The 115343-nt window shown below is 59.0% G+C and carries 65 protein-coding genes and 42 pseudogenes (2 of these 107 cut by a window edge); 44 read left to right on the forward strand and 63 right to left on the reverse strand.

Annotation, left to right across the window (positions count from 1 at the left end; all coding sequences use genetic code 11):
• On the forward strand, nt 1-657 hold the 3' portion of the coding sequence (gene eutC, locus QA643_RS25905; protein ID WP_283028650.1) for an ectoine utilization protein EutC. The gene continues 336 nt to the left of window position 1, outside the view; only the last 657 of its 993 coding nucleotides appear in the window; its start codon lies off the left edge, out of view; the stop codon is at nt 655-657.
• Nucleotides 658-752: 95 nt separating this feature from the next.
• On the opposite strand, the pseudogene istA (QA643_RS25910) reads toward eutC, so the two are convergent.
• Nucleotides 753-2153: pseudogene (gene istA / locus QA643_RS25910) on the reverse strand (IS21 family transposase); the annotation flags it as partial.
• A 106-nt stretch (nt 2154-2259) separates the two neighbouring features.
• Here istA (QA643_RS25910) and QA643_RS25915 point away from each other — a divergent pair.
• Nucleotides 2260-3302: pseudogene (locus tag QA643_RS25915) on the forward strand (IS701 family transposase); the annotation flags it as partial.
• A 379-nt stretch (nt 3303-3681) separates the two neighbouring features.
• Here the strand turns inward: QA643_RS25915 and QA643_RS25920 are convergent.
• The gene (locus QA643_RS25920; RefSeq protein ID WP_283028651.1) at nt 3682-5070 is read right to left on the reverse strand and encodes an aminotransferase; all 1389 of its coding nucleotides are present in this window, start codon (nt 5068-5070) and stop codon (nt 3682-3684) included.
• 10 nt (nt 5071-5080) lie between these two features.
• Nucleotides 5081-6559 (reverse strand): NAD-dependent succinate-semialdehyde dehydrogenase, encoded by a 1479-nt coding sequence (locus QA643_RS25925; protein ID WP_283028652.1) that lies wholly within the window; start codon nt 6557-6559, stop codon nt 5081-5083.
• 184 nt (nt 6560-6743) lie between these two features.
• Here QA643_RS25925 and QA643_RS25930 point away from each other — a divergent pair, with 184 nt between their 5' ends.
• From QA643_RS25930 to QA643_RS25940, 3 genes and pseudogenes are all read left to right on the forward strand, one after another.
• Nucleotides 6744-7220: an Lrp/AsnC family transcriptional regulator gene (locus tag QA643_RS25930; protein WP_283028653.1), complete on the forward strand. Its 477-nt coding sequence runs from the start codon at nt 6744-6746 to the stop codon at nt 7218-7220.
• A gap of 334 nt (nt 7221-7554) precedes the next feature.
• Nucleotides 7555-8367 (forward strand): annotated as a pseudogene (locus QA643_RS25935) (MFS transporter); the annotation flags it as partial.
• A gap of 55 nt (nt 8368-8422) precedes the next feature.
• Nucleotides 8423-9073: pseudogene (locus QA643_RS25940) on the forward strand (hypothetical protein).
• 865 nt (nt 9074-9938) lie between these two features.
• Here QA643_RS25940 and QA643_RS25945 read toward each other — a convergent pair.
• The gene (locus tag QA643_RS25945; protein WP_283028654.1) at nt 9939-11465 is read right to left on the reverse strand and encodes a porin; all 1527 of its coding nucleotides are present in this window, start codon (nt 11463-11465) and stop codon (nt 9939-9941) included.
• A gap of 496 nt (nt 11466-11961) precedes the next feature.
• On the opposite strand from QA643_RS25945, the gene QA643_RS25950 reads away from it, so the two are divergent.
• Nucleotides 11962-12444 (forward strand): MarR family transcriptional regulator, encoded by a 483-nt coding sequence (locus QA643_RS25950; protein ID WP_283028655.1) that lies wholly within the window; start codon nt 11962-11964, stop codon nt 12442-12444.
• Between the two features lie 551 nt (nt 12445-12995).
• Here QA643_RS25950 and QA643_RS25955 read toward each other — a convergent pair.
• From QA643_RS25955 to QA643_RS25965, 3 genes and pseudogenes are all read right to left on the reverse strand, one after another.
• A protein-coding gene (locus QA643_RS25955; RefSeq protein ID WP_283028656.1) for an IS630 family transposase occupies nt 12996-13933 on the reverse strand; the annotation gives its coding sequence in 2 pieces (ribosomal slippage) (nt 12996-13114 and nt 13114-13933; 939 coding nt in all).
• 412 nt (nt 13934-14345) lie between these two features.
• Nucleotides 14346-15689: an IS91 family transposase gene (locus tag QA643_RS25960; RefSeq protein WP_349253228.1), complete on the reverse strand. Its 1344-nt coding sequence runs from the start codon at nt 15687-15689 to the stop codon at nt 14346-14348.
• 29 nt (nt 15690-15718) lie between these two features.
• Nucleotides 15719-16072, reverse strand: a pseudogene (locus QA643_RS25965) (transposase); the annotation flags it as partial.
• Nucleotides 16073-16146: 74 nt separating this feature from the next.
• Here QA643_RS25965 and QA643_RS25970 point away from each other — a divergent pair.
• Nucleotides 16147-17438, forward strand: a pseudogene (locus QA643_RS25970) (IS1182 family transposase); the annotation flags it as partial.
• A gap of 143 nt (nt 17439-17581) precedes the next feature.
• On the opposite strand, the pseudogene QA643_RS25975 reads toward QA643_RS25970, so the two are convergent.
• Nucleotides 17582-18367: pseudogene (locus QA643_RS25975) on the reverse strand (IS256 family transposase); the annotation flags it as partial.
• A gap of 195 nt (nt 18368-18562) precedes the next feature.
• Nucleotides 18563-19404 (reverse strand): annotated as a pseudogene (locus QA643_RS25980) (site-specific integrase).
• A gap of 148 nt (nt 19405-19552) precedes the next feature.
• On the opposite strand from QA643_RS25980, the pseudogene QA643_RS25985 reads away from it, so the two are divergent.
• Nucleotides 19553-19956 (forward strand): annotated as a pseudogene (locus QA643_RS25985) (DDE-type integrase/transposase/recombinase); the annotation flags it as partial.
• A 390-nt stretch (nt 19957-20346) separates the two neighbouring features.
• On the opposite strand, the pseudogene QA643_RS38760 reads toward QA643_RS25985, so the two are convergent.
• From QA643_RS38760 to QA643_RS26005, 4 genes and pseudogenes are all read right to left on the reverse strand, one after another.
• Nucleotides 20347-20727, reverse strand: a pseudogene (locus QA643_RS38760) (transposase).
• Nucleotides 20690-21034 carry a hypothetical protein gene (locus QA643_RS25995; RefSeq protein ID WP_283028636.1) on the reverse strand — a complete coding sequence of 115 codons (345 nt, stop codon included), beginning with the start codon at nt 21032-21034 and terminating at the stop codon, nt 20690-20692. The pseudogene QA643_RS38760 and the gene QA643_RS25995 overlap by 38 nt, the downstream one beginning before the upstream one ends.
• On the reverse strand, nt 21034-22125 hold the full coding sequence (locus QA643_RS26000; protein ID WP_283028657.1) for an IS5 family transposase: 1092 nt from the start codon (nt 22123-22125) through the stop codon (nt 21034-21036). Before QA643_RS26000 ends, QA643_RS25995 begins: the two co-directional genes overlap by 1 nt.
• Nucleotides 22126-22247: 122 nt before the next feature.
• A pseudogene (locus QA643_RS26005) lies at nt 22248-22712 on the reverse strand (transposase); the annotation flags it as partial.
• A gap of 119 nt (nt 22713-22831) precedes the next feature.
• Between QA643_RS26005 and QA643_RS26010 the strand changes: the two are divergent.
• A pseudogene (locus QA643_RS26010) lies at nt 22832-23078 on the forward strand (integrase core domain-containing protein); the annotation flags it as partial.
• Between the two features lie 690 nt (nt 23079-23768).
• Nucleotides 23769-25112, forward strand: a pseudogene (locus QA643_RS26015) (IS701 family transposase).
• Nucleotides 25113-26116: 1004 nt separating this feature from the next.
• Here QA643_RS26015 and QA643_RS26020 read toward each other — a convergent pair.
• Nucleotides 26117-28117: a hypothetical protein gene (locus QA643_RS26020; RefSeq protein ID WP_283028658.1), complete on the reverse strand. Its 2001-nt coding sequence runs from the start codon at nt 28115-28117 to the stop codon at nt 26117-26119.
• Nucleotides 28118-28372: 255 nt separating this feature from the next.
• On the opposite strand from QA643_RS26020, the pseudogene QA643_RS26025 reads away from it, so the two are divergent.
• Nucleotides 28373-28821, forward strand: a pseudogene (locus QA643_RS26025) (branched-chain amino acid ABC transporter substrate-binding protein); the annotation flags it as partial.
• A gap of 1081 nt (nt 28822-29902) precedes the next feature.
• On the opposite strand, the pseudogene QA643_RS26030 reads toward QA643_RS26025, so the two are convergent.
• Nucleotides 29903-30054, reverse strand: a pseudogene (locus QA643_RS26030) (ATP-binding protein); the annotation flags it as partial.
• A gap of 306 nt (nt 30055-30360) precedes the next feature.
• Here QA643_RS26030 and QA643_RS26035 point away from each other — a divergent pair.
• Complete coding sequence (locus QA643_RS26035; protein WP_283028659.1) at nt 30361-31614, forward strand: recombinase family protein; 1254 nt, start codon at nt 30361-30363, stop codon at nt 31612-31614.
• Nucleotides 31611-32663, forward strand: a complete 1053-nt coding sequence (locus tag QA643_RS26040; RefSeq protein WP_283028660.1) for a hypothetical protein — start codon at nt 31611-31613, stop codon at nt 32661-32663. The genes QA643_RS26035 and QA643_RS26040 overlap by 4 nt, the downstream gene beginning before the upstream one ends.
• On the opposite strand, the gene istB is transcribed toward QA643_RS26040, so the two are convergent.
• Complete coding sequence (gene istB, locus QA643_RS26045) at nt 32658-33311, reverse strand: IS21-like element helper ATPase IstB (RefSeq protein WP_283034935.1); 654 nt, start codon at nt 33309-33311, stop codon at nt 32658-32660. The two genes, QA643_RS26040 and istB, sit on opposite strands and share 6 nt — an antisense overlap.
• A 17-nt stretch (nt 33312-33328) precedes the next feature.
• Nucleotides 33329-34872, reverse strand: a pseudogene (istA, locus tag QA643_RS26050) (IS21 family transposase).
• Between the two features lie 367 nt (nt 34873-35239).
• Between istA (QA643_RS26050) and QA643_RS26055 the strand changes: the two are divergent.
• On the forward strand, nt 35240-35521 hold the full coding sequence (locus QA643_RS26055; RefSeq protein WP_283028661.1) for a hypothetical protein: 282 nt from the start codon (nt 35240-35242) through the stop codon (nt 35519-35521).
• 421 nt (nt 35522-35942) lie between these two features.
• Nucleotides 35943-36449: a tyrosine-type recombinase/integrase gene (locus QA643_RS26060; protein WP_283028662.1), complete on the forward strand. Its 507-nt coding sequence runs from the start codon at nt 35943-35945 to the stop codon at nt 36447-36449.
• Between the two features lie 574 nt (nt 36450-37023).
• Here QA643_RS26060 and QA643_RS26065 read toward each other — a convergent pair.
• From QA643_RS26065 to QA643_RS26080, 4 genes and pseudogenes are all read right to left on the reverse strand, one after another.
• Nucleotides 37024-37544, reverse strand: a pseudogene (locus QA643_RS26065) (integrase core domain-containing protein); the annotation flags it as partial.
• Between the two features lie 183 nt (nt 37545-37727).
• Nucleotides 37728-38688 (reverse strand): annotated as a pseudogene (locus tag QA643_RS26070) (IS481 family transposase).
• 100 nt (nt 38689-38788) lie between these two features.
• Complete coding sequence (locus QA643_RS26075; RefSeq protein ID WP_283028663.1) at nt 38789-39133, reverse strand: transposase; 345 nt, start codon at nt 39131-39133, stop codon at nt 38789-38791.
• A gap of 171 nt (nt 39134-39304) precedes the next feature.
• Nucleotides 39305-39784 carry a transposase gene (locus QA643_RS26080; protein WP_283028664.1) on the reverse strand — a complete coding sequence of 160 codons (480 nt, stop codon included), beginning with the start codon at nt 39782-39784 and terminating at the stop codon, nt 39305-39307.
• Between the two features lie 326 nt (nt 39785-40110).
• On the opposite strand from QA643_RS26080, the gene QA643_RS26085 reads away from it, so the two are divergent.
• Nucleotides 40111-41163, forward strand: coding sequence for an IS110 family transposase (locus QA643_RS26085; RefSeq protein ID WP_283034936.1), 1053 nt, complete (start codon nt 40111-40113; stop codon nt 41161-41163).
• A gap of 246 nt (nt 41164-41409) precedes the next feature.
• Here the strand turns inward: QA643_RS26085 and QA643_RS26090 are convergent.
• From QA643_RS26090 to QA643_RS26115, 6 genes and pseudogenes are all read right to left on the reverse strand, one after another.
• Nucleotides 41410-41635, reverse strand: a pseudogene (locus QA643_RS26090) (transposase); the annotation flags it as partial.
• A gap of 539 nt (nt 41636-42174) precedes the next feature.
• Nucleotides 42175-42921 carry an SDR family oxidoreductase gene (locus QA643_RS26095; RefSeq protein ID WP_283028665.1) on the reverse strand — a complete coding sequence of 249 codons (747 nt, stop codon included), beginning with the start codon at nt 42919-42921 and terminating at the stop codon, nt 42175-42177.
• A gap of 9 nt (nt 42922-42930) precedes the next feature.
• Nucleotides 42931-44259 carry an FAD-binding oxidoreductase gene (locus QA643_RS26100; protein ID WP_283028666.1) on the reverse strand — a complete coding sequence of 443 codons (1329 nt, stop codon included), beginning with the start codon at nt 44257-44259 and terminating at the stop codon, nt 42931-42933.
• 75 nt (nt 44260-44334) lie between these two features.
• Entirely contained in the window at nt 44335-46248 is a 1914-nt protein-coding gene (locus tag QA643_RS26105) for a UbiA family prenyltransferase (protein WP_283028667.1), read from the reverse strand.
• A 1559-nt stretch (nt 46249-47807) separates the two neighbouring features.
• Complete coding sequence (locus QA643_RS26110; RefSeq protein ID WP_283028668.1) at nt 47808-49094, reverse strand: NAD(P)/FAD-dependent oxidoreductase; 1287 nt, start codon at nt 49092-49094, stop codon at nt 47808-47810.
• Nucleotides 49095-49105: 11 nt separating this feature from the next.
• Nucleotides 49106-50035 (reverse strand): NAD-dependent epimerase/dehydratase family protein, encoded by a 930-nt coding sequence (locus QA643_RS26115; RefSeq protein WP_283028669.1) that lies wholly within the window; start codon nt 50033-50035, stop codon nt 49106-49108.
• 1263 nt (nt 50036-51298) lie between these two features.
• Here QA643_RS26115 and QA643_RS26120 point away from each other — a divergent pair.
• Nucleotides 51299-51409 (forward strand): annotated as a pseudogene (locus QA643_RS26120) (CopG family transcriptional regulator); the annotation flags it as partial.
• 617 nt (nt 51410-52026) lie between these two features.
• On the opposite strand, the gene QA643_RS26125 reads toward QA643_RS26120, so the two are convergent.
• On the reverse strand, nt 52027-52812 hold the full coding sequence (locus QA643_RS26125; RefSeq protein ID WP_283028670.1) for a methyltransferase domain-containing protein: 786 nt from the start codon (nt 52810-52812) through the stop codon (nt 52027-52029).
• A 153-nt stretch (nt 52813-52965) separates the two neighbouring features.
• Nucleotides 52966-53223 carry a hypothetical protein gene (locus QA643_RS26130; RefSeq protein ID WP_283028671.1) on the reverse strand — a complete coding sequence of 86 codons (258 nt, stop codon included), beginning with the start codon at nt 53221-53223 and terminating at the stop codon, nt 52966-52968.
• Nucleotides 53224-54775: 1552 nt separating this feature from the next.
• On the opposite strand from QA643_RS26130, the pseudogene QA643_RS26135 reads away from it, so the two are divergent.
• Nucleotides 54776-54894: pseudogene (locus tag QA643_RS26135) on the forward strand (transposase domain-containing protein); the annotation flags it as partial.
• Between the two features lie 59 nt (nt 54895-54953).
• On the forward strand, nt 54954-55079 hold the full coding sequence (locus tag QA643_RS26140) for a hypothetical protein (protein ID WP_283035102.1): 126 nt from the start codon (nt 54954-54956) through the stop codon (nt 55077-55079).
• Nucleotides 55080-55093: 14 nt separating this feature from the next.
• Here QA643_RS26140 and QA643_RS26145 read toward each other — a convergent pair whose 3' ends face one another.
• The 5 genes and pseudogenes from QA643_RS26145 to QA643_RS26165 all read right to left on the reverse strand — a co-directional run bounded on the left by QA643_RS26145 (nt 55094) and on the right by QA643_RS26165 (nt 57528).
• Complete coding sequence (locus QA643_RS26145) at nt 55094-55396, reverse strand: transposase (protein ID WP_283034937.1); 303 nt, start codon at nt 55394-55396, stop codon at nt 55094-55096.
• Nucleotides 55287-56096 carry an IS66 family transposase gene (locus tag QA643_RS26150; RefSeq protein WP_283028672.1) on the reverse strand — a complete coding sequence of 270 codons (810 nt, stop codon included), beginning with the start codon at nt 56094-56096 and terminating at the stop codon, nt 55287-55289. Before QA643_RS26150 ends, QA643_RS26145 begins: the two co-directional genes overlap by 110 nt.
• A 154-nt stretch (nt 56097-56250) precedes the next feature.
• Nucleotides 56251-56706, reverse strand: a pseudogene (locus tag QA643_RS26155) (IS66 family transposase); the annotation flags it as partial.
• Between the two features lie 229 nt (nt 56707-56935).
• Complete coding sequence (gene tnpB / locus QA643_RS26160) at nt 56936-57112, reverse strand: IS66 family insertion sequence element accessory protein TnpB (protein ID WP_283028673.1); 177 nt, start codon at nt 57110-57112, stop codon at nt 56936-56938.
• Complete coding sequence (locus tag QA643_RS26165) at nt 57109-57528, reverse strand: transposase (RefSeq protein WP_283028674.1); 420 nt, start codon at nt 57526-57528, stop codon at nt 57109-57111. The genes tnpB and QA643_RS26165 overlap by 4 nt, the downstream gene beginning before the upstream one ends.
• Nucleotides 57529-57881: 353 nt before the next feature.
• Here QA643_RS26165 and QA643_RS26170 point away from each other — a divergent pair.
• Nucleotides 57882-58135, forward strand: a pseudogene (locus tag QA643_RS26170) (transposase); the annotation flags it as partial.
• 233 nt (nt 58136-58368) lie between these two features.
• On the opposite strand, the pseudogene QA643_RS26175 reads toward QA643_RS26170, so the two are convergent.
• A pseudogene (locus QA643_RS26175) lies at nt 58369-59417 on the reverse strand (IS110 family transposase).
• Between the two features lie 121 nt (nt 59418-59538).
• Between QA643_RS26175 and QA643_RS26180 the strand changes: the two are divergent.
• Nucleotides 59539-59859: pseudogene (locus tag QA643_RS26180) on the forward strand (transposase); the annotation flags it as partial.
• A gap of 769 nt (nt 59860-60628) precedes the next feature.
• On the opposite strand, the pseudogene QA643_RS26185 reads toward QA643_RS26180, so the two are convergent.
• Nucleotides 60629-61746: pseudogene (locus QA643_RS26185) on the reverse strand (IS110 family transposase).
• Nucleotides 61747-61813: 67 nt separating this feature from the next.
• Between QA643_RS26185 and QA643_RS26190 the strand changes: the two are divergent.
• A pseudogene (locus QA643_RS26190) lies at nt 61814-62740 on the forward strand (IS3 family transposase); the annotation flags it as partial.
• A gap of 269 nt (nt 62741-63009) precedes the next feature.
• Here QA643_RS26190 and araD1 read toward each other — a convergent pair.
• The 11 genes and pseudogenes from araD1 to QA643_RS26245 all read right to left on the reverse strand — a co-directional run bounded on the left by araD1 (nt 63010) and on the right by QA643_RS26245 (nt 77932).
• Nucleotides 63010-63954, reverse strand: coding sequence for an AraD1 family protein (araD1, locus tag QA643_RS26195; RefSeq protein ID WP_283028675.1), 945 nt, complete (start codon nt 63952-63954; stop codon nt 63010-63012).
• Nucleotides 63955-64010: 56 nt separating this feature from the next.
• Complete coding sequence (locus QA643_RS26200; protein WP_283028676.1) at nt 64011-65519, reverse strand: altronate dehydratase family protein; 1509 nt, start codon at nt 65517-65519, stop codon at nt 64011-64013.
• Nucleotides 65520-65568: 49 nt separating this feature from the next.
• Nucleotides 65569-66360: an amidohydrolase family protein gene (locus QA643_RS26205; protein ID WP_283028677.1), complete on the reverse strand. Its 792-nt coding sequence runs from the start codon at nt 66358-66360 to the stop codon at nt 65569-65571.
• Nucleotides 66361-66422: 62 nt separating this feature from the next.
• Nucleotides 66423-67427, reverse strand: a complete 1005-nt coding sequence (locus QA643_RS26210) for an aldo/keto reductase (protein WP_283028678.1) — start codon at nt 67425-67427, stop codon at nt 66423-66425.
• 97 nt (nt 67428-67524) lie between these two features.
• Nucleotides 67525-69573, reverse strand: a complete 2049-nt coding sequence (locus tag QA643_RS26215; RefSeq protein ID WP_283028679.1) for a DUF6259 domain-containing protein — start codon at nt 69571-69573, stop codon at nt 67525-67527.
• A 239-nt stretch (nt 69574-69812) separates the two neighbouring features.
• The gene (locus tag QA643_RS26220; RefSeq protein ID WP_283028680.1) at nt 69813-70385 is read right to left on the reverse strand and encodes a hypothetical protein; all 573 of its coding nucleotides are present in this window, start codon (nt 70383-70385) and stop codon (nt 69813-69815) included.
• A 726-nt stretch (nt 70386-71111) separates the two neighbouring features.
• Nucleotides 71112-71659: pseudogene (locus QA643_RS26225) on the reverse strand (ATP-binding protein); the annotation flags it as partial.
• A gap of 296 nt (nt 71660-71955) precedes the next feature.
• On the reverse strand, nt 71956-73743 hold the full coding sequence (locus tag QA643_RS26230; protein ID WP_283028681.1) for an ABC transporter permease subunit: 1788 nt from the start codon (nt 73741-73743) through the stop codon (nt 71956-71958).
• Complete coding sequence (locus tag QA643_RS26235) at nt 73743-74780, reverse strand: ABC transporter substrate-binding protein (protein WP_283028682.1); 1038 nt, start codon at nt 74778-74780, stop codon at nt 73743-73745. Before QA643_RS26235 ends, QA643_RS26230 begins: the two co-directional genes overlap by 1 nt.
• A gap of 95 nt (nt 74781-74875) precedes the next feature.
• Nucleotides 74876-75985 carry an ABC transporter ATP-binding protein gene (locus QA643_RS26240; protein WP_283028683.1) on the reverse strand — a complete coding sequence of 370 codons (1110 nt, stop codon included), beginning with the start codon at nt 75983-75985 and terminating at the stop codon, nt 74876-74878.
• Nucleotides 75986-77368: 1383 nt separating this feature from the next.
• Nucleotides 77369-77932: pseudogene (locus QA643_RS26245) on the reverse strand (helix-turn-helix domain-containing protein).
• A 204-nt stretch (nt 77933-78136) separates the two neighbouring features.
• On the opposite strand from QA643_RS26245, the pseudogene QA643_RS26250 reads away from it, so the two are divergent.
• The 3 pseudogenes from QA643_RS26250 to QA643_RS26260 all read left to right on the forward strand — a co-directional run.
• Nucleotides 78137-78403: pseudogene (locus QA643_RS26250) on the forward strand (helix-turn-helix domain-containing protein); the annotation flags it as partial.
• A pseudogene (locus tag QA643_RS26255) lies at nt 78395-78665 on the forward strand (IS630 family transposase); the annotation flags it as partial. The pseudogenes QA643_RS26250 and QA643_RS26255, both read left to right, overlap by 9 nt.
• Before the next feature lie 57 nt (nt 78666-78722).
• A pseudogene (locus tag QA643_RS26260) lies at nt 78723-79510 on the forward strand (IS256 family transposase); the annotation flags it as partial.
• A gap of 143 nt (nt 79511-79653) precedes the next feature.
• Here QA643_RS26260 and QA643_RS26265 read toward each other — a convergent pair.
• Nucleotides 79654-81006 (reverse strand): annotated as a pseudogene (locus QA643_RS26265) (IS1182 family transposase); the annotation flags it as partial.
• Between the two features lie 74 nt (nt 81007-81080).
• On the opposite strand from QA643_RS26265, the pseudogene QA643_RS26270 reads away from it, so the two are divergent.
• Nucleotides 81081-81338, forward strand: a pseudogene (locus QA643_RS26270) (transposase); the annotation flags it as partial.
• 321 nt (nt 81339-81659) lie between these two features.
• Here the strand turns inward: QA643_RS26270 and QA643_RS26275 are convergent.
• Complete coding sequence (locus QA643_RS26275) at nt 81660-82442, reverse strand: IS110 family transposase (RefSeq protein ID WP_283028684.1); 783 nt, start codon at nt 82440-82442, stop codon at nt 81660-81662.
• A 148-nt stretch (nt 82443-82590) separates the two neighbouring features.
• Here QA643_RS26275 and istA (QA643_RS26280) point away from each other — a divergent pair, with 148 nt between their 5' ends.
• Both istA (QA643_RS26280) and QA643_RS26285 read left to right on the forward strand, forming a co-directional pair.
• Entirely contained in the window at nt 82591-84141 is a 1551-nt protein-coding gene (istA, locus tag QA643_RS26280) for an IS21 family transposase (RefSeq protein ID WP_283028685.1), read from the forward strand.
• Nucleotides 84138-84482, forward strand: a pseudogene (locus QA643_RS26285) (ATP-binding protein); the annotation flags it as partial. The gene istA (QA643_RS26280) and the pseudogene QA643_RS26285, both read left to right, overlap by 4 nt.
• A gap of 34 nt (nt 84483-84516) precedes the next feature.
• On the opposite strand, the gene QA643_RS26290 reads toward QA643_RS26285, so the two are convergent.
• The gene (locus QA643_RS26290; RefSeq protein WP_283028686.1) at nt 84517-86586 is read right to left on the reverse strand and encodes a recombinase family protein; all 2070 of its coding nucleotides are present in this window, start codon (nt 86584-86586) and stop codon (nt 84517-84519) included.
• Nucleotides 86567-86983 carry a hypothetical protein gene (locus QA643_RS26295; RefSeq protein ID WP_283028687.1) on the reverse strand — a complete coding sequence of 139 codons (417 nt, stop codon included), beginning with the start codon at nt 86981-86983 and terminating at the stop codon, nt 86567-86569. Before QA643_RS26295 ends, QA643_RS26290 begins: the two co-directional genes overlap by 20 nt.
• Nucleotides 86984-87060: 77 nt before the next feature.
• Here QA643_RS26295 and QA643_RS26300 point away from each other — a divergent pair.
• A pseudogene (locus tag QA643_RS26300) lies at nt 87061-87384 on the forward strand (ATP-binding protein); the annotation flags it as partial.
• A 226-nt stretch (nt 87385-87610) separates the two neighbouring features.
• A complete protein-coding gene (gene tnpA, locus QA643_RS26305; protein ID WP_283028688.1) occupies nt 87611-88075 on the forward strand; it encodes an IS200/IS605 family transposase in 465 nt (154 codons plus the stop codon).
• Between the two features lie 6 nt (nt 88076-88081).
• Here tnpA and QA643_RS26310 read toward each other — a convergent pair whose 3' ends face one another.
• The gene (locus QA643_RS26310; RefSeq protein ID WP_283028689.1) at nt 88082-90136 is read right to left on the reverse strand and encodes a recombinase family protein; all 2055 of its coding nucleotides are present in this window, start codon (nt 90134-90136) and stop codon (nt 88082-88084) included.
• A gap of 502 nt (nt 90137-90638) precedes the next feature.
• On the opposite strand from QA643_RS26310, the pseudogene QA643_RS26315 reads away from it, so the two are divergent.
• Nucleotides 90639-90815 (forward strand): annotated as a pseudogene (locus QA643_RS26315) (ATP-binding protein); the annotation flags it as partial.
• Nucleotides 90816-90941: 126 nt separating this feature from the next.
• Here QA643_RS26315 and QA643_RS26320 read toward each other — a convergent pair.
• Nucleotides 90942-91415 (reverse strand): annotated as a pseudogene (locus tag QA643_RS26320) (transposase); the annotation flags it as partial.
• Between the two features lie 220 nt (nt 91416-91635).
• Here QA643_RS26320 and QA643_RS26325 point away from each other — a divergent pair.
• The 4 genes and pseudogenes from QA643_RS26325 (at nt 91636) to QA643_RS26340 (ending at nt 95242) form a co-directional block, all read left to right on the forward strand.
• Nucleotides 91636-91869 (forward strand): transposase, encoded by a 234-nt coding sequence (locus tag QA643_RS26325; protein ID WP_283028690.1) that lies wholly within the window; start codon nt 91636-91638, stop codon nt 91867-91869.
• 217 nt (nt 91870-92086) lie between these two features.
• Nucleotides 92087-92619 (forward strand): annotated as a pseudogene (locus QA643_RS26330) (IS630 family transposase); the annotation flags it as partial.
• A 460-nt stretch (nt 92620-93079) separates the two neighbouring features.
• A complete protein-coding gene (locus QA643_RS26335; protein ID WP_283028691.1) occupies nt 93080-93565 on the forward strand; it encodes a hypothetical protein in 486 nt (161 codons plus the stop codon).
• A 162-nt stretch (nt 93566-93727) separates the two neighbouring features.
• Nucleotides 93728-95242: a transposase family protein gene (locus QA643_RS26340; protein WP_283028692.1), complete on the forward strand. Its 1515-nt coding sequence runs from the start codon at nt 93728-93730 to the stop codon at nt 95240-95242.
• A gap of 2859 nt (nt 95243-98101) precedes the next feature.
• Here the strand turns inward: QA643_RS26340 and QA643_RS26345 are convergent.
• The 6 genes from QA643_RS26345 to bioB form a co-directional block, all read right to left on the reverse strand.
• Nucleotides 98102-98707, reverse strand: a complete 606-nt coding sequence (locus QA643_RS26345) for a Crp/Fnr family transcriptional regulator (protein ID WP_283028693.1) — start codon at nt 98705-98707, stop codon at nt 98102-98104.
• Between the two features lie 1073 nt (nt 98708-99780).
• Nucleotides 99781-101043 (reverse strand): adenosylmethionine--8-amino-7-oxononanoate transaminase, encoded by a 1263-nt coding sequence (locus QA643_RS26350; protein ID WP_283028694.1) that lies wholly within the window; start codon nt 101041-101043, stop codon nt 99781-99783.
• On the reverse strand, nt 101040-101672 hold the full coding sequence (gene bioD, locus QA643_RS26355; protein WP_283028695.1) for a dethiobiotin synthase: 633 nt from the start codon (nt 101670-101672) through the stop codon (nt 101040-101042). Before bioD ends, QA643_RS26350 begins: the two co-directional genes overlap by 4 nt.
• Nucleotides 101669-102823 carry an 8-amino-7-oxononanoate synthase gene (locus QA643_RS26360; RefSeq protein ID WP_283028696.1) on the reverse strand — a complete coding sequence of 385 codons (1155 nt, stop codon included), beginning with the start codon at nt 102821-102823 and terminating at the stop codon, nt 101669-101671. The genes bioD and QA643_RS26360 overlap by 4 nt, the downstream gene beginning before the upstream one ends.
• Before the next feature lie 83 nt (nt 102824-102906).
• Nucleotides 102907-103260 carry an aspartate 1-decarboxylase gene (gene panD, locus QA643_RS26365; protein WP_283028697.1) on the reverse strand — a complete coding sequence of 118 codons (354 nt, stop codon included), beginning with the start codon at nt 103258-103260 and terminating at the stop codon, nt 102907-102909.
• A gap of 48 nt (nt 103261-103308) precedes the next feature.
• Nucleotides 103309-104304, reverse strand: coding sequence for a biotin synthase BioB (bioB, locus tag QA643_RS26370; RefSeq protein ID WP_283028698.1), 996 nt, complete (start codon nt 104302-104304; stop codon nt 103309-103311).
• A gap of 125 nt (nt 104305-104429) precedes the next feature.
• Between bioB and QA643_RS26375 the strand changes: the two genes are divergently transcribed.
• The 5 genes and pseudogenes from QA643_RS26375 to QA643_RS26395 form a co-directional block, all read left to right on the forward strand.
• Nucleotides 104430-105065 carry a GntR family transcriptional regulator gene (locus QA643_RS26375; RefSeq protein WP_283028699.1) on the forward strand — a complete coding sequence of 212 codons (636 nt, stop codon included), beginning with the start codon at nt 104430-104432 and terminating at the stop codon, nt 105063-105065.
• A 165-nt stretch (nt 105066-105230) separates the two neighbouring features.
• Nucleotides 105231-105536: a Dabb family protein gene (locus tag QA643_RS26380; protein ID WP_283028700.1), complete on the forward strand. Its 306-nt coding sequence runs from the start codon at nt 105231-105233 to the stop codon at nt 105534-105536.
• Between the two features lie 171 nt (nt 105537-105707).
• Nucleotides 105708-107102, forward strand: a complete 1395-nt coding sequence (gene pabB, locus QA643_RS26385; RefSeq protein WP_283028701.1) for an aminodeoxychorismate synthase component I — start codon at nt 105708-105710, stop codon at nt 107100-107102.
• Nucleotides 107099-107677: an aminodeoxychorismate/anthranilate synthase component II gene (locus QA643_RS26390; RefSeq protein ID WP_283028702.1), complete on the forward strand. Its 579-nt coding sequence runs from the start codon at nt 107099-107101 to the stop codon at nt 107675-107677. The genes pabB and QA643_RS26390 overlap by 4 nt, the downstream gene beginning before the upstream one ends.
• 153 nt (nt 107678-107830) lie before the next feature.
• Nucleotides 107831-108527: pseudogene (locus tag QA643_RS26395) on the forward strand (IS21 family transposase); the annotation flags it as partial.
• 87 nt (nt 108528-108614) lie between these two features.
• Here the strand turns inward: QA643_RS26395 and QA643_RS26400 are convergent.
• Nucleotides 108615-109304 (reverse strand): 50S ribosomal protein L11 methyltransferase, encoded by a 690-nt coding sequence (locus QA643_RS26400; protein WP_349253229.1) that lies wholly within the window; start codon nt 109302-109304, stop codon nt 108615-108617.
• Nucleotides 109305-110754: 1450 nt separating this feature from the next.
• Between QA643_RS26400 and QA643_RS26405 the strand changes: the two genes are divergently transcribed.
• Together QA643_RS26405 and QA643_RS26410 are read left to right on the forward strand one after the other, a co-directional pair.
• Nucleotides 110755-111057, forward strand: a complete 303-nt coding sequence (locus tag QA643_RS26405; RefSeq protein WP_283028703.1) for a hypothetical protein — start codon at nt 110755-110757, stop codon at nt 111055-111057.
• A gap of 23 nt (nt 111058-111080) precedes the next feature.
• Nucleotides 111081-111276: pseudogene (locus tag QA643_RS26410) on the forward strand (hypothetical protein).
• Between the two features lie 499 nt (nt 111277-111775).
• On the opposite strand, the gene QA643_RS26415 reads toward QA643_RS26410, so the two are convergent.
• From QA643_RS26415 to QA643_RS26425, 3 genes and pseudogenes are all read right to left on the reverse strand, one after another.
• Entirely contained in the window at nt 111776-112567 is a 792-nt protein-coding gene (locus QA643_RS26415) for a bifunctional allantoicase/(S)-ureidoglycine aminohydrolase (protein WP_283028704.1), read from the reverse strand.
• A gap of 31 nt (nt 112568-112598) precedes the next feature.
• Nucleotides 112599-113105 carry an ureidoglycolate lyase gene (locus tag QA643_RS26420; RefSeq protein WP_283028705.1) on the reverse strand — a complete coding sequence of 169 codons (507 nt, stop codon included), beginning with the start codon at nt 113103-113105 and terminating at the stop codon, nt 112599-112601.
• 57 nt (nt 113106-113162) lie between these two features.
• Nucleotides 113163-114113: pseudogene (locus QA643_RS26425) on the reverse strand (cation:dicarboxylase symporter family transporter); the annotation flags it as partial.
• Nucleotides 114114-114322: 209 nt separating this feature from the next.
• Here QA643_RS26425 and QA643_RS26430 point away from each other — a divergent pair.
• Nucleotides 114323-114457, forward strand: coding sequence for a hypothetical protein (locus tag QA643_RS26430; protein ID WP_283028706.1), 135 nt, complete (start codon nt 114323-114325; stop codon nt 114455-114457).
• 657 nt (nt 114458-115114) lie between these two features.
• Nucleotides 115115-115343, forward strand: the 5' portion of a protein-coding gene (locus QA643_RS26435; protein WP_283028707.1) for an AAA family ATPase. 689 nt of this gene lie beyond the right edge of the window; the window shows 229 of its 918 coding nt (coding positions 1-229); its start codon is at nt 115115-115117; the stop codon falls past the right edge of the window.

Below are 115343 nucleotides of genomic sequence, written 5' to 3' on the forward strand. Positions count from 1 at the left end.
AACGTCCGTACGGCCGCCGCCGGTGCGGTGGCGGCAAAGTACCTCGCTCGCAAGGACGCTTCCGTGGCTGCCGTCTTGGGCGCCGGAATTCAGGCGAGGCTCCAGCTGCAGGCGCTCGCTCTGGTTCGACCGATTCGCGAGGCCCGTGTCTGGGCACGCAATTTCTCGAAGGCCCAAACGGTTGCGCAGGAGCTCTCCGCGCAGCTGGGATTTCCAATCATTGCATATGCGGAGCCGAGAAAGGCCGTGGCCGGCTCGCATATCGTCATCGCCACGACGCCGGCCGCTCAACCCATCCTGAGGGCGGCATGGCTGGAACCCGGACAGCACGTGACCGCGATGGGATCGGACGCCGAACACAAGAATGAAATCGACCCGGCCGCAATCGTCCGCGCAGAGCTCTATGTCGCCGACAGCCTCACCCAGACGCGGCGCCTTGGAGAACTGCACCACGCGATTGCCACAGGTGCCGTTGCGAGCGATGCGAGCTTTCCAGAACTAGGTGCGATCATCTCCGGGTCGAAAACGGGCCGCGCGGGCGAGATGCAAATTACCATCGCCGATCTCACCGGGACCGGCATCCAAGACACAGCCATCGCCTTGCTCGCACTCGCACAGGCTAAGGCTGCAGGGGCTGGCATGGAATTCGAGAGTTGAGCAATCAGGCGGACCAGACACGACCAGCGGGCTTGCTTGAATTGTATGGCACGGTACGCGCCCCGATGGCCGATTCGTACCAGCGTTTCCTTGTGATCAGCCCTGAGCTGATCGGCGAGTCCGGCCTCGCAGCCGCGCTCATGGGCAAGTGCGAGCAGATCGACCATGAGGCGGCAAGCCTGTTTGTCCGGCAGCCGTTGCCGAAGCAGGTCAAAGGTTCGGCGGTAGGCATCGCGCGGGAACAGCCGATCACGGTAGACGAGATTGAGCAGCGCCATTGGTTTGCGCCGCAAGGAATGGATCACGTGCCGATAATCGACGACCTGGTCGTGCTTGCCGCTCGGATGCGGGCGTCCACGCGGCAGAGTGAGGAGATGCGTGCCGCCGACGAACACGTCGAGGCGATCGTCGTAGAGGCGCACCCGCAGTTGGTGGCCGATCAACCGCGACGGCACGGTGTAGAACACCTTGCGTAAAGTGAAGCCGCCGGTCGACGTTACGCGGACAATCACCTCCTCGTAGTCGGAGGTGCGGCGATCCGGCAACGTCTGCAGGGCGGCGCGCTCGCTATCGATCCGCTTGGCATTGCGGGCATTGCGGCGGCTGACGATCTCGTCGAGGAAGCCGCGATAGGCGGCGAGATCATCGAAGTCAGCGGTGCCGCGCAACAGCAGTGCATCGGCGATCGCCCGCTTGAGATGGCCATGCGAGCTCTCGATCGCCCCGTTCTCATGGGCGATGCCGCGATTGTTGCGGGACGGCCGCATGTCGTAATGGGCGCAGAGGTCCTCGTACCGCCGTGTCAGATCGTCCTGAGCATTCCGGTCCAGATTGCAGAAGGCGGCCGACAGGCTGTCGGTCCGATGCTCCCGCGGCGCGCCGCCGAGCGACCACAGGGCATTCTGCAGGCCTTCCGCCAGGGCGACGAAGCTCTCGCCGCCGAGCACGACGTGGGCGTGCTCAAACCCGGAATAGGCCAGCCGGAAATGGTAGAGGCGATGATCGAGCGGCACGCCCGCGATGGTGACCCCCAGCTCGCCCATGTCGGTGAAGTCGGACAGGCCGACCTGGCCGGGCTCATGGGTCTGCCGGAAGATGACTTCCTGCTCCTCGCCGTGGATTGCCCGCCAGGCGCGGATCCGGCGCTCCAGCGTGCGGCGGATGCCGGTCCCGAGTTCAGGATGGCGTCGTAACATCTCCTCGAAGATTGCAATCGGCCGCACGCCGGGGGCGGCCTTGAGCATCGGCACGACGTCGATCTCGAACACGTCTGCCAAGGGATCCGGTCGGCGCCGGCCGCGGGCTCCCTTCTTCTGCGATGGGAGCCTTGGATCCTTGTCGAAGCGGTACGCGGTCGAGGTACTGAACGACGCTCTGGCGGCGGCCACTGGCGGGGTATCGGTCTGACGGTACTTCATGTAGAGCCTCATCTGGTGATCGGTAACGTGTCGGCCTGGCAAGCGAGTGATTCCTCTTGGCGGAAGAACCACTTGCATAACCCACCGGCCGCGATCACCAGTCGGCGCGGTCCCCTCAAGGATCGCGCCGACGCCGGGCTCGTAACTCCGGTCGGGCTACGCCCTCCCTGCGTCACGAGCCCCGCGAAGCTCTCTCATCCTGATTGACGCTCCACTGTCATCCTGATTGCCGCGCGGCAGCGAACGCTCGGTCGGTATCGCGGCTCAATATGCCTCGGCGCTTGGCAAGACGGCAAATTGCCAAACGTTGGTGTCGCTGACGCTTGCGCGCGGCGAAGTGCCGGTGATGATCGCATTGCGTCTCTTCCTGCCAGAGAGCTGGACAAGCGACGCCGCACGCTTGAAGCGCGCCGGCGTACCGGTCGAATACCGGGCGTCACGATCCAAGCCAGAGATTGATCGCGCGATGGCAGCCGGCGTGTGCTTTGGTTGTGTGCTGGCGGACGCAGGATACGGCCTCAGCGCGCCGTTTCGACAAGGGCTCACGGCACGCGGGCTGGCCTGGGCCGTCGGCATCCCCCGTCACCAGAAGGTGTACCCGGTCGGCGTCAAGTTGATCTGGCCGGTCGCGATGCGCGGGCGTCCCCGCAAGCGGTACATTCCGGACATCCTGTCGCGGGCAGCCGAAGACATGCTCGCCGATGCCAAGTGGCAAACTGTGAGCTGGCGAACCGGGACCAAGGGTCGATTGAAAGCGCGTTTTGCCGCCGTTCGGGTGCGGATCGCCGATGGACCACCGCAGCGGATCAAGGATAAGGGCCAGCAGCATCTTCCCGGCGAGGAGGCCTGGCTGATCGGTGAACACAGAACCTCAGGGGAGAAGAAATACTATCTCGCCAGTCTGCCGGCCGCGACAGATCTGCGCACACTAGCTGCCACGATCAAGGCGCGATGGATCTGCGAACAGGCACATCAGCAGTTGAAAGAGGAACTCGGGCTTGATCACTTCGAGGGACGATCCTGGCAAGGTCTTCATCGTCACGCACTCATGACCATGATCGCGTACGCCTTCTTGCAACACCGCCGCCTCGCACAAGCGGGGCGGAAAAAAAGAAACAACGGACCCCCGCCTCAGCCAAGCTTGCCGGCCGTACGTCACGCCATCGTCGATCTCATTCTTCGACCGCCATCCCAGCGATGCCCATATTGCAGAGGACGAATCCGTGAAAAGCTGCAGCCCAAATAAATCTGCCAAAGTAGTGCTAGTACCTCGCGATAATTGTGCAACGAGCACTCATTTGTGCCGAAGGCGGTGACGAGCAACCTCAAAAGGGCATCCCAAATACCGCCTAGCAAGAGCAGCGCCGAAGGGTGAGCAGCAGCTTGCCTTGGCGGCCAACAAAATATGGTGTTGCTGCTGCCACCGCTCAGCTGAACTGGCAGCCGCGCGCCGAAAGCTCACAACTCAACGAGGTCCAATACGCGCTGAACACGGGTTTTAATCTCTTTCTCTGGTACGCGCTCTCTTCCTTGAGTTCAATCCGATAAGTATCGATAAACTGTCGAGCCCACGTCGTATATGGCGGTTGCCTGCTGAGGGACGCCATCAATTGACCGTCAGCTCATCCATTACTTGCTTCGTCGCTCGATACGCGAGATCAACAATCTCGTCGATGTCACTTTCGGCTACGACGAGAGGCGGAGCGAACCCAAGGATGTCTCCATGCGGCATCGCCCGTGCGATCAGCCCTCGATCACGAGCGGCCTTCGAGATTCGAGGACCCACCTTGAGATCCGGATCGAACCGCCGCTTGGTCTGACGATCCGCAACGAACTCGACGGCGCCCAACAAGCCTACGCCTCGAATTTCGCCGACGATCTCCAACTGCGCAAACCGTTCCTTCAGACGCTTCTGGAAGTGTGAGCCGACGATCCTCGCGCGGTCGCTTAGGCGTTCCTTCTCGACGATATCAAGCACTGCGTTAGCGGCAGCGGCCGCAATCGGATGGCCTGAATAGGTATAACCGTGCGAAAATGCTCCGACGCGATCGGCCGCATCCTCCATGACCGAGTAGACTCTCTCGCCGACGATCGCTGCCGAGAGGGGCACGTAGCCTGATGTCAGACCTTTGGCGACCGTAACTAGATCTGGCTCCATGCCGTATAGGGTACTGCCGAAGTCAGCGCCGGTTCGACCAAATCCGCAAATCACCTCGTCCGCAATTAGAAGGACGTCATAGCGTCTGAGCACCGCCTGAATTTCGCGCCAGTAACCGGCTGGAGGGGGCGTAATCCCGCCCGTGCCCAGCACCGGCTCAGCAATAAAAGCCCCGATTGTTTCCGGTCCCTCGCGCATGATCAGGTTCTCAAGTTCGGCTGCGCGCCGACGAGAAAAGGCCTCTTCCGTCTCGCCTCGCTCAGCGCCCCAATAGTGATGCGGTGTTCCTGTATGCAAAATCCCCGAAAAGGGAAGGTCCATATGATCATGGTAAAAGGACATGCCAGTCATCGAACCGGAAATGACTGAGCAGCCATGATAGCCTCGCTCGCGCGAGATAATCTTCTTCTTCTTAGGCTGACCACGCAGATTGTTGTAGTACCATACAAGCTTAGCCTGAGTTTCGTTAGCGTCCGATCCGGACAAACCGAAGAATACTTTGCTCGGCTTGCCGGGCGCCATTCTTACGAGACGACCCGACAGGATCGCCAACTCTTCGGTCGTGTGCGCCGCATATGTGTGATAATATGCGAGCTTATAGGCCTGCCGCGCGATGGCCTCAGCCACTTCAGTCCGGCCGTATCCAATGTTTACACAGTAGAGGCCAGCAAAGCCGTCGATGTAACTATGTCCTTGCGTATCTTCGATGCGGATGCCTTTGCCCCCAGCGACGATCGTCGGATCACCAATCTTACCAGTGGCGAATTCCTTGAGCTGGGTAAAAGGATGCAGAACACTCGCACGATCGAGCTCGGCAATGGTCTTAATATCAGTCATATCGATTCTCCTAACCCGTTACATCGCCGAAGCAGACATATTTTAGTTCTGTATATTCCGCTAAGCCGTGCCGCGATCCTTCACGGCCGAGCCCAGACTGCTTCCAACCACCGAACGGAATAGGAGGCCCCGTAAACGAGGCCGTATTGACACCAACCATGCCGCACTCGATTTGCTCAGAAAGTCGAAGCGCTCGCCGCAAGCTGTCCGTATAGACGTAACCAGCCAAGCCCATTTCGTTAGCATTGGCTCGCGCAATAACCTCTTCCTCAGAGTCGAATGGCAGCACGGCGGCCACTGGCCCGAATGTTTCCTCACGCGCAATGAGCATGTCTTCTGTGACATCACTCAGCAGCGTTGGAAAAACAAAAGTCGGAGCTAGGCACTCGTCTTTTTTCGTGGAGATAAGCCGCGCCCCCTTAGCCACGGCATCATCGATTTGCACTCTGCACTTGTTGGCCACGGACAATTTCGTCATTGGGCCAATATCTGTTGCAGGATCCAAGCCGTGACCGACCTGAAGTCTAGCCATTGCCGCCGCGAACGCCTCCACGAAGGCACCGCAGATGCCCCTCTGTACGTAGATGCGGTTAGCCGCCAAACAATCCTGACCCGACGTAGCAAACTTTGCGGCCACAGCTCCCTTGACAGCCTTGTCAAGATCGACGTCATCGAAGACGAGAAAGGGGGCATGCCCCCCCAGCTCGAGCGACACCTTCTTTACGGTCTGGGCCGCGCCCGCCAGAAGCAAGCAGCCAACTTGCGTAGAACCCGTGAAGGAAAGAGCGCGTATTCTGTTATCGCGCAACAGAGGTGTCGAAAGCTCGATGGGGTCCCCCACAAGCACTTGAAGCACTCCGGGTGGGACGCCAGCCTCCACGGCCAATCTAGCCACGGCAAGCGCAGACAGTGGCGTCTCCGGAGCAGGTTTCACGATGATCGGACAGCCGGCTGCAAGAGCTGCCCCAGCCTTGCGCGTGATCATTGCGACAGGAAAATTCCACGGGGTGATCGCCGCCGCAACACCGATAGGTTGCATTCGCACCTGAAGTAGACTCCCAGGCTTGTGGCTTGGGATCGTCTCTCCGTATGCGCGCTCGCCTTCTGCAGCGAACCAATCGAGAAATCCAGCAGCGTAGGCGATTTCGTGGCGTGCCTCAGAAAGCGGCTTGCCCTGCTCGCTTGTCACCACGATGGCAAGTTCTTCTGAGTGGTCGAGCAACAATGATGCCCAGAACCTAAGGATGGCACCGCGCTTTGCCGGCAACAATTGTCGCCATGCAACAAACGAACGTTCCGCTGCTGCGATCGCGAGAGCCATTTCCGCGGCACTGCAACGGGCAACATCAGCAATCTCGCCTCCTGTAGCCGGATCGACCACAACGTCTCTCTTGGAGCTCGCAATCCATCGACCATCGATGAGCGCGGCCCCCTCGACAAAATCGCGACGGCGGAGTTCTTTCAGATATCTTGAAGCAAGACCGACCATGTCCGGACTTCTCCGGGCAGTTCGAACGACCATTTGAAAGCCTCGCGGTGGCTTGTTGAAATCCACTGGGCATTCAGGATACTAATGTTGCAAACAGATTTTTTGCGTCGCATTTCGCTGTCGTTCCCAGGGTTTTCTGCACCACAGCAGCAATTTACGACGGAATTCACCTGGAGCCCCGATTATGCAATACGACCGAATAGACGCCCGGATCCTGGAAATCGTGCAAAAGAACAACCGTCTGACATCCGAGGTAATTGGCGAACTAGCTGGACTCTCTGCTACCGCGTGTCAGCGACGCCTGAAGAGGCTTCGTTCGGAAGGCATCATCGAGGCCGACGTTTCGATCGTTTCGGCGAAGGCGGTAGGAAGGCCTATTCAAATGCTGGTGCTAGTAACTCTTGAGCGCGAGCGTTCAGACATAATCGATAAATTCAAGAAGGCGATCAAATCATCAGCTGAGGTCGTCAATGGATTCTACGTCACCGGTGACGCTGACTTTGTCCTTTACATTACCGCGCGAGACATGGAAGAGTATGAGCAATTCACTCGCCGCTTCTTCTATGAGAACGCGGACATCAAGGGGTTCAAGACAATGGTCATCATGGACCGCGTAAAGGCGGGTTTTGCAATTCCAATAGAGCTACCGAACGAAAATTGACCAGACAGCAGCGTCTCACGCCGCTGATCCTTGCGCTTGTGCTTCGCGTCCGGCGCATTCTCAGCTTGTTCGAGGGCTATTGAGAGCTCAAGTGCCTTCCGGTCTATTGCGGGTGGGCACGGCAAGATCCCAGAAGCGTTGATGCCGCGAATGCATGGTAGAGCTTGCGCGGCACCTCAATTCCGAAAGTGGCGCGACGTGACGCCGCGCAGATAGACGTACGCGAAGCGGACGAGGTTGGGAGAGCGCTTGTCCACTTGCTGGCAGTAAGCTCTCGCGGACCAATCGCTGCCTGGGTTCGCCATCCAGCTCTTGCCGGGACGCAGGAGCCAACATGATCGATCCGCCTAAGCCTAAGATAGTCAGTGCTGAGGCATCATTGCGCCGCTGCGCTATGTCACCTTTCGGCGCACCTGGCTGGCGAGCCCGCTCTCCAATCTAGGCATCCTGATTCAAGGCGTCGGCGCGGCCTAGGCAATGACGCAGATGACCACGTCGGCCGGCGAGGTCGCGCTGGTGCAGACGGCTCTGATGCTCCCAGTTGTGCTGATCTCAATGCCGGCCGGTGCCATCGCCGACATGCATGATCGGCGCCTCGTGGCTCTGGTTTCACTCACCGTCTCCCTTGCTGGAGCTAGCGCGCTGACAACGGTCGCCTGTCTCGGTCTGATCACGCCGGACTTGTTGCTCGCGATGTATCTTGTGATCGGCAGCGGTATGGCGCTGATGGGACCGGCCTGGCAATCTTCGGTCAGCGAGCAGGTGCCCGCGGCGGCGCTGCCGTCCGCGATCGCGCTCAACGGGATCAGCCGCAATATTGCGCAAAGCGTGGGGCCGGCAATCGGAGGTTTCGTTGTGGCGGCGGCAAGTGCAGTTGCCGCGTTCGCGCTCAACGCGTTGCTCTATCTTCCGCTGATGGTCGCGCTGTTCCAGTGGCAGCGCATCTCCGAACCCACGCGACTGCCGCCAGAAAAGCTCAGCGCGCCATCATCTCGGGCGTCCGCTACATCAGCAATTCGCCATCGATCAAGATCGTGCTGATCGCACCATCGTGACCGAAGTAATTGGCGGCGCCATCTTGGCGCTGATGCCGCTCGTAGTGCGCGACCTCCTGCATGCCGGTGCCCGGACCTATGGCATCATGATTGCCCGCTATTTCCGTAGACTGGGTGAAGCAATCCGGAACGACGCGATCAGCATCAATGATCTTGTTTGCCTTACGTCGCGTGCAGTGGTCATACCCCCGCCCTCCACTCCAATTGAGGCCGGAATGTCCACGGCGGTCGTCCGCGAGCTCTCGGGCCGCATCAATTCTTGACATCTGCCTTTGGCACCAGTGTATCGGGAGCGTGTTTGGCGGACGCGTGGCGTGCGCACATAGCGCTATGCTCGGTCAGTTCTCACATTTATTGCATGAGCGCCGAGGCCTGTTCGAAGAACTCCCGTCCCCACTTTGCGTTAGTCCCGATCTTGTTGTTGAGTCGATTAGCTATGCGCGGTCCATCTCACGGTGATCGGCGCGTTCGGACGAGGCGAAATCATGCCTCGCACATTGCCACCAACCAACGCATGGCGTGCAGTTCCATCCGGAATCGATATTGACCCCTACAAGGGCACGTGCTGCTTATGAACTTGTTGCGTCTCTCAGACTAATGACTGTAAGCATCGGAGACCACCTCCGCAGTAACTCACGAAAGCCAATCCCGGCTGCCTTGCGTGTCCCAAGGCGCACGCGTCGCGGCCAATTATGCAACATGTCGGCGTCTGCAGCGCGGCACCCGAACACCCGGAGCGAGACAATTACGAGTTCTCGGCTACTGACAGCGCCTCTCCGTCCTGGCGACGCAGAATGAACGTGGGTTCCTCATCACGTCTCGAAAATCACAAGCCCCAGCGGCACACAGCGTGATATGGATGAGTTGTTTACAACAAGCGCATCAATTTCCCGCCGTGCCCTCTCGGTGTCAAGCGACGTCCGGATTTAACCCCGCGACGACATGAGGAAGTTACCCCGTCGTTTTGCAGGAGATATGATCCGCACGTCCAAGCCAAGGCGGCAGAGCTCCGAGACATTGTTTTCCGGGGCCAGCAGCGGCATGCAGACCGTTGCGCAGGACCCACCGCGCGGGCTGGATGAGAAAGCGTCCGGCCATGATTGCTAGGAGGCGGCCACAACTACCCGCGGCCGCGCGGCTTCGGTTTGCTTGAGAATGGCGTTGGTCACACGCAGCTTGAAGATACCGGACTTTCGGAATGCTCGAGCTTCAGTTCTACCGGTACGCAGCTATCGAACCAGAGATAAATAGCTCGGCACGAGCTCGCCGGACAAATGATCCGTTGCAGGATGATTCGCGCGCCCAGATCAGTGTGTTTCTAAGTGCGCCGCTCGCGTTCCGGCGATCTGGCGGATTACGTCCAGCGCGTGTTGCCTTACAGAGTGTTGGAAACGCAAACAGAATGAGGATCGCTGATCACACGATGCAATGTGCGCGCCAGAAGCAATGCTTTGCCATTCGGGCTTTCCTGAAACCAGCATGCAATTAGAGACCTGCTTCGTGCATTGAGCCTCATTCGGCGAGCCAAAAGCAAAAAGGAGGTGTGTTGGGCATATTAAAAAAGATTTCGGGAAGGTCCCCCGGGGTCATGCCGGGGGCCCATGTTAATGAAGGTTGAACTTTATGATGTAGTCTTTACTGTTTTGCGTTGGCTGACAGAGACTCAGAAGTTGCGCCGAGCGTTGAGGAGCAGAGAGAGGGTATTCTGGTCCTTGAACTCGTAAGTCGCGGTCGGTTTGGGAGCACCCGGGCCGAAAAGCGAGGTTCCCGACATCTTCTGGTCGAGGTGGACCCAGAGGAGTTCCGCCGCGAACGACAGGTTCTTGACGGGAGTCCAACGGGTGATGACACCGAGCTGCGCAACGTTGAAGCTTGGATCGCAGGTGTAGGTCGCGCCCTGGCCAGGATGGGTAACCGCGAAGGCGGCGCAGTACGCACCCTTGGCGGTCGACAGATCGCCCACGGCGCCATCGTAACGGACCGCAGAGTAGCTGCCGAACAAGCTCGTCGACCAATAGGGATCCCAGTTGTGATTGAACGCTCCGCGGATGCCCCAGGCCTTGGTCAGCTTGAGCTGGCCGTCGCCACCGAAGGCCGCCGGTAGGTAGATGGCGTCCGAGGTCGCACCGAGACCGATGCTCTGGTAAGCACCTGCAGCACTCGTACCCGAGAACATCGCGAAGCTCGGCGAAAACCCCGAGGTCGAGATCACGTTCTTGGTCGTACCCACGGCGTAGGACGCATCTATCTTGATGTCGTCGCCAGGACCGGTCGGCAGATTCTTGACCTGCAATGCAGCCATCACCGAACCGCCCCACTTGCTGGCGGGGTGACCGGAGATTTCCGACAGAGCGCTAGGAGCTGCGGTGCCAGCCGTCAGGGTATCGTAGGAGCCGGAGACTTCATGCGCAGCAGCCGAAAACTGGAACAGACCCCAGGCCTGATCGACGCGGATGTTGCCCACGATATCCGGCGCGTGCACGTTTGCATAGGCGTTGGGCGAGATGCCTACAACATTGATACCGACGGAACCCAGATTGTAGACCTGCGTGCGATTGTAGTACATCGGCGAGTCGAGGCCGATGGTGCCCGATACGCCGTTGCCGAATTGGGCGGTGTACTGGATGTTGTTCACGCCGGTGACGGTGTCGTGCCCGCCGAGCAGGGACGAGCTAAGGTTGCCCGGATAGCCGTGCCATGGTGTGGCGTAGGCGGATGCCGACTTACCGAAGGTGAAGCCGGCGAACTGGATGAAGAGGTTTTCCATGTAGACGGAGCTTCCGAACGGGAAACCAGAAAATGATGCGGTATTGTCGGGATCGTCGAAATCGAAGTCGATCTGACCGAACGTACGAACCACACCGTATTCAGTCGCGGTGCGCGTATCTACGGTCAACGCCATACGCGACCGAGCCGTGAAACGATCCGCGTAGCGATTGTGTTGACCACCGTTGCCGTTCCAGAACGGACCATTGTGATTCCTGCCGTTAATTGTGGTGCTGGCTCGCAGATGACCACCGAGCTTAATGCAAGTATCGGTGCCTGGGACGTACCAGAACCCGGCACCATACAGAGTGCAAACCTTCACGTATTCGATCGCTTTGGCCTTGACTGGAAGATCAGCGGCCTGCGCGCCGCCGCCCGCAAACATTGCTGCAGAACTGAGAATGAGACTCTTTGTCAGTTTCATTGATGAACCTCCAAGTTGGAAACGCCGTTTCCGTCCTTCAAAGATCCGTCGCTAGGAAGCCCGCCAGCTGGCGGCGGGTGCTTGACGGAACGACTTCGAGGCGCCCCCTCGCTGTCCATCGTGATATAATTGCTCAAAGCAATTGTAACAATCAAATAATTCGAGCAATCGTCTTAGGTTGGGAATGGTTGCAGAAGGGCAACAGTCACCTCACTTCCCGCAAACGTTGACGCCACTACTGGCGCTTATTAAAAAGAAAAGCCTCCGGGGGGCATCCCGAAGGCTTCACTTGGAGGTAATTCTTCGTCTCCCTCTGCAATGACCAGTGGCATGAATAGCTACAATCAATTGTATTTGTCAATTGTAATTTCACATGGCGGCCGTGTCGTGGGGATACTTTTTTGGCTCGCCTAAGAGGGCTACGTACGTTCGCCCTAATGAGGAATCAGGTGCGCGCCCTATCCGGCGACACCAGAGATTTGGCAGAAAGACCGACATGGCCGAAACAAAACAACTCGATAGAGCCGTTAGCGAATTCATCTGGAACATTATTGAGATCCACTCCCAGCTCGATGAAATACATAAGAGTTGGGCCCAGATGCTCGGAATAACCGAACCACAATGGTTGATACTGATGGCCATTGACGAGCTCGACAAAGGTTGCGGGGTCTCGGGAATAGCGGTTGCGAATAAACTCCGAATCCATCCCGCCTTCGTCACGAATCAAACGAAGAAATTGGAAAAAATGGAGTTGCTGGCCCGTGTAACGTCGCCTGAGGACGCGAGATTCCTGCAGATTTCGCTGACTCAAAAAGCGCGGGCGGAAATCACGAACCTGTCGATCAAAAGACAAGCCCTGAACTTGACGATGTTTGGCGACCTTGACGAGGAGTCCCTTCACTACCTCAACAAACGGCTAACTTCGATTGCCAAAAATAGCCGATTGGCATCTCAAAAACTAAGTTTAGGCGTATTGTAGGTAGGAGTGAGCGCCGCCGAGCTCGCCGGCGCCGTAAGGCCTGTGTTCCTGCTGTCCTGACCGACAAATGGCTATGGAGGTGAACTGTGTGCGAGCTTATGCTCCAGCCATCGGAAGATGCAATCGTCGGAAGTGACAAAGTTCTCGATCTCCCCACGGAGTCCGGCTCGTCCGCGGCATAGCCAACTGCAGATCAACGCGTGCCGCCATGCAGTCAGCCCGTAGTTTGATCGCCTCCGACGCGCTGACGACGCCGTGCTCACCGGCGACAACGAGAACTGGGCATTTCAACTGTCGTATTAATCGCGAGCGACGCGCCGAGACTAAATGCACGTCCACTACATCTGGGGTCCTCATCCAGGACGGACGCCAGCCCCCCTCGCCCAATTCCAGAGGCCATCGTCGCAAACCGCGGCAGCAACGAGGCGATCAGACACCGAGAAATCATTAGCCAGAACAAACGCATGAGGGCGATCGCTCAGGAGCGCCGTCGCTTCGGCAATAGACGCCTGCACGTGCAGCTCAATCGGGAGGGCTAAAGCATGATGGCATTAGGTTCGATAGCCTGAATTTTTGAGGTAGTTGGCGCATTCCTCGGAGGTGAAGGCATCGAGTGCGTGGCCGATTGCGGCGCAGACCGCGTCGACGGTTCGCGCGGCGGCTTTGCGGACAGGTGCTTGAGCTTGGCAAAGACCTGTTCAATCGGGTTCAGGTCGGGTGAGTATTTTGGGAGGAAGAAGAGCTTGGCGCCGACCGAACGGATGAGGTGGCGAACTGCTTTGCTCCTGTGGCTGCCGAGATTATCCAAGACGACGATATCGCCGGGTCGAAGGACAGGCAGAAGAACCTTCTCGACATAGGTGCGAAAGCTCACGCCGTCGATCGGCCCCTCGATGAACCATGGCGCATCGATCCGGTCATGGCGCAGGGCCGCCAGGAAGGTCATGGTCTTCCAGCGGCCGTGGGGAACCTTGGCGTGAAGTCTGCGCCCGCGCGGCGCCCATCCCCGCAAGGGCGCCATATCGGTCCTGGTCCAGGTCTCGTCGATGAAGACGAGCCGCTCAGCTTCGACGCGACCTTGATATTTTGACCACTGGGCCCGCCGCCGCGCGACCTCGGGTCGATCGCGTTCGCCAGCCGCCACGCTTTTTTTGAAGCTGAGCTTCTCGGCATGCACGAAGTCCCATACCGAGTGGTAGTCGACCTTCAGGCCGCGGCCGGCAAGCTCGGCAACGAGACCGCGTATGGTGAAATCGCCGTCCCTGATCCGCTGCGACAGCCAGACTGCGTGGTCTCCCGAAACCGCCTTCGGCTTGTGACCGCCCATCTGGCCAGGCTCAACGCTGCCGGTTTCGTCGACCCGCTTCATCCAGCCAATGGCGGTGCTGATCGCAACCCCAAACTGCTTGGCGGCCTGATTGCGAGACATCCCGCCCTCGATCGCGGCCACCACACGCTTGCGAAGATCCAGAGAATAAGGCTTGCCCATCCATGCTGGCCTCCGCCCAGCCAGCATGGTGAATCAGAAACGCACTGATTTGGGAATCTTGAGGGTTCTGTGAGGTCGCTGGGCAAAGGCCCGCCGCGCGCCCTGTCGTAGCGTGCGACCTCATAGAAGCCGGATTGAACGAAGCCGCGGAGTTGTGGGCGCTATGGGGATAGTGCCGCGGGTGCTGCTGCGGGGCATGCGCGGCTGTGGTCGCCACGCGTCGGCGAGACATTCATTGGATGTGAGCGGCCCGATTGATCGGGCCAAGGGCGCGATCCAGCGAGCGATCTGCTGCGCTGGGATGCGTGACCGAACGATTGGCGGGATGTTCGGCGACGAACGCGGCCACGGCGACATCGGACGTTGCCACCGACAAGGTGATCGCGGAAGGGGTGGATGGTGCAGGCGCTGGTCATGACGTGTTACAACGAAACGGATGGTCGCGCGCGCAGGCTCGCGGGATGACGTCGACGCGCCGCATGGTGCCGCCGCAATGTGGGCATGCGGGGATCTCGCATTTGACGAGGGGATCGGCTTCCGGATCTGGCGGAAGATGGCGGACAGCGAGGAGCTGACGGCAGAGGGCGATTTTGTCGCTGCGTCCGCCATTGGCGAGGAAGCCATAGTGGCGGATGCGGTGGAAGCCGTCCGGCAGGGTGTGCAGGAGAAAGCGACGGATGAACTCACCGGCATCGAGCGTCATCACCTTGGCTTTACGATTCTGCCGATAGTCTTTCCAGGAAAAGCTCACCTTACCATCGGCGAGTGAGATCAGCCGACTGTTGGCGATGGCGACGCGATGCGTATAGCGGCCGAGATAAGCCAGCACCTGTTCGGGTCCGCCGAACGGTGGCTTGGCGTAGACGACCCAGTCGGTCCGTCGGAGCTGACCGAGCCGCTGGGTGAATGCGGCGGGATTGGCGAGATGGGCGAGATCGCCAAAAAAGCCCAACTGGCCAGCCACGAAGGCAGCTTGCAGCTCTTGCAGAAACAGGCGGCGGAACAGCCGAGAGAGGACGCGCACCGGCAGGAAGAAGCCGGGCCGGCAAGCGACCCATCGTGTGCCGTCGAGTGAAGGTCCACCACCAGGCACGACACAGTGGACATGCGGATGGTGTTGCAGGGTCTGGCCCCAAGTATGGAGGACGGTGGTCACGCCGAGCTGGGCGCCGAGATGCTTGGGGTCGGCCGCGATGGCGATGAGCGTCTCCGCGGCGCAACGGAACAGGATGGCATAGACCACCGCCTTGTTCTGGAAAGCAATCTCTCTGGCCGGCGCCGGCAATGTGAAGACGACGTGGAAGTACGGCACGGGAAGGAGTTCGGCTTGTCGCTCGGCAAGCCATTGCGCGCGCGCCGAGCCCTGGCACTTCGGGCAATGCCGATTGCGACAGGAGTTGTAGGCAATGCGGGTGGCACCGCAGTCGTCGCATTGCTCGAGGTGGCCACCGAGCACAGCCGTCCGGCATGGGGAATATCCGAAATTTTGTGTAAGCGATTTCTGTGAAGGTTGAAGTTGGTATTTGAGATATTGACTGGTGGCATCGACGGCATGGCCGACCACTTTGCTTGGCCGGACCGAGCGGTCAAGCCCCGAAGCCGCGCAGCGGCGCGCCGCAGGCGCGGGGCTTGACGGCGAAGGTTCGGACCAAGCGATCATCGTCGGCGCCGTGATGTCGATTGTGCTCATCAGCGGGCGGTTCCTGGAAACCGCGCACCGAAGTGGATGGCGAACTGCCCCATGGCGGCGGTCCATTCGACCGGCCGCCGCCAATGAACGCCGGCGTTCTTGATGGCGAGATACAAGAGCTTGAGTGCCGCCTCGTCGGTCGGGAAGCTGCCGCGGGTCTTGATGATCTTGCGCAAGCTTCGGTGCAGCGCCTCGACCGCATTGGTGGTGTAGATCATTTTGCGGATGCTTGGTGCGAAGGCGAAGAACGGCACCACGTGCTCCCATGCATTGCGCCAGATCTGGCCGATGGCGGGATAGCGCTTGCCCCATTCGGCCTCGAACTCGGCAAGGCGACGCGCCGCTGCGTCGGCGCTCTCGGCGCGGTAGATCGCCTTGATCGAGGGCAGGATCGCCTTGCGATCCTTCCAGGAGACGAAGGCAAGGCTGTTACGGATCAGGTGCACGATGGGGTTGTTGAAGAAGTCTGCAGACGTTGATTCACTGGTCCCGCCGGTTCTCTTTGATTCGCGAGGTGGGCAGGATGCTAGGCCGGAAAGAGCGCGATCAGCTGGAGCTGTTCATCACTGGTTCGTTGCGACAGCTCGTTCCAGACGACCACATCCTCGCTCGTGTCGATCGCGTGTTGGACCTCTCGTGGCTGCGTGACGAGGTCACCGATCTCTACTGCACAGATACCGGACGCCCGGGGATCGACCCCGAAGTGGCTGTTCGGCTCATGGTTGCCGGCTTTCTGCTGGGAATCATCCATGACCGACGGCTGCTACGCGAGGCGCAGGTCAATCTCGCGATCCGTTGGTTCGTCGGCTACGGTTTGCACGAGGTGCTACCCGACCACTCGTCGCTGACGCGCATTCGCCAGCGCTGGGGTGCCGAGCGCTTTCGCAACATCTTCAAACGCACCGTGAAGGCGTGCATAGCAGCCAAGATTGTGGCCGGCGAGATCATCCATATCGATGCATCGCTGATCCGTGCGAATGTGAGCTGGGACGCTTTGGCCGTACGCCATGTTGCCGACGTAGAGGCGGCGAATCCATCCGAGTTCGGATGGGAAGACCGTCAGAGCGGCAAATACAAAAGATCTGCACGACCGACCCCGATGCGACTATGGCGACGAACGGTCGTAACCGTCATCTCGAACCCTCCTATAAACAACATACGGCTGTCGATGATCTGAAGGGCGTCGTTGTCGACGTCGAGGTGACGACCGGCGAACAGAACGAAGGCATGGCCCTAGAAGCTCAGCTCGATGCCATCGCCTTGACAACCGGTGTCGCTATTAAGACGGCGACCATGGATGCAGGCTACGCCTATGCTAAGGTTTTTCGGGCGTTGGAGGACCGCCAGATCGATGCCGTTGTACCAGCCAAGGCCGAACGGCAACCTGGCAAGGTCATACCGACGCGGCGCTTTAGGCTCGATGCCAAGCACAACCTGGTGCGCTGTCCAACCGGCAAGATCCTGCGGCCCAAAGGCAAGCTGCAACGGGACTCTTTCCAACACTTCCATGCGAGTGGCAAAGACTGTTCGGCCTGTCCCCTGCGGCCGCATTGCGTGAGCCCCTCCCGCCACGCTCGTGTGGTCGTGTTCAATGTCAACCACCCGTCGTTACTGAGAGCGCGGCGCAAGAGGCTCAGATGGGGGGAGCATGAACGCCATCTCTATCGGCGTCATCGTTGGCGGGTCGAGGGCGTCCATGGCGAAGCCAAGACTTGGCACGGTCTCCGTCGCGCCATACGCCGTGGCAGAGACAACATGCGTATCCAGGCTTTCCTGACCGCCGCTGCTATCAATCTGAAGCGGTTGGCCGCAGCCGCTTTAGCCATTTTGCTCGTGTTCGCTCCTCACGCTAACGATCGGCCGTTTAAGGATCGCCTCGACCTGAGGCCTCCCAACGGCGCGACTGTCATCTTGCAAGAACGCGAGTCAATCGAAGATACGGGCTTCTTCAACGACCCCACGATGCAGGTCTGCACCAGCGCTTGCGGGTAGACCGAATTGATCGCTTCCGGGAAGCCCTTCAACCCGTCGACAACGGCGATCAGGATGTCGTTGACGCCGCGCGTTTTGAGCTCGTTGACGACCCGCAGCCAGAACTTGGCGCCTTCGGTCTGCTCGATCCAGAGCCCGAGCACGTCCTTCTCGCCGTCGCTGTTGTAGGCGAGCGCGACATAGACGGCCTTGTTCTTGACCAGTCCCTCGTCGCGTATTTTGACCCGCAGCGCGTCGAAAAACACGATCGGGTACACGGCATCGAGCGGCCGGCTCTGCCATTCCCGGACCTCCTCGAGGACGGCGTCGGTCACCCGGCTGATCAGGTCGGGTGAGACCTCGGCACCGTACAGCTCGGCCAGGTGGCCCTGGATCTCCCGCACCGTCATGCCGCGGGCGTACAGGCTCAGGATTTTGTCGTCGAAGCCATCGAACCGGGTCTGGCCTTTGGCGATCAGCTGCGGCTCGAAGCTGCCGGCGCGATCGCGCGGCACGGCAATCTCGATCTCGCCGTCTTCGGTCAGGATCGTCTTCGAACTCGTCCCGTTGCGATTGTTGCCAGTGCCCCGGCCGCCAGGATCACCCTTCTCGTAGCCCAGATGCTCGGTCAGTTCGGCCCCAAGCGCTCGCTCGATCAAGGCTTTCTTAAGCTGTTTGAACAACCCGTTCTCGCCCGTCAGGTCCTCGGGCTTGCTGTAGTTCGCCAGAAGCTGGTCCAGCAGTTCAGGAGTGATCGTCGAATCAGTCGGCATGTGAGTCTCCCCTCAAAGGTAAACTCACAGAAACCTACTTACACATCGTTCCGGACACCCTCTCCGGCATGCCGTGATCGCACCCATGATGCGCCGCTCGACGCGGCCCAGATGCCCGGCACGGGCTTGCCGAAACGCTTCGCCGTGGCGGCGGAAGATATCCGCCACTTCCAGAACCGGAGCCATCAGGTCCGCTCAGCCGGGCGGCACGACCTCCAGGCGGAGCCAGTCAAGCGGACTGGGCGTATTGCTTGGGTATAGCGCGCCGTGCTGGCCAGACTGGCATGGCCGAGCAGCACCTGGATGATGCGTACGTCGGCCCCGTTCTCCAGGAGATGGGTCGCGAATGTGTGCCGCAGCGTATGCACTGTCACTGACTTGCTCAAGCCGGCCGCAGCACAGGCTGAACGGCACGCGGCGTGCAGCACGTTCGGGACGAGCGGACGCTCATCGTCGCGACCGGGAAACAGCCAGCGCTTTGGCCGAGTGAGCCGCCAATACGTCCGCAGAATCCTCAAAAGCTGCGGCGAGAGCATAACGTAACGGTCCTTGCCGCCCTTGCCGTGCTCGACCCGGATCAACATCCGTTGGCTATCAATGTCGACAACCTTCAAGAGGACCACTTCCGATACGCGCAAGCCTGCGGCATAGACGGTGGTCAACGCGGTACGGCTCTTGAGGCTCGGGATTGCTTCCAGGAAGCGAACGACCTCGTCGGCGCTTAGCACGACCGGCAGTTTGCGTGGTTTACGCGCATAGGCGATGCGCTCCGGAACGGCGTCATGACCAAGCGTCACGCCGTAGAAGAACCGCAGCGCGCAGACGATCTGGTTCAGCGCCGGCCAGGATATCCCGGTCGCAACCAGATGAACCTGGAAGGCACGGATATCCTCCAGGTCAAGGCGGTCCGGAGAACGACCGAAATATCGGCTCAACTTCGCTACGGCGTTGAGGTAGGATTGCTGCGTCGCCGGTGACAGATTGCGGACCGTCATGTCCTCGATCATGCGGCGGCGAAGTGGGCTGATCTCAGCCATCGGAAACCTCCTGTCTAAAGGGTTGGGCTGCGAAAACCCGCAATCCTCTCAGACAGGAGGCAATCCTTGCTACGACTCCCTACATGCCGCGCCAGCGGCTTCGTTCAATCCCAAATCGATTCAACCTAACCCCATTCCGCTTTAGCTGGTCAACCGGAAGAAGCTCCTCCGGCTCTACCAGGAAGAGAAGCTCGCGGTGCGCCGCCGTGGCGGCCGCAAGCGAGCATTGAGATAAGGGCACCGATGATGGATGATGGTGCCAATGGCCTCCAACGATCACTGGTCGCTGGACTTCATGTCGGATAGCTCACGGACGGCCGCCCCTTCCGTACCTTGACTGTGTCCACGAGGGCACCCGTGAATGCCTTGCGCTGGTGGCCGATCTTTCGCTCACCCGGGCGGCACGGGAACTGGACCGGCTAATGACCGAGCGCGGCAGGCCCAAGATGGTGCTCAGCGACAACGGCACCGAACTGCACCAGCAACCCCCATCTGACATGCGCCGGTCAGAGACGCGTCGCCTGGCATTACATCGCGCCTGGCAGGCCCATGTAGAATGCCTTCATCGAGAGCTTCATGTACAGACGGCCCCGCGCATGGAAGGGATTTAAGCAGCACTTTGGAAGACGGTCGGGTGCGTTCATGTATACGGCCTGTTAATGAGACCGATGCCATGGCCGCTGGCCCTGAGGGAGATCGCGGATCGAGGCCTCATCAGCGGGTCGCGCTTGTTGCGCTTAAAGCTCTTCGGGCTTGTTCGATCCCCAGCTCCGCCGGCGTCCATCATACTGTCATTTGCCCTCACACCATAAGGTGGCCAACATACGCGGAAAGTCAGGCCGCGAGCTTAGGCCGATAGAATTCCCCGGTCGTCGTCATCGCCCAGACGATCCGGGCAAACTTGGTGGCGAGGCGATCGCGACGACCGTGGGCCGACGCCGTTCAAGCAGGGCCTCGATCCAGCCGCCTCCAACCCGGGAGCGTGCCTTTGGGTACCGAACGACGTTCCCTGCGCCGATGACAAGCAAGTGCCTGAGATAGGAATCGCCCTGTTTCGTAATCCGGCCGAGCCGATCCTTCCCGCCGGTGGAACTCTGCTTAGGCGTCCGGCACAGTCGCGACAAGGGCCGTGGCCGTTATGGGACCGACGCCGGGAATCGAGGAAAGCAACTTCGCCAATGGATTTTCTATCTGAATGTCAGCCAGCTCCCGTTCGATGATCTCGACCTGCCGGTCCAATTCCTTCAGTTGGTTCACAAGGACGGCTAGCAGGCTGTTGAAGAACTCAGTCGCGTTCGCAAACGAAGGCTGAATCGTCGCCATCGTGTATGTAGAAGTGGCCGACGAGCCTGCCCGCAGTGCCGATCATAGCCCATCCGCGACCGCAGGACGGATCATTCTCGTCGTGCCCTTCCCATGAGAACTCGGCGCAGGCCGATCCGTCGCGGGTGTCGTAGCGCACGTCCAGGAAGCCCTTGAGAGCCCCAAAGGCGATTTCGCCATCGGATTTACCCTGGAAGGTGAGATGCGCCTCTTCGACGAGATCGAGGAAGTCGCTGTCCCAGACGTCCATCTCGACGATGCGCCAGCGGCCGGCAAAGGCCTTGGCGAAGCCGGGCACCTTGGCCATCAGCCGGTCTCCGCGATCAGCTTGGGCAGCCGCACCAGATTGTAGGCGGTGGCAGCGAAGGTAAAGGCCCATCCGACGCGCTCACGACCACGGAACCTGGTCTTCTCTTGCCCGGCGACCGTCTTGATCCAGCCGAATGCCTCCTCGATGCGCTTGCGGATGCGCTGGCTGACGGCATAGCCGCCGTGCCGGGTCGTCCGTCCGTCAATCGTAGAGCTACGGCCGCTGATGTTCTGCGCAACATGCGGCGTCACGTTCATCGAGCGCAGCTCGTTGACGAAGTCTTCTGCGTCGTAGGCTTTGTCGGCGCCAAGCGTGATCGCTGTCGGTCGGTCGGCATAGGGCTCGATCATGTGCAGCGCGGCCACCCGTTCGGCATGCCCGTCGGCCTGCGTCAGGCAGGCGTCGACCAGCAGGCCGTGGCGGTTCTCCATCAGCCCGTGCCCGATGAAGCACAGCTTCGTCTCCTTGCCTTTGCCCTTGCGGTAGAGCCTGGCGTCCGGATCTGTGGTCGAAGCATGGGTGTCGTTCGAGCGTGTCTGGCCGTGGAAGTCCGCCTCGGCATTGCGCCCGCCGCCCGGCGCTGGCGGCTCGCCCGAGCCGTCCTTGGGTTTGACGCTCTTCATCGAGGCCCAGGCTTCGATCAGCGTGCCGTCGACGGAGAAGTGATCGCTCGACAGAAGCCTCTTCACCTTGGGCTGCGCCAGCACCGCCGCCAGGAACTTGGCCGCGATGTCGCCTTCCAGCAGCCGGTCGCGGTTCTTCGAGAACACCGAATGGTCCCACACCGTGTCGTCGACGCCGATTCCGACGAACCAGCGGAACAACAGGTCGTATTCCAGCCGCTCCATCAAAAGCCGCTCCGAGCGGATCGAATAAAACGCCTGCAACAGCATCGCCCGCAGCAGCTTCTCCGGCGGGATCGACGGCCGCCCAATCGGCGAATAGAGCGGGGCAAACTCGAGCTCCAGCGCCGACAGTGCCTCGTTCACAATCGTCCGGATCGCTCGTAGCGGATGATCACGCCGCACCCGCGCCTCCAGGTCAACGTAGCTGAACAGCTCGCCCGTTCGATTGTCGCCGCCGCGCACGCACCATCTCCGAATCTCGTCGGAGCCAATGAATCACGGTCGCCGGTCGGCGGCGAGCGCCTTTTTCAACAGCCTGCTAGTGCGATGCGGGCGTGGGCCGGTAGCGTCAGTTCCTCGTCATCCAACAAGTCCACCAGACCCTCCACCCGTTGCCGGCCTTGCCCGACAATGATTCCGAACTCAGCAAAGTGAGCCCGAATGCGCAGTGTCGTGGTTCGTTGGCGGACCAACAAGCGTCTTGCACGATGAAGCATCAAGAAGCCCTGGTTCTCGGCGCTCTTGATTGGAACGAACCGCATATTGGGACGGGTGACCGCTTCGCAGATCGCGGCCGCGTCAGCGGCTTCATTCTTGGCTCCTCTTCGTACGTAGGGCTTAACATAGGCTGGCGGGATCAATCTCACATCGTGTCCAAACTGCCGAATCTCCCGCGCCCAGTGGTGAGCAGTCGCGCAGGCCTCAATGCCGACTAAGCAAGGTGCGAGCGAGGAGAAGAACGACACGATCTCGCCTCGCCGCAGGCGTTGGCGACCAGCCACTTGGCCCCGGCCATCAACTGCATGGATGTGAAATACGTGCTTCGAAATGTCTTACCCAATTGTCGCGACTTTGGTGAATTGCTCCTGTTAGCGGGTTCGTCCATCGCAAGTATATCGCCGGCGCCGAGGGAGCGGGGCCGTCTTCCCATCAATGGCCGGCTGCGCATGAGCTCCTCAAGAAGACTCTGTTGATCTCACTGGCGCAGGCTCGCGTCGCGCTCGGACGCTGGCGGCCGATTACAACGACGCACGACCACACTCGCAGCTCGGATCGAAGATCCCGCCGAGTTCGCCTTCACCTGTAACCCGCGCCGAGATTTGGCGCTGCGCTACGCCAAAAGCTGCGCGCCAGCTCCCGCCCCTACGCTGCCCAACTGGGCAAATCCAGCAGCCAGAGCGAACAATATTGGATGAAATTTGGGGCAAGGTCATCGGGTGTTCGGTCGCGGTCAAGTTCGCACTCTACGACACGCGCTTTTTCTCTGCTTTGGAGGCATCTGGGCGTTTCGAGCACGACGCCAAGTCCGGACCGATTCCGGAGCGTCTATGTCTCTTGAGGACTTAGCCGATCCATTCCATGGCAGTGCCTATCATCCTTATAGGAGGAACGTGGGATCTCCATGGGTGCTCTTGCAGCTTAGAAAAACGCCGCGATCGAGTTGGGCGCGACGTTTGGAAGTGAGAACCTTCTCGTTTTTACGCGGATTCTGGCGCGCATGGCTTCAGCTGGCGGGTTCGGGATCGGCGTTACCTTTGCCACACGTCGACAAGATTTTCGCAGCAGATTTCGCTCATCATGTGACTTCGGACCACAGCCACACACTCTATGTTCAAAATCAATCGTGCACCCCAGCCAAATTGCCGGGAAAGGCAGAAGAAATCGATCGAACCTCAGTAATTTCATCTGGAACATTGTCAATTCCACTCTCAACTGGAGGAAATACACAAGAGTTGGGCTCGGCTGTTGAGCATAACGGAACCGCAGTCATTGATCCTGATGGCCGTCGATCCACTCGATGAAGGTCCAGGAGTCTCAGGACTAACACTACTCTGGCAATTTCGTCGCTTTAGTGAGCCTGTGAGGATTCCCGAATCGATTTTTCAATGATTCATAGGGGGTCGGCTTTTGGAGGGGCCGACCATGGGGAAGGCGACGTCGGACTGGGAAGGTGAACTCGAACGTTGGCTGAAGCCATTTCTGGATCGCTTGGGTCATAAGGCCCGGTGACGGATGTGCCCGCTTTACATTGCGGGGCTGATCGGCCCCGGTGAACGCAAAAGCATTCAACCGATGGCGGAGCGCTTCGCAGCGGGCGATTACGACCAGCTGCACCATTTCATTGCCGATGGCGTCTGGGACGCGACGCCGCTGGAGACAGAGTTGTTCAGTCAGGCCGACCGGCTCGTCGGCGGCGACGATGCAGTGCTGGTTATCGATGACACCGCGGTGCCGAAGAAGGGCGAACGCTCGGTCGGTATCGCGGCTCAATATGCCTCGGCGCTTGGCAAGACGGCAAATTGCCAAACGTTGGTGTCGCTGACGCTTGCGCGCGGCGAAGTGCCGGTGATGATCGCATTGCGTCTCTTCCTGCCAGAGAGCTGGACAAGCGACGCCGCACGCTTGAAGCGCGCCGGCGTACCGGTCGAATACCGGGCGTCACGATCCAAGCCAGAGATTGATCGCGCGATGGCAGCCGGCGTGCGCTTTGGTTGTGTGCTGGCGGACGCAGGATACGGCCTCAGCGCGCCGTTTCGACAAGGGCTCACGGCACGCGGGCTGGCCTGGGCCGTCGGCATCCCCCGTCACCAGAAGGTGTACCCGGTCGGCGTCAAGTTGATCTGGCCGGTCGCGATGCGCGGGCGTCCCCGCAAGCGGTACATTCCGGACATCCTGTCGCGGGCAGCCGAAGACATGCTCGCCGATGCCAAGTGGCAAACTGTGAGCTGGCGAACCGGGACCAAGGGTCGATTGAAAGCGCGTTTTGCCGCCGTTCGGGTGCGGATCGCCGATGGACCACCGCAGCGGATCAAGGATAAGGGCCAGCAGCATCTTCCCGGCGAGGAGGCCTGGCTGATCGGTGAACGCAGAACCTCAGGGGAGAAGAAATACTATCTCGCCAGTCTGCCGGCCGCGACAGATCTGCGCACACTAGCTGCCACGATCAAGGCGCGATGGATCTGCGAACAGGCACATCAGCAGTTGAAAGAGGAACTCGGGCTTGATCACTTCGAGGGACGATCCTGGCAAGGTCTTCATCGTCACGCACTCATGACCATGATCGCGTACGCCTTCTTGCAACACCGCCGCCTCGCACAAGCGGGGCGGAAAAAAAGAAACAACGGACCCCCGCCTCAGCCAAGCTTGCCGGCCGTACGTCACGCCATCGTCGATCTCATTCTTCGACCGCCATCCCAGCGATGCCCATATTGCAGAGGACGAATCCGTGAAAAGCTGCAGCCCAAATAAATCTGCCAAAGTAGTGCTAAGCTCGTCCGGAGGCATGCATTGGGCAACTCAGCCATAAAGCGGTTGCGCAGCTGGAAATCCAATTCGCCCGACGTCTGGCGCCACTCGGGATCGGGTCATCGTCGCAAGAATTCAAGAAAGACGCTGCAGCGCCTCACCGCCTACATTCGGATCAACTCGAACGCGAGAGACACCGCCAAGCTCACCTGAATTTCAATCTCAATGATTGCGACCCCTGCACGCTGCGCGAGCGATGAGGACGCCGCAATATCGGAGCTGGCGCAGAAGTGATCTCGACAGGAAACAAGAACTGGCACAACTTCACCACTCAACCGACCTTCGCGAGCTAACCCACGCGACTGAATGATTGGCTTCCACAGAACCCATTGCGCCGAGCCGTAGCGACACCAAGCCTGGCCCGCCATAAATCTGGGCAGGAAATGTCCAACAGAGCGAGCGGCCGTCCCGACGACTTCGAGCCGGAGACCTTCGACACAGACGCTTGTCGGTCATACGCCTATGTCTTCGCTCTATGTCACCCTCCGCAAGGCAGCTTTCGCCGGAGCTATAGGTTTAAATGGCGCGGTTATGTCGATATCTTTCATAGCATCGCACAGGTGAAACACAAGGCGTCGCCATCCATCAGGTAATTAGCAAACTCGCTTCAGCCGACCACCAGTCATCGTCCTCTCGCCAGTATCGACCCGCCCACCTTCCAAGATTCAGCATACTGCCAGTGAACTTCCATGCGGGCACTTCTCATGCGATATCCGACACGTACCAGGAAGTAGTTGGCGAAGTACTCTTTGATGAGATAGCGCCTTATAGGCGCAGCAGAACACGAAATCGGTGATGCCGTAGTGCGAGTAGATTTTCTAAGATGTGCCACAGAGTCGGCTTGCGGCCGCTCTCGATCGCTGGCTTGGGCTGAAGGTAGTTTTCCACGGAGATTCGGTTCCAAGGGCGCCGACGAGGATCACAGCTTTCACCATTGGCTCGTTTGGCCATTCGGGCGTTTTCGCCTGGCTTCGCGGCAGGACTGCTCCGCCAGCGCGGCGGGGCGCACCGGCTTCAACAAAAACTGCCTGTAAGCATTCGGATACTCGTCGTATTCAAGCGAGGGGGAGGCGCGAGTTACGAACGTAGCAGCGGCGACGTAGTCCGCCTGCCCTGATCCAAACGAGGCCATCACACCGGGTTCGTTAAGACGACGTGGGCCCTCCGGCTCGATCAGTACCCACGCTTTGGCCAGATCGGTGCAGTTCTCAAGCCGGAGCGTTTCCACAGCGAGTGCGTTACTGCCGGGATATCCTCCCGCGAGCCATGGTAGACCGAGCGCTCGCGCCTCGAGCACGTACAGCAGGCCCGGAGAGCGGCCAGAGAGATCGATCACTGGGGTGCCGGCTTCAAGGCCGGCCGCACGAGCCTGAACCCTAGCCGTGGTCAGATAATCGTGAAAGAGTTCCGACAGCACCAATTTTCCACCACCCGGCATGGGCGTGACAGCGGTATAAGCGCGCAGATCTTTGACTTGACGGAATGGCTTAACGATGCCCGCATTGATCACTGATGCAGTAAGCAACTGTGCTAACACCGTCACGGCCACTAGGGTGCTGAAGCTGCGCCCCTGTTCCGCAAGAGGGCTCAGGAAGGCAACGACTGCGAGCATCCAGAACAAAGCGGCATCCCAAGCGACCCTCCAGTAATTGAGAAAGGAGCCCAATGCGAAAAGGTGCGGCAGGATCAAAAAAGTTGTCGCTAGAGCGATGCTAGTGCGAATCTGGGTGCGGAGAACCAATCCCCGACGGTAGAACATCGCGCCAAGCCATGTGAATGCCGGCACCAAAAAGAGGGGGGAGGGCTCGAGCTTGATCGGATCGATCCCCAACAGGGCAATCGCTATGGTGACGATCAACATCACAGCGAGAACCATCGATGAGAGCAGCTTGTGCGTAGACCCGATGAGAATGTTTAGCAGAAGAGCTGTCGCCAGTAACACGGCAATAGCGAGTTGCGAGCGACTTGTGATTAGCCAGTCGATCCGAAACATGTGGGAAATCTCGTGGCGAGCACCAAATAGGATTTCCAGCTGAGCGCTCTTGACCATGCGGGTCAAGAACCCGGTGATGCCGCCGTCAATCAAATAGGCGCTTACGAGCAGTAGAATGAGAGCGATCAGCGCCGCGCCCAGCATGGGCAGCAGGGATCTTCGGCGCAAAAAGACGACATGGAGCATAACGACGAGCGCAATGGCCGCAGCGGTGCTCGGCTTGGCCATGAAGCAGCACCAGCCGCCAACGCCGATCACTGTGCATCCCAAGACCTTGCGAATGAGCCCCGGCTGATCGGCTAGCAGCAAGCCGATCATTACCATCGAGAGCGATTGAAAGTTCAGCGTGTTGTAGTTGGGAGTGGGCAGCCAGAGATGAAAGGCGACCAATGTTAAATTGGCGACCCCTGCCGATAGCACCACCGCATGTGGCCGGGCCGCCGTCCAGAGGCGCCGGATCACAAGAAAGGCGAGGATCCAGCCGAGCGCCATGGTGAGCGTGATGTTCGCCGCCCGAAGTGCTGCGATGTCGCCACGCACCCATTGATATGGCCAGTGGTAGACGAAGCCGAAAAGGCTCACCGGAATATTGATTGCGTAGGCGAATGGATTTGCGATGGAATTGAGGTAGAGACCTTCGTCGCTGAAATCGAGACCATAACCGCTGTAATATAGCAGCCAAGCGAAAAGGATCGCTGTAGTTACGGCGGAGAGAGCCAGCAAAATCCAATCCAGCAAGACTGAGGACGTGCTTCCGTTGGCAAACGGCTCATCTAGTGACATAGGTTCCTGCCTCCTCGCGGACGAGCCATTCCAACGGATATCCGTCTCGATGAACTTAGGTGACCTGAGCTCCGCAATCTTCTCCAAGAATTGGTAGGGTCCGCCACCTTGGTGATCTGGGGCCGGCAACTGGACCATTTTTGCATAGGCCATCACTGCCGGATCCCCTCGGCTGCGGAGTGGAGACGATGAACGCCTCAATTCTCTGACTCCCAAACAAGCTGTTCTACAACCGCTATCTCGTTGATCTCGGTCACTGCCACATCAAGATGCGCGGTCGCGAAGCCATCGCTGCAGCTGCTTGCGCGCTTGAAAGCATGCCCCCGCGCTTCTCACGAGGTCAATGATGACAGGCAGGTCGAGGTCACCCTCGATGGTTGCATCGAGTGCGCCACCCGTCGGGGGACTCTATCGGTGACAGGCGGTTTGCTGGGCAAGAAGCGCGCACTCGATGTCGAAGACGATACCTACGATCCTAAGCGGGCGCTCTCGGCCACGGAGAAGATCGATGGATTCGGGATTCCGTTAGTCGCAGGACATTATTGCTCGTCCTCGTCGATCCTGAGCTCCGAACGCTGTGCCGAGAAAAACGTTCTACAGATCACGCCCGCCTCGACCAATCCGACTTTCAGGGGCGAGGGCTGTGGAACGTCGCCCGCGTCTGCGGCTGCGACGATCAGCATGGCGCGGTTGACGGCGACTGCATCGCCAAGAACTTCAAGCGCAAAAACATCGCGATCCTCAAGGACGACATACGGCAAGGGTCTCGCCGCCGAGACCAAAAGGCGTTCAACAAGGCCGGCGTTATGTATGAGTCCTACACAAAGGGCGACAAGGATTTTAACATCATCGTGTCGTGGCTTGGGCAAAGGATGGTTCAGGAAGGGATCAGGGACCGTTGTTTGCGACGGCCCGATGATGGCCGCGCTTGACGAGTTCGACGTTGTCGTAAAGGCTAGGTGCAGCACAAATCATCGTTGGCCTGAAAATCTTGTCTCGCGCAATATGACCTCCTTCGATGCGCTCGTGATCTCCGTCACCATGAGCGGCCGCTCAAGCCTACCACATCATTCCCGATCACGTTGAACTGGCCGCTATCGTCAGGATCTCCCTACCCAGCGTGCAGGACTTCGCCGAACGACAGACTTTGGCGGCTGTTCAAGACATTGCGCAGGAATTTGGTGTGAATGTCGAGTTCAAGTACCTTCGACACGACCATCACCTTCAACGGCCAATCTCGCGATCAAAGCGGTACGGAATCTCGTGGGCCCGCATCTATGGACGACAAGTTCAAACCGCGGATGGCACCGGCGGAGGTCGCCTATATGCCTTGCGGCACAGCCGGAAGCTTTCAAGCTTCCGCTGAAGGCCCCCTTCCGAGGGCCGCCGGTTTGTGACATAGCACCCATTTACTCGCACGTTAAGGGCACGTGTATCGACAGTAGGGTTTTTGTCTGGTCCGGAACGGCGGCAGCGTTGGACGCTGGCGGAGAAGCATCGTATCATCGAGGAGAGTCTGGCGCCTGAGACGACCGTGGTCGAAGTCGCTCACCCGCATGACATACATCCGAACCTGCTGCATCTTTGGCGATGACAGGTACGCGGACGGTGATCTCGATGGGCGGCCAAGCGGTGCGCCAGCCAACGACGTTCCTTTGCATCGGTTGCGATAGCGGACGAGCAGGTCTGAGCGCCGCCACCTGGAAATGATCGAAATTGAGTTCGCGAGCGGACGCGGTTTCGGATCAGCGGTTCGGTCGAAGCAGCCATTGTGTCTGCTGTGATTGCGGCCGCGGATCGGAGCGAGCGGCGCCAATGATCCCGCTTCCGGCGTATTTCGCAAAAACGGGACAGCGGTTTCGCTAACTAAAGTACAGCAGTTTCGCTAAGTCGCGGACAGCGTGGCGGCGCTGGCTTTTGGTTGCCTGGTTGTTAAAGTCAATTGGTATTGGTTTCGCTATTTTCGACGTCGGTCAAGGGTCGCGCGGCTTTTTTCCTTCGCATGCTGTCCCCTTCAAGGGCGCGATACGGTGGGCGTTGTGGATGATCCGGTCGAGGATGGCATCGGCGATGGTGGGCTCGCCGAACACGGCAGTATACCCCTATTCTTGAGCGGCTCGTGTCTCACGTCACGATCACCGACCCGCATCATTTTCTGTTTGGGCACCGGCTTGAGGTGCTCAAGGAGCGGTCGGGGCGCGGTCCTGCCTACGTCGTTGTCGCGCTGCCGGACGGCCGGCCGCGGGCGGTTCGGATCGCGTCGACGGATCTTGCCGAGACGATCACTTCCCGCCCGAATGCCGCCGATCTGCCGCGCATCAGTGCACGTACGCTGATCCCATTGATGCAACATTTGAGCGCGAGTCTGAGCCTTCTCGACGAGAAGGTGATTCGCGATGACCCACCGACCGCTTCGAGGTCGCGTTGCGTATCGACCCCTGCCGACGCCGGCAAATCCACCCGGCCGCCCGACGGCCAACATTCCGCGCCTGTGGCCGAATCTGTCGACCGCGACGCAAACCCAGATCGCTCAAATCCTCGCCACGCTGCTGCGGCGAATGCAAGCGGTTCCCGGCACGCCCGGAAGGGGACTGGTCGTGCTGATCAGCTTGAACGTCGCTGACGAGCGGCTCACGACTGCGCACCGAGCTAAACTGGCTTATGTCTATGTGCGGCAGTCATCCGTGAACCAGGTGCGCCAACACCAGGAGAGCACCGAGCTGCAGTACCGCCTCGTCGATCGCGCCATCGGTCTGGGCTGGCCGCCCGAGCGCGTCCAGGTGATTGACGAGGATCTGGGCAAATCCGGTGCTGGCGCTGTGGATCGTCGTGGTTTCCAGAAGCTCATTGCCGAGATCGGCCTTGGCAACGCCGGCCTTGTGGTGAGCCTCGACGCTTCTCGCTTGGCCCGCAATAACCGGGACTGGCATCAGCTTCTCGAGCTGTGCTCGGTGTTCGGCGTGCTCATTGCGGATGGCGAGCGGCTTTACGATCCGCGCGCCTACCACGACCGCCTGCTGTTGGGCTTGTCCGGCATCATGAGCGAGGCGGAGCTGCATCAGCTTCGGATGCGCCTTCACCAAGGAGAACGCCAGAAGGCGGCACGGGGCGAACTGCGGCTGCCCCTGCCGGCCGGGCTCGCATATGATCGAGCCGGCACAATTATTCTCAATCCCGATGAGGAGGTGCAGGCCCGCCTTCGCCTTGTGTTCGCCAAATTCCAGGAACTGCAAAGCGCCCGCCGTGTGATGCGTTACTTGGACCGGAACGGATTGTCCTTGCCGGTTCGACCGCTGCTTGGACCAGCTCCACACGAGGTCGTCTGGCGTGCGCCAGATAGTGCACGCGTCCTTAGTATCCTTCAAAATCCGGCCTATGCTGGGGCGTATGTTTATGGCCGCCGGCAAAAGGATCCGAGCCGATGCCAACCGGGATCGCTGACGGGAACGGTCAAGGTGGCGATCGCCGACTGGGCGGTTTGCCTCCACGCCGCTCACCCAGGCTATATCAGCTGGGAGCAGTTCATGGCCAATCAGGGGCGACTGGCAGATAACGTCTTCCGCTATGAGGCAGGACACTCTGGCGTACGTGCAAGGGGGCAGCGCTGTTACAAGGAATTGCGATCTGCGGCCGTTGCGGACGGCGCATGAGCATGCGCTACACGGGCCCGAATGCCGACTATCCGGTCTATTGCTGCCGGTCGGATCGGGACCAGCAAGGTAGTGCACTGTGTCAGGAAGTCCGGGCCTTGGCGGTTGACGCGCTGGTCGAACGGATGCTCCTCGACGCCCTGGTGCCGGATCAGATTGAGATCGCACTCGCGGCGGCGGGCCAACTGGAGCAAGAGAGTCGCCAGCTCGAGCGTCAGTGGGCGCTTCGCGTGGAGCGCGCCCGCTACGAGGCCGAGCGCGCCCGGCGTCAGTATGACGCCGTCGAGCCCGAGAACCGTCTTGTGGCGCGCTCACTTGAGCGGGCTTGGGAAGAGAAGCTGCGTGTCGTCGAGACGGTCGAGCAGCAGCATGCGCGTTGGCGCGCGCAAGAGCCGCTTCTGATTGGCCCGGCGGAACGCGCAGGACTACAAACGCTCGGCGAGAACCTGCCGCGGATTTGGAATGCGGCCACCACGTCGGCAGCCGATCGCAAGCGCATTCTGCGATTTGTCATCCGCGAAGTCGTTCTTGATCAGAAGCGGAGCCGAGGTCAGGTGTGGCTCAAGATCGTCTGGCAGACCGGCGCAACCAGCGAGCATCACGTACAACGGCGCGTTCATACCTACCGCAACTACATCGACATTGATCGGTTGCGGCAACGGATCGTCGAGTTGAATGCTGAACACAAAATGGATGGCGAGATCGCGGCAATACTCAATCAGGAAGGCTTTGTCGCGGCCCGAGGCTGCGCCTTCAAAGGCGAGAACGTCTGGCTGTTGCGCACCCGCTGGGGCATTCCCACTGTCAAAATCAACGGCAAGGACGAGAATCCGATGCGCTGGCCCGACGGCAGCTTCTCGATTCAGGGCGCAGCGGCTGAGCTTGGAGTAACCCCGCAAACAGTGTTCGATTATCTTGCACGCGGATTGCTGGCAGGTCGTCAGTTAGCCAAAGGCCAGCCATGGCAGATCGAGCTCTCAAACGAACAAATCAGTCAGCTTCGCAATCGGGTACGACGCACCAAGCGTTCGAAGAAGGAGGCATCATGAAGTCATCGGCTCGCCGATCATGTCATGCCATTGGGCAACGGGCAGCTGGGCGGTGATCAGGGTGGATTTGCGCCTGTAGCGCTCTTCGAAGATTTCGAGGAGATCGAGGCGTTGCTGATCGTTAAGGGTGTGGGTTCCCCAGTCGTCGAGAATGAGCAACTGAACACGTGCCAGCTTGTCGATGAGGCGCGGGAAGCGACCGTCGAGACGGGCCATAGCGAGGTCTTCGAACAGGCGCGGCACACGCAGATAGAGGACGGAATGATCGAGCCTGGCCGCTTGGCGTCCGAGGGCGCAGGCCAACCAGGTTTTGCCGGTCCCCGTTTGACCGGTGAGGATGAGGTTCTCGTGGGCTTTCAGCCAGGCGCCTTGCGCCAGCTGCAGGGTGTTGCGCCGGTCAAGCCCGCGCCGGGACGCGAAGTCGATATCTTCGATACAGGCATCGACGAAGCGGAGCTTGGCTGCAGCGAGGCGATTGGTTAGGCGTCTGTCAGCGCGCATGGCGGCTTCGCGATCGAGCATCAGACCGAGCCACTCATCCCGGCTGAGATCGGCGGCACTGTCCTGTTCGGCCAGCTGCCGGTAGGCGGCCGCCATTCCGTCAAGGCCGAGCGCCTGCATCTGGTCGAGGGTTGGATGGGTCAGCATCACGATAGTCCTTTCCTTCATTGATAATAGGTGCCGCCACGGATGTTGGCGTGTGAGGGCGCGGCTTTGACAGGTTCGGTGGCGGGGCTCGTGCGGTCGAGCCCGGATTTGAGGATGGCGCTCACGGAGGAGTAACTGATCGCGTTGATGACGAGCGCCCTCTCGCAGGCCGCTTCCAGCCGACTGCGCTCGTAGCGCCGCGCCAGAGCGATGATCCCCATAGCGGAGCGATAACCCTGTTCGGGATGCGGGCGCTCGCGCATCATCCGCTCGACCAGGGTAGCGGCGTTGACGCCGATTCGCCCCGCCATCCTGATCAAGACTGCGGGCGTCATATTGGCGTAACGCTGATGGGCCTTGGGCATGTGCTCATTCACCGTGACGTGGCCACCACGCTGGGAACGGCGAACATGGCTGGCGATACGCGTGTGATCCTGGAAGATCTCGACAGCCCGATAGGTGAGCCGGACGTCCACCCGACGGCCGATCAGCCGGTGCGGCACCGAGTAAAAGGTCTTGTCGACTTCGACGTGATAATCGGGATGTACCTTGGCGGTTTTCCACTCGGCGTATTCGAATGGCTCGCTCGGCAGTGGCGCCAGTGCGTCGCTCTCGATCTCTTCGAACAGCTGCCGGCGGGATTTGCCGATATGGCGCATCGGCCGGTTGTTCAGCTCCTCGAGCAACTCGCCAATCGCGTCATTGAGATCGGTCAGGCTGAAGAACCGCCGGTGGCGCAGCCGTGCCAAAATCCAGCGCTCGACAATCAATACCGCGCCTTCAACCTTGCCCTTGTCGCGCGGCTTGCGGCTGCGGGTCGGCAAAATCGTCGTGTCGTAGTGCTCGGCCATGGCGGCAAAGGTTTGAGCGTCGGCTCGAACCAGAATGCCTTGACCACTCCGGCCTTCAGATTGTCGCAGACGATCGCTTTGGGAACGCCGCCGAAGTACGACAAGGCCCGGGTCTGGCCTTCGATCCAATCTGGTAGTCGCTGACCGAAGCTCCCCATAGCGATCAGCGACGAGGCCCCGAGCACCGCGACAAATATCTGCGCCTGACGGATCTCGCCGGTTTGCGGATCGATCACCTCGACCGTCGGGCCGGCATAGTCGGTCTGCATCACCGCACCCGCCGCGTGGCGGTGGCGGAAGGTCGGGTTCGCCCGGCGCTGATAGGCGGCAAACTTCTCGCAGAACCACGTGTAGCCATAGCCGTGGGGATGCGCCGTCCGGTACTCCTGCCACAGCAGCGTCAGTGTCACGCCCTTGCGCTTGAGCTCCTGCGCCACCCGCGGCCACTCAGGTTCGCTCAAGTCCTGCGGCGGCCGCCCGACCCGCCGGAACAGAGCCCGCTGCAACGCCGTCTCGCTCTCGTAAATCGGCGGCAGCGGCCAGCTTAAACCCGCTTCACGCGCCCGCAGCAGGTAGGTGGCAACCGAGGTCTTGCTGATCTGAAGCCGTTCCGAGATCGCTCGAACCGACAGGCCCTGCTCGTACGTCAGCCTCAGGATCGATCGTAGGTCCTTCACAGTGGTTCGTTTCGCTTGCTTCCGTCTCGGCATCGCCCCTCTCAATCAGCTTGAGAGAGAACATTGCCTGAACGGCGCTCCCGAAAAACCAGCCTCCACAACTGTCCGCGATTTAGCGGAATCCACGTCCCGGAATTACTGAAATCGCTGTCCGCGAATTAGCCGAATCCACGTCCGGGAATTCCCGAAACACGCACGCTTCCCGCGGGCGTACGGGTGTGGCTCGCGATTGGCCACACGGAGCTGCGGATTGATTTGGAGCATATGATTATGCAGAGTTGGCTGTAGCTGACCGCAATTTTCCTTGCTATCAACAGTTTACACCGAAGCCGGAGGGTTCTGACTCAGCATAATTCGAGGTTTCCCTCGCTGTCTTAATGGCAACGAGAGGAGGCCGACTATGGCCAAGCCGCAGCAAAGTCGCTGCATTCGTCAGCGCAGCATGGATGCGGGCGAACTCGCCCCGCTGGCAACGGAGTTTGTGGCCGATCTACGGGCGCAGGGACATTCCTGCCTTACTGTGGGCGGCTACGAGGCTTCTGCTCGTCACTTCGTCTGCTGGCTCGTGAAGGCAGAACTCGCGATCGGCAAAAATAGCGAGGATGTCCTGCTTCGCTTTGCGCGACATCATTGCCGTTGTCTCGGCACTCGACGACTAAACCGTTTTCAGCAAAGTATGTGAGGCGGGCGCGCAGGTTTGTCGAGTTTTTGGCAAAGCGCGGGATTGTGCAGCGCGCGTCGCGCACCCGGCGACCAATCAGCAGGTATGCGAATTCCAGCAGTGGCTGCGACGGCATCGCGGCATCTGGACCGGACGATCAACCGCACGCCGCATGGTCATGCGGATGCTGCCGGCGTTTGGAACCATGCCAGGACGATACAACGCTGATCTTATCCGCGCGGTGATTGTCGCGGAGACGATTCGAGCCTCAATGGCCTACGTCAAGAGATGGCTATGGCGTTGAGAGGTTACCTGCATTTTCTCAGTGCGCGCGGGCTCTGCCGAGCAGGGCTCGACCAGGCCGTGCCGGTCATTCCGCAGTGCGTTTGTCGGCGCTACCGCGCTACATCGATTCCACCGATGTGGATCGACTGATCGCGACGTGCGATTCGGCCACCCCGCCAGCCTTCGGGATCGGGCCATTCTGCTTCTTTTAGCGCGTCTGGGCTTACGAGCCGGCAATATCGTCACGCTTTGCCTCGACGATATCGATTGGCAACAGGCAACGCTCTCGGTGGATGGCAAGGGTGGTCGCGAGACAAGGCTTCCGTTACCCCAGGATTCGGGCGACGCCGTGCTCGACTATTTGTATCGTGGCCGACCTCGACCTGTCTGCGACCGGCTGTCCCGGCTTGTTTCCTTGCCAGATCGGCTATCCATTCGTTTCATGGACAGGTTGCGGGACTTAGCGTTCCCTTCCCTCAAGCGTGTCCCGGTAAGCCCAGTTCCCTGCCTTCCTCAGTACTACGAAGCCGCTACGACTGCCCGCTGCGTATGTCCGTCAACTTATGTCCTTCGCCTCCGGATTCGACATGCCTTGTTATTTCGTGTTCGCATGCGCGCTCCCGATGCCCGCCAAGTCGGGACATCCGGCCTGGAACATTGTTGAGGCCGGTGCTCCGCGCCAGCTTTCCATGTGGACACGAACGGGATTTCCTAGGTTTCCGGGTGACCCATCCCCCTGCTCGGCGACTCCGGCCGAACCGATGAGCCGGGCCATACCGTCTTTCCCGGTGCTGCCCCCGGACCCAACACGGCGAAGGCTCCAGCACGATCATAATTTTGAGGCTTTGCCACAGGGCTTTGATACCCGCTGTCTACGCTTCACGAGCGACGTTGCCGTTACCTATGGAAGACTCGCTCCCGGCTGGCGATCACCTAAATGGGCCCATCGTCTCGGATCGCCCAGCAGCTCCGTGGATTGCAGGATACTGTCCAGCCACTGAATGCTCTCCTTCTTCTCGATGGCAACGCGCGTTGGATTGATCTTCTTCTTACGCGCGGCGGTCCTGTTGAATTTCTTCCGGCTCCCTCGACAGCCTCAGTCCAAGCGGCAGCTCTTCGATTGTCACCGCCAGGCTCGAGTGCATCAGGGTGCCGCAAACGTGTGCCATCTCAGGCGGCCCACCTTGTCTCGGTCTCTGTTATGCTCTTGGTAATTCCCGATCGCGCCAGAGGGTACCATTGTAGTCGGCCCTCCAGCATCCGAGCGTGACGGGCTTGGAGCAGTGACGTGAACAGCGTCTTGTTCAACAGCTCGTCCCGTAAGCGGCCATTGAAGCTGTCATGAACGCATTCTGCATAGGCGTGCCGGGCGCGATGTAGTACCAGACGACGCGGCTCTGATCCGCCCAGGTCAGGATCGCGTTGCTGGTGAGTTCGGTGGCGTTGTCACTGACCACCATTTTGGGCTTGCGGCGCTCGACGATCAGCCGGTCTAGTCCCCGGGCCACCCGGGTGCCCGACAGCGAAGTGTCGGCTACCAGAGCCAGACACTCGCGGGTGCAATCGTCGACCAGGGTCAGGATGCGGAAGCGTCGGCCGTCGGTGAGCTGATCCGAGACGAAGTCGAGCGACCAGCGATCGTTGGGACCATCGGCACCATCATAGGCGTCCGAGTCCCGATCGCCCGCTTGCGGCCGCGGCGGCGACGCATCGCGAGCTTCCGTTCTCGGCAGAGCCGAAACAGCTTCTTGTCGTCTAATCGCTGTCAACTGCCCTGGGTACCGGACCTTGTCGTCTTCGAGGTCGGAGGAATGTGCCGCCTCATCATGGCCCTCGCCAGTGGATCTCCCCATGTGATTCCCGCGGTCTGAAGCCGCCCAAGAAGTTCCGGGATAATCCAGGCAGCGTCCTTCCAGGACGATCTACAGAGATACTGGCTTAGCTAGCTGTGGAGCCTCAAGAGGTTGTTCCCGGCTAAACCGAGTCGGCTGATGGGTGTTGTTGGCCTTCAGGCTACCATGGGGCCGGTGCCAATTGTAGCGATGGAGCCAGTTGGGCAGTTCGGCCGTTCGCTGGTCTGAGTTCTGGTAGGCCTGCGCATAAGCCCATTCGCGAAGCGCGGTTTGGATGAAGCGCTCGGCCTTGCCGTTGGTCTTGGGCGTATAGGGCCTAGTAAAGATTTGGCGAAGGCCGAGGCGTTTGCAAGCTGCTCGAAAGCTCTTTGAGCGGTAGCACGAGCCATTGTCGGTCATCACACGCTCGACACGGACTCCGAGCCTGGCGAAATAAGCGACGGCGGCCTCAAGGAAAGCTACAGCACTTTCCTTGCGCTGATCGGGCATGACCTGCACGAAGGCGACGCGCGAAGCATCATCGATGCAGACATGGACGAACTCCCAGCCGATGCCATGGTGGCGGTTGATCGCGCCTGGATACCGCCCGGTGATGCGATGTCCCGCCGACCCGATCCGGCCGAGTTTCTTGATATCGAGATGAATAAGCTCGCCAGGGTGCTCGCGCTCATAGCGGCGGATCGGCTCGGCGGGCTCCAACGCGGCGAGCCTGTTTAGCCCGAGCCGACGCAGGATGCGGCTGACGGTCGCCGGAGAGATCCCGACTTCGGCGGCGATCTGCTTGCCGGTGTGGCGATGCCGGCGCAAAGCCTCGACTGCGGCGCATGTGGCAGGCTGGGTTTGGCTTGGCGATGAAAGGGGCCTTGAGGAGCGATCACGCAACCCACTCACGCCTTCCGCACGGAAGCGCTTGACCCATTTGGCCACCGTCTTCGCCGAAACGCTAAATTTCAGCGCTGCTGCGGCGTTGGTCAGGCCACCTTCGATGACGCTCCGCACCATCGCCTCTCGACCTTTCGGCGTCAGAGGCGCATTCTTATGGGTGTCCATTCGGTTCTCCCCTCGGAATCTGAAGCTTCAGCAACCTCAGCTTCCTCGGTCAGGGCCGAATGGACAACCTCCTGAAAGCTCACAGCTAGCTAGGCTAGGCTCAGCTAGCCGGCGCCGCCGCGACCTCCGTGCCATCCAGCCAGATACGGCGCAGGATGATGGCGAGTTTGCGCGCCAGGGCAACCTTCGCCTTTCGCGACCCGATCCGAGCCATTAATTGCTGCCCCCAACGGCGGAGTGCACTAGCTTTGCGCACGCGCGTCATGAGCGCGTTGGCCGCCCCGAACAAAAGGCTTCGGGCCATGCGGTCGCCTGACTTGGATATCCGGCCAGAGATATCGAACTCGCCGGATTGATAGCGCCGAGGTGTCAGGCCGAGAAACGCTCCGACATCGGTGGATCGGGAGAAGCGGTTAGGATCGTCTACGGCCGTCGTGAACGTCAACAGTAATCGCGCCTACACCGGGGATCGTTATCATCCGCTGGCAGGCCTTATGGGTGCGCGCGAGACGTAGAAGCTGCGAATCGAGCCTCTGCCTGGGCTCTCCCGCAATACGCCAAGCCTCAAGCAGCGCGTCAATGGCGCTTCGGATCAAAGGGTCCGCCGGACATCGCGTCAGGACTGCGCGCTCGAACGTTCCCCCTTACCGGCTGCGAGCACCACGCCGAAGGTCTTCAGTAGACCACGAACTTGATTGTAAAGCGTCGTTCGAATCGTCACGAGTTCGCTTCTGGCTGAGAGCAGGGCTCGGACACGACAGCTCTGCAGGCTCTTGATAGCGACGGGCCGGTACCAACCGGAGCGCACCACTTGCGCGATCCCGAACGCATCGTTCACATCGGTCTTGTTAACTTGCAGCGAGAACGCCGCCGCGACATGGCGCGCGTGGATACAGTCGATTGGAACGTCGAGAGCGCGCAGCCAAAGCCAGATCGCCAGCGGCCCGGTTTCCATGCCCACCCGAACCGCGTCTGGAGCGTGCTCGTGCAGCGCCATTGCGATGCACTCCGGTTCCGACGGGCATTTGCCCCGCCAAGTGCGCCGACCGTCACCGTCGATAACGCAAATCTCCGTCTCCTTTTGCGATACGTCCAAAAGCCTCGTGCGATTAGGCCATGTGGTTGACCCAGGCAGCCCTGCCGCTTAAGCAGCACGCGAAGGCGTCGATAGCCGAAGCGGCGCAGGCCTTCGCCAACGCACGCGAGCGATCGCCCAGGAGCGCCGGCATCGTGCGACTTGGCCATCCGGTATCTCATGGTCATGCGGCAACAGGCGATGGCTTTACACGCCCGCCGTTCGCTCATCCCGAAGGATTCCCGCAGATGCGCGATAGCTTTCCGCTAGGCCGCGGACGTTATGGGATGGTCCGCCCCGTCCTCCTCCCTCATGATGGGAAGGTCAGATCAAAAGAGGAGAGCATCATGACCCATCGCAATTTGCCGCAACCTGCAGCTGTCTATGGAATCGACATTGGCAAGAACCTGTTCCACGTCGTTGGCCTGAGCTGCGACGGCACACCTGTTCAGAAAGTTCGCTGTCGACGGGACACCCTTCTTCAGTTCTTTGCTCGCGCACAGCCAAGCATAGTTGGCATGGAATCCTGCGCCGGTTCACAGTGGCTCGCCCGGAAGATACAGGCACTTGGTCACAAGGTGCGCCTGATCCCCGCGCAATTCGTGAAGCCCTACGTGAAGTCAAACAAGAACGATATCATCGACACCGAGGCGATCGCTGAGGCCGCGACGCGCCCGACGATGCGCTTCGTCGCCGTGAAGGAGGAGGACCAGGTCGATCTTCAAGCGCTGCATCGAATCCGTGACCAGATGGTCGGCTCGAGGACACGCCTGATCAATCAGATGCGGGCTTTCTGCCTCGAGTACGGCGTAGCTTTGCGTCAGGGTGCCGGAATATTCAAACTCGAGTTGCCGCGCGCTTTGAATGACGAAGGAAACGATTTGTTACCAGTGATGCGTCGCCTGGTCGGCGATCTCTTCGCCGATCTCCGCCGCCTCGAAGAGCGGATCCGCGAAGTGACACAGGAGATCGAAGCGGTCGCCGATCGAGAGGACGTCACACGCCGGCTAATGACAATCCCTGGTATCGGCGCACTGGGTGCGACCGCTGTACTTGCCGCGATCGGTGATGGGCTGCAGTTTCGCAAGGCCCGCGACTTTGCTGCCTGGCTGGGGTTAGTGCCCAGGCAATACTCGACCGGCGGAAAACAGACGTTGCTTGGCGTCAGCAAACGCGGCAATCGCTATGTGAGAAAGCTTCTAGTGCATGGCGCGCGATCCTGCTTCCGGCATCTGGACCGGACGCGTGATCGCTTAGGAAGCTGGCTCGACGGGCTCCAGGCTCGGATGCATCCGAACAAGGCCGTTGTCGCTCTAGCCGCCAAGATGGCCCGCATTGTCTGGGTGGTCTTGAACAAGCCCGGAGCTCTCTACGAACGCAGAGATCCTGCTTTGACCTGACGCTTCTGGCTTCGATTGCAAGGCTCGGGAACAGTGATGACGAAACAGTGGATCAACATGCCGTAAGCCCTGTGCAAAAAAGCGGGCTTCGTGCCCGAACCATTTATTGGGAACGGCGTGCGCGGATCTCATCATGGCCTGGCTGCAACAGCAGTCCACTCGCGAGAGGCCGGATACATTTATGCAACTGGAAGCGTCATTTTTGCTGTTACGACCCCTTGCACGGACGGGGCGGACCATACATAATTTCCCAAAGAGATCCTTCAAGGCTGCGTTATCCAGCATAGCGTCGGCCAAAAGCCGCTTCAGCCGCGTGTTCTCATCCTGAAGCGTCTTCAGCCGCTTGGCCTCCGAGACCTCCATCCTGCCAAAGTTGGATTTCAATTTGTAGGTGCTGGCGTCGCTGACGGCTTGCTTGCGATAGATCGGCGACCGAAACGCTGGCCTCGTGCTCCTTCAAAATCCCGATGATCTACTCTTCCGAAAGCGGTTGCGCTTCATGCTCGGGGTCCTCGTCTGGGCCAGAGCGAACTTCAAACTAGATTGAGCCGGTGGGGCAAGGTCACTTTACAGACAGCGCTGGCTACTTGGGGCGCTCGGTCATCTTGTCGGGCCCGATCCACAGAAACGGAGTTGGGCGACGAATTCAGCCGTCTTGGGAAAGGGGCGCGAAAGAAGCTCAGCAGGTCACGACCTCCGGCGCGGCACACTGGGCGGATGCTAGAGCTTCCGCGTGCCGGACTATTCGACCTGATGGCGTCGCGCTCGGGCGATTTGGTGGGCCCTATTTGCGGCACGAGAACCTGTGGTGTGTTTTGCTCCGTCGCGTCGGCCTTGTCATTCTGACCCTGCTGATTGGGCCGAGTTCGCGTCGCGTCGGTCGCTAAGATGCAGGAGCAGGCAATTGAGCCACTCCGCGCCGATCCGCGCTTCGAATATCCGCCGGATGGGCGCTATCATTGCAACATCTGAAAACCAGTACCCAATCACGTCCGAGCTACCGCCTCGCCTTCACAACTTAAGTCGCTTGAAAATCCGTTCCGGCATTAGGCGGATGATCAGCATCACCAAAAACCAGATGGATCGAACGTAAATTACGTTCTTGCGTCGGTTAAGGCCATTCAGCACTGCTTCGCCTACCTCGATCGGGTCACCCGTGAAGATCGCCGGCAGTTTCATATGGTCCGTCACTCTGGTTCGCACGAAACCGGGCTTGACCGTCATCACATGAATGCTGCTGTCGATCGCCAGGCGATTGCGCAAGCCGGAAAGAAACGCCGTGAGCCCCGCTTTCGCAGAACCATAGAAATAGTTGGAGCCCCGTCCTCGATCTCCCGCAACAGACGAGATTCCGACAATGGACCCATGTCCGCGTCCGACAAATCGTTCCGCAAAGAGACTGAGGATCAGCGCCGGGCCCTCATAGTTTGAGCGCATGATCTGTCGAGCATAATCAAGATCGATTTCGGCGCGCGGCTGCTCGCCAACGAGGCCCACAAACGAAATTACGACATCCGGAAGGTCGGGCAGCGCGTCGACGAAGGCGACAAATGAACCCGTATCAAGCACGTCAAATTGGTGGATGGTAACCTGGCGACCTGTGCGAGCCGAAATATCGTTGGCGTCGCGCTGAAGTTCAGGCAGGAAGCGTCCGGCGAGCCGAACTGTCCACCCGCCCTTGGCAAAGACATGTGCTGTCGCCCTGGCAATGTCCGACGTGCCCCCCAGAATAAGAACGGCTCTTTTGGCATCATCCATCTATTCCTCTCAAACTCCAATTCGCTGGGCAAGGCGCGACTGCAATTTTCCGGACGGGTTGATCGTCCGTCTAATCTCGCGAAAGAAAGACAGATCAGGGTAGCCTGCCTCAAAGGTCGCTCGTGATTGCCGGGCATCCTTAGCCAGATACAGCCTGCCTCCTGCGGCGACGACGAGTTCGTCCAGCTCATCGAGGAAGGAAAACGTATCGCCCGCGATCGGAAAGTCCAGCGCCAGGGTGTAGCCCGGCATTGTAAAAGACAGGGAGCCGCTTCCCGCGCCTAGCTTCTTCAGAACGGCCAAAAACGAGGATCCGCCGCGTCTCGCGATGCGTTCGAGCATTTCGGCCAAGGTGGCTTCGGCATTCTTGGAAGGAAGCACGCTTTGGTGCTGAACGAAGCCGCGCCGACCATAGATCCTGTTCCAGTTGCCGATTGCGTCGAGCGGAAAAAAGTGGAGATGAGCGGGGAGCAGAGTGCGGGAGTCTACTTTGCGTGCTCCGGCCCGGAAATAGAGCTCGTTGAAGGCCGCAACGGTCCTATTGTTCAACACGAACGAGGGAGCATCGACCGGCATCGACAAAAAACGTTTTCGCAGCGGAAAGGGATTTGCGGCCTGCTTTTCATCGAGTTGCTCAGAAGCGGCATGCTCGCCAAGAAATATCAGCGAGCGGCCGAGATGGGGACCGCGCGCCAAGCAGTCGATCCATGCCACTGAGTAAGTGACGCTCTCGCTACTCTCCAGTGCAGCGATGGCAGCACCGAGAGAATCGGCCACGATGGTCCGCTGGACGACCCAGCCTGTCTCGACGGAACGCAACCTGATCGTCGCCTCGAGAATGGTACCGGTTAACCCCATTCCGCCAATTGTCGCGCGAAACAAATCGGGATGCTCGTCACGCGAAGCGAGAAGCGTTTCGCCCGTGGGCAGCGCCAATAACAGGCTATCTACATAGCCACCGAAGCCGCCCTCACTGTGGTGGTTCTTGCCGTGGACGTCGGCCGCGATAGCGCCGCCAATGCTAACGAAACTTGTGCCGGGAACGACATAGGGAAAAAATCCGCGCGGCAGGAACGTCGCAATCACGTCGGAGAGAAGCAGGCCGGCCTCCAAGGTCACACGACCCATCTTCGGATCGAAAGTTCGTATCCGATTGAGGTGAGTAAGCGCGATCGTCTGGCGAATGCCGATGGCTGCGTCCCCGTAGGCCCGGCCATTGCCGCGGGCGACGGCTTGATCGCCCTGTGCCGTCGCGCGTCGGGCGGCATCGGCTGTACGGGGATGGATCATTTCGGAGTCGATAATGGGATACCGGCCCCAACCCGAAATCGCTGTCACTGTCCTGAGGTCCTCATGTTTCGCTCAGCTCGCAATAAAGCAGGATTTCGGCGCAACTAGAAACTCTCGAATGCGTCAAATGGCAACGATAACTACGGCGACCATCGAGGCGATGGCAATTGCGCTGATAGGGTCGCTCAGCGCAAAGACAATAGGATCATCATCCATTAAACGGCGGTGTGCCATCATGAGCGCCCTTCCTATCCAATAGAGAAGAATTGGACAGATGAGCCACAATGTGTCGGGATGACGATAGAGCATCTGCACATCGGGAGATCTAATATAGAGTGCAAAGATCGTGACAGCGTTTAAGCCAGCCGCAGCAACTAAGGCGGCAACGATATCAAGGTCGCCGATCCTGTAGTCACGACCTGAACGATTAGAGAGGCGCTGGTCGAGCCTCGTCGCCAGTTCAACGTACCGTTTGATTAGCGCGAGCGATGTGAAGATGAACATAGAGAAAATGAAAAGCCATTGCGAAATTTGAATTTCAGCTGCCACGCCACCTGCAACAATGCGTGTCGTGTAGAGCATTGCCAACACAATAACGTCCAGAAGCATCCTGCGTTTCAAATAGATAGAATAAGCACTTGTTAATAGAAAATAGCCTACCAATACGCCGACAAACTTAAGCGAGATTGTGGTTGCTAGCATAAGGGAAAATAGGAGAAGCCCCGGAACCACAAGCAAACCGGTCCGAAGTGGGAGAAGGCCACTCGCAAAGGGTCGAGCGCGCTTGCTAGAGTGCGCACGATCATCCCTAAGATCTAGTAGATCGTTGAGGATGTAGACAGCTGACGCGCAAGCGCAAAAAGCTAGAAAGGCGATCACATCTGTGATGATGTTAGGCAACGTAAATTGATGGGAGGCCAGCAATGGCACAAAAACCAGGAGGTTCTTGACGTATTGGTGGACCCGCAGGGCCTTGAACCACGCCCACCTGCCCACATTCCTGTTGTCTAACGCGACGCAATTGCCCTTGAGCTCGACGAGCCGAGTCTTTACCGAATTGGAAAGGTCGATACCGTAGGCTTTATCGGCAATCTCCCACACGGGGAAATCTGAGGGACCGTTGCCAACGTAATCAAACCCGGTCTTACCGAAGACAGCCGAGAGTATCTCGGCCTTCAAAGGTCCCGACAAATTCGTTTTTTCGTCAGACGCAAACCAACCATCGAAGACGCCTAAGTGATCCGCGACGGCCTTCGCGTGCTTCTCGTTGGCTGCTGTAGCCAGATAAACCTTCCTGCCCCGGGCTTTGGCTGCCTGGACTAGATCCATAACGCAGGTACTGTACGGGAGCGTCGTATAGTCCAATTCGGATGCCTGGGCAAGCTGATGCTTTACGGCTGCCTTGCCATCGGCCAGAGCGCGGAGCGCTGCAAGGTTCGCGTGCAACCCAAGAGGCAGTACGTTTAAAAACGACTCGTATAGTAGATCCGTTAGCAGCAACGATCCGTCTAGATCTACGACCAACGGCTTTTCGCAGGGAAACCCCGTATCAGCGTATTTACCATCATTGCTGGTGCGCCAGATGCCGTCGAGAACTTTCGGCAAAATGTCATCGAGTTGCATCGGACGACCGATAAAGGCAATGTAGCCGTCACGATCGACGGCAAACGAGATGGGAATCCCGCAAGAAAAACTCGGTTCGATCCAAAGCTTATTCATTTCGCCTGTGTAGTCGAATGCGATTCGATAGTTCACATCCGGCAGGTTTTCGGTCAACCACGCTTCCAAGCTAGTTCGAGCCTCATCCGCAGTTCGAGCACGTTCACGAGCTGCGACTCCGACAACCTGAAGTCCACTATTTTCGTATTTCTCTTGCAGCTGTACCAGATGGGGCATCGTCGCCATACATGGCATGCACCACGTCGCCCAAAATTCGATGATGTACACTGTCCCGGGCTGGAAGCTCGTGAGGGGCTGGCCGCGCAGCCAGCTCTCCGCTTTGATCGAAGGAGCCAGCGACCCCACACGCAGTACCATGTTGCCCTCCAAAGCAGTTGCCAAACGCTGCACGGGCTTATGCGCTAACTCGCTTTTCTCTCAGAAACGGGGCACACCGTTTTCAAGGAAAAGGAGAGCATCGCTCGCCTTGCGTCTGCGTGCACTCACCGCTCCATCAGTGTTGCTGCATCTAATAGCAACAGCCGTGCCAGCTGCCGTTCGCGCGCATTAAGCGCCTGATGACGCTCCGAAAGCCTCCACGCAGCTTCAAGACAACTAGTGTTGTGAGTCTGACGGGCATTGTAAGATGTCAGAAGCTGAACACGAATCGCGCGACACGCCGCTCGCAGCGGTGTGGCTTGCCGCTGTGAGCCGCCGAACGGAATTTTCAAATCTCTCTCCTTCAGGCAGGATCAGAAAGTGGCTACGATGCAGAGCGGATAACGAGCGAAGGCGGTGGGCTAACGGCGCCGTGTTCGTGGTCGACAATGATTAAGTGGTTCGCGAGCACTGCAGATTGTGCTGCATGAAGAGATAAGTATCCATGAGTTGGCGATCCAGAAGGGACCTATGACAAGGAAAGCCGGATAGAGTCTTTTTAAACGCTTTTTCCACGCTGCAACCTGTTGCGCAAGATAACACATCGTGCCGCATCCGCGCGTGATCATGAGCGTCATTTCGCCGGGCAAGATCATTGAATGATCTCTCTATCTCTGCCTGAAGGTAAAAACCTTATGAGCTTGATAGGTCATGAATACGGGACTGCAGACCGCTACCGTGTGAGCAACGAGTTCAAGGTGGTACGCCCACCCGATGGCTGGCGTTATCCAATACCTCAAGCCAATGCTCACGAGCCACACTTGGACGAACGCCGCAAAATACACCACCAGGAAACGGAGATACTGTCGCCGCGCGGAGCCTTCAAAAGCCTGAAAGACATAAATTTTCGACATCAGAAAAGCGGACGTCAGTGCGATGGGAAAAGCCAGCGCGACAGCATACTCAAAGCGCACGGATTTAGAGATCAAGATACGACTTAGTATGTTTACTGCCGCAGTGAGAACGCCTACGATTAAAAATCGTGCAAACCGATTTTTCACAGCAACTCCAGCGATGGTGCACGTCTCCAACCTGGGGACATTTTTTAGCCACGAAGGAATTTGTGGAGTTTCCACGGCACCGGAACCTGCAAGTAGATCTTGCATATTGGAAGGTAGGCCATCGCAAGCCGCATTTTCGCTTGACGTAAGCGCGATGCAAACTTGCCGCACTAGGTTCTATAAATAATCATGGCCGTCTAAAAATTTCGATATCCAGAGATCGGAACGACTGCGCGTCCGGATTTAGATTGATGCATGCCATGTGCCTTGGTCGCGCCGATATGGTTGACGAATCCGCAAGATTTACAAGCCAGTCGTCGAATTCGCTCCGAAGGATTCCGCGCGAGCTAGCCGCCAAACGCGCTTCTCTTCGTAATACGGCGGTTGAGATCTCGAGCTATAGATAGTGAACAGGTCGTTCATAACTATTTCCTCGCACAGATTATCGGCAGCGTAAGATTTCGAATGGTCCATCGCTGGGGATTGCTCAAAGGGATTTCAGCATCGTTCGGCGGCCTCCGCCATCGTGCGGCCAAGGCGGATGCTCTCGGCTACACCACGATCTTCCGGATAATAGAAGCATGTGTCTGCGATCTGCAGACCCTTAATCGGAGTCTGAACCGAAGGCAGTTTGTTACGAAAATTCGGTTCACACACAGGCTGGGCATAACGAAGGCGGCTAACGTTCGCATCGATCAGATCGTTAGGCTGGATCGTCGGATTGATACGACGGATATAGCCGAACGCCTCATCGATAAACTGCTGGTCCTTCCAGCACCATTTTGGTTGGGTAACGGGCAAATAATAGGGAACATAAACGATCGTATCCGCGAGCGGCCGGAGATTAGAAAACTCGATTAAGCCTGGGATGTCGATATCCTCCGCAACGATGTTCTCCCAAAAATGGGGCGTCACAGACTTACGCAGTTTGAACACCACGCACACAACTCCGATGTTTCGGATCGCAGCGTATTTATTCTTCCAGTCTTGCGGCAAGTCGGGCACGAGATGATTGACCAGAGGGATTGGCACGGTCGAGATCACCGCCTCGATTTCAAACTCCGTGTCTCCCGCCTGCACCAGACGAACGCGGCCGTCTTTCACGACAACGCGTTCTACCGGCGTCCTAAGATGGATACCACCGCCCTTGCGTCGAATATCATCGGCCATAGCCTCGAGCAGCGTTTCCGATCCGCCGTCAATGTAGCCGAGCCGCTCTTGGAAAATTGACCTGCGCGAATTTCCGATGCGTTTGATCCGAGCCGCAATCCAAGATGCCGAGATTTCGTCAGCAAATTCATAGAATTTCAGTTCCTGAAGTCGTTTCCACAACTTATTGTACACGGACTTACCCGACCCACGTTCGATCCACTCTCGCGAGGTCAAATGTTCGATCCGGCTGAAATCCCTTGCTTTGGTCGTCAGAAACATCTGGAGACCGGTGCGTAGTTTTTCGATCATAGAGAGATGCGGATAGCGCAGCAGGGAAAGTGGATCGCCCCATTTGTGGACGTTGCCGTGAGTAAAGTAGGCCATGGAAGTGTCTACCCAGCGTATTTTATTCGAAATACCAAGTTCGTGCATCAGCGCAAACGTGGGCGCATCCGACTTGCACACGAAATGGTAGAAGCGTTCGATCGAGAGCCCGGAAAACTCAAAATGCGCGGCCATACCGCCGACTCTTTCGTCAGCCTCGATCAGGTCGACCTTGTGGCCGAGTGTAACGGCGCGTTGCGCGGCTGCGAGCCCCATGGGGCCAGCCCCCAGCACAGCGATCTGGCTCATGCTCACAACTCCTAGAATGCCAAGGTGATCGAGGAATATGCAGGATCGAGATAAGTTTCGGTGAGCGCACGTTCCAATGGTGTCGCTCTAGCTCCGAATTCCTTTGGCCAATCAATGACCGGAAATGTCTCAGGTATAACCAGGGCCTCAAGCTGGGTCGTCGTAAACGGTGGATTTCTATTGATCTTTTCGTACAGCCAAAGCAGCGCCCAGAAAAAGGTATAGGGGATTTGGATGATCCTCGAGCGCGGCTTCACGATCTCATGAATCATGACGATCAAGTCGCGATAGAAAATCTTATCAAGTCCCGAGATATCAAACGTGCCTGTTTTTCTGTGCTCGATGGCCGCGATAATCACGGACACGAAATCCCCGACGTATAACGGTTGGCGGGTAAACTTGCCGCTGCCCGGGATTGGAAAAATGGGTGTGCGATCCATAAAGTGTCGGAGCCAGCCAAGGTGCTTCCGATCAAACCAGCCGAACATCAAGGTCGGACGAAGGATGACATGCGGTAAATCACTAGCCACATAGAGCCCCTCCTGGGCTTTCTTTGATCGGGTGTAGAAATCATCCGCCTTTGAATTGACTACTGACGACGATACTCCAACGAAATATGGGACGGAGTGGACTCGCATGGCAGCGAGGACATTCCTGGTGGCCGTGACGTTGTTAGCTTCGAAGTCTTGGTAACGCCTCCCCCCGATCTGGGCCTGATTGATAACTACGGTATCGCCGTCGGCAAAGCTGTCAATCCACGATCCTGGCAGTGCGAGATCCGCCTCAATTATTGGGACGTTAAGATGCGTTTCGCGAAACAAGCGAATGTTAGCCTTATGTTTGTCGATGCCAACAAGTTCTAGATCGTTGCGCGATTTTAGCCGCGCCACGAGGTTTTGGCCGACCAGACCCGCTGCTCCGGTTATAATGATCTTCCGCATCAGCATCCTAGGGGTTCAGTCTGTGGAAGAGAACCGGGGGCACCGAGCGGATGATCATCTGATCAGACGTTGGTCCCGGTTTGACTACTACCGCGCGCGGTCGGAATCGTGCAACCAGTGGCTGATACTTTGCACTAAGGCCGCAGGCGCGCTGCCGCACCGCAAATGTAGTTAGATCGGCATCCACGATCACCAGCAACCGAAGACAGGTACTTCTGTGCCGTGCACGTAGCTTCCTCCTGACTTTTTGACGACGTCCGCTTGGCGATTAGAAAGAGATCGGGCCTACTCCGGCAGGATGATAACCGACAAGGCAGCCGCCCTCGATCGTGGCCAGCCCAGTCGCACAGATGAAGGTCTTCTCGATGCAATGATGATGTCGCAGCGGCCCAGCACCTCCGGATTACCACCGAACCAGTAGCCGGACACGACGCCGACCACAGGTACCCGGCTGGAAAGCTCGGCATACTGTACCCATCCAGGCCCGTTATCCGAACCGATAGGTATCGGTCGGCCAACCTGCCCGCCTTCCGCGTAGAACACCGGCGGCATCCGCCACGGCGCGCCGACCTCAGTATGCGATCGATCTTCCTCTGCTTGATTTGACAATGAATGCCGGCGCGCGCGGTGCGGTCATAGGCTACGACCATGCAGCGGCTTCCGGGTCGCAATGTGCGGCATTGACGGCTGCGACGCCCCCAACGACCCCGTCCGCAGGCGTGTTCTTGATCAGCTTCTGGAGCGATCGCCGCCCCTGTACGGGCATGGGAACGATGCCGCGTTCGAAGAACGAACCGCAGTCGACGAGCTGCGCGACACTTTTGCGCGCCGAGCGCTGGTTGGTCTTGCGCCTCCGGCTCGACCGCCTCCGGCCGATTCTCGTCAAGCGCGTTGGCCTGCCATACGATGATCTGCGCCAGATCCTGACGAATGTAATTGAGGTCGATCTCAGTCTTCCGAGAGCGTCCAATCGGGCGACCACCGAGAGAGCGGACGATCCCCTGTTGAATTTTGTTCGCCATTTTGATCCGCCCTGGATACGCATCAGACCGCTCAGGAGAGGCAGCACGATAGCATAGCTTGGCGACATTGGACCGGACTGGATGCTTGTACAAAGCTTGCGGGTCGGCGCCGTGGTAAAAGCAATTTAACCAATGGCTACGTCGCTTGGACAGCTACCAAATCAGATAGCGTAAGGGAGTCTGCCAACGGCAGCACCAGTTCTCCCTTGGTCGCGCGCCATTGCGCTCCGGGGGCTTCCATGCCGCAGCCCGATCGTCATTGCCGGACGACGCGACTCGACGAGAGGCCGCCTTTGTCCGTCGTCTCGATCGGCCACTGCGTCATATGCGGCGGCTCAAGCGTGATGTTGGGTTCCTCCCCCCGCGAGGTTGGGCTTGTTCATACGGTTGTGGCTAGAGGCACTTACAAATCGAGAACCTAGCTAGAAGACGGGCGCCGAAACAACCCGACGATCGAGCCGGAAATTTGTAGTTTGAGGATACGACAGGGAAGCATCGCTGCCGCGCCGAGGTTGGGCATTTTGACCTATCGCGGGTGCCGCCGACGTGAAGTGGTCCTCGCAAGAAGCAGCTTGCGCACGTACGGGAAGTTCCAGCAGCAACGAAGACCATGCAATACGAGCCGATGCATCCAAGACGGCAATAAGCTCAGAAGAACGGAGAAAGTGATGATTCGACCGAGATTAGCAGAGATGTGCCGTAAACCACTGCCTCTGGAAATCCTGATATGTCGGCCGGTGGCGCTCTGTGGTCCTACCGATCTCGATATCCGAAATGAGCACATGCCGATGCCGAAGCCCCGCTCAAATGCAGAGGATAGTTTCGAGCGAACGAACGAAATATCTCGTGGTGTCGAAGCCACAACCGGCCTAAAAACCTGCCTTCAGAAGACGCCCTGACGGACAGTAAAGCCGTGAACAAGCATTGAGAGCTAGCCGCGATGGCCTAATGACTTCCAAAATGAAAAGCCTAACAGCTGAGAACGGAACGCGAAGCCTTGGCTAGCTTTCTTCGGTTAACCAGATTCAGCCAGCGATAGTTTAACTTCGCAAGCATGGTTACTGCCGAAATCGGCAGGGGGCGTAGCACTGATTTTCGCAATCGCCAACGCAGATCGCCGACCTCTTTTAACCCGTTCGGCGTGATTCGAGTCTTCTGAATTGCGAGCGGCAATAGATCAGCGAGCTCCTCCTTGACGTATAGAATCGTATTGAACCGATACCAGGGCTCCACTGCTCTGTTGTTTTGCAGCGCAAGGCGAATGACGTCATAAGCCTCGTAGCCAAGCGAGGAGAACCGTTCTTGCCAAAACACAAGGGGCCGTTCGTTGATATGGTTTTCGCCACCTTGCCCAGGTGTTGCCGCCGAAAACGCAATGATATCGGCGTGCGCCGTAAGGCTAGATGTGAAGGTGTCGGAACATGATGGATCGAGATGTTCGGCGACCTCGAAAGTTGTTACCAAGTCGAACTTTTCGCCTAGACGAAATGGAGTAGACAGATCTACAGGGAAGAAATCTTCTCGTGGAATGTGAAGGGAGTCCAGCCGAACGTATGGCCCGTCTACACCCTTTGCAGTTTTGACGCCGGCCGCCTTCCACTCGCGAAGCCACGCACCACGTCCGCAACCGACGTCGAGGATAGAAGAAGGGCTCAACAGCGGCACAACAAGCTTTGCGAATTCCTTTGCTGATGAAAGCGCACGGCGGTCAATGTACTCAAAAAACTCCTCTGAATAGGGATGTAGTTCAGTCATCACTCACCTGCTGCGTTGAGAGCGCCTCATGCCTTGGCCGAAAATCGTCTACATAGACGTGAACGATTTGCTTCCGTACCGTCGAGCAATTTCAGTGCCAGCTGCCGGCAAGTGCTTGGACAAATGCTTCCGAAAAAGCTCGGCAGGCGGGAATTAGGAGTTGTCCTTCTCTGGAGCGAAGAGTTCGCGCATCGCCCCGGCCATCGACACATCGGCTTTTTGGTCGATCGCGGAGCGAGCGATGTCATGCGTTTTGTGAAACAACAGATGTGCATGAAAGACGCGGCAGCTGATGTCGTCGGACATCAACGCGACACCGCCGAAGCGCCTTGTCCAATCCGCAGCCTTCGTCGCCGGCGCAAGTGTGGCACGGGCTGGTCGGTCAACCCCTTGCTTGCGTGCGTTCTGCATTGATCTTCGGCGACCCCTTTCGTCTCGGTTACTTCAGCTTCATCGCTGGCACGCCAGATGCCTAAAGCCGCCGGCAAACGTTTTGAGTTCCATTGGATAACCGATAAAGGCGGTGTGACCGTCACGATTTACGACAAACGAGGAGCATTCCCGAGAGACAAATCGGGAGCGATCCAAAGCTGATTATTTCGCCGGTGCCGCGATCCAATCGTTCAGCCTCAAGAACTCGGTCAATCGGCGTTCAACTGAGTTCAGGCGCGGTCCGTCGTTGGAGCTTCTTCGCGAGCAGCGAACCCGACGACTAAAGTTGTCCGCCGTCCTTATATTTTCTTGTAGCTGCACCAAATGGGGCATTGCCACCCCAAAATTCGACGATGTGTCCTTCCCTCTCGGGCTGGAAGTTCGTGAGGCGCTGGCCAGTAGCCAGATCTCCACATTGATTGAACGCACCGCTACCCGAAGCGCAGTTCCACTGACTCTCGAAAGCTATTGCCAAGCTTACGTGATTTTGTGCGCGAGCTTGTTTCGCACTCGGAACGGGCCACACGGCTTCAAGGCAAGGAGAGTATCCGATGCGTCTGCGTGCAGTGAGCCCTCACTCCTGTGTTGGGCATTTCAGTATCAACGGCCGTGCCAGCTGCGTCAGCGCGCGTAAACGTTTGATCAGTCGTCTTCAAGACGTCCGCGGCGCGCCAAGACGCCGGCGCGGTGAGCGCGCGGGGCTTTGTACCGACGTCGGAAAATGGACACGACACGTGCGTTTCGCGCCGCCAGAATGCTTTGGCGTTGTAACCCGCCGAATAGGAACTTACTAATCCCGCTGCCCCGTCAGGCAGGATTAAAGTACCGCGACTATGCAGATCAGTATCGAATGAGCCAACAGCGTGGACCAGGGACGCGCGTTTTAGCCAGAACTCAGAGGATAACCGCCTAAAGTTATGCGCACGTCGGCGAATCGGCGATGCTCCGGGACCCTTCACAGAGCTCAACCGCGATTCGCACGAGAACGATAACGCTCGAGGCCGAGGCGGTAGGTCACGAAAGGCCAACTGGAAAATCGTTCCAGTACACACACCAAAGCCTAGATTACGATGAAGCTGAAAGACGCAACCACGAGGCCGCCAATCAGAAACTAACCATGGCTGATCGTCGAGATGAATCTTGTGGAGTTCCGGCCAACCCGATTAGAGCGTGCGTAAGCAAATTTCAGTTGTTGGCACCTTGGCCTTCGCCTTAACCGCGACAACGATAGCCTCAGCGCCATCATCAAAGCCCTCTGGAACGCGCCAACCGCGACATCGACGCGCCCCAACGATCGATTTCAAACGGAACGGCTCTAAGCGATGCAATCACATACAAAGCTCAAGCCGTACGAGCGCCGCAAGCGAACCCATTTTCAGGCAAGTGACCGCCGGCTCGCCTTCCTTGAGGCGCTGTAGGGCGCCAGACTATGCCGAATGGGAGCGGGAAGACGACCAGTCCACCAGCCGCACGCACGCGCAAACGACAGGCTCTTCCCAAAACCATTCACATAGTTCGGCAGTCGGCACAAACGTCCAAAATGAACGGCGTCGATCGGCAAGCCTGGCTGACCGATGTCCTTGCTCGCATTGCGCCCACCCAGCTCATCGCCTGCACGAGCTTCTATCCTGGACTTGGACGCCGCCATCAACGCTCTCGCTCAGGCGCCATGACCACACGAGAACGAAATTAGGACCCGATATCTTGAAATGGAGATCGAGGACGGGTTTATTTGGGTCTATGGCGTCGGAGAAGATGGCGAGGCATTCACCGACTTCGGAATCGACAAGCTAATCGAGCTTGTCAGGCTCCACAAAGAAACCCTGGGTGCTTAGGCGAGGGTAAGCGCTTAGCCGCCACCCTGTTGGCACTGGCTTGACGTTTTGCGGAACTGCCAGGGCCTGAGGTCTTCGATCCTGTTGTGGGGATGGCAGTCGATGATCGCCTCGAGTGTTTCGGCGATGTAGGCGGCCGAGTTGACGTCGCTGAGCTTGCAGGTGGCGACGATCGACGCAAGCAAGACCCAATTTTCAGGCCCGACCTCATGACCGGCGAAGAGCGCATTTTTTCGGGTCAGGCAGACTGGCCGGATGGCGTTCTCGACCGGGTTCGTGTCGAGCTCGAGGCGCCCGTCTTCGAGGAAGCGGGTCAGCCCTTGCCAATGATTGAGCGCGTAACGGATGTCCCAGCCTTGAGCCGCTGGAGATCACCGACAGCTGCTTCTCGAACCACGGCCTCAACGCCTCGATGATGGGCAGCGAGTGCTCCTTGCGCGCGGACAGCCTGATGTCCGGCGATGAACCGCGTACCATGGCTTCGATGGCGTAAAGCTGTGCGATCTGCCGGATGGCCGCCTCGGCGATCGGCGATTTGCTGTTGCGGGCCAATTTGACGAAGCGCCGGCGCAAATGGCTCCAGCAATGCACGAGCGTCCACGGCCCTTGCGGTCGAGCGACTTCGCTCAGCCGGTCATAACCGTCATAGGCATCGCATTCCAGGAAGCGTCCATTAAAGCCGTCCAGGAACTGCTCAGCAAAGGCGCCGCTGCGACCGGGGGCATATCGGAACAGCACGATCGGCGGACTTGGGCCACTGTGGCCGCGGTCGTCGGAGACGATCGCCCAGAAGTAGCCCTTCTTCGTTTGACCACGCCCGGGATCGAGCACCGGCGCCGTGGTTTCGTCCATGAACAGACGATCCGCCGCGGCCAGATGGCGGCGCATGTGGTCGGCAACGGGTTGGAGATGGAAGCAGGCGCGGCCGGACCAATTGCCCAGGGTCGCCCGATCCAGCCGGATTCCCTGGCGCGCATAGATCTCGGCCTGACGGTAAAACGGCGTATGGTGCGCCAAACTTGGAGACGATCACGTGGGCAATCGCCGCTTCGGTCGGTAGTCCACCCGGCACGACATGCTCCGGTGCGTGCGCCTGCACGATAGGGCCCGAGCAGCGGCGGCAGATGTATTTCGGGCGGCGTGTGACCAGCACGCGCCATTGCGCCGGGATCACGTCGAGCCGTTTGCTGACGTCCTCGCCGATCTTCGTCATGGCCCCGCAACCGCACGGACAAAGCGTGCTCGCAGGCTTGATGATCCGCTCCACCCGCGGCAAATGAGAAGGCAAGCAGCTCCGATTGCGACGAGAACCCTGATCCGATCCGCCGCGCGATCGGCCCTGGATGATCGCGGCCGCCTTCTCCTGCACGGCGTCCAGGACGCCTTGCGCGATCTCCACGTCTTCGAGCGGCAAATGATACTGATCTGGTCGCAGCTTCTCGGACTTCGCGCCGAACTTCTCGCGTCGCAATTCGCCGAGAATGACCTCCAGCCGACGCCGTGCTTCCTCCGACGCCGCCAGTGCGCCCCCTGCTCGCTCAAGGCCGTCTGCGTTTGCGCCAAAAGCGCCTTCAAGCGTTCGTTTTCGTCGCGCAGCGCCGCGATGCTCATGCGCTATTTCGAGCACATCGCCGCCGCACGCGCCACGTTCAAAATAGCTTCCGAGTCACTCTGCCGCAGTTATCCAGCCGCCTACGGGCGCCGCGCTTGCTCCGGGCGGACCAACCTCCAATCCAGACCCTCGAACAAGCCGCGAACATCGCCGGGGATACGCGCATCACACCGTCCGCGATCGTTGGCCAAACGAACTTGCAGCCTTCAAGGCGCTTGTGCACGAATACCAGGCCCGTTCTATCCTAGACCAAAATCTTGATCCGGTCCGCTCGTTTCGATCGGAACACGAAGGCTGCGCCGCTAACCGGGTCCAGACCAAGCATTTGCTGTACCTTCGCAGCCAGCCCATCATAGCCACAGCGGAAGTCAATCGGCCGCGTCGCGATGTAAATCTTCAGATCAGCACCGGGCGCGATCATCGTGACGCTCGCACCGCGCGAATCAACCGAGACAGTTGCTCGCCGTCAATGGCCGCGTCCGTCCGCACGACGACGTCGCCAATCGCAATCTCGAGTTTGACAGCCGGAACATGACGCTCTAACGGCTCCTCCACGACCAGCGGCGCGAACGGCGGCTGCGGAGCCTCGCACGACGGCAATTCGCCTCGCCGGCGAAAGCGTCGTCGCCAATCGTAAATCTGCCAACGCGTTGCCCCGTGCCTGCGCGCCACCTCCGACACCTGAGCACCGGGCAGCAGATTTTCCGCGACGATCCGAGCCCGCTCGGCCTCCGAACGCACACGACGCCCGGAGGGTCCTTCAAGCACCTCAAGCCGGCTGACCGCCCCAACTGACGAGCTGTCCAAATGGACGTCCTTTTTGCCGTCCAATCCCATCCCAAACCTCCGTTCAAGCCGGAGGCTTCTTCGCACATCTAATCTAACCCCGAACCCAGGGTATCGGCTAAGCGCTTACAGCCGAGGAGCCTGCGGCCTACGCCGAATGGATACGACGCGCCGGAGTGTTCGTGCGGCAGCAAGCCCCAAAATGCTTTCGGCACTGCGCAGCGCGTGCAATCAACGCCCTCGTCTGCATAAGCGATTACAAAGAGAAGGCTCACGTCGCGATGGCGGCGGCAGCAGCCGCCATGCTGCGTCCGAAGCTCCAACAAGCGTTTGATCTGTCGTGACCTGCCACTGAGTATTTCCTCCAGAAGGAGTTAGAGTCCGGCCCGAGGAAGGACGGACAGATGAAGCGAGCAAGGTTCACGGAAGAGCAGATTATCGCGATATTGAAGGAGCATGAGGCGGGAGCGAAGATGGCTGACCTGGCTCGCAAGCATGGGATCTCCGAAGCGACGATCTACAATTGGAAGGCCAAATTCGGCGGCATGGACGTTTCCGAGGCGAAGCGGCTGAGGGCCTTGGAAGAGGAGAACGCGAGTTGAAGAAGCTTCTGGCCGAGCAGATGCTCGACGCCGCCCTCCGCGAGCTGCTTTCAAAAAATGTATGGTCCGCCCCGTTCGTAACAGCAAAAATGACGCTTCCAGTTGCATAAATGTATCCGGCTTCTCGCGAGTGGACTGCTGTTGCAGCCAGGCCATGATGAGATCCGCGCACGCCGTTCCCAATAAATGGTTCGGGCACGAAGCCCGCTTTTTTGCACAGGGCTTACGGCATGTTGATCCACTGTTTCGTCATCACTGTTCCCGAGCCTTGCAATCGAAGCCAGAAGCGTCAGGTCAAAGCAGGATCTCTGCGTTCGTAGAGAGCTCCGGGCTTGTTCAAGACCACCCAGACAATGCGGGCCATCTTGGCGGCTAGAGCGACAACGGCCTTGTTCGGATGCATCCGAGCCTGGAGCCCGTCGAGCCAGCTTCCTAAGCGATCACGCGTCCGGTCCAGATGCCGGAAGCAGGATCGCGCGCCATGCACTAGAAGCTTTCTCACATAGCGATTGCCGCGTTTGCTGACGCCAAGCAACGTCTGTTTTCCGCCGGTCATTGCCTGGGCACTAACCCCAGCCAGGCAGCAAAGTCGCGGGCCTTGCGAAACTGCAGCCCATCACCGATCGCGGCAAGTACAGCGGTCGCACCCAGTGCGCCGATACCAGGGATTGTCATTAGCCGGCGTGTGACGTCCTCTCGATCGGCGACCGCTTCGACCTCCTGTGTCACTTCGCGGATCCGCTCTTCGAGGCGGCGGAGATCGGCGAAGAGATCGCCGACCAGGCGACGCATCACTGGTGACAAATCGTTTCCTTCGTCATTCAAAGCGCGCGGCAACTCGAGTTTGAATATTCCGGCACCCTGACGCAAAGCTACGCCGTACTCGAGGCAGAAAGCCCGCATCTGATTGATCAGGCGTGTCCTCGAGCCGACCATCTGGTCACGGATTCGATGCAGCGCTTGAAGATCGACCTGGTCCTCCTCCTTCACGGCGACGAAGCGCATCGTCGGGCGCGTCGCGGCCTCAGCGATCGCCTCGGCGTCGATGATATCGTTCTTGTTTGACTTCACGTAGGGCTTCACGAATTGCGCGGGGATCAGGCGCACCTTGTGACCAAGTGCCTGTATCTTCCGGGCGAGCCACTGTGAACCGGCGCAGGATTCCATGCCAACTATGCTTGGCTGTGCGCGAGCAAAGAACTGAAGAAGGGTGTCCCGTCGACAGCGAACTTTCTGAACAGGTGTGCCGTCGCAGCTCAGGCCAATGACGTGGAACAGGTTCTTGCCAATGTCGATTCCATAGACAGCTGCAGGTCGCGGCAAATTGCGATGGGTCATGATGCTCTCCTCTTTTGATCTGACCTTCCTATCATGATGGAGGAGGACGGGGCGGGTTAGAGGGTGTCAGAAAGAATGTGTAAGTAGGTTTCTGTGAGTTTACCTTACAAAGGAGACTCACATGACGACGGACACGACGATTACACCTGAACTGCTGGATCAACTCCTCGCTAACTATGAGAAGCCTGAAGACCTCACCGGTGCAGACGGACTTTTCAAGCAGCTGAAGAAGGCGTTGATTGAGCGGGCGCTTGGTGCGGAGCTGAGCGATCATCTTGGCTACGAGAAGGGGTACCCGGCCGGCCGCGGCAGCGGCAATAGCCGCAACGGGACCAGCGCGAAGACAATCCTGACCGAGGACGGCGAGATCGAGATCGCGGTGCCACGCGACCGGGCCGGCAGCTTTGAGCCGTTCTTGATCGCCAAGGGCCAGACCCGTTTCGAGACCCGCGGCAGCTTTCCAAACGACGACGCGGCGTTGAAGCTGCTTTATCTCGCCATCAAGAACACCGGATTGAGGTGGCGGCGAGGCGTCGAGTGGACTGCCGCCATGGGCCAGTTCGCCATTCAGTTCGGCTCGCGTTTTCCGGGATCGGCGCGATGACCAAAGTGTCGATCAGCCATCTTATCCGGCGGCCCGAGTTTGGCCGATCAGCAAGCTCTGTAAAGGCGGGCCTGCGGCCCCCGCCTGTGGCGGCTGCGGCCTTGACAGAGCTTGCTGCCCGGCCACTGTTAGCCACCATGGGATCGATGAAATGTCCGCCTGATGCAAGAAACCACTGCAATTCAACCTTCACAGAGGCCTCTTACACAAAATATCTGAAATTCCCGCGGACCATCCCATTCTGATGTCCCCAGTCAAGCACACAGCGCACGGTTTCCCATCTCCACGAGGACTCATCGTGAAGTTCTTGCCGCGATGGACCGTGCAGAGGAGAAGGCGGGACCCAAAGACGTCGGTGAACAGGCTCTGATGCGCAGGTTGGATACCGCATTTCCGTTTTTTCGTCTGGGGCTGTCCCTGGTCTAGCGTCGGGCGTCGATCAGATGATCGGCCACATAATGGGTTTCAGGATTTCCCCTGCCGTGGTCTCGCCTTCACCTCTGCACGATTGATGTCTGCGACTACCCCTGATCCTGATTGCAACAAAGGGGGCTGTGGGCCGGTCGAGCGCACCTACGACTCGAACGGTCCACAGCCCCCAACGACGTTACGCCTGTCGAGGTGCCATGAGCTCGCGATTGATTGCCCAAATGAAGGCGGATAGCTCGCGGGCAATCGCCGTGACGATTACGGTTCGCCGCTTGCCCTTCCGCTCGAGTGAGCGGAAGCGTCCGCACAATCTGGTTTGCGCTTTCCACGCAATCTCGCGCGCGCCTCTCGGCGCGGTCTCCACCTTTGGCTGCTTGTCTCGGCTCACGCGCGGCGGATATCGATAGCTCCAGGCCGCCTCCACAAGCATACGTCGCGCCCGCCCATTACCGGCTTTGGTGATGCCGCCTCGCTTGATCCTGTCGCCAGTCGAGTTTTCCGTGGGCACCAGACCCAGATAGCCCATCAGCTCGCGCGGATCTTGAAGCGGGAGAGATCACCGATCTCGGCCAGCCCCCCCACAGCCGCAATGAGATCAATCCCCCGCATCGCCTGCAGGGCCGCGACAATCTCAGCAAGCGACCACTCGGGTACTGCCTCGCGGATGGCATCTTCCAAACGCTCCATCCGCTCACTTTCCTGGCGTATCCCCTCAAGTAACTCTTCGAATGCGATGCGCTGCTCGCGATGCTCGAGCTTCTGCGACATCAGCCATCTCATGTGGGCTGGTCCCCACGTTGTCTTGCCCGGATAGATGCGTCCCAGCCGCAGCATCAATGACGAGATCTGTTGACGCTTGCCCTGGAGGTCCTTCTTCACCGCCTGCCGGGCACGCGACAGATCGCGCATAGCCTCATGGCGCTCGTCCGGCACCCACACCGCGGTGAGCTCGCCCGCGCGCAACAGCTTGGCGAGGCTTACCGCATCGCGCCGGTTCGTCTTCACTCGATCGCCGGCCTTCTTCGGAACGAGCGAGGGGCCCACCACCAGGCAGTCATGGCCGAGGCTCTTGAGCAGTCTGTAGAGGCCATATCCTGTCGGCCCTGCTTCGTAGCAAAACGTCAGATGACAGCATTTCGCTGCAAGCTTTGCCACCAGCTTTCGGATCGCTGCCTCCGTGGCAGAAAACTCCCCGAGATATCGGACCTCGCCGCCACGGCCGCCACCGGCAATGGCTATTGCATTGCGCGATTTTGACGTATCGATTCCGACAAAGACCTCGGTATGATGATCCACGACTCGCCCTCCTTGTTTGAGGCTCTGCCCGGTCCACCCTCATTTTGTGGAGGAGACATACAGTCTAATGGTAGGGCCCGCCGCTAAGCGCGCTGCGGTCGCGCATCTGCAGGCCGTCATGAGCCTGTCGGAACGGCGAGCCTGTTCGATCGTCGGCGCGGATCGGAAGATGATCCGCTACAGCTCCAGCCGCCCTGCAGACACGGCTCTGCGTGGGCCGATTGCGCGATCTCGCCAACGAGCGGCGGCGTTTCGGGTATCGCCGGCTGTTCGTCTTGCTGCGGCGGGAGGGCGAACCGTCGGGGATCTACCGGATCTACCGGCTTTATCGGGAAGAAGGGCTCACCGTCCGCAAGCGACGAGCCCGCCGCAAGGCCGTGGGGACCCGGGCTCCGATCCTGGTGGAGGCTAAGCCCAATGCCCGCTGGTCGCTGGACTTCGTTCACGACCAGTTCGCCAACGGCCGGCGCTTCCGCATCCTCAACATCGTCGACGACGTCACCAAGGAATGCCTAGGCGCCATTCCAGAGACGTCGATCTCGGGACGGCGCGTGGCCCGCGAACTGACGGCAATCGTCGAGCGACGCCGCAAGCCAGGAATGATCGTGTCTGACCATGGCACCGAGTTCACCTGCAACGCCATGCTCGCCTGGAGCAAGGACACAGTCATCGATTGGCACTTTATCGCGCCGGGAAAGCCGATGCAGAACGGCTTCATCGAGAGTTTTAATGGCCGAATGCGCGATGAACTGCTCAACGAGACCCTGTTCTTCGATCTCGATGACGCCCGCGCCAAGATCGCCAACTGGGTCGCCGACTACAATATCCGTCGGCCTCACTCGTCGCTGAAATACCTCACCCCGCGGCCTATGCCGCCCACCTCACCGCAACGGACGATCGGCTGCGCAACCCCGACCAGCTCCGCCGATCGTCCGTTGCTCCACCCGCGCCACTTGGCGTACAAACCACCGACACTCTAACCGCCGCTGGATGAAAGTTCAGTGGCAGCTCAGTCGGTCTCGCCTTCTAGCCGCTTTGGCGAGTTGGACGCGTTTATGGACCTTATTCGTCACTGCCTGGGATTCATTTTTTGATTCGCAGCGCCCGCTCCGCTGAGAAACCGCGACTGCAACGTTGCAGAAGGAGTAGAGCCGACCATCGCAGATACTGAGGTGAAGGCTCTTCCTCTCCGAACCCACAATATACGGCAAGGCCCCTGAGTCGGATAACCGAGACAAATCAGAGAGTAGGTGCGGGCGTCTCTTATAGTTGCGTCACTATCACCTCTGGTGTCGTCTGATCCGATATAAGGATGTTGCGAAGGGGAGTTCCGAACCCCGGACCCGATACTTCCGTCACGTCGCCAGACAGAATCTTACAATCCCCGAAGCTCAACACGTCGGCCCCTAAAAAATAAACATGGACGTCGCCAGGGCGCCGGAAAGGGCGGTATTTGAAATGGTGGTGTTCCAAATTTGCTATGGAATGGCACATCTCGCTTTCTCCCGTCAGAAAGGACGCTCCCCAAATTTCGGTTGCGCCGCGCGAAATGGACACCTTTCCTTCTATCGAGGCCGGAAGATCGCCGACGCGAAGTTCCGGGCCGAAAGAGCACTGTCGAAGCTTTGAGTGAGCCAAATAGAGATAGTTTTTCCGTTCCATTACGTGATCAGAAAACTCATTGCCCAAGGCGAAACCAAGTCGCAGTACATCACCGTTGTCCGCAATCACGTAGAGTCCGACGATTTCAGCTTCCTCGCCCATATCGTCAGCGTAGCACGGGATCGAAACTTTCTGCTCAGGGTGCACAATCCAGGCACCATCCCCCTTGTATGCCCATTCCGGCTGCGCGCCTATGGTACCAGATAGTGGCTTACCGCCATCGATACCGAGCTTGAACATCTTCAGGCTATCGGAAGGATCATCGACTTGTAGCTTCGCATGCATTGCATCCCGTGACTTGGCGCTACCAAGATGTGTCAATCCAGTGATCGCAAGAACGCAATGCGCTGGGTCCGGGTGGTCTAGCGGCACAAGAAGCCTCTTTTCAGAGATAATCCGGTCGTATGCAATGGTCGCGCCCACACCTAATTGATCAACCAAGGCCTCAACTCCCATCCGGTGTCGGTGAGCCTCAAGCGCAAGTTCGCGAGTGGTAGCGAGGCCGTTGAGTCGGCGGGGGCCATCCCCCTCCTTGATCACGCCCACCGCACGACTCCCGTCTGTGTCTACAAACTGAAAAAGACGCACGAAGATAACTCCAATCAGAGCACCGCATGAAGTTGCCAAGGGATGAATTCCAGGTCGCCGTAGCCAAGCAATTCAGATTTAGTTTTCCGACCGGAGGCCACCGCTATTATGTTCTCAAAGATTTCTACACCTTTCGCTTGGATCGACGTGCCTTCAACAATGTCGCCGCAGTTGATATCCATATCGTCGCGCATGTTCGAAAAAAGCGCCGAGTTGGAAGCCAGTTTGATGGAAGGCACCGGCTTGCAGCCAAATGCGGACCCACGTCCAGTGGTGAAACAAAGCACGTTCGCTCCGCTAGCTATCTGTCCAGTGGCCGAGCAAGGATCGAATCCCGGACCATCCATGAAGATCAAGCCTTTTCGAGACGGCCGCTGTGCGTATTCGACCACATCCTCAAGTTGGCAGGTCCCGCCTTTTGCTACTGCACCCAGTGATTTCTCCATAATAGTTGTCAAGCCGCCGGCCTTGTTGCCCGGCGAAGGGTTATTGTTCAAGCTATTTCCGAAGAAGCGAGTATAGTCTTCCCACCAAGCCAACTTGCGGTAGAGTTTATCAGCGACCTCGGGCGTACGCGCACGGGCCGCCAGGATATGCTCAGCTCCGAAAATTTCCGGTGTCTCCGTCAAGATTGCGTTTGCTCCGGCGGAGGATAGAAGATCCACTGCATATCCAAGTGCCGGGTTGGCGGTGATGCCTGAATAGGCGTCCGAACCACCACACTGAAGGGCAACGGAGAGTTTACCAATTGGCGCAGGCTCGCGCTTAGCTTTGGTCGCGCACGGCAGCATTTCCCTAACCAGCCTCACACCCGCATCAATAGTCGCGCGCGTACCACCCTCACCCTGGATCGTTAAGAATCGCAATGTCGAACATTGCTCAAGCCCACACTCGCTGAACAGTCGCGTGATCTGCATCTGTTCACAGCCAAGTCCAACCATCAGGATTCCGCCAAAATTCGGGTGAATGAGGTAGCCTTCAAGCGTTCTCCGAAGTAGCTCATACCCAGAGCCACGATCCGACATGCCGCATCCTGTAGTGTGTGGGAAGGCCGCAATGCCGTCGATCGGCATTCCAGCCAGGTCAATCTGCTTGGACGCCTCGTCGGCGATCAACTTCGCAACTGTGCCGGCGCAATTTACAGAAGTCATAACGCCAATGAAGTTCCTCGTGCCCCAACAACCGTTGGCACGCTGGTAACCCATGAAGGTTCGGTCATTGACGTTGTTGACGATGGTAGCACGACCGATCACAGCACGGCGCGTATCGGTTGACTCTGTCGGGCGGACATTGTGGCCATGAACATGATTGCCGGCTTCAATTGCTTCCGTCGCGAAGCCGATGATCTGACCATATTTGAAAATAGGATCCCCGGCAGAAATAGTTCGCGTCGCAAACTTGTGCCCACGAGGAATATTTGCCAGCAACTCAACCGAACCAACAGTTGTACCGGCCACCAATTGTTGGGTTGCGACGGCAACATTGTCATCGTCCGACAGGACGAGATAAGATCGATCGTTCATAGCTTTCCCCAGTTCTATGGGCCTTATGAATCAGAGTAGGTTCAGACCTTCAAATTTGGTCTACTTGGCTAGGCCCTTCCAAATGGTAGAAGCGGCGAGCGGTGTTTCCTTCGATTTCCGCTCGATCTCCAGGGGGCAGTTCAACTAGTAGAGTGTCAGTGGCCCTTGCCCAAGGATCATAACCTCCGGCCAAAACGGATACAGGCCAGTCACTTCCCCACATCAGTCGCGCAGGCCCGAAACGATCCACAAGATGCTCAACGTAAGGGCGTAGTTGCTCGACATCCCAATGAGGACCTGCCTCCGTAATGAGGCCAGACAGCTTGCAGAACGCATCGGTCTCTTTAGCGATGGAGCCGATCTCACTTGCCCATGGCTCAAACTTTTTCTCTCGAATTTGTGGTTTACCCCCGTGATCAATGACAGTACAAAGATCAGGATAGCGATCAAGAAATCGACGAAGATCGCTGAGTTGATGAGGGTAGACGAGTGCATCAAACGTGAGACCGAGTTCAATCATACAAGCGATAGCGGGTGCCAACGCTGGTTGGAGAAGCCAACCATCAGGAAGCCATTGTACCATCGGTCTCAACCCAACAAGCTTTTGCGATCGAGCTAGCGAGCTTATTCGAGCTGGCGCATCTGGCTGCAATAAGTCGGTCCATCCAACAACGGCTGCCACGAATTGAGTTGATTTAGCTACGTCTAGGATAAAATGAGTCTCGGCTTCTGTATCAGTACATTGTACGAGGACGGTCGCTTCGATGCCATGCTTTGCAAGATGAGGCTCTAAATGGACAGGCATAAAATCAACTATAATTGACCCAACATCGGGGGCCATCCAAGCATAATCCCCCCGCGTTGGGCGCCAGAAATGGTGGTGTGCATCAATTCGAGTCGCCATCATGCCAGACCATCCAACAAGCCAGCAGCTTTGAGGTCATCCCAGAGCGATTCCGGGATTTTTTGGTGCAGCCACGCCGTGATCTGCTCAATTTCTGACGGTCGAGAGGCGCCCGATAATATTGAGGCAACGGCGGGATGGCGAAGCGGCAATGCCAAGGAAGCCGCCGGAAGACTCACGCCGTGTTCTTTACAAACTGCTTGGATCGAAAGTGCTTTGGATCGGAGTTTTTCACTTGCTGGTTTGTAGTTGAAGGTTGCGTTTGGAACTGCTGGATCAACGAGGATCCCCGAGTTGAAGACGCCGCCGAGAAACACGGAGGCACCAGTTTCAATGCATTTTGGCAAGAAGACATCGAGCGCAGACTGTTCCAACAGTGTGTAACGTCCGGCAAGAAGAAAGCAGTCAAAGTCGCCATCCCGCATGGCATCCAAACACACATGCCATTCGTTAACGCCGAGCCCGATCGCCTTAATCACGCCGACGCTACGCAAATCGTGAAGGGCCCGGTAGGCGCCGTCCATCGCGGAGCGATAAACATTGGGCTGCATCTCAGGACCGTGGGTGTCAGTCCCAATATCGTGAATTAGGACAATATCAACGCATGGAAGCCCCAAACGTTGGAGGCTGTCTTCGAGGGACCGCTTGGTCGCATCATAACTGTAGTCAAAGCGAGCGGTAAAATTAAACGGCGATTTGAAAGGGTCTGTATCGAGATCACGTGATCCGGGCTCTAGCAAGCGGCCAACTTTTGTTGAAAGAACATAATCGTCCCCCGATTTTTCGCGCAAAAAGTCGCCTATCCTGCGCTCGCTTTGGCCATAGCCATACATTGGTGCAGTGTCAAAAAAACGAATGCCATCCTTCCAAGCTTGACTAAGCGTCGCCTCGGCATCGTGATTATTCACGGGTCGATACAAGGATCCGAGACCTGTGCCTCCCAGGCCGAACTGGGTGACCTTAAGCCCGGTCCTCCCCACTTTTCGATAGTTTGCGTCCGACATGCTTTCTCCCAGAATTATTTTGATCGGAGATCATCATCACCCACTCCTCTCGATAAAAGCTTGACGCGCCAAGCAGTCTGTCGATCCTCGTGGGCGTTCAGTCAGTGGGGGATGGGATGGCCGTGAACGGAATGAGGACCGCAGCCGATCGCGGCGGGATTACCAACTTGTCGTTAACGGGGTGCCATTCCGGGTAATCGACCAGCCGATACTGCATCGGCAGATGTTGGCCATCGATGCGTACCGAAAGCCTATCAATAGGCTCGTCGGAGTAGTTGGCCACCACCACGGCGGTCCGCCCGTCACGGTGCCGGAATGCGGCATACGGATGGTGAGCCGCTCCGTTGGATCTACGCACGGTGACTCCGACCGTGTCGATGAAGGTAGCGTCCCAGACCCATTCACGCAGCTCGGCCCGCAGTTGGTCCATGCGCTGGCCGTACGCTACGGTGTCCGGCGCGTCGGAGAGACGGCCCTTGAAGTTGAATGGCTCGTAGCTGATTACATAGCGGTATAACAGGCATTGATTGATCATGTTACGGTCGTTGAATCCGATCACGGCGGTCATCAAAAGCGCGTCGGGCCGCAGGTATCTGCTGATCGGTAAGTGCTCCGGATCTGAGCTTCGGTGATAACCGAGTTGGTAGGCCTCCCACTCCCAGTCGTAGGGAGCCTCACAGGCGAACAGAAAGTCGTCCGATAAGCCAGGTGTATGGCGGAGCCGAGAGACGAATTCTCGGTCATTGGCGTATACTGGCGCGCCTGGCCGGTGCTGATGGGACTCGTCGAAGCACACCACGGACCCGTGCCACATCGCCTCGTCGTAGAGCATCCCGTCCGCGCCGAACTCAACGAGTGCGGCGAATTCCTCCTGGCAGATCTGCAGGTAACGCTCGCTAAGGAAGCACATTGGCACCAGCCGTTTGACATTGATGTCGAGCAACTGGGTGATGGTCTGGTAGCGGTACCCATTGAATAGATAGTAATCGCCGTAGGGGTCTTTCACTGCGTGGTTGATCAACTCATGACGGAACCTTTCGGTGGTCCGGTCGGCCCAGGTGAATTTCGTGTACAGCACAACCTTCAAGCCATGCTGCTGGCACCCTGCGATCGCAGCGCGCAGCCCTTCGGCTCCTCCGAGTTGCGGATCCGGATCGTGGGAGGGGATGTTTCCGTCTTGGCCGCCTTCGGTCCAGCCGACTACTTGAATCGCGCGGACGCCGTGCTTGGCGCATTCGGCGGCGATCTCGGGCAACTCGGCGAAGCTGATTCGCCGCTCCCTTTCCTGCGAGTTGAGTTGCAGTTGCAGCCAAGAGTGGGGCTCGCAGGCCCAGGACGGGGGGCGTGCGCTGGGCATGCCCCAGGCGGCGCGCCGCTGCGTGTATCGGTCGATACCCGCATGCCAATCGCCCGTAAATGCAGCCACTGCGATGGGGGTGAGGGCCCGTCGCTCGCCGGCTGCGAGGTATGGCAGATGTACCGCGGCAAAGTGGACAGCCACTGTATGCCCGCCAATTTCCTCGCCGGCGGGTGCCCGCGCACCGGCGGGTGTCCGCCAACTGATTGAGTCGTCGTAGCCAGGCAGCAATTCGGCGAACCAAGTCACCGGCTCGACCGATGGCTCGTCAACGCCGACGTAGAGGCCCATAGAGCCATCTTCGAGCAACATCCACGGCATCGAAGGGTTGATGGGAACGAAGCTGGTATTTGAACCGCAGTGCAAGGTGGGATGATTAACACCCCAGTAACCGGCTTCATTCCGGAAGGTGGGCCATATGCTGGATCGAGTGCGGCCAAAGCCGATGGTACTGTAGGTGAATGCCTCAAGCCGGCCGCTGGGTGCCGGCCGGATGTCGCCCAACTGAGGGAAGTAGACGTTCTCGACGACCAGGTCGCTGGTGTTGTCCAGTTCGATGCCGAAGACGATTCGGTCTTCGTGTGCCGTGATCTGGGTCCGCACGGCGATGGGGTGTGTGGCGCCATGCTCGTCCACCACACTGTCCCATACGGTCGTGACCGTGCGCCCGTCGTCGCTGATCGAGCAAGTGGGTGCGCCTTGCTGTCGGCCGTCGACGAAATTCGCTCGCCGGTCGGCCGCGGGCACCAGCAGACGGAAGGACCGTCCGAGTTCGGCACGGTTGAGCACAGCCCAATCACCGTGCCGCATCGCGACTATTGCCCCAGTTTCCGTGTTAACAGCTACCTCTAGAGCCCTCGCGTGCAACCAATGAATTGCAGCAGGATCAGATCGCATCATAGGCTTGGGTTCCGTTTACTGGGTTTGTTCCGGGGATGTTAACCAGCGAGTCGCGCTAGAGCCCTGATGGAAAGGGCCGATCAACAATGTGCTTCTTTTTCCTATCCAGCAGCGACATTTGCTGTCCTTCAGCTTGCCGCCTCTTTTGGTAACTCGCCGGAATTGGGCACTTCTACCTGCAGAGCTGCCGAGCTCGCCCACGTTACGAAGTTCGAGTTGATGCGCGAGAGCGCCGCATAGGCTCGCCTGAAGTCGAGTGGATAGAGCTGATCCGGAGCGACGCCGTCAGCCAGTGCAATCTCAATCGGGAGAATAAATGCGCCACGCATACAGAATGCGAGGCCCCGCAAAGTGCTTAATGTTCCATACGTCGGCCCAGCTCCTCGGCGCGTTCGCTTTCGTATATTTGTTGGTATTGAAGGCAATGGCCGTCGAATACCTAATCCATCGACTCCGAAGGGTTGAGGATCGTCCTTCGAAAACTCTGCAAGAAGCCTTCCATCCATTGCGGTGCGGTCGAGCCGTTCAAACATGCCCTTGCTAGACAGTTGCTCGAAGTCTCCTGGCAACGCCTCCACCACATCGCACTCCGGGCCTCCGGTGTTGACCATGGCGCGCACAGTGGGCATCGCGGGTCCAACCGCTCCAATGACCTTGATTCCAGTTTCCTTCTCTGACGGCTTGAAAATGGCATTCCGCATGACATCTCGGTGGCCTCCGCCCGCGCAAACGACTACCTGACCGTTGTCCTGGGCCGCGGTCGGTGAAAACGCCGCACAGCTCGCAAGAACAGCAACAACGAGCGCGTGCTTGCAACGCATTTGGTACCTCCTGCGGATTGTGGTAGATGATCGGCTTTGACCTGGCCGATGTGCACGCGCGCTATGAAGATGCCCTGTCGCCATTGTCGGTACCAAGATGCAAGACGTGTCGTGCGACGGAGAGGGGAGGTCCCGGCCACCGATGAGGGGCGCCACCCTACGCGATCGCGTAGCCAGGCGAACCGCGTCCGCCATGCGCTGCAACAGTACCTCCAACACGTCATCGATCTCTTAAACGGGTGAAACACCCTGCCTGTGCGCAGCCTTAAGCTGTCTATCGATGAGGAGTGTAAAAACCCATCTGCGCATAGGGACAGCGAAAATTGGCGACGTTTGCCGAAATTCTGCACGAAGAGCGCACGTGCGACGCTTTTCCACGCCGCTCCTTGCACGACGAGATGAGCAAGGCATCTTATGACGCGACAAACAGGAGGTGTGCGGCGCGTCAATCAACATGAGACGAGGCGGCCGAGTCAGGGCAAGAATTGACGCTGGCCGCGGGTTTGCGCGACAATAAAACGGCATTGGCAGCGTCAATCACCGCATTGTCGAGTTCGTTTGGAGTGGCGTGAACCGGCGGCCGGCTTGGACCGCGCCAGCTCGCCGAAACGGCTGATTGGCCGTGATCAGCAGCGGGCTTCGCTCGTAGCGGGCGGCGATCAGCTCGAACAGTGCGCTGGTCTCCGCCTGACCCTTGCTCGCACATGTGATATCGTCGAGGATCATGAGGTCGCAGCGGTCGAGTTTCGCGATCTCCAGCGCCAGCTTGCGCCGGGCCACCTGCAGCCCGTGCACCAGATCGATCGTGCGTGCGAAGAGAACGCGCCAACCCGTCCTCGACGAGAGCCAGGCCTATCGCTGCGTCGAGATGGGTCTTGTCCTCGCCGAGCGGACCGGACAGCAGCAGATTGGCGCAGGTTCTCAACCAGACGTCGCCGACAGCGATGGCTGTCACCTGTGCCTTTGACAGCATCGGCACGAGTCGAATGTGGCGAGCGTCTTGCCGGCGGGCAAACGCGCTTCCGCCGTGTGCCGCTCGATGCGACGGCGGGTACGATCGGCGGCTTCGTGCTCCGCAAGGGCCGGGAGGAATCGGGCGGCAGGCACAGCCTTCCTTGCCCGGGTGAGATCGTTTTCACGCCGGGCAGGCGCAGCTTCTCTGCTCAGTCTCCTGCGAGAAATCCTTGTAAGGAGCGAGCTAGCAAGAGAAGCGTGCAATTAGATCTCGCGTTGCAGCATCCCAAGAGAAGCCCGCCGGACAAGCTCCTCCAGTTGAAGAGCCGTCAAGTCCAATCCGCCCCCAAGAGCCCCTGCTCCGCTTGTTTCCTCGACGAACTTATCTCATGCATGGCCGCGACCTTAAGCGATTCATTTTAGGCTCTCGGGCGCTAGATGGAACATAGTCGGCGAGGTCATTGAGTTAGGTCCGCGCCCAACCGGGTTCACTTATTCACAGCGGCGCAACCCTGCTCTCGCTGCCGGCGCTGCCTACGCGGCGAGATCTGAGTGACGCGAATTGGGCCCCCGCCAACAGGAGAATTGAGACCAGGATCATCAGCGTTGAAACAGCAGCGATGGTTGGGTCGATTTCGAAGCGGACCCCATCCCACATCCGCTTCGGCAGCGTGGTTGCCGTCGTACCGCTCAGAAATAGCGCGAGCACCAGCTCATCAAACGATGCAAGAAAAGCGAACAGCGCCGCGGTCAAAATGCCGGGCTTAATCGCAGGGAGGGTTATCCTTACAAATGCGGTGACTGGAGTAGCGCCCAGGCTACGGGCTGCCTGCTCCAGCCGCGTATCAACACTGCGCAGAGCTCCTGAAACGACTATGATGACCATAGGGATGGCCAACACCAAGTGTGCGAGCAGAAGCCCAACAATAGACCCTATGAGATGTAGCCTGGCGAACTGGAAGTAGATCGCGACGGCAATAACTAAGGTAGGAACGATCGAGGGTGAGATCAAAAAGCCCATAAGAGCACGTGAGCCAATAAAGCGTGCTCGTACCAGCCCGATAGCCGCGCAAATTCCCAGCGGCGTTGCAATAACCATGGTGAGCGTCGCAACCTGTATGCTCACCCAAGTAGCTGCTGACCAATCGGCTCGACTGAAGTAGTTCAGGAACCATTGCAACGATAAACCGGCTGGCGGAAATTGTAGGAACTGTGATGCACTCAAGCTAAGTGGAAACAGTATTGTGATTGGCGCAATCAGAAACACGATCACAGTCCAGCCCAGCACCGGTGCAATGAGATTGCTGACGGGCAAACGCGAACCAAATATTGGGAGAGATCGACCAAGCACGCTTGTTGCAAAACGCACGACACGGCTCGGCTTTCCTTTATGAGGAGCAGATCCTCCCTGCCCCGAGCCATCGACGAGCCTCCAGTACAAAGTGACCAACATCAGGGTCGCGACCAGCAGGATTACAGCCATTGCTGCTGCGAGCTCCCAGTTGAGGACCTCGTTGACCTGGCGATCGATGAGCATAACGAATGTCACGTCACCATCGCCCCCGAGCAATGCGGGCGTGACGAAGAAACCAAGGCTCAAGATGAAGACGAGAAGCGACCCCGCCGCAATGCCGGGCATGGTGAGAGGGACGAAGGCCAACACGAAAGCTGCAAATGCACCGGCACCAGCGCTTCTCGCGGCATCGACTAGCCGCAGATCGACTCGCTTCATGGCAGTAAATAGCGGTAGGACCATGCACGGCAGCATGACGTGAACCATGCCGACGTACACTCCAAATCGATTATATAAGAGCTGTAGAGGTTCCGCGATCAGTCCGCTACTGATCAGGCCCTGATTGATCAGCCCGTTCCGACCGAGCAGCACCATCCACACGTACGCTCGCACGAGCGTGCTGGTCCACACAGGGAGTATCACAAGAATCGCGAGGATCTGAGCCCAGCGTGGGCTGGACCTGATCATTAGGTAAGCAACCGGATAACCTAGTAAAAGACACAGGGCAGTTACCTCAACGCCCAATCGGACTGTGCCAAGAAGCACTTTCCACATGTATGCATCGCGCAGCACTTCCCTGTAGTTGTGCAAGGACCAGCCGTCCGCACCGAAGCTGGTCATGAGCAGCTTGAAAAGAGGCGCGCCGTAAACAGTGCCTAACAAACCCAGCGCTGGAAAAACGAGCAGCAGGGCCCCGTGGCGATCAAGAAACTCAGCGGCAACGGTCTTAATATCAACCTGGGCTTTGAAGTTCGCAGCTCTCGCCTTCATCACGGATTCCCAGTTTGCAGCCACGTGTTCCACATTTCTATATTGCGGTCTTTGTTGGTTTTTCCGTCGACCTTTTTCGCCCACCACTCAGCATCAAGCCATATTTGCTGCTTGAGGTTATCAGGGTACGTCACGGTCTGCTTTGCTAGCTCAGGCGTCATCAGATTCAAAGATTCGGCGTTCACCGGGGAGCCCCCGCCCATTAACCTTATCCATTCCACTACAGGCTCGGGTCGCGATACGAATTCTATGAATTTCAGCGCATTGCCGACGTTCTTCGCGCCCTTAGGAATGGCCCAGAAGTCTGCCGTGTAAAACCCTTGGTTCCACTCAAAGTCGACCGCCGCTCCTTGCAATTTGAGCTGGGCGATGCGTCCTTGCGAGGCAAATCCGATGTGGGCTTCCCCATCCGCAAGTGCTTGGGGCGCCATCGCGCCGCCGCTGGACCATTTTAGAACGTGCGGCTTGATTTTAGATAAGCCGCGATAAGATCGTTCGAGATCGAGCGGATAGAGATGTTGAGGCAGAACTCCGTCAGCCAGCAACGCACACTCGTTTGGCGGGCTGGCGGACGTTGCGGCGGGTAAGATTCTCGGTCCGGGGAATTTCTGCACGTCCCAAACGTCAGACCAAGTTCGTGGGTGCTTGCCGATGGGGTAATATTTTGTGTTGAAGGCAATTACCAGGGAATAGGTCGCAGCCCCGACCCCAAACGGGTGCACAAACTGCTTATTGATTTGCGACATGGTCCGCCCGTCGAGAGCGTTATAGTTAATCTTCTCGAGAAGATTGCCGTTCGCGAGAGCCAGGAAGTCCGGAGCGAAAATCTGCACAACGTCCCACTCGATATTGTTACTCATGCTCATCGCGCGGAGTTTTGCGGGTGAGGGTCCCGTCGCCTCGACAACCTTGATCCCTGTTGTGCGTTCAAACGGCTCGAACGCAGCTTTTCGCAGCGCATCTTGAACTTGGCCGCCATATGAACAGACAACGACTGCGCCTGAGGTTTGGGCATTTGCTTTGCCAAGCACTCCCATGGCTGCGGCGGCTCCGAACCTAGCACCGAATGATCGTCTAGTTAATTGGGCTACCATGATCCCCTCCCCTGGCTCTGTCCTGCAGTCTTTCTGTCTTATTTCACTGGCACGAAAACAATGGAGTCTTCCGAGTTCCAGCCAACGGTCACGGCATCTCCAACGCTCAGCCGCGGCCGACCTCTGGCATTCTGAACGTTCGTCAGTAGTACGTCGGACGCCGATATACGGACTGAATACCTGACAGTGTCACCGACATACGTCACTGTCTCAATAACTCCACTATGCCGATTCTCAGCATCTAGTGCTTCCTGCCCCAAGAGGACACGTTCGGGGCGAACCACCATGGTGACAACACTCGTATCGCGAACCTGGCGGACTTGGCCAACGCACTCGACTCCACCAGAGGTGATGATCGTGCAGATGTCTCCCGAGACGCTGCGAACCGTCCCCACGATGTGGTTCGAAGCGCCCACAAAATCGGCCACGAAAAGCGTAGCAGGATCCTCATAAAGATCCTCGGGAGAACCAATCTGCTCTATCTGGCCATGATTCATCACTGCGATCCGATCTGAGATGGCCAGCGCCTCCCCTTGGTCGTGAGTAACCATGAGCGTGGTTACGCCAAGTCGTTTCTGCAGGGATTTGAGTTCAGCCTGCATGCTCTCACGCAACTTTCGATCGAGCGCTCCCAGAGGTTCGTCGAGCAAAAGGACCGGCGGGTCGAACACGACCGCGCGGGCGAACGCAACGCGTTGCTGCTGCCCGCCGCTCAGCTGGGCTGGCAGCCGCGCACCGAGAGATGATAACTCAACGAGATCCAATGCACGCTGAACACGCGCTCGAACCTGGTGCGCCGGCATACCCCGCATTTTGAGGGGAAAGGCGACGTTGTCGGCGACCGACATATGGGGAAAGAGTGCCAGGTGCTGGAACACGACCCCGATGTTGCGCAGATTGGGCGGAAGACGGTCAACACGCGCTCCGTCGATGACGATCTCGCCGAACTCCAAATCAGTGAAACCAGCAATCGCCATCATCGTTGTCGTTTTCCCGGAGCCACTGGGCCCCAGCAATGTCAGGAACTCCCCTGGGGCAACATCTAGCGTCACGTCTTTCATTGCGGCGACGGCGCCGAAACTCTTCGTGGCCCGCCGTATCTGGATGCTCTTGCCCACCCCGCAAAGTTCTTCGGTGCTGACAATCAATGAGGGATCATCCTTGGATGCCGAATTCCGACGCGTTGAAGTTAGTTGCATAGAGTTCCGAGCCTCCTCACTTCCGAGCACGCGCAAGCCGCGCAGTTCCTATGGGAGCTACTGTCCGGCCGGCGCGAAGAGCACCTCACGGGCTCGCAAGACCTCCATGACGCACCCTCTCGCAAAGCGACGGTCTGCGCGAATGGCGTCTGCTGCCTGCCTTTGCGAGCGGCGCTCGCCGGCGCGAGCCATAATGGAAGATGGCCAAGTAAGATCGACCACCTGAATATCGCGAGACCGCCTTCATGGGTTCGATCGGCTGAGCGTGGACAATGAGATTCGACACCCCGTCGATTGCGGGGAGCAATTCGGCACGATCGCAGTCGCAGACCTTGATCACATCCAGTTCGCCGAAGCGACGGGTGAATGCCAAAACGTCCGCATAGGTCACATTCCGCTCTCAAAAAATGAGCACGACATGCTGGAGCCACGCCTGACGGACACTCGTCGAGGGGTAGCAATAAGTCGAGGCCGCACACCTCCGTCCCAAGCGGTCGGCCGGTTGGCTCGATGGTGATATTGCCTTCAGGCGTGTTCAACGTGCCCCCCAACGCTCGCGGCATCGTGGATGCTTAGTGCCGCGTTCATCCGTGTTGTTGAGAATACAAGGAACAGTGGACCGAAGAACCGTGAAAACCGGCCCGTGATTGCAGCATTTCTGCAAATAAGGAGCGCTTTGTACTGATTTCGGCAGCGACCATCGAGCATGCCCGCCGCTCGCGTCAGTCCGAACTAGTGAAGATAGTACCTGTGAAAAAACGATAGATCTCAAGGTGGCAAGCGTCCGGCGAAGACCGCCGGCGCCAAACTCATCTCTATTAGGGTGCGTAACTGAACACGCTCGGATGATAGGATACGCTGGATAGTCTGCCTCGAACCATACGGTGGCGATGCGCGCCACGAAGCGATCCGAGTCTAGCGGCAGTCCGGCCCGCGAGAGCACATTAGATCCCGCTTGCAAGATCTTGGCGAGCGCCTCGGATAGACATAAAGCATACCGCTATTTGCACGGGGACCGGATGTAGACGCAACCATGGCGAAGACTGCGCGCAGCAGATGGAGCATGGCAGCAATCATCGCCGCGCCCGAGTCGCGCCCCTTCCCGGATCGTGGCGCCATCGACGTCAACTTGGTTACGCCCGAGATCTGGCTTGGTCTTGCGTTGCTGCCTTGCGCTGCGCGCCTATCAGCCGCCGTCCTCCGAAGCGAGGCACCCCCACCCCAGGGTCGGCTGCTCAGGCCGCGAATTCGCGGGCGCATAGCGACTTAGATTATCCATAAGTTCTCGGATAATGTGAGTCGTTCTAAACTTCGCGTTTTAGTCACGTGCATCTAAAGTTCGCCACATAAAGTCTGCTGGGCTTTGTGGCAGAAGCGTTTGACGGCCAAAATCTGGTCTGCGGATTTGTTCCATTTGAATGGCTTCGGGTTTCTGTTGCTCGACAGCTTGAATGTTTGGCTCTGGTGCGCTGCAGCCCGAACGCCACCCACATTCGGCGGATTGTGGTGTATGAAAAGCCAGTTTCCGCAGCATTGAGCGGATCGACCAGTGCGTCGCATCGGCCGGCGTGATTCGCAAAGTCCGCTCGATCACACAGCTACCTGATCGTCGTTGATGGTGCGAGGGCGGCCCGGGCGAGCCTCATCGAGGAGGCCATCACAGCGGTCCTTCAAAAATCGGCGGCGCCATCTACCAACGGTATGTTCGTGGATGCCGAGTTCAGCGGCCACGGACTTACTTGGTAATCCATCCGCACATCGCAAGATCGCGCGGCACCGCTCAGATAACGACCGGGCAACACGATGACGACGAACTTGTCTCTCCAAGCACGTCCGCTCCTCCTGACTCAGCACCAACGGCGCGATCGGCCGACCTCTCACACCTGCGTTCGTCACAAGCGCTCTCCTGTATGGACTCGCGCGATCATATAAATGTCACGAACTTGCGTTCCAGAGACTAGTCTCGAGCGAGTCCGCAATCGTAGATTCGCGTCGCTGTGCCCGGCGTGGAGGCAAACAGTAATGGAGTCTCCCATGGCGCTCCAGCGGCTTGCCCCTGATATTGAGCGATGATGAGCGGCCGGACTGAAGTCGCTGACGATGCGGCGGAAGACGGCGCAAGCGCTGGCTCTGAGGGTACGGATCGTGCCGACCTGCGCGGAAGGTGGTCAGAACAAGGAACTGGCAGCCAAGCTGGGCCTGGACCGAAAGACGGTAGGCAAGTGGCGGCGGCGCTTTGTGGAGCAGCGTGTGGCCAGATTGCTTGACGAGCCGCGCTCCGGAGCGCCGCGCACGATCGACGACGTCCGCATTGAAGCTGTGATCGTGCAGACGCTGGAGAGCTGTCCGGAGAACGCCAGCCATTGGAGTTCCCGCGGCTTAGCGAAGGCCAGCGGCCTGTCGGTATTGACGGTGCAACGTATCTGGCGGGCCTTCGGGCTCCAGCCGCTCCGAATGGACTTTCACGCTCTCGACCGATCCGAACTTTGTGGCCAAGGGGCGCGACGTCGTAGGCCTCTACGTCTCGCCGCCGGAGCACGCCATCGTTCTGTGTGTGGATGAGAAGTTGCAAATCCAAGCGCTGGACCGCAGTCAGCCGATGCTGCCGATGCATCCCGGGCAGCGAGGGTGTCCGGAACGATATGTAAGTAGGTTTCTGTGAGTTTACCTTTGAGGGGAGACTCACATGCCGACTGATTCGACGATCACTCCTGAACTGCTGGACCAGCTTCTGGCGAACTACAGCAAGCCCGAGGACCTGACGGGCGAGAACGGGTTGTTCAAACAGAGCTTAAGAAAGCCTTGATCGAGCGAGCGCTTGGGGCCGAACTGACCGAGCATCTGGGCTACGAGAAGGGTGATCCTGGCGGCCGGGGCACTGGCAACAATCGCAACGGGACGAGTTCGAAGACGATCCTGACCGGGGACGGCGAGATCGAGATTGCCGTGCCGCGCGATCGCGCCGGCAGCTTCGAGCCGCAGCTGATCGCCAAAGGCCAGACCCGGTTCGATGGCTTCGACGATAAAATCCTGAGCCTATACGCCCGCGGCATGACGGTGCGGGTGATCCAGGGCCACCTGGCCGAACTTTATGGCGCCGAGGTCTCGCCCGACCTGATCAGCCGGGTGACCGACGCCGTCCTCGAGGAGGTCCGAGAATGGCAGGGCCGGCCGCTCGATGCCGTGTACCCGATCGTGTTTTTCGACGCGCTGCGGGTCAAAATCCGCGACGAGGGACTGGTCAAGAACAAGGCCGTCTATGTTGCGCTCGCCTACAACAGCGACGGCGAGAAGGACGTGCTCGGGCTCTGGATCGAGCAGACCGAAGGCGCCAAGTTCTGGCTGCGGGTCGTCAACGAACTGAAGGCGCGCGGCGTCAACGACATCCTGATCGCCGTCGTCGATGGGCTGAAGGGGTTCCCCGAGGCGATCACCTCGGTCTACCCGCAAACTCTGGTGCAGACCTGCATCGTGGGGTCGTTGAAGAAGCCCGTATCTTCGATTGACTCGCGTTCTTGCAAGATGACAGTCGCGCCGTTGGGAGGCCTCAGGTCGAGGCGATCCTTAAACGGCCGATCGTTAGCGTGAGGAGCGAACACGAGCAAAATGGCTAAAGCGGCTGCGGCCAACCGCTTCAGATTGATAGCAGCGGCGGTCAGGAAAGCCTGGATACGCATGTTGTCTCTGCCACGGCGTATGGCGCGACGGAGACCGTGCCAAGTCTTGGCTTCGCCATGGACGCCCTCGACCCGCCAACGATAACGCCGATAGAGATGGCGTTCATGCTCCCCCCATCTGAGCCTCTTGCGCAGCGCTCTCAGTAACGACGGGTGGTTGACATTGAACACGACCACACGAGCGTGGCGGGAGGGGCTCACGCAATGCGGCCGCAGGGAACAGGCCGAACAGTCTTTGCCACTCGCATGGAAGTGTTGGAAAGAGTCCCGTTGCAGCTTGCCTTTGGGCCGCAGGATCTTGCCGGTTGGACAGCGCACCAGGTTGTGCTTGGCATCGAGCCTAAAGCGCCGCGTCGGTATGACCTTGCTAGGTTGCCGTTCGGCCTTGGCTGGTACAACGGCATCGATCTGGCGGTCCTCCAACGCCCGAAAAACCTTAGCATAGGCGTAGCCTGCATCCATGGTCGCCGTCTTAATAGCGACACCGGTTGTCAAGGCGATGGCATCGAGCTGAGCTTCTAGGGCCATGCCTTCGTTCTGTTCGCCGGTCGTCACCTCGACGTCGACAACGACGCCCTTCAGATCATCGACAGCCGTATGTTGTTTATAGGAGAGTTCGAGATGACGGTTACGACCGTTCGTCGCCATAGTCGCATCGGGGTCGGTCGTGCAGATCTTTTTGTATTTGCCGCTCTGACGGTCTTCCCATCCGAACTCGGATGGATTCGCCGCATCTACGTCGGCAACATGGCGTACGGCCAAAGCGTCCCAGCTCACATTCGCACGGATGCCGCGCGGCAATTTGGGTGGAAGCGCTCCCCACCCAGATTGTCGCGCTATACACGGATCAGCGATGCATCGATATGGATGATCTCGCCGGCCACAATCTTGGCTGCTATGCACGCCGTCACGGTGCGTTTGAAGATGTTGCGAAAGCGCTCGGCACCCCAGCGCTGGCGAATGCGCGTCAGCGACGAGTGGTCGGGTAGCACCTCGTGCAAACCGTAGCCGACGAACCAACGGATCGCGAGATTGACCTGCGCCTCGCGTAGCAGCCGTCGATCATGGATGATTCCCAGCAGAAAGCCGGCAACCATGAGCCGAACAGCCACTTCGGGGTCGATCCCCCGGGCGTCCGATATCTGTGCAGTAGAGATCGGTGACATCGTCACGCAGCCACGAGAGGTCCAACACGCGATCGACACGAGCGAGGATGTGGTCGTCTGGAACGAGCTGTCGCAACGAACCAGTGATGAACAGCTCCAGCTGATCGCGCTCTTTCCGGCCGAGCATCCTGCCCACCTCGCGAATCAAAGAGAACCGGCGGGACCAGTGAATCAACGTCTGCAGACTTCTTCAACAACCCCATCGTGCACCTGATCCGTAACAGCCTTGCCTTCGTCTCCTGGAAGGATCGCAAGGCGATCCTGCCCTCGATCAAGGCGATCTACCGCGCCGAGAGCGCCGACGCGGCGGCGCTTCGCCTTGCCGAGTTCGAGGCCGAATGGGGCAAGCGCTATCCCGCAATCGGCCAGATCTGGCGCAATGCATGGGAGCACGTGGTGCCGTTCTTCGCCTTCGCACCAAGCATCCGCAAGATGATCTACACCACGGATGAGATGGACAAGCGATTTCTTCATGGCCGAAGCAACGATTGCGGAGATCGCGGTAAGTCCATTCTTTTGTTCGGTCGCGCTGCTGGCCATTCTTCCGTCCCGGCCACCGATCTCGCAGCCGACGCGCGCAGGGGCGGTCAAGGCTGGCCGCATTTGCGGCCACCGTATGGCTTGGCCTTGACCGGCCCGAGCACGACGGCACGCTGGCGTGGAACGGGACTGCGTTCCTGGCCTGGCTAGATCTTGCCGTCAGCCGCGGTTATGGTTGTCAGGCGCGGGCGACCTCGTGGCGAAGCGTGGCGCATCGGCTGCAAGCGCCACCAGGCTGCCCTATTTTGTCCTGCCGAGCTGAGGCGCCCGCGCGCCGGTTTTTGGCCGCCGTGGTTTCCATTGCGTCACCAAGCGCTCGTAGCTTTGCTCTGCCCGGGCGGCAATCAACATCTCGCGGTCGCGCAGCGCCTTGATGTTGTAGGCATAGGCTGGCCCGCGCCGGCTGCCTTTCTGTTGTGGATGCCCGGCTTGAAGCTGCATCGCGCGGGTCTTGTTGGCGACCAGCAATGGGCGCGCCCACAGGTAATCCTCGCCCTTCGTCAACAAATGCCAGCAGAGCACCGTGAGCTTGCGAGCCACAGCCACCGCGGCAATCTGATGGCCGCGCCGGGCGCGGATGCGAACGAAAAACGCATGCAGTGGACCGGGCGCCTTGGCCGCGGCCCAAGCCGCCTCAACCAGCATGGCACGCGCATGACTGCGGCCGATCTTGCTGATGCGGCCGTGGTGGGCGGCTCCCAGCCCGGACTGCCGCACCCGCGGATTCAGCCCGAAATAGCTCACCAGCTTCTGCGGGCTGTTGAACCGGCTGATGTCGCCGATCGCCGCCACGATGCCGGCGGCGACCGCCAGATTCACGCCGGTGATCGTCATCAATCGGTTGACCGCGGAATCGTCGATGGCGTTCTGCGCGATCTCGCGGTCGAGCAGGGCCAGGTCTTCCGCCAGCCGGTCAAGCTCACGGACGTGCCGATCGATCGCCGCGCGCTCATCGTCTGGCAGCTGTTGAGCGGCCAACCACGCCCGGCCGCGAGCGTTGAACAAATCGGTGCCGCGCGGCAATCAGGATGACAGTGGAGCGTCAATCAGGATGAGAGAGCTTCGCGGGGCTCGTGACGCAGGGAGGGCGTAGCCCGACCGGAGTTACGAGCCCGGCGTCGGCGCGATCCTTGAGGGGACCGCGCCGACTGGTGATCGCGGCCGGTGGGTTATGCAAGTGGTTCTTCCGCCAAGAAGAATCACTCGCTTGCCAGGCCGACACGTTACCGATCACCAGATGAGGCTCTACATGAAGTACCGTCAGACCGATACCCCGCCAGTGGCCGCCGCCAGAGCGTCGTTCAGTACCTCGACCGCGTACCGCTTCGACAAGGATCCAAGGCTCCCATCGCAGAAGAAGGGAGCCCGCGGCCGGCGCCGACCGGATCCCTTGGCAGACGTGTTCGAGATCGACGTCGTGCCGATGCTCAAGGCCGCCCCCGGCGTGCGGCCGATTGCAATTTTCGAGGAGATGTTACGACGCCATCCTGAACTCGGGGCCGGCATCCACCGCACGCTGGAGCGCCGGATCCGCGCCTGGCGGGCAATCCACGGCGAGGAGCAGGAAGTCATCTTCCGGCAGACCCATGAGCCCGGCCAGGTCGGCCTGTCCGACTTCACCGACATGGGCGAGCTGGGGGTCACCATCGCGGGCGTGCCGCTCGATCATCGCCTCTACCATTTCCGGCTGGCCTATTCCGGGTTTGAGCACGCCCACGTCGTGCTCGGCGGCGAGAGCTTCGTCGCCCTGGCGGAAGGCCTGCAGAATGCCCTGTGGTCGCTCGGCGGCGCGCCGCGGGAGCATCGGACCGACAGCCTGTCGGCCGCCTTCTGCAATCTGGACCGGAATGCTCAGGACGATCTGACACGGCGGTACGAGGACCTCTGCGCCCATTACGACATGCGGCCGTCCCGCAACAATCGCGGCATCGCCCATGAGAACGGGGCGATCGAGAGCTCGCATGGCCATCTCAAGCGGGCGATCGCCGATGCACTGCTGTTGCGCGGCACCGCTGACTTCGATGATCTCGCCGCCTATCGCGGCTTCCTCGACGAGATCGTCAGCCGCCGCAATGCCCGCAATGCCAAGCGGATCGATAGCGAGCGCGCCGCCCTGCAGACGTTGCCGGATCGCCGCACCTCCGACTACGAGGAGGTGATTGTCCGCGTAACGTCGACCGGCGGCTTCACTTTACGCAAGGTGTTCTACACCGTGCCGTCGCGGTTGATCGGCCACCAACTGCGGGTGCGCCTCTACGACGATCGCCTCGACGTGTTCGTCGGCGGCACGCATCTCCTCACTCTGCCGCGTGGACGCCCGCATCCGAGCGGCAAGCACGACCAGGTCGTCGATTATCGGCACGTGATCCATTCCTTGCGGCGCAAACCAATGGCGCTGCTCAATCTCGTCTACCGTGATCGGCTGTTCCCGCGCGATGCCTACCGCCGAACCTTTGACCTGCTTCGGCAACGGCTGCCGGACAAACAGGCTTGCCGCCTCATGGTCGATCTGCTCGCACTTGCCCATGAGCGCGGCTGCGAGGCCGGACTCGCCGATCAGCTCAGGGCTGATCTTGATGCTGGCCGGCTACCAGACCTCAACCGGCTGCGCGCTCACTTCGCCCCTGATCCCGCCGACGTGCCGAACGTCGTAGTGCATCTGGCGTCGCTCGCCACCTATGAATGCCTCATCGGTGCCGCCGAGATCGGAGGTGCCGCATGAGTACGGCCACTACAATCGATACCGCGCGCCTCAATCTGTTGCTCAACGAGCTGCGGCTGCCCGCCGTCAAGGTGCTGTGGCCGCAATTTGCCGAGCAGTCCGACAAGGAAGGTTGGCCGGCGGCCCGCTTCCTCGCCACCATTGCCGAGCACGAGATCGTCGAACGCGGCCGCCGCCGGATCGAGCGCCATCTCGTTGAGGCGCGGCTGCCCGCCGGAAAGACCTTCGACAGCTTCGACTTCGAGGCCGTGCCGATGATCTCCAAGGCGCAGGTGACTGCGCTCGCCGCCGGCGATGGTTGGCTCGGCAAGGGCGCCAATTTGCTGCTGCTTGGGCCACCCGAGTCAGATTCATACTACGCATCTCGCTACCCCCTTAGAGTTGAAGTTCTTTTTGACCCGGATCGCCAGACGATGGCCGCCGGAACCGCCGCGCATGCGCGGCGCGCTTGACATCGGGATGTTCCAGATCAACCGCTTTGATCATCCACGGTGCGCCTTTGCACAGCTGCTGGGCAGGCAAGCTCTGTTCTTCGATCAGACGGCGAACCGTCGAAGGACTGACTTTCAACGCAGTTGCAGCTTCGTCCAAAGTGACCTCTCCACGCTCGGCGCGCTCGCCCTCTCGGTAGGCCGCAATGGCGTGTTGATTGCGCAGGCTGCGAACGCGGACACGGGTCCAACTGTTGCCCCGCCCCGTCGACTTACTGGCGCGGTTGAGAACCGCGGCGATGGTGCTATCGGGCATCTGACGCGCGAGGACACGAACGAGATCGACCACATCTGCTGCGGTGCTCCAGCGGTGCTCGCCGGTGCGGTTCTTCCTCACCTGCAATGCCGTGTGATCGCCACCATGCCAGTGGACAATCAAGTCCAGCACCTCGTCGTGGATGCGCACAACGATCTCATGGATCAAGCTTCGGATGATCCTCTTGCGCGTCGCAGCTGTTGCACCCGGACTTTCCCAAGCTCTCTCGAGATCGGCACCAAGCGCAAGTAACCGATCGCGATCGATGTCGCTCAACGTCATCTCCGGCGTAGCCAACAACGTCTCGCGCTCGCCCTCAAGCTCGCGGACAGCGACCAGGCGTTCGTTCCAGCGCCGCTCCAGCTCGCCGGCAACAAGGCGATTGTCCGGATCGACAGCCTCGTATCGCCGACGAGCGCGAGTTGCCTCGTAGCGTGCCTGCTCCAGAGTCAACTCGAGCTGACGCAGCTTGTCGGCGTGTTCACGCCCGCGCGCTTCCATGGCCGCCAGTGCCGCCTGTACACCCAGCGGCTGCAGCCGCGCGATGACCTCCGCGCTGATCGCGCGATCCGCGCGCAGACCGCCGAATGAGATGCACGGGTCTCCACCATGGTTGATCTGGCTACCGCGGCAATGATAGCGCCCGACAGTACTGTGCGTGCCGCTGTAGGCAACGTGAAGTTTGCGGCCGCAGTGGCCGCAACGAAGAAGCCCCGCGAGAAGGCCTTCGCCGCGGCGGACCGAGCCACGACTCATGAAGCTTTTTCCGTTGGCGTTGTCGGTGATCAGGCGCTGATTCCTCTCGAACTCCGCCCACGTAATGTAGCCCTCATGGTGGTCCTTGATCAAAACCTCCCAGTCGTTGCGCTCGCGCCGGAAGCCCCGCACGATCCTCTTGCGGCCGGCCTCGATCGTCACCCGACTGCCCGAGCGCCCGAAGACATAGGCGCCAGCATAGGCGGGATTGGTCAGGATGTGGTGGATCGTATTGTATACTGGTAACTTCCATTCGACGTGGCGGCCCTCGGGGCCATGGCCGACCGCGGGCAAAGTGATTCGCTCCTGCCGTAACCAGAGGTGGACCTGGCGCAGTGTCTGCATCTCGGCAAACTTGGTGAACACGAGTACGAGCGCCTCCTGAATGCGCCGATCAGGGTCCTTCTCGATCCGATCGTGGGAGACCTTGAGATAGCCGATGGCGACGTTGAGGAAGAGCTCACCCCTACGTGCCTTCTGCTTCAAGGCTTCAAGCGAGCGTTGCCGAAAGATAGACAGCTCCATCTCGCTCATCGTGCCCTTCATGCCGAGCAGAAGGCGATCGTTGGGGTGGCGCGGATCGTAGACGCCATCCTCATCGACGATCAGTGTTCCAATGAGCCCGCAGAACTCCAGGAGCGTATGCCAATCCCTGCCGTTGCGGGCCAGCCGAGAGGCCTCAATCGAGACCACAGCGCCAACTCGCCCTTCGCAAATGGCGGCGAGCAGCTTCTCGAACCCGGGACGCGCGGTGCCGCCACCCGAGCGACCGAGATCGTCGTCGATTACGACCACCTCGCTCCAGCCCAGCTGCCGCGCACGGTCGGCCAAGCCGTACTGGCGGCGCTGGCTCTCGCGGTTGTTGATAACCTGGTCGGCCGTCGACTGACGAATGTAGACGACGGCGTGGCGAGCAAGGTGCTCAGGCGTGATCTTGCTCATCGCTGTCCTCCCGGTTCACGTCGTGTGCCTCGACTGCGCTGTCGGTGAGCGCTTCGGTCAGAAGCTCCTTTAAGAGCTCCAGCATTTGCTGATGGGTTTCGATTGGAATGCTGGTGTATGTCGGAGGGCTCTCGAACAGATCCCCCTGATGACGTGATGATCCGCCATGACCACCTCCTCGCGAATGGGACGATTCGCTGGAAGAGGAGGCTAAGAGCGCGTCGACAAGAAGACGCGCCTCCAGTAGACGATCCACCGGAAGCCGCGGATCAGCTTTGAGATGGAAGGAAGCGGCGGCGGGAGCCGCCATCCATGCCGGCAGCAGCGTTAACGTGGCGTCAGGTTGTCTGATAACAAAATGCGTCTCACCCCCAAGCCGCTTGCAGGCGATAACCACGACTGACGCTCCGCATCGCGGATGGAACGGGTAAAGGATCTCCACATCAGATCCCAGACACCCGGCATTATGACGCTGGTCCGCCCGGCGGCGGCAAGAGCCACTTGGCGGCAGCGATCGGCCTGACCCTGATCGAGAACGGCTGGCGCGTCCTCTTTACCCGCACCACCGATCTCGTGCAGAAGCTCCAGGTGGCGCGGCGCGAGCTCAATCTCAAGGCGGTCATCAATCGTCTCGATCGCTTCGATCTCATGATCCTTGATGATCTCGCTTACGTCACCAAAGACCAGGCCGAGACCAGCGTGCTGTTCGAGCTCATCAGCGCACGCTACGAGCGGCGCTCGATGCTGATCACGGCCAATCAGCCCTTCGGCGAATGGAACAAGGTCTTCCCAGAACCGATGACTTCATGATGCCTCTTTCTTCGAACGCTTAGTGCGTCGTACCCGATTGCGAAGCTGACTGATTTGTTGGTCTGACAGCTCGATCTGCCATGGCTGGCCTTTGGCTAACCAAACCTGCTAAGCCCCCGCCTATGGCGGGGCGAAAACAGGAAGTTTTACAGCTACGGGAATGAAGTCATGAAGTCTCCTTGGGGAACCGCCAAGAACCCTCAAGGAGACTATGATGGAAGCAGAGTACAATCATCTTAATCACGCGACCTGGGATTGCAAGTACCACGTCGTGTTCACGCCGAAGTATCGCAAGAAGCTGCTGTTCGGCAAGATCAAGAGGCATTTGGGCCAGGTATTTCACGATCTGGCACGACGCAAGGAGTGCCGGATTGAGGAAGGCCACTTGATGCCCGATCATGTTCACATGCTGATATCGATACCACCCAAATATTCGGTGTCGCAGATCGTTGGGTATATGAAAGGGAAGAGCTCAATATGGATCGCACAGAACGTCGAACGTAAGATGCGAAATTTCCTGGGCCACAAATTCTGGGCACGCGGATACTTCGTCACGACCGTGGGGCGTGACGAGGACATGATCCGAGCCTATATCAAGAACCAGGAAATGGCCGACCAGCAATTAGATCAAATGGAGCTGAAGATTTCAGCTACCCCAAGATCCAATCAATCGTCCTAATATCCCTTAAAACCGCCTTTGGCGGTTCCCCATCAAACCTCCAGCTCTGCTGGAGGTTATTGGCTGACGACCCGCCAGCAATCCGCGCGCGAGATAATCGAACACTGTTTGCGGGGTTACTCCAAGCTCAGCCGCAGCGCCCTGAATGGAGAAGCTACCGTCGGGCCAGCGCATCGGGTTCTTGTCCACGCCGTTGATTTTGACGGTGGGAATGCCCCAACGGGTACGCAGCACCCAGACGTTCTCGCCTTTGAAGGCGCAGCCTCGGGCCGCGACGAAGCCTTCTTGATTGAGTATTGCCGCGATCTCGCCATCCATTTTGTGTTCAGCATGCAGCTCGAGAATCCGTTGCCGCAACTGATCAATATCGACGTAGTCGCGGTAGGTGTGAACGCGCCGTTGCACGTGATGCTCGGTGGTTGCGCCAGTCTGCCAGACGATCTTGAGCCACACCTGACCTCGGGTCCGCTTCTGATCAAGAACGACTTCGCGGATGACAAATCGCAGAATGCGCTTGCGATCGGCTGCCGACGTGGTGGCCGCGTTCCAAATCCGCGGCAGGTTCTCGCCGAGCGCTTGTAGCCCTGTGCGTTCCGCCGGGCTAATCAGAAGCGGCTCTTGCGCGCGCCAACGCGCATGCTCCTGCTCGACCGCTTCGACGACACGTAGTTTCTCTTCCCAAGCCCGCTCAAGCGAGCGCGCCACAAGCCGGTTCTCGGGCTCTACGGTGTCATATTGACGCCGAGCGCGCTCAGCCTCGTAGCGGGCGCGCTCCACGCGAAGCGCCCACTGGCGCTCGAGCTGACGACTCTCCTGCTCCAGTTGGCCCGCCGCCGCGAGTGCGATCTCAATCTGATCCGGCACCAGAGCATCGAGGACCACCCGCTCGACCAAGCCGTCAACGGCCAAGGCCCGGACTTCCTGGCACAGAACACTGCCTTGCTGGTCCCGATCCGAGCGACAGCAATAGACCGGATAGTCGGCATTCGGGCCCGTGTAGCGCATGCTCATGCGCCGTCCGCAACGGCCACAGATCGCAATTCCTTGTAACAGGGCTGCCCCCTTGCGTGGTACGCCAGTGTGTCCCGCCTCATAGCGGCAGACGTTATCTGCCAGTCGCCCCTGGTTGGCCATGAACTCCTCCCAGCTGATATAGCCTGGGTGAGCGGCGTGCAGGCAAACTGCCCAATCCGCGATCGCCACCTTGACCGTTCCCGTCAGCGATCCCAGCCGACATCGGCTCGGATCCTTCTGCCGGCGGCCATAGACATATGCCCCAGCATAGGCCGGATTTTGAAGGATACTAAGGACGCGTGCACTATCTGGCGCACGCCAGACGATCTCGTGTGGAGATGGCCCAAGCAGCGGTCGAACCGGCAAGGACAATCCGTTCCTGTCCAGGTAACGCATCACACGGCGAGCGCTTTGCAATTCCCGGAATTTGGCGAACACGAGGCGAAGACGGGCCTGTACCTCCTCATCGGGATTGAGAACAATTGCGCCTGCCCGATCGTAGGCGAGCCCGGCCGGCAGGGGCAGCCGCAACTCACCTCGCGCCGCCTTCTGGCGCTCGCCTTGATGAAGGCGCATCCGAAGCTGATGCAGCTCCGCCTCGCTCATGATGCCGGACAAGCCCAACAGCAGGCGGTCGTGATAGGCGCGCGGGTCGTAAAGCCGCTCGCCATCGGCAATGAGCACGCTGAACACCGAGCAAAGTTCGAGAAGCTGATGCCAGTCCCGATTGTTGCGTGCCAAGCGAGAAGCGTCGAGGCTCACCACAAGACCAGCGTTGCCAAGGCCGATCTCGGCAATGAGCTTCTGGAAACCATGGCGATCCACAGCGCCAGCACCGGATTTGCCCAGATCCTCGTCAATAACCTGGACGCGCTCGGGCGGCCAGCCCAGCCCGATGGCGCGATCGACGAGGCGGTACTGTAGCTCCGTGCTCTCCTGGTGCTGGCGCACCTGGTTCACGGATGATTGCCGCACGTAGACATAGGCCAACTTCGCTCGGTGCGCAGTCGTGAGCCGCTCGTCAGCGACGTTCAAGCTGATCAGCACGACCCAGTCTCCTTCCGGGCGTGCCGGGAACCGCTTGCATTCGCCGCAGCAGCGTGGCGAAGGTTTGAGCGATCTGGGCTTGCGTCGCGATCGACAGATTCGGCCACAGGCGCGGAATCTCGGCCGTCGGACAGCGGGGTGGATTTGCCAGGGTTGGCAGGGGTCGATACGCAACGCGACCTACAAGTGGTCGGTGGGTCATCGCGAATCACCTTCTCGTCGAGAAGACTCAGACTCGCGCTCAAATGTTGCATCAATGGGATCAGCGTACGTGCACTGATGCGCGGCAGACCGGCGGCATTCGGACGGAAGGTGATTGGCGTATCGCCAAGATCCGTCGATGCGATCCGAACCGCCCGGCGCCGTCCGTCCGGCAGCGCGACAACGACGTAGGTGGGACCGCGTCCCGACCGCTCCTTCAGCACCTCAAGCCGGTGCCCAAAAAGGAAATGATGCGGGTCGGTGATCGTGACGTGAGACACGATCCGCTCAAGAATAGGGGTACTCTGTCGTGTTCGGCGACCCCGCCATGACCCTCGCCGCCATCGATCGCCTCGTTCACCACGCCACCATCTTGGAGATGAACGTCGAGAGCTATCGCAGGCGCACCGCCCTCGAACGAAAGCGCGGCCCCGGACGGCCGCCTTCGCATGCGACACCCAAAACTGTCGCTGATTGACGCTCCGCGACAATCAGAGCCAACAAAACTCTTGCGCGCGACAATCATCGCGGCAATCATCACCTCGCCGCGACACCGACTCGCCATCCTGATTGTCGCGCGCTTCCCACCCAGATTGTCGCGCTATAAATCGGCGTGCGGGCACTTCGGGAGCAGGTGCGCGTGCAGGATCGAATGCACCTCGTTCTTGAGCCGCGTACGGTGCCGCACGACCTGGTAGCGCCGCGCCACCAGCCTACGCTTGCGTTCAGTCTCCGCATCAGGTGTCCAGATCTGCGGCAGGTACCCGGCCGCCTGCAGACTGGCGAGCGTGCCGGCATCGATCTTGTCGGTCTTGACGTGAGCCTGGGCGATCGCCTTCACCTGCAGCGGATTAGCGATAATCACCCGTGCCACGAACGGCGCCAGCACTCGCGAGGCCGCCATGCTGTTGGCGGTCGCTTCGACCACCACCTCATCACTGGCCAGCAGGGTCTTGCCAAATCCCTCCAACGCAGTCCGCGTCATATCAATGCGGCCCGCATGTCGGAGCCTGCCGTCTTCCCAAAACACCACCTCCCCGAAGGTTCGGTGGACATCAATGCCAATTACCCGTCGCATTCGCACCTCCTCCTGCCAGACACATGACGGGAGCTGTCGGGCGACACGACAACTACGGATTCGCGCTCTCGGCGCAACCGGGCGAGTCGCAGAGGCGGCCAGCTACTAACTCGAGCTCTCGGCTCATCGTGTGTATCGGCCTGCCCGCACATCGTGCTCCCGGTGCCTCTGTCCCGATGGTCGCACCATACGCTACGATGTAGAATACCGCAGCGGAACGTTGGCACCGAGACATCTCATACCGGTTACCAACGCGGTCGAGGTGCTGCACCGCAGCTTGCGCAAGATCATCAAGAGCCGCGGCAGCTTTCCGGCCGACGAGGCGGCGCTCAAGCTCTTGTATCTCGCCATCAAGAACGCCGGCGTTCATTGGTGGCGGCCGGTCGAATGGACCGCCGCCATGGGGCAGTTCGCCATCCACTTCGGTGCGCGGTTTCCAGGAACCGCCCGCTGATGAGCACAATCGACATCACGGCGCCGACGATGATCGCTTGGTCCGAACCTTCGCCGTCAAGCCCCGCGCCTGCGGCGCGCCGCTGCGCGGCTTCGGGGCTTGACCGCTCGGTCCGGCCAAGCAAAGTGGTCGGCTATGCCGTCGATGCCACCAGTCAATATCTCAAATACCAACTTCAACCTTCACAGAAATCGCTTACACAAAATTTCGGACATTCCCCGGGCAGCCGGCCCGAAGGAGCCATCACTACAGAAAGCACGGCACCCCATCGCTGTTCACCGCCCTCGACATCGCGACGGGGACGCATCATCGGCAGGTGCTATGGACGCCATCGGGCTGCCGAGTTCCGCAAGTTCCTCGACGAGATCGAGGCCTCGGTGCCGCGCGAACTCAACGTCCATCTCGTCATAGACAACTACGTCACGCACAAAACCCACTGATCCCCAGATGGCTGGCGAAGAGGCCGCGTTGGCACCTGGACCTGACCCCGACCGGTTCGTCATGGCTCAATCAACTCGAGCGCTTCTTCGCGCTCCTCACCGCTAAGAAGATCAGGCGCGACATCTATCGCAGCGTACCCGCCCTCAGGGCGGACATCACCTCATTCATCGACAAGCACAACGCCGATCCCAACCCTTCGTATGGACCAAATCCGCCGATGACATACTTGCTTCCATCGAACGCTTCTGTCGATACAATGCTCCGCCAAAACACGAAACGATATTGCGAACCTCTGGTTCAGGACACTAGATCGCGCTGGCCGTACCGGCGCTTAGCCTCTTGGACTGCGCTTGGGATGCTTGATCGCGAACGCGAAAAGCTATAAGGAATCGCAATCATATGATAAGCTCGAATCGGGTTGAATGACTTAAGGCTGCAGCGTTTGCATCACTGCGGCCCTTAGTTTACGTCAATTCACGCTTCTGCGAGTCTTGCTTTTTTCCGCTTGCACCCGCGCTCAAAGCGGTGCGTTGCAGAGAATAGCGCTTTTATCCGGGATAGCGGACGCGATTACGGATGCCCGCTCACGGGCAAAACCCGAGCTGAACGAGACGCGCGAAAATCTGGAGGGGCCGCGGCACGGCAGCAGGCGATCGCCGGCATTTGCCCACCAAGCTCGATAGGGATACATGGGCTTGCCCGCCAACAACTCAGACGGGGGCGGCTGCCGGCCCTTGTCTTGAACTTGAAGCTTCGGAGACGCTTTGCAGTGATTTTGAGTACACACGCGGTCGTCGGCGGCGCGATCGCCAGCTTTTTTCCTTCCGATCCGTTCTTCGCCGCCTTGGCAGGCTTTGCGAGCCATTTTGCGATCGATGCCATTCCGCACTGGGACTATCCACTTCGGTCAATATCGGTGGGGAAAGACGCCGACGACCAACGCCTTCGATTGAACCGAGCCGTGATAATCGATGTTATGTGCGTTGGTGTTGACGCCAGCGCGGGCCTCGCACTCGTGATTTGGTTATTTGCTACAACTGCTTCGGTCTGGACTATTGCGCTTGGCGCCATCGCTGCAATGGTGCCCGACCCGTTGCAGTTCGCGCACAGCATTTATCCACGAGAGCCACTGGTTACACTTCAACACTTTCATGTATGGATCCACTCCAAGCGTAAGTTGCCTTGGAAGTTGGGCGTCAGTTCTCAGATCGTGTTCGCGGCCGTCGTCTCAACCCTGGCCGAGGCCCTCCGTTGATGCAAATGTGGCCGCCCGATCGCCAAGCAGGGCTAACCGAGCCTTTCTATAGCGCGACAATCTGGGTGGGAAGCCGCATTGCGTCGCCTGAAATGTTCCTGAATGCTGGGCCGTTGCCTCACGTAATTTGCTCCCCAGTGGGATGGGACTGCGGGGGCGATAATGAGGCAACTGAGCATGGCGACTCCAAGAGAGCTGACGGCCGCTGTGGGGCAGCGCTACAGAGAGGCGAGCCGCGCGGAGAAGGCGCGAATTCTCGACGAGTTTGTGGTTGTGACCGGCTTCCACCGAAAGCATGCGATGCGCCTGCTCCGAGGCGATATCCGGCAATCCTCGGTTCGGCGCACCTGTCGCCGGATTTACGAGGAAGCTGAACGAAATGCGCTGGTTGTTCTTTGGGAGGCATCGGACCGGATTTGCGGCAAGAGACTGAAAGCGCTGCTGCCGCTCCTGATCGAGTCGATGGAACGGAACGGCCACATGGGCCTGGCGCCTGAAATCCGCGCGAAGCTGCTAGCGGTGAGCGCGTCGACGATCGATCGGGCGCTGGGCAAGATCCGACAGGAGGGTGGACGCCAACGCCGGCGGCCGGTGGCGAGCGCATTGCGACGGAGCATCCCGGTACGGACGTCCGCCGACTGGAAGGATCCGGCGCCGGGCTATGTCGAAGCCGATCTGGTCGCCCACAGCGGGCCCTCGGCGCGCGGCAGTTTTATCCAGACGCTGGTGCTCACGGATATTGCGACCGGTTGGACGGAGTGTGCGCCGTTGCTGGTGCGCGAGCAAACGCTCCTGAGCACCGTGTTGACAGAACTTCGCCGACAGCTGCCGTTCTCGCTGCAGGGCATCGATACCGACAATGATACCGTGTTCATAAACGAAACGCTGAAAGCGTATTGTGAGCAGGCGAACATTGTGTTCACGCGGTGCCGACCCTACCGCAAGAACGACCAGGCGTTTGTCGAACAGAAGAACGGAGCCGTGGTCCGACGGATGGTTGGTTATCGGCGGTTTGAAGGGCTCGAGGCGGCTGCGTTGCTCGCAGAACTCTATCGCTCAGTGCGCCTGTTCGTGAACTTCTTCCAGCCGTCGTTCAAGCTGATCGCAAAACAGCGCGATGGCGCGCACGTCCGTAAATCTTATAGTGCGCCGACGACGCCGCATCAGCGGCTGGCAGCCGACCCACATACCTCCGATGCGGTTCGGGCCCGACTGCAGGAAATCTGCGTCAGCTTGGACGCGGTCGCGTTGCTGCGTGACATTCGGTCTGCGCAGCAACGTCTGGCCGACCTTGCCGACGTGAGGTCGGCGGGCGATTCGACTACTGCGGCCCCGCCAATCGACTTGTTCCTCGCCAGCTTGCGAACGGCTTGGAAAGAGGGCGCATCTCGACCGACGGACCGGCCGATCCTCAAAGCGAAGCGAGGTCGTCGTCGCCCTGATCCGCTCGTTCAGGCGACCCCACAGCTGCAGGAGTGGTTCAAGGCCGAGCCGTGGCGAACCGGCGCCGAGCTCCTGACAAGGCTACCAGCGGAATATCCGGGCGCGTACCCGGATAAGCTGCTGCGAACGCTTCAGCGCCGCCTCAAATCCTGGCGCAGCGAGCAGGCAAGCGCGCTGCTGTTTGGATCGGCAGATCATGCGGAGCGGTTCGACGAGACACCGGTTGCGCGGTAACAGCGCCCGCTTCCGGTACGGGGGAGGCCGGTCGTTGCGCAACCCCGGCCAGCTCCACGACCGGCCTCCCCCGTACCGACCGTCCGTCTTCTTGGGAGCAAAATAAATGAGGCAACGATCGCGTCTTCGGGAACATTCCTCCATGAGGCAATACGAATTCTCACCCTGATCGCCGCCGCCCAGCAGCAAGGATCCTGCGTGATGTTAGGCGCTGCTTCGTTAGCCGTATGTGCAGAGCCGGTTAAGTGTGACAAGCGGTCACCGCAGCTTGACCATGCGAATCTGTTGTCCTCCTAGCGTGCAACGAGGCGGAGGAACGGATGGCTCGTTTTTAATTTGAATCTCGAAAGGAAAGCAGAACGTCGACGACCCCGGCGGGTTGGCATTCGAAAAGGAGCTGCAAGCCTTTGCGGCCGAACGCCTAGCAAAGGACTTAGCGAGCGCTCAACCTCCGCTGCGAGGTACCACCTGTGTGGTCGTTACACGCAGGGCCGAGGCGAGGCTTATTACGTAAGCGTCTAATTGCCGCTCTCAGCTTGCTGCGATAACCCTCAGCTAGGCATGGCTCCTGGGCCGTCTAATCCGGAATGTCTTACGATCGGCGCTCTTTGCGAACGCCAAGAGCATTCCAGGCGCGGATCCCGGGCCGCATCACGGGCGCTGTCCGCAAGCGCGAAGCTTCAGAACACCGGGCGATGGCCGTCCGCCACGAGCAGTTCTGCTAGCCGCTCACGTCGTTCGACGCCGCCGGACAGCTCCAAGTGTAAGCCCAGCTGAAGAACCGCCTCGAGAGCCTCGGCCAGTGGATCGGATCATCAAGGGTTAGCGACACACCCACGGCGCCTGATCGGTCCCATCTCCTTATCTCAGGTGTCAGCGGTGCACGAGGGGCGGAATGAGTCTCACCGGATTCGGCTCGCCAGGGGGAAGAGCTCCGTCGGATCGCCTGGAAGGCGGGCTGGACCAGGACCAGCCCGATGACGGCGCAATTGCAGGCGGCGCCTTCCAATTCTTCCAAGGAGCCGTCGGTGATGCGTGCGGCCCGCCAGGCCTCTCGGCCGAAGGCGTGGGCTTCGCAGTCGACTCTCATAGAACGTGCTCGCAGTCGACCGAGCGCCTGCGAGGCAGGAGCTCAAGCGGAAAAGGTCCGCGACGCGGCGTGGTGGCATAGAGACCCTCCAGCTTCGGCTCGACAACGCGGCCGACGTCCCGCTGCGCGTCGGGCCGTGGCGCGCCGCCGCCATGATCTCGGCGATGGGGCCGAGTCTAAAGAATGGAATCCTCACGTCCGATTGCAAATGCGGACCCGCTGCAAATGCTCATCAGGTTATTTGCTCAGCTATGAGAGTCTTCATTGCGAAAAACGTGGCTGTGGCATTTGACACGGCGCCGCTCCTTGCACTGGATCTGCGTCATCCGCATGACTCCACCGAGCTTAAGCCGAGGGAGGTCGCTCAGCAGTAGACGGCTCGCAAGCATATGCTGCTGTATTGATCCATGACATCGCGACCGCCCCGACCTCGAACCAGCACGAAGCCGCAGTCAGCAAGGCCGTGATCCCAAGAGGAACGAAATCTTTCGTATCAAGCCTAGAATCGGCACGCGTAGTAAGGTACGGGAACGCGATTCCCCTGAACTGGCAGCGTCGATAACAATCGAAGTCGCAATATTCTCTCCGCGTCGCCAGATCCCGCACGTACCCTGGACCTAAGGGCCGAGAACATCCGGTGCAGGTTCTGTCGCCGCGCGGCGCCCTATGATTCACGAGTATAAATTTCATAGGTGGGCCTGTTAGCGTGATCGATTCCGGTTTTGGATTTTGCCGGCGATCCGAGCCTTCGAGGCCGCACTGACGACCAGAGCAACAGTAATCCAAGTGCGCTCGAGCCGACCATCATATTTCTTCCCGTTTGCCTGTTCCGAGCTGATCGCAGCAAGGCAGCCGGAAAGTTTGTGCACGATAGTTCATGCACTCTCCTTCCATTCTGTTCGGTACTCGAGGGCATGTATCAGCCGCTCGCAACCAGCGAAGCCATCTATGATCGGCCTCCCGCCGCGCCTTGAAGCGGTCGACACATTTCTTGGAGCAAAGGGCCGTTCGCCATCAGTAGTAGCGTATTAGCCCGAACTTTCCGCCGCACATTGCGCAGCGCCTTACCGAATCGTGTTGAGAACTATGAGAGCTGTTGCGCATCCTCACCCCTGTCGACGCTACGTGGATAGCCCCCTTGCATTTTTCCTAGTCGGCAGCGAGCCGCCCCACGTGAAGTGCGGCATCGACGACACCAAGTCTCGCGACATGTAAGAACATCGGACGCAAGAACTTGACTCTGAGGCGCTCTTCCTTCGAAGCGGCGCGCTCGATAGGCGTGCCTTCGCTGGCCTGATATCGATTTGCTACTCTAACCGATATTTGGATCTTAATTAGTTCAATGAACCGGACTTTGACGCTTAAATCCCGCGTACAAGCGACTTTCCTCGACGGATTTCAGTCTGACGGGACCGATGGGCCGCGATAGCAGCACTCGTCTGGAGTCATCAGCGCCAACCTCCCTGCCTTTGCGCGGTCGAAAGAGCCTCCCTCCCCAGCTGCGTGGTAAGCATGACCACCGTTGCCCGAGCGAGGATCCCAAGCTCGTAGCTATCTAGAACGCGCTCTTCGTATGTTGATTGCCTATTAGACACAGTCAAAATGATGCCGCCCCAGCTGTCCGGAACGTTCACCGACGCATACGGCTGCACAGGTCAATGCGACGCCTGCAGACAACGCAGCCGTCGGCGACTCGACACTTAAAATGAACTGAATAGTGCACCAGAAGGCCGAGCCGACTTGCTAGCCCGCCCAAGTTTTGCTGGAAATCACGACTCAGACGAAGCATAAGCGCCTGAAATAAGTTTGTAACAGCCACATGCCTTTTGCTCGAGGCCCTTGCGTCCATCGATCTGCAACACGCCGCGCATCTTGCGAATCAACCCATGTTTTTCAAATTGGGTCAAAGTCTCCGTTACTCCAGCGCGGCGCAATCCCAAGGCAGACGAGAGATAGTCGTGGGTGACTGGTAGCACATCAGCGCCAAGAGCATCACTGGCCAAACAAAGCCAGCTCGCGATCCGCTTTTCGCGATCGTGCCGAACACCGCATAATCCGGTCTGAGCGCAATGCAAGGTCAGCGCTTGAACGTACTGAAAAAGCTCTTTTCGAATTCCGGGACACTCGGTCATCAGCCGATACAAATCTTCGACACGGATCCTGTGTGCGCTTCCAGGAAAGAGCACAACAGATTGATGCGTCGAAAGATGCTCGCCGACAAAGAGCGAAGCGCCGACCGCCCCGCGATGTCCTATCACCGCCGTTTCAAGGATGCTGTCCGCCGCGACAATCCTTAGCGAGACGAGGCCCGATTCGATAAAATAGACGTGATCAGGATGCCTTTTCGGCTCGTGCAGCACCATGCGTTGTTTCAAGACGATCGGCTCAAGGAACTCCCCTATTGCCGCGAGGTCTTGACGAGAAATTCTAGTCAGACTCACGTTTCTGACAAATGACCATGTATTGGGAAGCACCGTACCACGCTGGTTAAAGCATCTGCTGTGCGTCGAACACCCGCTTGAGAGCTGTATCTCCGGAGCTATCAATCGCGCGCGTGGTCGGTCATGTTGAGGTTCGTCTCCTGGCATGCAGATTTCTTCCGAGTCGAACCCGCTGACTGTGGCGAAATGCTGATTGCCGACTGTAACGACGTTTTAATCTTGATTGATGCAACGAGGGCCGTGTGGACGCTCAAATCCAGCTTTCGAGCGCCTTTTTTTTTACGGATTCCGACTGGCCGAGCGGCAGTTGCGTGTACCGACTCTAGCTTGGAGCCTCAGCGCACCAACTTGCCTCATCTCCCTCAAAAGCGCGACAATCCGATTTGCGCCTGCAGCTGCTTGTGATGCACTTAGCCCGGGGGTGAGATGGCTTTTCGCCTGCCTTGGCGAAACCTGACGTTCTTGGGTCCTTCGAAAACGGTCCGAGCTTTGCCGAAAGATCGGGTTCCTTCATCGTCCCGCTTAGAAGCGACTCACCAGGCGCGGAGAGCCTGGTGCTCCAAACTCCATGAGCTTAGGAAGGCTACTTCGGTACGCGTGGATATGAAGCATGGCGTGGGAAGGCGTCAGCATTGTCATCATCCGGAAATCACGAGACCTCGGGACTCGGAGCGAGAGACGGGAGGGACGCGTCGTGCGGATAAAGGAGGGAAACAAGCCGCACCTATCAAAATCTCGTCTGAAAGGCGTCCTGCGAATGCGGCCTATCTTGGATCCCGATTCGTCAAGGTAAACCGCGTCCCTGGGAGGTCGCGTCCTAGGCGGAGAAAAACACTGTCATTGCGAGAGGAAGCACAAACCTACCATTCCAAGAATCAAGAGACAGACGACCGTTCAATAGTCGCTCGATCATTAAACAGGACTTGCCAGCCGCTAATTCGTCATGCGGAGCGACTTTGGATCGCATTGGCGCACTCCGCATGGGAGTTACGCAGCGAAGTGCGCCTTCAAGTTAGCGCATCGGCAGCATCCCTGATGCCGCTATAGATCTCATCAATGTCTGCCGGTGTCACGCAATAAGGTGGCATCACGTAGATCGTATTGCCGAGCGGCCGCAGCAGCAGATTTCGATCCTTGAAGAACGCCTGAAGCTTCGGGCCGATGCCCGCGAGATAGCCCGCCTCCTTTGCTTTCAGATCGAGTGCTGTAATCGTGCCTGTCCGGCGGACTTTTTCGAAGCGCGGATCGGCGCGGAATGGCTCAATTGCCTGCTCTTGCATCATGGCGAGCGACGCGACGCGCTGATGAGTTTCCGGATCTTGCCAGAGATCCAGGTTGGCTCTTGCGGCGGCGCAGGCTACAGGGTTCGCGGTATATGAACTCGAATGAAAGAACGTACGCGTACGATCTTTGGAATAATGCGCGTCGAAAATATCCGCGCGGCAGAGTGTCACCGCGAGGGGAAGCGCCCCTCCCGTGAGACCCTTCGAATAGCAGGCAATATCGGGCGTGACGTTGGCTTGCTCGCAAGCGAACAATGTTCCGGTGCGCCCCCAGCCAGTCATGACCTCGTCGGCAATGAACAAGACGTCCGAGGCCTCGCAAATTCGTTTCATCTCTCTTAGCACCCAGGCTGGGTACATCAGCATACCGCCTGCACCCAATATCAGAGGCTCCACAATAAACGCGGCTGGCATTTCGCGTCGACATGCAGACTCGAGCGCATCGAGCGTCGCCTGTTCATGACCGCTCGTAGGGAACGGGATCGCCGTAACGTCGAACAGCAGCGGCCCGTACGCTGCGTTGAATACGCCTCGGGCGCCGACCGACATCGCCCCGACCGTATCGCCGTGGTAGGAATGTTGCATCACGACAATGCGTATGCGTTGTTTGCCGATATTGTGCCAAAAGCCAAGGGCCATTTTTATGGCCACTTCCACACTGGCTGATCCACTGTCGGAGAAGAACACGTAATCAAGACCAGGGGGTGCGAGTTTCAAAAGTAGCGCAGCAAGCTCCTCAGCCGGATCATGGGTATATCCGGCAAAGATGATCTGGTTGAGCTTTTGTGCCTGTTTCTGGATCGCGCTCACGATGTGAGGGTGGCAATGACCATGCGTCACGACCCACCAAGATGAGATTGCATCTATGATACGGTGACCATTCGCGGTGTGGAGATAAGCACCATCACTACGCACCACCTTTGTCATATCGTCTTGAAGCGCGTGCTGCGTGAACGGATGCCAGATCGACGACCTCTTTGGCATCATTGTTTGAAATCATCAGCACGAAATGATGCCTTGAACGCGGCCTGCAGCGTGCCTGCTGTGAGAGGAGAAAGCCAGGGCAATCGCCCCAACCAACGCACCCGCCCGATCTCGCAAATTGCGCTCTCATTCTCAGAATTTCTTTCGCCAATGAAGGCAATCCCAAGAATGTCGATCTGGCGCTTTCGCAGTGCCTCTATGGATAACAGCGAGTGATTAATCGTACCTAGTGACGTCCGCGCGCAAAGCACGACTGGAAGCTGCCATCGCTCGAAGAGGTCAATGTAAAGCGTGCCGCCTCTTAGCGGGACCATTAGCCCGCCGGCACCCTCGATAACCAGCGGTCGCTCCCCGGTGTCCGGAATATCGAGCGCATCCACGTCAATGCGAACGCCGTCAAGTTCGGCGGAATGATGTGGCGAAGCGGCCTTTCGAAGGCGGTAACGCTCGGGCGCGATGCGATCGGGTGAGAGACCGCCCAGCCGTGTGACGAGCTCGGTATCGGACTCTTCGTCGAGTCCGGCCTGAATCGGTTTCCAATAGTTCGTACCGAGGAAATCGGCGAGCCCCGCGGAAAACACCGTTTTTCCGATCCCGGTATCTGTGCCAGTCACCACGATCCGCTGAGTCATCGAGACCAGCCCCTCGTCTCCTCAGTGAGCGCATCGAGCATTGCACGCACCTGATCCTCCTCTACATTGAGTGTCAGCGAAATTCGCAAACGGGCCGTACCCGCCGGCACGGTTGGCGGCCGGATGCCGCGAATATCGAAGCCGCGACTCTGTAGTGCAGATGCTAGCCGCATCACACGAGAATTGTCGCCAACAATATAGGGCACGATCTGTGAATCCGAAGGACTCCGTCCGAAGCGTACACTGATCTGCCGATGCGTGAACGCGACCAGTCTGGCTAGACGTTGCTGCCGCTCGGGTTCTTGTTGCAGGATTAAGAGTGCCTCGCGCACGGCGACAGCCGTCAAGGGTGACGGTGCCGTGGCAAAGATAAACGGACGGCAGCGGTTGACCAGGAAATCGCGCAGGACGCCTGTGGCAGTGACAAGCGCGCCGGCGGCTCCAAGCGCCTTGCCGCAGGTATGAAGGACGATAAGATTTTCGCGCGCCTCATAAGCGGCTGTGAGCCCCCGTCCCTGATTGCCGTAGACGCCCGTGGCATGAGCCTCATCCACGATCAGGAAGGCGTCGTATCGATCCGCGATCGCGACCAGGTCTTTAAGCGGCGCGAAATCGCCGTCCATGCTGTAGAGACTTTCGACCACTATCCACACCCGGCCTGTTCCGCCCTTGGTCCGCCAGTCGCGAATTGTGTTCTCGACCGACTGGGGTTCGTTATGAGCGCTCATCCGAAAGTCGGCCCGGCCAGCACGCGCGCCTTCGTGGATACTCGCGTGCACGAGCGAATCGAGGACCAGCAAATCGCCTCGCTGCGGCAGCGTTGTCAGGAGAGCAAAATTTGCGACATAGCCGCCGCCAAAGAAAAGCGCCCTCTCCGCCCCAAAGAACTTGGCAGCTTCCGCTTCGAGACTTTCGTGCTCCTCGCAATTGCCGCGCAAAAGCCGCGAGCCGCCCGCTCCGATCGGTGTGCCGGCCTCGAGCGCGGCCAAAACGGCCTTTTTCATGCGAGGCGCGCTCGCGAGCGCCAGGTAATCGTTTGATGCGAAATCGATGCCTGCGCGCGGCTTGAGGCTGCGCAGCCGGTTATCTTCTTTCAGGGTGTGCAAGGCGGTGACATAATCGGCCACTTTGGCCGCATGGATTGATTTCATTCTTCACTCGCAGAGTAGCCGTCAATCGCGCAAAAGTTCTGATGGCCGCAAGAAAACGACGGTTCAGCACCGGCCCCTCAGCTTCAATGCGGCACGATGCGATTTTCTAGATCAACCCGCACAACGTGTGGTCTAAAGGATTTGGCTTCCGCCTCATCAAAGGAGGCATATGCAACGATAGTAATTTTGTCTCCGGGCATCGCGAGTCGCGCGGCCGCACCGTTCAGGTCTATGTTGCCCGACCGCCGGGGCGCTTCGGTGATATAGGTGCCGAAGCGCGCCCCGGTTTCGATGTTGTAGATTTCGACGCGTTCGTTGATCATGAAGCCTGCCGCGTCCAGCAGCGCACGATCGATTGATATCGAGCTTTCAGAGTGCAGATCGGCTTCAGTCACCGAGGCAGGATGGATCTTGCCTTTCATCAACGTAATATGCATTAGTCACCTACACTGGAGTTTAGCGTACAGCGTGTTCGCTGCCCTGTTTCACTTAAGGCAAAGCGCGGATGTGATGCCGAGCCGGGCCAGCAAATTCGCGTCGCGGTTGGCTTCCGGGTTCTTGGTGGTCAACAGCACATCGCCGATGAAGATCGAATTCGCGCCGGCCAAGAAGCACAGCGCCTGCAGTTCATCGCTCATGTACTGTCGCCCGGCGGACAACCGCACTACGCTCTTCGGCATCATGATGCGGGCGGTCGCTACCAGCCGCACCAGCGCGATCGGATCGGGGCGGTCGGCGGTGGCATTGACCGGCACGCCCTTGACCTCGTTCCAAAGGTTGATCGGCACGCTTTCTGGAGGTTTTCGGAGGTTGGCGAGCAGCACCAGCATGCCAAGCCTGTCCTCGAGACGCTCGCCCATGCCAATAATGCCGCCGCTACACACGTTGATGCCGGCCTGGCGCACATATTCAAGTGTGTCGATGCGGTCCTGTAGGGTGCGGGTGGTGATGATCTTGCCGTAGAACTCGGGCGAAGTGTCGACATTGTGATTGTAGAAGTCGAGTCCGGCCTCAAAGAGCCGTGCGGCCTGCTTCGGCGTCAGCATGCCGAGCGTGACGCAGGTTTCCATGCCAAGACCTTTCACCGCGCTGATCATGTCGCAGATCTGATCGAGATCGCGGTCCTTTGGACTGCGCCAGGCCGCGACCATGCAGAAGCGCCTCGCGCCGGCTTCCTTCGCGCGCTTTGCGGTGGCAACCACGTCGGCGCAATCCATTAGACGGGTGGCCTTCAGGCCCGTGTCGTAATGGGCGCTCTGCGAGCAGTAGGCGCAGTCTTCCGGACAGCCGCCCGTCTTGATGCTGAGTAGGCTAGCGGTTTCGATATGGTTTGGATCGAAGTTGCTGCGATGAACGCTCTGCGCCTGGCACATCAAGTCGGCAAACGGCAAGCTATAGAGCGCTTCGGCCTCGGCGCGCTCCCACTCACCGCGGGCTGGCGTGCTATCGCTATCGTTCCGTATCGCTCCCACAGCAATCATTTGGACTTGCCCTCCGTCCCGGGAATCAATCATAGATAATGAGAGCAATTATCTACGATAATTTGCTCGAATGGATGCTAACTGATGCGCCAAGTGAACGCACTTGCTTTTATGATAGATAATCTATGACGGCCGACGAAAATACGACGACGGCGCAGCGGATCGCAGAGTCAATCAGCGAGCGCATTATCAGCGGCGCACTGCAGCCAGACGCCCCACTCCGGCAGGATCACATCGCGCGGGAATTCAATTCAAGCCACGTCCCTGTGCGCGAGGCTTTTCGACAACTGGAGGCTCAACATCTTGTCATCGCTGTGCCACGTCGCGGTGTGCGTGTTGCTCCGCTTGATACCAATTCCGTGAAGGAGATCGCCGAAATGCGTGCGGCGCTCGAGGTGGTCGCCTTGCGTAATGCGGCTCCAAAGCTCACCTCTAGCCATTTGGCCCGGATCGAGCTCGCGCTGATTGAAGGAGACAACGCTCAGACAATTCAAGATTTTGAGACGGCCAACCGCGCCTTTCACCAAGCGCTGATGGCGCCGTGCGCGATGCCGCGCCTGCTCGCCAGTCTCGACGGACTACAGCTTGCGAACTCTCGATTGGTGTTCGCGATGGCACGAAGTAGCGGCTGGCGACCGCGGTCCAATCAGGATCACCGCCTAATTCTGCAAGCATTGCGAGCGCGCAACGTGGATCAAGCCTGTAACCTGCTCGCGCGCCACATCCAAACGATTGAGCGCCTTACCATTCCTGCGTCCTGACCGGCAGTGAGATCTGGCGAGTTCCGTTGCAGACCGCGCTCATTGCAAGACCGTCCAAGCAGCGACATCTTGCCAGCAACGCGGGATATGCGTGCTAGCGTTGCAGCGGGCCCGGTTCCACGATAGTTATGCGGCCTACTTGCGATATCACTTCTCAGGCTACCCATGATCCGTCACATCGTCTTGTTCACCGCCAAGGATGCAGCCCAGGTCGACAAAATGATCGAAGGCCTTTCCGTTCTCACCACAATCCCGCACGCCCGCCGGCTCGAGGTTGCTCGCAACCGCAAGACCGACCAACTCGGTAACGAGATCGACGTCGTGGTTTATGGTGAGTTCGACAACGAGGCGGATCTCGCAGCTTATAAAGCGCACGATCTGTACCAGGAATCGATCAGTCGGGTACGACCACTCCGCGAACTGCGGTTCGCGGCCGACTATAACGTGTCAACAGATGTGCGTTTTGTCTGAATAGCAGCGATAATCGAGTTAGTCGGCGCACCGTGTCTACTGGCGGGAGTTATCCCTGATAATCGATCTCAAAAGCTTGCGGATCCGAGAAGAGCGTCACTCTCGTTGTGGTGAGAATCACAATCAGAGCGCAACTCGCAGCACGCCAACCCTCCAGTGACTGACAGGCCGATGCACATCCGAGAACTGCCATGGATTGAGCCTGTCACAGCGATGGGAAGTCTGGTGCACCGACCGCACCTTACTTTTCTCGATAGCGCGGCAAGACATGAGTTGCTTGGGCGCTACTCATATCTGACCTGCGACCCATTCAGCACCTTTATAATCGCAGACGGACAGGCGAGCTGCGATGGAGAGGCTCTCGAGGGCGATCCATGGGGAGTTCTTCGCACCCTGCTCGCCAACTATCCGCAAGAGCATCGCCTGGATCTCCCGCCATTCCAGGGAGGTGCGGCCGGGTTTCTTGCTTACGATCTGAGTAGGACACTGGAGCGATTGCCGGCCCCCGCAATTCCCGGTCAGCGTTTGCCCCAATCCGTCCTGCATTTTTACGATGTGGTAATCAGCTACGACCATCGTCACGACAGATGCTGGATCGTTTCGACGGGATGGCCGGAGCAGGATCCCGCACGTCGAAGCGAGCGTGCACTTCGGCGAGCTGACGAGTTTGCAGCACTGCTTGCTAGCCCAAAGTCGCCGCGGAATGGTCCCGTCGGTCTACTTGGCGGATGGCACTCGAACTTCAGCCGTGACGGCTACATCGCGGCGGTACAGCGCGTCATCGACTTGATTCTGGCTGGAGACGCCTTCCAAGCCAACATTGCGCAACGCTTCAGCGCCCGGGTATCGCCCTCATTTGATCCGCTTGCGTTTTACTGCCAGCTGCGCTCATTGAACCCTGCGCCTTTTGCAGCCCTCTTGCGCTATGGCAAGCTGACGATTGCATCGAGCTCCCCAGAGCGGTTCCTAAAGCTTGATGGACGGCATGTCGAAACGCGCCCCATCAAAGGTACAATTGCGCGCTCCGCCGATTCCAACGAGGACAAGCGTCGCGCTGGAATCCTAGTCGCGTCCGAAAAGGACCGTGCCGAGAACATTATGATCGTCGACCTCCTGCGTAACGATCTGTCGCGCGTCTGCACTCCGCATTCGGTCGAGGTTCCACTGCTGTGCGACCTCGAATCCTATGCCTCAGTACACCACCTCGTCTCGATCGTAAGGGGGGAGCTTGCAGGAGACCAAGACGCCGTCACCCTTTTGCGAGCTTGCTTTCCGGGCGGCTCCATTACGGGGGCGCCAAAGGTGCGGTCGATGGAGATTATTGCCGAAATCGAGCGTGTGACGCGTGATGTTTATTGCGGGGCGATCGGCTTCATCGGCTTCAATGGGCGTATGGATACGAACATTGCGATCCGCACTGTTACGATCGACGAAGGTTTGGCCGTTTTTCATGCAGGCGGCGGGATAACGGCAATGTCGGATCCACAGGCCGAATACGAGGAGACGCTCGCCAAGGCGCAGCGCATCTTTGATGCATTTCGTCCTGCAACATCTGGTGCATTTTGATCCTCGTCATCGACAACTACGATTCTTTCGTCTTCAACATTGCCCGTTATTTCCGGAAACTTGGTGAAGAGACGGAGGTGATCCGGAACGACGCGCTGACCGTCAACGATCTTATTGGTCTCAAGCCGCGCGCAGTGGTCATTTCGCCTGGTCCCTGCACTCCAATGGAGGCTGGAATATCCACGGCCGTCGTCCGCGAACTTTCAGGTCGCGTGCCAATTCTCGGCATCTGTCTCGGACACCAGTGTATTGGGAGCGTGTTCGGCGGGCGCGTAGTGCGTGCACGTCGCCCCATGCACGGACGGGCTTCTCATATAACTCATGACGGCCGGGGACTATTCTCGGGACTCTCATCCCCGCTTTCCGTCGGACGCTACCATTCTCTTGTTGTTCAGCTCGATGAGATATGTGCCTCGCATCTCAGGGCGACAGCGCGTTCCGAGGAAGGCGAGATCATGGCCCTCGCACATCGGTACCAATCAACTTACGGTGTGCAGTTCCACCCCGAATCGATACTTACCCAACAAGGGAATGTACTGCTTTCGAACTTCTTGCGAATAGCAAGAACTCGCTAGCGTGAGGATGGGATAGCATGGCGCACGTCGGACGTCAGAAATCGGCGCCGGGCCAACCGAGTTCCACCGCCATGCGGCGGGTGCGGTGATGCAGGCCGATTATGCCGGTGGTTGATCCGCAAACCGGCGCACGAGCCGAAGCTCGACCAACCCTTTGCTGCCATGGCCGAATACTACGACTTACGATTCTGCGGACCTGCGGCGCAGGCCCCGCGACAAGGACAAGGTTGAAGGCGCGGTGCTGATTGTCGAGCGCTGGATTTTGGCACGGCTCCCCCACCGGCGGTTCTTCAACTTGGCCGATCTCAACGCCGCGATTGACGATTTGCTCGAGGAGCTGAACAAGCGACCGATGCACCAGATCGGGAAATTCCGCCGGCAGATGTTCGAGGAGATCGAGCGGGCTGCGCTGTCGCTGCTGCCCAGCAAGCCGTTCGAATATGCCGAATGGAAAACGCCCGAGGTCTACCCCGATATCACGTCCAAGTCGAGAAGACCTTTTTGCCGCACCACCTGATCCCTCGTCGGGTGGGACATCCGGCTCACCTAACCGGACTGCCGAGATCTTCCAGGATTACACGCGTATCGTCAGCCAGTTGGGCCGTTCTTAGCGCGCCGGCTATCTCACCGCAAACGAGCACATGTCCAAAGCCAATCAGCATTACGCCATATGGTGTCCGCGGACTTGGTCAAGATGGCGGGGCGGATCGGCGTCAATGCCACCACCCTCGTCGAGCGGATGATGCGTGAGCGCCCGCATCCCGAGCAGGGTTATCGTTCCGCCAGGGGCATCATCGCCCTGGCCCGGTGCTACGAGCGCGATCGGCTGGAGACGGCCTGCGAGGGGGCTCGCTAAAAGCAAAGCGAGCAGTGCAGCACCTCGACCTCTTTGTGGGCCCATGCTCGGCTCGAACGCTTACATGAGATCCAAGAGCTTTCATCGAGCTGTGAGTTCCCAAATAATCCGGACGTGCCCCCCTGGAATCGAGGGTCGGAAAATGTGCATATCTCTGACTCGCAGCTTACTCTTATCAATCAAGTTCAGGACGCGGCCAACATCTCCCTGGTCAGAGAAGAGCACATACATTACAGCCTTATCATTTAGGTGGAGGTGTGCACATTTGAGAGCTGAGGCCATAACGTTATGATCTTCATCGAAGCAAGAGCGCTCCAGGTCGTCTTTTGCTTTACGATTCCAATAGGGGGCAGCAAAGAGAATGATATCAAATTTTTCACCCGGCTGCAGCCCAGAATAGGTATCGCTATAGCGCACTTCGGCTCTGTCTGAGTAACCTAATCGCTCGATGTTTATCTTAGTCGTGAGAACGGCTTGCGGATTTATGTCGAGAGCCACCAGAGATGCTGCGCCGGCACGGAGTGCTGCAAGCCCTAGTACACCTGATCCGCATCCCAGATCGAGCACTGTCGCGCCAGATTCGATGTGCCACCTCGACATCAATGCATCGGGACCGTGACTTAGGCGCGGTGACAAAACGCCAGGCAGGATGTGTAGGGGCAGGCCACTTACTTCCACATCGTGCGCGCGTTCGCATAATCGGAGTTCGGCTAGCATAGCATCTACGTCCGTCGTTTGGCGCCGTACAGATACGCCTATCGGGGCAGTCATCTAACCCTCCATCTCTTCGTGCCAAACAACATCGCAAGCCGTCGGGACCGATCCGGCGCAGCAGGCCGGCCTAGGTTAACTGCTTCAGCGTGCGGCAGACGGTGGGCTGGGGAGCCAGATAGCCGGCCCCATATCGCTCTCCATCAACCGACTGCCGACGATAGCGCGGCTGTTCCCGCGCGCTTGTTTTCTCGGAAAATGGACCCACAGGTTTAAAGGAGAGCATCGCTCGTCTTACACGTCTGAATGCACACAGTCCTTACTCGGAGTTGCTGCTCTCAACAGCAACGGTCGTGCCAGCAACGTCCGAGCGCAGTAAACCTCTGATTAGGCTCGAACAATTCGCACGCGGTAGGCGACGGCCAGTGTTTTGAACGGGACAGCATTTGTACTGTTGTCGGAAACTAGACGAGGATCGGCGATCGTTTGCGCCCGAAAGGCGGTCGTTCCGCAGCCTTGTCGCGGCAGCCCGGTGATCGCGAGCAAGTGAGTGAAATGCCGAGCGCGACGGCTCTAACAAACACGAGCTGGATCAAACCCCTCTCGGCACGGATGGTCGACGGCCTGATCAAATTGGGTAACTTAGTGAGCCGACCGGAGCAAAACCGGCGACCAAGTGGAGAACGCCGCATCGGATTGGCAGAGCGCGGCGTCTCGACTCTGCTAGCCCTATCCTCATGTTGCGAAATGCCCCTGACGAGCACCTCTCATCGAACCTGGTACTCGCGCCGGCTGATCCGGCCTATTTTCTTTTCCCATGATCCGGAAAACGTGAAGCAGTTTTCGGAAAGGAGGTCTTGTGCGTGGCAAGCCGCAGTAGCGGGTCCACCACGGACCGGGCCCGAGCATTCTGATCTACTCTCCCTCCTCGTAGAACAGCTCGAGCGGCAGGCTGACCAGCTATTTGCCGAAGTGGAGCCGTTGGTATTACCGCGTGGGCATCCGTGAACACTCAACAGCTCGGTCTGGGCTGGATGACGGGCCCCGGCAGATCATTAGATCGTGATTGCATTTCCAACGGCTTGTTGACTTCGTATCGTCGATGCACTCGACCGCCTCACCGGGCACGATCCGTCGTCAGAACCGAGGGGCGCGGCGCTCTTTGCATGAGAGGATAGTCCCTATGCGAAATCCTCTTACGAGCCCGAACTAAAAACATCCATCGCGTGGGCCAATAATATGCCGATGCTCGACAGAATCAGAATCCTGACAAGAGCCGAATACATGCGCCGCCTCCATGGCTCGCTTCCTCCCTTCTGCGCGACCGCTTACACACCTCGAATTGATTGCTGACCACGAACTGAGTTCGCAGCAAACTGATCAGTCTGAGCATAGCGGCTAGCTGCCAAGGTGTGGAACGATCAAAGATAGAAGATAGAAAACCCAGCTGTTCTGTTCCAACCCGCGTGATAAGCGCCGCTGATAGCGCGCTGGTGACCGAAAGCCCCGTGTGGCTAATGTGCAACGGGTATTTGGTTTCCGCGCGGGAATGTCCGTAACGTACGCTCCGGCCCTTGAGGTGCCGGTAACATCCACGCGCAAGAATTTGCGGGGCGTACGGATGAACTTTTCAAGCTCGAAAGATGAGGGCTTATTGTCTCTTTGGGAGAGTGTGCGGCGGCAAGTGTTGGCCGATCGCGCGAACGGCGGATGCTGCCGCTTTGTTGGTAATAATCTGCGCACCTATGCTGAATTGCTTTGTTTGGAAATGGACCGGCGGGAGCTGAAGTATACCCCGATCAATTGGTCTTGATTGGCCACTCCATGGGCATCCCGATGAACGACCTGCAGAAGCAGTTGGAAAAGCTCCGAACCGATGCAGCCGAATGCAAATTGATCAGTGATCTAGCAACAGACCTGCAAAAGCGAGCGAGAGCTGTTCGGAAGGCTTGCGAACCATTTAAGGGTCCTGGCGTCCGAGGTCGAGCGAGCCATTGCGGCGAAAGTCTCTGACAGCGAAACGAACCGATAACGGTTTCGCGATCGCCACGGATTGGCTCTGGGTAGATGAGTGCGGCACATTGAAATTCACGCGGGCGGTAGCGAGCTGTTCGCCTGAGCCAAGCAGCATCAAATCAGTCCTGGCGGGGACTAATTCTGTTTTGACGCACTGGGCAAAAACATGGGCGCCTTAAGCCACAGCTCGTTTTGGTGTTCTCCCGGATAGACCCGGTCGAGCGTCGTTCAAAACGACCCCATTCCTAACCAAGTCATATACTTGCATTCGCCCGACGGATTTTCGCGTCGGGCTTTTGCTTTCGCGCGTGGCGATACTCCTCCGCCGTTTCTGGGTGTTCCGTTTCAACTTCGGCCGCTCTCGACTAGAAGCAGGAAGAATTTGGCGTTTAGGCTAGCCACCACCCCTCATTCGGCATTGCGCACAGAAGACCTTCCTTGGTCTCCCCGACCCGCGTCTCAAGCTTGACTTTACCCAGCTACGGACCTCAATGCCCGGAGATCCATATGCCTGTTCACGTCCTTGTATAATGGATAACGGAATCGACCCGGCCCCCTGCGTAGCACGCCTGCGGGCAAAAGGCGCGGAGCCACATGTAGTCTCCTGCTTCGACCTCGACCCAGTCGCGGTTGAGTCGGTAAACGGCCTTGCCTTCCAAAACATAGAGCCCGTGCTCCATGACGTGGGTCTCCGCAAAGGGGATCGACGCTCCCGGTTCGAACGTGATGATGTTGACATGCATGTCATGCCTGAGATCGGCGGGATCGACAAAGCGTGTGGTCGCCCACCGCTCTCCGTGCCGGGCGTCGGCGTCGATCATCGCCTCTTCGTTGGCGAAGATGACATCGGGAACCGCAAGTCCCGGCACAGGCTGATAGAGCTTGCGGATCCAATGAAATGCGCCGGACTGGAGCGGCGATTGCAAAGCCTCCATGCGCAGCCGGCAGGGAGGTAGACAAATCCACCCGGCCGCAATACGTGCTCCGCTTCCGCAAGTTTGAGGCCAACTCCCCCCGACCACAAACAGCACACCCTCGGCATCCCGATCCGGCTCCGGCATATCGCTTCCGCCGCCCGGCGCCACTTCGACAAGGTAATGGGAGAATGTCTCGGCAAAGCCGGAGAGCGGTCGCGCAAGCACCCAGTCACGCGTGCGATCGCAGTGCGGGAGATAGCTGGTAACGATGTCGCGCAACACCCCGTTCGGTATTACCGCGTAGGCATCCGTGCACACCGCCCGGCCCGTCGAGAGCTCGGTCTGGGCGGGATGGCCGCCCCGCGGCACATGATAAGATCGTGATTGCATTTCCAACGGCTTCTTGAGCTCGTGTCGTTGACTAACGGGACTTCCCGGCTGAGGCGCAATCGGGTGCGAGATAGAGCCAATCTGGCTCTGCGAGCCGATATTCCTCGAGATTATTTCCCTCCCCCTTCCGGTCGACGCCGAGGAACGGACTGGCGTGCTCGAGCACGAGAAGCGGATGATGCCAGCAGCTTCGCGCGTAGTTCACGCCCTGCCGAGCCGTTGCGGAAAACGCCCGATAACTCGAGGGAATGCGCGGGTCGGAGCACACGACCACCAGCCAAGCCATTCCGTTCAATGGCATGAATAGCTGGCTGCCCCGCGGATGGCGCTCGATCAGCTTGATCGCGATCGGCGCAGGCCGTGCGGAAGCAACGAACCAACTGATATTGATCTGTCCACCCCCGGCGAGGACATCGATGTTGGCCAGCTCGTCAAAGCGCCGGGCATATCCTTCATTGATCAACTTCGGCTTCACGCCTTCGGCCTCAATCACCTCGCCGAACGGAGCAAAGGCCGCTCTTGTGAACAGTTCAATCATGAGGCCTGGCATTGCTCAGTTCCTTCCCGACTGCGGCTCTGCCGCTACAGCCGAACTTCATGTCGTCTGATGGCTTGCGGCCGGCACCTCGGCGCCGACGAGATCGGCCTTGCGATCCGAACTCATGGCATCGAGCTCGCCATTCAGGACACGATGTGCCCGCGGGCGGGCGATTCCGATAGACCAGTCCACGGACAGGATGAGTACCCAACCCAATAGCCGGAATGGCTGGGGCGGCGAGCGTGGCCGCGAGGACAACGATGGCCGAGCCCGGCACGCCGTGAGCACCTTCGAGGTCAACAGCGCGACGCCGAGAATGGCGAGACCAGTCGTCGCCAGCGGCGTATTGGTTGCTTGCGCGATGAACACCGCGGCCAGAGTGAGATAGATCGAGAACGCGTCCAGATTGAACGAGTATCCGGTCGGAATGACGAGTCCGACCGTCGATTTCTTGATACCGAGCCGCTCGCGCTTTCGCATCGTTTGCGGAAGAACGCTGTCTCCCGCCGCCGTGCCAAGGACAATCATCAGCTCCTCGCGCAGGTAGCGCAGCAGCTCAAACAGGCTGAAGCCGGACAGCCGCATCACAGCGCCGAGCACGACGATAACGAATACGGTAAGCGCCAGGTAGAACAAGGCGACGAGACCACCGAGCTGCTTGAGAGAGCCCACGCCATATTTGCCGACAGTAAACGCGATCGCGCCAAAGACGCCGAGCGGCGCCAGTCGGACAACGAAGTTCATCATGTTGAACACAATTTCGTTCACGCGCTCGACGAGCTCGACCACTGGCTTGGCTCGCTCGCCGCACAAGGAAGCCGCGCAGCCGAACATGATAGAGACGATCAGCACCTGCAGGATATCGCCCGAGGTGAAAGCCCCGACAACCGTGATCGGAATGAGCTTGATGAGGAATTCGGAAACGCCGCCGCCAGCGACCTGGGCAGCGGTCTGGATGAAGGCGCTGAGCGCTTTTGGATGAAGCGTCTTCGGATCGATGTTCATTCCGAGTTACCGGCCGCTCGACCGCGCGCGCTCGGGAAGCGCTGACGTCATCAAGGAGAAGCGAACGAACAATAAGATAACATCAAGCATGCGGCTGACGGAATCCGGGCACTGCTGGCGGAGCTGCAAGACGCCATCCCAAGATATGATGCCGCCAGGCGAAGTACGATCTGTTCGGCGAAATCCTCAACGAGATCGGCGAAGATCGGCTCGTGAAGGAGAACGCGCTGCGGCTGGGGCTCTCGTGCCGCTCGGCAGAATCGGCGCATGAAAGCCATCAAAAGACGCTCGAAAACATCATCAGGCGGCTGGACGAGTTGGCGCAAGCGGACGCGACGACCCGCTAACACTGGTCCGCGTCGTCGGCCGCCCGGACTTCAATGCCGGCCGCGGCCTGCTCATGCACGGGCAACCCGTGCTGGCAAGACCTGCGCAATCGGGCAAATGATGGAGGCTGTCGTCCGAGATCATAATGGCTTGGTCGTCCTTATCGATCACCCGCAAGTGGCTAGCGAGGGCCTCCGTCTGCTGCGTCGCATTGAGCCCGAGCGGCCCGTGATCACCGTCATGGAGGATCTGGACGCGCTTGTGGCAAGGTACGGCGTTGAGGGCTTCCTTGGATTACTCGATGGCCAGGCTCAGATTTCGAACGTGCTGCACGTTGCGACCACCAACGGGAGCGCTATCCAACTGCAAATGCGTGCATTTTTGCGTTCAGGCAGCGACTGGCCCCCTCCTTGCAACACACAAAAGTCCAGGAGCCTAACCGCACCGGTATGGGCCTATACAGTGGAGACTGAGAACGTGCACAACACAATGATGGGCATGTAGTCGAAGAACACAGTTGGACCCGCGCAGAACTGAATGGAGGCAAGAACATCTCAACTCACGATCACGAGGATAAGTCTAGCCACGGCACCCAATCGCGGTCGGTCTACACGGAATTTGTTCGCGATGGCACGAGAGTTGCTACACCCTGCACGAACTTTCTTGGAGGCAGTGACATGGACGATGACATGGACGAGCCCATCGTCGAGTACATAAACGAGTGCAAGGACGAGTTCAAGGAGCAGTACATGGATCAACAGTCATATCCGAATGACAGGCTGTGGGCGCAGAGGGGCAATATCTTCTCCCCAGTCTCTGACGTCACCAAGCAATTGCCAGGAGGTGCTTATCGCTGCCACGTAACTAACTACGGCTTTGTTCTCGAAAAGGTGCCGATTGTGACGG

The sequence above is a fragment of the Bradyrhizobium sp. CB3481 genome (genome assembly GCF_029714305.1).
In the GTDB taxonomy this organism is placed as follows: Bacteria; Pseudomonadota; Alphaproteobacteria; order Rhizobiales; family Xanthobacteraceae; genus Bradyrhizobium.

Excerpts from the sequence above, each read along its gene's own strand:
- QA643_RS25920 (WP_283028651.1), bottom strand. The coding sequence starts at position 5,070 with ATGACTGATATTAAGACCATTGCCGAGCTCGATCGTGCGAGTGTTCTG.
- QA643_RS25925 (WP_283028652.1), bottom strand. The coding sequence starts at position 6,559 with ATGGTCGGTCTTGCTTCAAGATATCTGAAAGAACTCCGCCGTCGCGAT.
- QA643_RS25930 (WP_283028653.1), top strand. The coding sequence starts at position 6,744 with ATGCAATACGACCGAATAGACGCCCGGATCCTGGAAATCGTGCAAAAG.
- QA643_RS25945 (WP_283028654.1), bottom strand. The coding sequence starts at position 11,465 with ATGAAACTGACAAAGAGTCTCATTCTCAGTTCTGCAGCAATGTTTGCG.
- QA643_RS25950 (WP_283028655.1), top strand. The coding sequence starts at position 11,962 with ATGGCCGAAACAAAACAACTCGATAGAGCCGTTAGCGAATTCATCTGG.
- QA643_RS25960 (WP_349253228.1), bottom strand. The coding sequence starts at position 15,689 with ATGGACCGCCGCCATGGGGCAGTTCGCCATCCACTTCGGTGCGCGGTT.
- QA643_RS25995 (WP_283028636.1), bottom strand. The coding sequence starts at position 21,034 with ATGGCCAAGGTGCCCGGCTTCGCCAAGGCCTTTGCCGGCCGCTGGCGC.
- QA643_RS26020 (WP_283028658.1), bottom strand. The coding sequence starts at position 28,117 with ATGGCCTATGCAAAAATGGTCCAGTTGCCGGCCCCAGATCACCAAGGT.
- QA643_RS26035 (WP_283028659.1), top strand. The coding sequence starts at position 30,361 with ATGACCCACCGACCGCTTCGAGGTCGCGTTGCGTATCGACCCCTGCCG.
- QA643_RS26040 (WP_283028660.1), top strand. The coding sequence starts at position 31,611 with ATGAGCATGCGCTACACGGGCCCGAATGCCGACTATCCGGTCTATTGC.
- istB (WP_283034935.1), bottom strand. The coding sequence starts at position 33,311 with ATGCTGACCCATCCAACCCTCGACCAGATGCAGGCGCTCGGCCTTGAC.
- QA643_RS26055 (WP_283028661.1), top strand. The coding sequence starts at position 35,240 with ATGGCCAAGCCGCAGCAAAGTCGCTGCATTCGTCAGCGCAGCATGGAT.
- QA643_RS26085 (WP_283034936.1), top strand. The coding sequence starts at position 40,111 with ATGACCCATCGCAATTTGCCGCAACCTGCAGCTGTCTATGGAATCGAC.
- QA643_RS26095 (WP_283028665.1), bottom strand. The coding sequence starts at position 42,921 with ATGGATGATGCCAAAAGAGCCGTTCTTATTCTGGGGGGCACGTCGGAC.
- QA643_RS26105 (WP_283028667.1), bottom strand. The coding sequence starts at position 46,248 with ATGGTACTGCGTGTGGGGTCGCTGGCTCCTTCGATCAAAGCGGAGAGC.
- QA643_RS26110 (WP_283028668.1), bottom strand. The coding sequence starts at position 49,094 with ATGAGCCAGATCGCTGTGCTGGGGGCTGGCCCCATGGGGCTCGCAGCC.
- QA643_RS26115 (WP_283028669.1), bottom strand. The coding sequence starts at position 50,035 with ATGCGGAAGATCATTATAACCGGAGCAGCGGGTCTGGTCGGCCAAAAC.
- QA643_RS26125 (WP_283028670.1), bottom strand. The coding sequence starts at position 52,812 with ATGACTGAACTACATCCCTATTCAGAGGAGTTTTTTGAGTACATTGAC.
- QA643_RS26130 (WP_283028671.1), bottom strand. The coding sequence starts at position 53,223 with ATGCAGAACGCACGCAAGCAAGGGGTTGACCGACCAGCCCGTGCCACA.
- QA643_RS26140 (WP_283035102.1), top strand. The coding sequence starts at position 54,954 with ATGGAGATCGAGGACGGGTTTATTTGGGTCTATGGCGTCGGAGAAGAT.
- tnpB (WP_283028673.1), bottom strand. The coding sequence starts at position 57,112 with ATGATCGCGCCCGGTGCTGATCTGAAGATTTACATCGCGACGCGGCCG.
- QA643_RS26165 (WP_283028674.1), bottom strand. The coding sequence starts at position 57,528 with ATGGGATTGGACGGCAAAAAGGACGTCCATTTGGACAGCTCGTCAGTT.
- QA643_RS26200 (WP_283028676.1), bottom strand. The coding sequence starts at position 65,519 with ATGAACGATCGATCTTATCTCGTCCTGTCGGACGATGACAATGTTGCC.
- QA643_RS26205 (WP_283028677.1), bottom strand. The coding sequence starts at position 66,360 with ATGGCCCCCGATGTTGGGTCAATTATAGTTGATTTTATGCCTGTCCAT.
- QA643_RS26210 (WP_283028678.1), bottom strand. The coding sequence starts at position 67,427 with ATGTCGGACGCAAACTATCGAAAAGTGGGGAGGACCGGGCTTAAGGTC.
- QA643_RS26220 (WP_283028680.1), bottom strand. The coding sequence starts at position 70,385 with ATGCGGAATGCCATTTTCAAGCCGTCAGAGAAGGAAACTGGAATCAAG.
- QA643_RS26230 (WP_283028681.1), bottom strand. The coding sequence starts at position 73,743 with ATGAAGGCGAGAGCTGCGAACTTCAAAGCCCAGGTTGATATTAAGACC.
- QA643_RS26235 (WP_283028682.1), bottom strand. The coding sequence starts at position 74,780 with ATGGGAGTGCTTGGCAAAGCAAATGCCCAAACCTCAGGCGCAGTCGTT.
- istA (WP_283028685.1), top strand. The coding sequence starts at position 82,591 with ATGCAAGTGGTTCTTCCGCCAAGAAGAATCACTCGCTTGCCAGGCCGA.
- QA643_RS26290 (WP_283028686.1), bottom strand. The coding sequence starts at position 86,586 with ATGAGCAAGATCACGCCTGAGCACCTTGCTCGCCACGCCGTCGTCTAC.
- tnpA (WP_283028688.1), top strand. The coding sequence starts at position 87,611 with ATGGAAGCAGAGTACAATCATCTTAATCACGCGACCTGGGATTGCAAG.
- QA643_RS26340 (WP_283028692.1), top strand. The coding sequence starts at position 93,728 with ATGAGGCAACTGAGCATGGCGACTCCAAGAGAGCTGACGGCCGCTGTG.
- QA643_RS26350 (WP_283028694.1), bottom strand. The coding sequence starts at position 101,043 with ATGATGCCAAAGAGGTCGTCGATCTGGCATCCGTTCACGCAGCACGCG.
- bioD (WP_283028695.1), bottom strand. The coding sequence starts at position 101,672 with ATGACTCAGCGGATCGTGGTGACTGGCACAGATACCGGGATCGGAAAA.
- QA643_RS26360 (WP_283028696.1), bottom strand. The coding sequence starts at position 102,823 with ATGAAATCAATCCATGCGGCCAAAGTGGCCGATTATGTCACCGCCTTG.
- panD (WP_283028697.1), bottom strand. The coding sequence starts at position 103,260 with ATGCATATTACGTTGATGAAAGGCAAGATCCATCCTGCCTCGGTGACT.
- bioB (WP_283028698.1), bottom strand. The coding sequence starts at position 104,304 with ATGATTGCTGTGGGAGCGATACGGAACGATAGCGATAGCACGCCAGCC.
- QA643_RS26375 (WP_283028699.1), top strand. The coding sequence starts at position 104,430 with ATGACGGCCGACGAAAATACGACGACGGCGCAGCGGATCGCAGAGTCA.
- QA643_RS26380 (WP_283028700.1), top strand. The coding sequence starts at position 105,231 with ATGATCCGTCACATCGTCTTGTTCACCGCCAAGGATGCAGCCCAGGTC.
- pabB (WP_283028701.1), top strand. The coding sequence starts at position 105,708 with ATGCACATCCGAGAACTGCCATGGATTGAGCCTGTCACAGCGATGGGA.
- QA643_RS26400 (WP_349253229.1), bottom strand. The coding sequence starts at position 109,304 with ATGACTGCCCCGATAGGCGTATCTGTACGGCGCCAAACGACGGACGTA.
- QA643_RS26415 (WP_283028704.1), bottom strand. The coding sequence starts at position 112,567 with ATGCAATCACGATCTTATCATGTGCCGCGGGGCGGCCATCCCGCCCAG.
- QA643_RS26420 (WP_283028705.1), bottom strand. The coding sequence starts at position 113,105 with ATGATTGAACTGTTCACAAGAGCGGCCTTTGCTCCGTTCGGCGAGGTG.